The organism is Cellulomonas endometrii (assembly GCF_949769265.1).
Lineage (GTDB): Bacteria > Actinomycetota > Actinomycetes > Actinomycetales > Cellulomonadaceae > Cellulomonas > Cellulomonas endometrii.
In genome coordinates this window covers 1-110,044 of record NZ_CATKPC010000011.1, presented here as the reverse complement: position 1 = coordinate 110,044, position 110,044 = coordinate 1, and the positions used below count along the sequence as shown (strand labels likewise).

General features: G+C 73.3%; 116 protein-coding genes, 3 tRNA genes and 2 pseudogenes (1 of these 121 cut by a window edge). 68 read left to right on the top strand and 53 right to left on the bottom strand.

Annotated elements, in window-relative coordinates:
* The 8 genes from QNH85_RS13100 to glmU all read right to left on the bottom strand — a co-directional run.
* Positions 1-351, bottom strand: the beginning of a protein-coding gene (locus tag QNH85_RS13100; protein ID WP_282947072.1) for a glycosyltransferase. 876 nt of this gene lie to the left of the window's left edge; only the first 351 of its 1,227 coding nucleotides appear in the window; its start codon is at positions 349-351; the stop codon falls past the left edge of the window.
* Positions 348-2,237 (bottom strand): Wzz/FepE/Etk N-terminal domain-containing protein, encoded by a 1,890-nt coding sequence (locus QNH85_RS13095; RefSeq protein WP_282947070.1) that lies wholly within the window; start codon positions 2,235-2,237, stop codon positions 348-350. The genes QNH85_RS13100 and QNH85_RS13095 overlap by 4 nt, the downstream gene beginning before the upstream one ends.
* Positions 2,234-3,418 carry a glycosyltransferase gene (locus QNH85_RS13090; RefSeq protein ID WP_282947068.1) on the bottom strand — a complete coding sequence of 395 codons (1,185 nt, stop codon included), beginning with the start codon at positions 3,416-3,418 and terminating at the stop codon, positions 2,234-2,236. Before QNH85_RS13090 ends, QNH85_RS13095 begins: the two co-directional genes overlap by 4 nt.
* The gene (locus QNH85_RS13085) at positions 3,405-4,967 is read right to left on the bottom strand and encodes a sugar transferase (protein ID WP_282947066.1); all 1,563 of its coding nucleotides are present in this window, start codon (positions 4,965-4,967) and stop codon (positions 3,405-3,407) included. Before QNH85_RS13085 ends, QNH85_RS13090 begins: the two co-directional genes overlap by 14 nt.
* A 319-nt stretch (positions 4,968-5,286) precedes the next feature.
* Positions 5,287-5,907, bottom strand: coding sequence for an aminoacyl-tRNA hydrolase (gene pth, locus QNH85_RS13080; protein WP_282947065.1), 621 nt, complete (start codon positions 5,905-5,907; stop codon positions 5,287-5,289).
* A gap of 124 nt (positions 5,908-6,031) precedes the next feature.
* Positions 6,032-6,625, bottom strand: a complete 594-nt coding sequence (locus QNH85_RS13075) for a 50S ribosomal protein L25/general stress protein Ctc (protein ID WP_213283945.1) — start codon at positions 6,623-6,625, stop codon at positions 6,032-6,034.
* A gap of 328 nt (positions 6,626-6,953) precedes the next feature.
* A complete protein-coding gene (locus QNH85_RS13070; RefSeq protein WP_213283944.1) occupies positions 6,954-7,937 on the bottom strand; it encodes a ribose-phosphate diphosphokinase in 984 nt (327 codons plus the stop codon).
* Positions 7,909-9,378 (bottom strand): bifunctional UDP-N-acetylglucosamine diphosphorylase/glucosamine-1-phosphate N-acetyltransferase GlmU, encoded by a 1,470-nt coding sequence (glmU, locus tag QNH85_RS13065; protein ID WP_282947060.1) that lies wholly within the window; start codon positions 9,376-9,378, stop codon positions 7,909-7,911. Before glmU ends, QNH85_RS13070 begins: the two co-directional genes overlap by 29 nt.
* Before the next feature lie 249 nt (positions 9,379-9,627).
* Here glmU and QNH85_RS13060 point away from each other — a divergent pair, with 249 nt between their 5' ends.
* A complete protein-coding gene (locus tag QNH85_RS13060; RefSeq protein WP_282947058.1) occupies positions 9,628-10,065 on the top strand; it encodes a VOC family protein in 438 nt (145 codons plus the stop codon).
* Positions 10,066-10,086: 21 nt separating this feature from the next.
* Here QNH85_RS13060 and QNH85_RS13055 read toward each other — a convergent pair whose 3' ends face one another.
* The 5 genes from QNH85_RS13055 to QNH85_RS13035 all read right to left on the bottom strand — a co-directional run bounded on the left by QNH85_RS13055 (position 10,087) and on the right by QNH85_RS13035 (position 16,171).
* Positions 10,087-11,994, bottom strand: coding sequence for an ABC transporter permease (locus tag QNH85_RS13055; RefSeq protein ID WP_282947056.1), 1,908 nt, complete (start codon positions 11,992-11,994; stop codon positions 10,087-10,089).
* Positions 11,991-12,845 (bottom strand): ABC transporter ATP-binding protein, encoded by an 855-nt coding sequence (locus QNH85_RS13050; protein ID WP_282947055.1) that lies wholly within the window; start codon positions 12,843-12,845, stop codon positions 11,991-11,993. The genes QNH85_RS13055 and QNH85_RS13050 overlap by 4 nt, the downstream gene beginning before the upstream one ends.
* A 111-nt stretch (positions 12,846-12,956) precedes the next feature.
* Positions 12,957-13,628 (bottom strand): response regulator, encoded by a 672-nt coding sequence (locus tag QNH85_RS13045; protein ID WP_282947054.1) that lies wholly within the window; start codon positions 13,626-13,628, stop codon positions 12,957-12,959.
* The gene (locus QNH85_RS13040) at positions 13,625-14,920 is read right to left on the bottom strand and encodes a sensor histidine kinase (RefSeq protein WP_282947053.1); all 1,296 of its coding nucleotides are present in this window, start codon (positions 14,918-14,920) and stop codon (positions 13,625-13,627) included. Before QNH85_RS13040 ends, QNH85_RS13045 begins: the two co-directional genes overlap by 4 nt.
* A 36-nt stretch (positions 14,921-14,956) precedes the next feature.
* Positions 14,957-16,171, bottom strand: coding sequence for a hypothetical protein (locus QNH85_RS13035; RefSeq protein WP_282947051.1), 1,215 nt, complete (start codon positions 16,169-16,171; stop codon positions 14,957-14,959).
* 15 nt (positions 16,172-16,186) lie between these two features.
* On the opposite strand from QNH85_RS13035, the gene QNH85_RS13030 reads away from it, so the two are divergent.
* Positions 16,187-16,762: a hypothetical protein gene (locus QNH85_RS13030; protein ID WP_282947049.1), complete on the top strand. Its 576-nt coding sequence runs from the start codon at positions 16,187-16,189 to the stop codon at positions 16,760-16,762.
* Between the two features lie 91 nt (positions 16,763-16,853).
* Here the strand turns inward: QNH85_RS13030 and QNH85_RS20040 are convergent.
* Both QNH85_RS20040 and QNH85_RS13020 read right to left on the bottom strand, forming a co-directional pair.
* Positions 16,854-17,408: pseudogene (locus QNH85_RS20040) on the bottom strand (ABC transporter substrate-binding protein); the annotation flags it as partial.
* Between the two features lie 86 nt (positions 17,409-17,494).
* Entirely contained in the window at positions 17,495-19,417 is a 1,923-nt protein-coding gene (locus QNH85_RS13020; RefSeq protein ID WP_282947045.1) for a glycoside hydrolase family 127 protein, read from the bottom strand.
* Between the two features lie 208 nt (positions 19,418-19,625).
* On the opposite strand from QNH85_RS13020, the gene QNH85_RS13015 reads away from it, so the two are divergent.
* Entirely contained in the window at positions 19,626-20,642 is a 1,017-nt protein-coding gene (locus QNH85_RS13015; RefSeq protein WP_282947044.1) for a LacI family DNA-binding transcriptional regulator, read from the top strand.
* Positions 20,643-20,673: 31 nt separating this feature from the next.
* Here the strand turns inward: QNH85_RS13015 and QNH85_RS13010 are convergent, their stop codons facing one another.
* The gene (locus tag QNH85_RS13010) at positions 20,674-21,669 is read right to left on the bottom strand and encodes an Lrp/AsnC family transcriptional regulator (RefSeq protein ID WP_282947043.1); all 996 of its coding nucleotides are present in this window, start codon (positions 21,667-21,669) and stop codon (positions 20,674-20,676) included.
* Positions 21,670-21,771: 102 nt separating this feature from the next.
* On the opposite strand from QNH85_RS13010, the gene QNH85_RS13005 reads away from it, so the two are divergent.
* From QNH85_RS13005 to QNH85_RS12995, 3 genes are read left to right on the top strand one after another with little or no spacing between them, the layout of a single operon-like run.
* Entirely contained in the window at positions 21,772-23,280 is a 1,509-nt protein-coding gene (locus QNH85_RS13005; RefSeq protein WP_282947041.1) for an MFS transporter, read from the top strand.
* A complete protein-coding gene (locus tag QNH85_RS13000; RefSeq protein ID WP_282947040.1) occupies positions 23,277-24,551 on the top strand; it encodes a M20 family metallopeptidase in 1,275 nt (424 codons plus the stop codon). Before QNH85_RS13005 ends, QNH85_RS13000 begins: the two co-directional genes overlap by 4 nt.
* 35 nt (positions 24,552-24,586) lie before the next feature.
* Positions 24,587-25,954, top strand: coding sequence for an L-serine ammonia-lyase (locus tag QNH85_RS12995; RefSeq protein WP_282947039.1), 1,368 nt, complete (start codon positions 24,587-24,589; stop codon positions 25,952-25,954).
* A gap of 21 nt (positions 25,955-25,975) precedes the next feature.
* Here QNH85_RS12995 and QNH85_RS12990 read toward each other — a convergent pair whose 3' ends face one another.
* From QNH85_RS12990 to QNH85_RS12960, 7 genes are all read right to left on the bottom strand, one after another.
* A complete protein-coding gene (locus tag QNH85_RS12990) occupies positions 25,976-26,866 on the bottom strand; it encodes a carbohydrate ABC transporter permease (protein WP_282947038.1) in 891 nt (296 codons plus the stop codon).
* Positions 26,863-27,825: a carbohydrate ABC transporter permease gene (locus QNH85_RS12985; protein ID WP_282947037.1), complete on the bottom strand. Its 963-nt coding sequence runs from the start codon at positions 27,823-27,825 to the stop codon at positions 26,863-26,865. The genes QNH85_RS12990 and QNH85_RS12985 overlap by 4 nt, the downstream gene beginning before the upstream one ends.
* 59 nt (positions 27,826-27,884) lie before the next feature.
* Positions 27,885-29,213: an ABC transporter substrate-binding protein gene (locus QNH85_RS12980; protein ID WP_282947036.1), complete on the bottom strand. Its 1,329-nt coding sequence runs from the start codon at positions 29,211-29,213 to the stop codon at positions 27,885-27,887.
* A 53-nt stretch (positions 29,214-29,266) separates the two neighbouring features.
* Complete coding sequence (locus QNH85_RS12975) at positions 29,267-31,432, bottom strand: glycoside hydrolase family 36 protein (RefSeq protein ID WP_282947035.1); 2,166 nt, start codon at positions 31,430-31,432, stop codon at positions 29,267-29,269.
* A 114-nt stretch (positions 31,433-31,546) separates the two neighbouring features.
* Entirely contained in the window at positions 31,547-32,575 is a 1,029-nt protein-coding gene (locus tag QNH85_RS12970) for a LacI family DNA-binding transcriptional regulator (protein WP_282947033.1), read from the bottom strand.
* A 31-nt stretch (positions 32,576-32,606) separates the two neighbouring features.
* A complete protein-coding gene (locus QNH85_RS12965; RefSeq protein WP_282947031.1) occupies positions 32,607-35,603 on the bottom strand; it encodes a carbohydrate-binding protein in 2,997 nt (998 codons plus the stop codon).
* A gap of 325 nt (positions 35,604-35,928) precedes the next feature.
* Positions 35,929-36,000: transfer RNA gene (locus QNH85_RS12960), tRNA-Gln, on the bottom strand.
* 161 nt (positions 36,001-36,161) lie between these two features.
* Here QNH85_RS12960 and QNH85_RS12955 point away from each other — a divergent pair.
* Positions 36,162-36,821 (top strand): TetR/AcrR family transcriptional regulator, encoded by a 660-nt coding sequence (locus QNH85_RS12955; RefSeq protein ID WP_428830406.1) that lies wholly within the window; start codon positions 36,162-36,164, stop codon positions 36,819-36,821.
* A 71-nt stretch (positions 36,822-36,892) separates the two neighbouring features.
* The gene (locus tag QNH85_RS12950; RefSeq protein WP_213283522.1) at positions 36,893-37,438 is read left to right on the top strand and encodes a MarR family winged helix-turn-helix transcriptional regulator; all 546 of its coding nucleotides are present in this window, start codon (positions 36,893-36,895) and stop codon (positions 37,436-37,438) included.
* Between the two features lie 55 nt (positions 37,439-37,493).
* Here QNH85_RS12950 and QNH85_RS12945 read toward each other — a convergent pair whose 3' ends face one another.
* The 4 genes from QNH85_RS12945 to QNH85_RS12930 all read right to left on the bottom strand — a co-directional run bounded on the left by QNH85_RS12945 (position 37,494) and on the right by QNH85_RS12930 (position 41,776).
* Entirely contained in the window at positions 37,494-38,630 is a 1,137-nt protein-coding gene (locus QNH85_RS12945; protein ID WP_282947027.1) for an ABC transporter permease, read from the bottom strand.
* A complete protein-coding gene (locus tag QNH85_RS12940) occupies positions 38,627-39,565 on the bottom strand; it encodes an ABC transporter ATP-binding protein (protein WP_282947026.1) in 939 nt (312 codons plus the stop codon). The genes QNH85_RS12945 and QNH85_RS12940 overlap by 4 nt, the downstream gene beginning before the upstream one ends.
* Positions 39,566-39,710: 145 nt before the next feature.
* Positions 39,711-40,448, bottom strand: coding sequence for a response regulator transcription factor (locus tag QNH85_RS12935; RefSeq protein WP_282947025.1), 738 nt, complete (start codon positions 40,446-40,448; stop codon positions 39,711-39,713).
* Positions 40,445-41,776, bottom strand: a complete 1,332-nt coding sequence (locus tag QNH85_RS12930) for a sensor histidine kinase (RefSeq protein ID WP_282947023.1) — start codon at positions 41,774-41,776, stop codon at positions 40,445-40,447. The genes QNH85_RS12935 and QNH85_RS12930 overlap by 4 nt, the downstream gene beginning before the upstream one ends.
* Positions 41,777-41,858: 82 nt before the next feature.
* Between QNH85_RS12930 and QNH85_RS12925 the strand changes: the two genes are divergently transcribed.
* The 7 genes from QNH85_RS12925 (at position 41,859) to QNH85_RS12895 (ending at position 51,618) form a co-directional block, all read left to right on the top strand.
* The gene (locus tag QNH85_RS12925; protein ID WP_282947021.1) at positions 41,859-43,667 is read left to right on the top strand and encodes an ABC-F family ATP-binding cassette domain-containing protein; all 1,809 of its coding nucleotides are present in this window, start codon (positions 41,859-41,861) and stop codon (positions 43,665-43,667) included.
* Between the two features lie 49 nt (positions 43,668-43,716).
* Positions 43,717-45,510 carry a methionine--tRNA ligase gene (gene metG, locus QNH85_RS12920; RefSeq protein ID WP_282947019.1) on the top strand — a complete coding sequence of 598 codons (1,794 nt, stop codon included), beginning with the start codon at positions 43,717-43,719 and terminating at the stop codon, positions 45,508-45,510.
* On the top strand, positions 45,511-46,497 hold the full coding sequence (locus QNH85_RS12915) for a TatD family hydrolase (protein WP_428830405.1): 987 nt from the start codon (positions 45,511-45,513) through the stop codon (positions 46,495-46,497).
* A gap of 262 nt (positions 46,498-46,759) precedes the next feature.
* Positions 46,760-47,995, top strand: coding sequence for a resuscitation-promoting factor (locus QNH85_RS12910; protein ID WP_346016323.1), 1,236 nt, complete (start codon positions 46,760-46,762; stop codon positions 47,993-47,995).
* A 318-nt stretch (positions 47,996-48,313) separates the two neighbouring features.
* Positions 48,314-49,582 (top strand): resuscitation-promoting factor, encoded by a 1,269-nt coding sequence (locus QNH85_RS12905; RefSeq protein ID WP_282947016.1) that lies wholly within the window; start codon positions 48,314-48,316, stop codon positions 49,580-49,582.
* A gap of 56 nt (positions 49,583-49,638) precedes the next feature.
* Positions 49,639-50,595 carry a ribosomal RNA small subunit methyltransferase A gene (locus QNH85_RS12900; protein WP_282947014.1) on the top strand — a complete coding sequence of 319 codons (957 nt, stop codon included), beginning with the start codon at positions 49,639-49,641 and terminating at the stop codon, positions 50,593-50,595.
* A gap of 78 nt (positions 50,596-50,673) precedes the next feature.
* The gene (locus QNH85_RS12895) at positions 50,674-51,618 is read left to right on the top strand and encodes a 4-(cytidine 5'-diphospho)-2-C-methyl-D-erythritol kinase (protein WP_282947013.1); all 945 of its coding nucleotides are present in this window, start codon (positions 50,674-50,676) and stop codon (positions 51,616-51,618) included.
* A gap of 21 nt (positions 51,619-51,639) precedes the next feature.
* Here the strand turns inward: QNH85_RS12895 and QNH85_RS12890 are convergent, their stop codons facing one another.
* The 3 genes from QNH85_RS12890 to rsmI form a co-directional block, all read right to left on the bottom strand.
* Positions 51,640-52,356 carry a head GIN domain-containing protein gene (locus QNH85_RS12890; RefSeq protein ID WP_282947012.1) on the bottom strand — a complete coding sequence of 239 codons (717 nt, stop codon included), beginning with the start codon at positions 52,354-52,356 and terminating at the stop codon, positions 51,640-51,642.
* A 181-nt stretch (positions 52,357-52,537) separates the two neighbouring features.
* The gene (locus QNH85_RS12885; RefSeq protein WP_282947011.1) at positions 52,538-53,725 is read right to left on the bottom strand and encodes an aminotransferase class I/II-fold pyridoxal phosphate-dependent enzyme; all 1,188 of its coding nucleotides are present in this window, start codon (positions 53,723-53,725) and stop codon (positions 52,538-52,540) included.
* A gap of 62 nt (positions 53,726-53,787) precedes the next feature.
* Positions 53,788-54,654: a 16S rRNA (cytidine(1402)-2'-O)-methyltransferase gene (gene rsmI / locus QNH85_RS12880; RefSeq protein WP_346016322.1), complete on the bottom strand. Its 867-nt coding sequence runs from the start codon at positions 54,652-54,654 to the stop codon at positions 53,788-53,790.
* A gap of 58 nt (positions 54,655-54,712) precedes the next feature.
* Here rsmI and QNH85_RS12875 point away from each other — a divergent pair, with 58 nt between their 5' ends.
* The gene (locus QNH85_RS12875) at positions 54,713-56,440 is read left to right on the top strand and encodes a dolichyl-phosphate-mannose--protein mannosyltransferase (RefSeq protein WP_428830404.1); all 1,728 of its coding nucleotides are present in this window, start codon (positions 54,713-54,715) and stop codon (positions 56,438-56,440) included.
* Positions 56,441-56,467: 27 nt separating this feature from the next.
* On the opposite strand, the gene QNH85_RS12870 is transcribed toward QNH85_RS12875, so the two are convergent.
* Complete coding sequence (locus tag QNH85_RS12870; RefSeq protein ID WP_282947009.1) at positions 56,468-57,952, bottom strand: family 20 glycosylhydrolase; 1,485 nt, start codon at positions 57,950-57,952, stop codon at positions 56,468-56,470.
* A 499-nt stretch (positions 57,953-58,451) separates the two neighbouring features.
* Between QNH85_RS12870 and QNH85_RS12865 the strand changes: the two genes are divergently transcribed.
* A complete protein-coding gene (locus QNH85_RS12865) occupies positions 58,452-59,657 on the top strand; it encodes a DUF4349 domain-containing protein (protein ID WP_282947008.1) in 1,206 nt (401 codons plus the stop codon).
* On the opposite strand, the gene QNH85_RS12860 is transcribed toward QNH85_RS12865, so the two are convergent.
* From QNH85_RS12860 to QNH85_RS12840, 5 genes are all read right to left on the bottom strand, one after another.
* A complete protein-coding gene (locus QNH85_RS12860) occupies positions 59,596-60,627 on the bottom strand; it encodes a bile acid:sodium symporter family protein (protein WP_346016321.1) in 1,032 nt (343 codons plus the stop codon). The genes QNH85_RS12865 and QNH85_RS12860 overlap by 62 nt on opposite strands.
* Before the next feature lie 141 nt (positions 60,628-60,768).
* Complete coding sequence (locus QNH85_RS12855; RefSeq protein WP_282947007.1) at positions 60,769-61,326, bottom strand: dihydrofolate reductase family protein; 558 nt, start codon at positions 61,324-61,326, stop codon at positions 60,769-60,771.
* Positions 61,327-61,358: 32 nt separating this feature from the next.
* Positions 61,359-62,183: a TIGR02569 family protein gene (locus QNH85_RS12850; protein ID WP_282947005.1), complete on the bottom strand. Its 825-nt coding sequence runs from the start codon at positions 62,181-62,183 to the stop codon at positions 61,359-61,361.
* A 53-nt stretch (positions 62,184-62,236) separates the two neighbouring features.
* On the bottom strand, positions 62,237-62,455 hold the full coding sequence (locus QNH85_RS12845) for a hypothetical protein (protein WP_213283928.1): 219 nt from the start codon (positions 62,453-62,455) through the stop codon (positions 62,237-62,239).
* A 105-nt stretch (positions 62,456-62,560) separates the two neighbouring features.
* Positions 62,561-62,675, bottom strand: a tRNA-Ala gene (locus QNH85_RS12840).
* A 46-nt stretch (positions 62,676-62,721) separates the two neighbouring features.
* Here QNH85_RS12840 and QNH85_RS12835 point away from each other — a divergent pair.
* The gene (locus QNH85_RS12835) at positions 62,722-63,936 is read left to right on the top strand and encodes a tyrosine-type recombinase/integrase (RefSeq protein ID WP_282947003.1); all 1,215 of its coding nucleotides are present in this window, start codon (positions 62,722-62,724) and stop codon (positions 63,934-63,936) included.
* A gap of 26 nt (positions 63,937-63,962) precedes the next feature.
* On the opposite strand, the gene QNH85_RS12830 is transcribed toward QNH85_RS12835, so the two are convergent.
* The 3 genes from QNH85_RS12830 to QNH85_RS12820 all read right to left on the bottom strand — a co-directional run bounded on the left by QNH85_RS12830 (position 63,963) and on the right by QNH85_RS12820 (position 66,717).
* A complete protein-coding gene (locus QNH85_RS12830) occupies positions 63,963-64,550 on the bottom strand; it encodes a hypothetical protein (protein ID WP_282947002.1) in 588 nt (195 codons plus the stop codon).
* A 12-nt stretch (positions 64,551-64,562) separates the two neighbouring features.
* Complete coding sequence (locus tag QNH85_RS12825; protein ID WP_282947001.1) at positions 64,563-65,528, bottom strand: hypothetical protein; 966 nt, start codon at positions 65,526-65,528, stop codon at positions 64,563-64,565.
* Between the two features lie 556 nt (positions 65,529-66,084).
* Positions 66,085-66,717: a helix-turn-helix transcriptional regulator gene (locus QNH85_RS12820; protein ID WP_282947098.1), complete on the bottom strand. Its 633-nt coding sequence runs from the start codon at positions 66,715-66,717 to the stop codon at positions 66,085-66,087.
* A gap of 161 nt (positions 66,718-66,878) precedes the next feature.
* Between QNH85_RS12820 and QNH85_RS12815 the strand changes: the two genes are divergently transcribed.
* The 9 genes from QNH85_RS12815 to QNH85_RS12780 are packed head-to-tail and all read left to right on the top strand — an operon-like array spanning position 66,879 to position 70,823.
* The gene (locus QNH85_RS12815; protein ID WP_282946999.1) at positions 66,879-67,073 is read left to right on the top strand and encodes a helix-turn-helix transcriptional regulator; all 195 of its coding nucleotides are present in this window, start codon (positions 66,879-66,881) and stop codon (positions 67,071-67,073) included.
* On the top strand, positions 67,070-67,279 hold the full coding sequence (locus QNH85_RS12810; protein ID WP_282946997.1) for a hypothetical protein: 210 nt from the start codon (positions 67,070-67,072) through the stop codon (positions 67,277-67,279). Before QNH85_RS12815 ends, QNH85_RS12810 begins: the two co-directional genes overlap by 4 nt.
* Positions 67,276-67,896 carry a hypothetical protein gene (locus tag QNH85_RS12805; RefSeq protein WP_282946995.1) on the top strand — a complete coding sequence of 207 codons (621 nt, stop codon included), beginning with the start codon at positions 67,276-67,278 and terminating at the stop codon, positions 67,894-67,896. Before QNH85_RS12810 ends, QNH85_RS12805 begins: the two co-directional genes overlap by 4 nt.
* The gene (locus QNH85_RS12800; protein WP_282946994.1) at positions 67,893-68,411 is read left to right on the top strand and encodes a hypothetical protein; all 519 of its coding nucleotides are present in this window, start codon (positions 67,893-67,895) and stop codon (positions 68,409-68,411) included. The genes QNH85_RS12805 and QNH85_RS12800 overlap by 4 nt, the downstream gene beginning before the upstream one ends.
* A complete protein-coding gene (locus QNH85_RS12795) occupies positions 68,411-69,094 on the top strand; it encodes a hypothetical protein (RefSeq protein WP_282946993.1) in 684 nt (227 codons plus the stop codon). The genes QNH85_RS12800 and QNH85_RS12795 overlap by 1 nt, the downstream gene beginning before the upstream one ends.
* Positions 69,087-69,473, top strand: a complete 387-nt coding sequence (locus tag QNH85_RS20035; protein WP_428830403.1) for a DUF6907 domain-containing protein — start codon at positions 69,087-69,089, stop codon at positions 69,471-69,473. Before QNH85_RS12795 ends, QNH85_RS20035 begins: the two co-directional genes overlap by 8 nt.
* A complete protein-coding gene (locus QNH85_RS12790; protein ID WP_282946992.1) occupies positions 69,470-70,027 on the top strand; it encodes a hypothetical protein in 558 nt (185 codons plus the stop codon). The genes QNH85_RS20035 and QNH85_RS12790 overlap by 4 nt, the downstream gene beginning before the upstream one ends.
* Positions 70,024-70,215 carry a hypothetical protein gene (locus tag QNH85_RS12785; protein WP_282946991.1) on the top strand — a complete coding sequence of 64 codons (192 nt, stop codon included), beginning with the start codon at positions 70,024-70,026 and terminating at the stop codon, positions 70,213-70,215. Before QNH85_RS12790 ends, QNH85_RS12785 begins: the two co-directional genes overlap by 4 nt.
* The gene (locus tag QNH85_RS12780; RefSeq protein ID WP_282946989.1) at positions 70,212-70,823 is read left to right on the top strand and encodes a hypothetical protein; all 612 of its coding nucleotides are present in this window, start codon (positions 70,212-70,214) and stop codon (positions 70,821-70,823) included. The genes QNH85_RS12785 and QNH85_RS12780 overlap by 4 nt, the downstream gene beginning before the upstream one ends.
* 16 nt (positions 70,824-70,839) lie before the next feature.
* Here the strand turns inward: QNH85_RS12780 and QNH85_RS12775 are convergent, their stop codons facing one another.
* The gene (locus tag QNH85_RS12775) at positions 70,840-71,391 is read right to left on the bottom strand and encodes a hypothetical protein (protein WP_282946987.1); all 552 of its coding nucleotides are present in this window, start codon (positions 71,389-71,391) and stop codon (positions 70,840-70,842) included.
* Between the two features lie 72 nt (positions 71,392-71,463).
* Between QNH85_RS12775 and QNH85_RS12770 the strand changes: the two genes are divergently transcribed.
* The 3 genes from QNH85_RS12770 to QNH85_RS12760 are packed head-to-tail and all read left to right on the top strand — an operon-like array spanning position 71,464 to position 74,754.
* A complete protein-coding gene (locus QNH85_RS12770) occupies positions 71,464-72,402 on the top strand; it encodes a hypothetical protein (protein ID WP_282946985.1) in 939 nt (312 codons plus the stop codon).
* The gene (locus QNH85_RS12765) at positions 72,399-73,676 is read left to right on the top strand and encodes a replicative DNA helicase (RefSeq protein WP_282946983.1); all 1,278 of its coding nucleotides are present in this window, start codon (positions 72,399-72,401) and stop codon (positions 73,674-73,676) included. Before QNH85_RS12770 ends, QNH85_RS12765 begins: the two co-directional genes overlap by 4 nt.
* Before the next feature lie 40 nt (positions 73,677-73,716).
* Complete coding sequence (locus QNH85_RS12760; protein WP_282946981.1) at positions 73,717-74,754, top strand: hypothetical protein; 1,038 nt, start codon at positions 73,717-73,719, stop codon at positions 74,752-74,754.
* Between the two features lie 25 nt (positions 74,755-74,779).
* On the opposite strand, the gene QNH85_RS12755 is transcribed toward QNH85_RS12760, so the two are convergent.
* Complete coding sequence (locus QNH85_RS12755; RefSeq protein WP_282946980.1) at positions 74,780-75,343, bottom strand: hypothetical protein; 564 nt, start codon at positions 75,341-75,343, stop codon at positions 74,780-74,782.
* Positions 75,344-75,546: 203 nt separating this feature from the next.
* On the opposite strand from QNH85_RS12755, the gene QNH85_RS12750 reads away from it, so the two are divergent.
* Positions 75,547-76,293, top strand: coding sequence for a hypothetical protein (locus tag QNH85_RS12750; protein ID WP_282946979.1), 747 nt, complete (start codon positions 75,547-75,549; stop codon positions 76,291-76,293).
* Between the two features lie 509 nt (positions 76,294-76,802).
* Here the strand turns inward: QNH85_RS12750 and QNH85_RS12745 are convergent.
* On the bottom strand, positions 76,803-77,510 hold the full coding sequence (locus QNH85_RS12745; RefSeq protein ID WP_282946978.1) for a hypothetical protein: 708 nt from the start codon (positions 77,508-77,510) through the stop codon (positions 76,803-76,805).
* Between the two features lie 137 nt (positions 77,511-77,647).
* Between QNH85_RS12745 and QNH85_RS12740 the strand changes: the two are divergent.
* Positions 77,648-77,953, top strand: a pseudogene (locus QNH85_RS12740) (transposase); the annotation flags it as partial.
* A gap of 36 nt (positions 77,954-77,989) precedes the next feature.
* Here QNH85_RS12740 and QNH85_RS12735 read toward each other — a convergent pair.
* Both QNH85_RS12735 and QNH85_RS12730 read right to left on the bottom strand, forming a co-directional pair.
* Positions 77,990-78,163: a hypothetical protein gene (locus QNH85_RS12735; RefSeq protein ID WP_282947105.1), complete on the bottom strand. Its 174-nt coding sequence runs from the start codon at positions 78,161-78,163 to the stop codon at positions 77,990-77,992.
* A gap of 14 nt (positions 78,164-78,177) precedes the next feature.
* Entirely contained in the window at positions 78,178-78,408 is a 231-nt protein-coding gene (locus QNH85_RS12730; RefSeq protein WP_282946976.1) for a DUF2188 domain-containing protein, read from the bottom strand.
* Between the two features lie 143 nt (positions 78,409-78,551).
* Here QNH85_RS12730 and QNH85_RS12725 point away from each other — a divergent pair, with 143 nt between their 5' ends.
* The 11 genes from QNH85_RS12725 to QNH85_RS12675 all read left to right on the top strand — a co-directional run bounded on the left by QNH85_RS12725 (position 78,552) and on the right by QNH85_RS12675 (position 86,022).
* Positions 78,552-78,875 carry a hypothetical protein gene (locus QNH85_RS12725; protein ID WP_282946974.1) on the top strand — a complete coding sequence of 108 codons (324 nt, stop codon included), beginning with the start codon at positions 78,552-78,554 and terminating at the stop codon, positions 78,873-78,875.
* A gap of 2 nt (positions 78,876-78,877) precedes the next feature.
* A complete protein-coding gene (locus tag QNH85_RS12720; protein ID WP_282946973.1) occupies positions 78,878-79,033 on the top strand; it encodes a hypothetical protein in 156 nt (51 codons plus the stop codon).
* Between the two features lie 111 nt (positions 79,034-79,144).
* On the top strand, positions 79,145-79,507 hold the full coding sequence (locus QNH85_RS12715; protein ID WP_282946972.1) for a terminase small subunit: 363 nt from the start codon (positions 79,145-79,147) through the stop codon (positions 79,505-79,507).
* Positions 79,508-79,655: 148 nt separating this feature from the next.
* Positions 79,656-81,149: a terminase large subunit gene (locus QNH85_RS12710; RefSeq protein ID WP_282946970.1), complete on the top strand. Its 1,494-nt coding sequence runs from the start codon at positions 79,656-79,658 to the stop codon at positions 81,147-81,149.
* A 10-nt stretch (positions 81,150-81,159) separates the two neighbouring features.
* Positions 81,160-82,425: a phage portal protein family protein gene (locus QNH85_RS12705; RefSeq protein WP_282946968.1), complete on the top strand. Its 1,266-nt coding sequence runs from the start codon at positions 81,160-81,162 to the stop codon at positions 82,423-82,425.
* Complete coding sequence (locus QNH85_RS12700; RefSeq protein WP_282946967.1) at positions 82,422-83,666, top strand: head maturation protease, ClpP-related; 1,245 nt, start codon at positions 82,422-82,424, stop codon at positions 83,664-83,666. The genes QNH85_RS12705 and QNH85_RS12700 overlap by 4 nt, the downstream gene beginning before the upstream one ends.
* A gap of 2 nt (positions 83,667-83,668) precedes the next feature.
* Positions 83,669-84,028: a capsid cement protein gene (locus tag QNH85_RS12695; RefSeq protein ID WP_282946966.1), complete on the top strand. Its 360-nt coding sequence runs from the start codon at positions 83,669-83,671 to the stop codon at positions 84,026-84,028.
* A 13-nt stretch (positions 84,029-84,041) separates the two neighbouring features.
* Complete coding sequence (locus QNH85_RS12690; RefSeq protein WP_282946965.1) at positions 84,042-84,968, top strand: phage major capsid protein; 927 nt, start codon at positions 84,042-84,044, stop codon at positions 84,966-84,968.
* On the top strand, positions 84,968-85,324 hold the full coding sequence (locus QNH85_RS12685; protein ID WP_282946963.1) for a hypothetical protein: 357 nt from the start codon (positions 84,968-84,970) through the stop codon (positions 85,322-85,324). The genes QNH85_RS12690 and QNH85_RS12685 overlap by 1 nt, the downstream gene beginning before the upstream one ends.
* An 18-nt stretch (positions 85,325-85,342) precedes the next feature.
* Positions 85,343-85,702, top strand: a complete 360-nt coding sequence (locus tag QNH85_RS12680; protein ID WP_282946961.1) for a hypothetical protein — start codon at positions 85,343-85,345, stop codon at positions 85,700-85,702.
* Between the two features lie 62 nt (positions 85,703-85,764).
* Positions 85,765-86,022: a hypothetical protein gene (locus QNH85_RS12675; RefSeq protein WP_282946960.1), complete on the top strand. Its 258-nt coding sequence runs from the start codon at positions 85,765-85,767 to the stop codon at positions 86,020-86,022.
* Between the two features lie 3 nt (positions 86,023-86,025).
* On the opposite strand, the gene QNH85_RS12670 is transcribed toward QNH85_RS12675, so the two are convergent.
* Positions 86,026-86,244 (bottom strand): hypothetical protein, encoded by a 219-nt coding sequence (locus QNH85_RS12670; protein ID WP_282946959.1) that lies wholly within the window; start codon positions 86,242-86,244, stop codon positions 86,026-86,028.
* A gap of 36 nt (positions 86,245-86,280) precedes the next feature.
* On the opposite strand from QNH85_RS12670, the gene QNH85_RS12665 reads away from it, so the two are divergent.
* From QNH85_RS12665 to QNH85_RS12625, 9 genes are all read left to right on the top strand, one after another.
* Positions 86,281-86,598: an HK97 gp10 family phage protein gene (locus QNH85_RS12665; protein WP_282946958.1), complete on the top strand. Its 318-nt coding sequence runs from the start codon at positions 86,281-86,283 to the stop codon at positions 86,596-86,598.
* Positions 86,598-87,011: a minor capsid protein gene (locus tag QNH85_RS12660; protein ID WP_282946956.1), complete on the top strand. Its 414-nt coding sequence runs from the start codon at positions 86,598-86,600 to the stop codon at positions 87,009-87,011. The genes QNH85_RS12665 and QNH85_RS12660 overlap by 1 nt, the downstream gene beginning before the upstream one ends.
* Positions 87,008-87,310, top strand: coding sequence for a hypothetical protein (locus tag QNH85_RS12655; RefSeq protein WP_282946954.1), 303 nt, complete (start codon positions 87,008-87,010; stop codon positions 87,308-87,310). Before QNH85_RS12660 ends, QNH85_RS12655 begins: the two co-directional genes overlap by 4 nt.
* Positions 87,307-88,062, top strand: coding sequence for a phage tail tube protein (locus QNH85_RS12650; RefSeq protein ID WP_282946952.1), 756 nt, complete (start codon positions 87,307-87,309; stop codon positions 88,060-88,062). The genes QNH85_RS12655 and QNH85_RS12650 overlap by 4 nt, the downstream gene beginning before the upstream one ends.
* Before the next feature lie 4 nt (positions 88,063-88,066).
* Positions 88,067-88,468, top strand: a complete 402-nt coding sequence (locus QNH85_RS12645; protein WP_282946951.1) for a DUF7426 family protein — start codon at positions 88,067-88,069, stop codon at positions 88,466-88,468.
* Between the two features lie 86 nt (positions 88,469-88,554).
* Positions 88,555-88,791: a hypothetical protein gene (locus QNH85_RS12640; RefSeq protein WP_282946950.1), complete on the top strand. Its 237-nt coding sequence runs from the start codon at positions 88,555-88,557 to the stop codon at positions 88,789-88,791.
* Between the two features lie 4 nt (positions 88,792-88,795).
* Positions 88,796-89,488 (top strand): HNH endonuclease, encoded by a 693-nt coding sequence (locus QNH85_RS12635; RefSeq protein WP_282946948.1) that lies wholly within the window; start codon positions 88,796-88,798, stop codon positions 89,486-89,488.
* Positions 89,485-92,364 carry a phage tail tape measure protein gene (locus QNH85_RS12630; RefSeq protein WP_282946947.1) on the top strand — a complete coding sequence of 960 codons (2,880 nt, stop codon included), beginning with the start codon at positions 89,485-89,487 and terminating at the stop codon, positions 92,362-92,364. Before QNH85_RS12635 ends, QNH85_RS12630 begins: the two co-directional genes overlap by 4 nt.
* Positions 92,364-93,851, top strand: coding sequence for a hypothetical protein (locus tag QNH85_RS12625; RefSeq protein WP_282946945.1), 1,488 nt, complete (start codon positions 92,364-92,366; stop codon positions 93,849-93,851). The genes QNH85_RS12630 and QNH85_RS12625 overlap by 1 nt, the downstream gene beginning before the upstream one ends.
* Positions 93,852-94,100: 249 nt before the next feature.
* Here the strand turns inward: QNH85_RS12625 and QNH85_RS12620 are convergent, their stop codons facing one another.
* Entirely contained in the window at positions 94,101-94,682 is a 582-nt protein-coding gene (locus QNH85_RS12620) for a hypothetical protein (protein WP_282946943.1), read from the bottom strand.
* Between the two features lie 46 nt (positions 94,683-94,728).
* Here QNH85_RS12620 and QNH85_RS12615 point away from each other — a divergent pair, with 46 nt between their 5' ends.
* From QNH85_RS12615 to QNH85_RS12580, 8 genes are read left to right on the top strand one after another with little or no spacing between them, the layout of a single operon-like run.
* A complete protein-coding gene (locus tag QNH85_RS12615; RefSeq protein WP_282946941.1) occupies positions 94,729-95,925 on the top strand; it encodes a hypothetical protein in 1,197 nt (398 codons plus the stop codon).
* The gene (locus QNH85_RS12610; protein ID WP_282946939.1) at positions 95,918-96,841 is read left to right on the top strand and encodes a hypothetical protein; all 924 of its coding nucleotides are present in this window, start codon (positions 95,918-95,920) and stop codon (positions 96,839-96,841) included. Before QNH85_RS12615 ends, QNH85_RS12610 begins: the two co-directional genes overlap by 8 nt.
* A gap of 20 nt (positions 96,842-96,861) precedes the next feature.
* Positions 96,862-97,500 carry a hypothetical protein gene (locus QNH85_RS12605; RefSeq protein WP_282946938.1) on the top strand — a complete coding sequence of 213 codons (639 nt, stop codon included), beginning with the start codon at positions 96,862-96,864 and terminating at the stop codon, positions 97,498-97,500.
* The gene (locus tag QNH85_RS12600; protein WP_282946937.1) at positions 97,500-98,168 is read left to right on the top strand and encodes an SGNH/GDSL hydrolase family protein; all 669 of its coding nucleotides are present in this window, start codon (positions 97,500-97,502) and stop codon (positions 98,166-98,168) included. Before QNH85_RS12605 ends, QNH85_RS12600 begins: the two co-directional genes overlap by 1 nt.
* Entirely contained in the window at positions 98,168-98,968 is an 801-nt protein-coding gene (locus tag QNH85_RS12595) for a M15 family metallopeptidase (protein ID WP_282946935.1), read from the top strand. Before QNH85_RS12600 ends, QNH85_RS12595 begins: the two co-directional genes overlap by 1 nt.
* Positions 98,968-99,420: a hypothetical protein gene (locus tag QNH85_RS12590; RefSeq protein WP_282946934.1), complete on the top strand. Its 453-nt coding sequence runs from the start codon at positions 98,968-98,970 to the stop codon at positions 99,418-99,420. Before QNH85_RS12595 ends, QNH85_RS12590 begins: the two co-directional genes overlap by 1 nt.
* Positions 99,417-99,692 carry a hypothetical protein gene (locus QNH85_RS12585; protein ID WP_282946932.1) on the top strand — a complete coding sequence of 92 codons (276 nt, stop codon included), beginning with the start codon at positions 99,417-99,419 and terminating at the stop codon, positions 99,690-99,692. Before QNH85_RS12590 ends, QNH85_RS12585 begins: the two co-directional genes overlap by 4 nt.
* 9 nt (positions 99,693-99,701) lie before the next feature.
* Positions 99,702-99,986 carry a hypothetical protein gene (locus tag QNH85_RS12580; RefSeq protein WP_282946930.1) on the top strand — a complete coding sequence of 95 codons (285 nt, stop codon included), beginning with the start codon at positions 99,702-99,704 and terminating at the stop codon, positions 99,984-99,986.
* Positions 99,987-100,016: 30 nt separating this feature from the next.
* On the opposite strand, the gene QNH85_RS12575 is transcribed toward QNH85_RS12580, so the two are convergent.
* Complete coding sequence (locus tag QNH85_RS12575) at positions 100,017-100,298, bottom strand: NINE protein (RefSeq protein ID WP_282946928.1); 282 nt, start codon at positions 100,296-100,298, stop codon at positions 100,017-100,019.
* 168 nt (positions 100,299-100,466) lie between these two features.
* On the opposite strand from QNH85_RS12575, the gene QNH85_RS12570 reads away from it, so the two are divergent.
* Together QNH85_RS12570 and QNH85_RS12565 are read left to right on the top strand one after the other, a co-directional pair.
* Positions 100,467-100,646, top strand: a complete 180-nt coding sequence (locus QNH85_RS12570) for a hypothetical protein (protein WP_282946926.1) — start codon at positions 100,467-100,469, stop codon at positions 100,644-100,646.
* Positions 100,647-100,768: 122 nt separating this feature from the next.
* Complete coding sequence (locus QNH85_RS12565; protein ID WP_282946924.1) at positions 100,769-101,566, top strand: hypothetical protein; 798 nt, start codon at positions 100,769-100,771, stop codon at positions 101,564-101,566.
* A gap of 152 nt (positions 101,567-101,718) precedes the next feature.
* Here QNH85_RS12565 and QNH85_RS12560 read toward each other — a convergent pair whose 3' ends face one another.
* Positions 101,719-102,045 (bottom strand): hypothetical protein, encoded by a 327-nt coding sequence (locus QNH85_RS12560; protein ID WP_282946923.1) that lies wholly within the window; start codon positions 102,043-102,045, stop codon positions 101,719-101,721.
* A gap of 317 nt (positions 102,046-102,362) precedes the next feature.
* Here QNH85_RS12560 and QNH85_RS12555 point away from each other — a divergent pair, with 317 nt between their 5' ends.
* Both QNH85_RS12555 and QNH85_RS12550 read left to right on the top strand, forming a co-directional pair.
* Entirely contained in the window at positions 102,363-102,662 is a 300-nt protein-coding gene (locus QNH85_RS12555) for a hypothetical protein (RefSeq protein ID WP_282946921.1), read from the top strand.
* On the top strand, positions 102,644-103,258 hold the full coding sequence (locus QNH85_RS12550) for a helix-turn-helix domain-containing protein (RefSeq protein ID WP_282946919.1): 615 nt from the start codon (positions 102,644-102,646) through the stop codon (positions 103,256-103,258). The genes QNH85_RS12555 and QNH85_RS12550 overlap by 19 nt, the downstream gene beginning before the upstream one ends.
* On the opposite strand, the gene QNH85_RS12545 is transcribed toward QNH85_RS12550, so the two are convergent.
* The 5 genes from QNH85_RS12545 to QNH85_RS12525 form a co-directional block, all read right to left on the bottom strand.
* Positions 103,246-103,725 carry a helix-turn-helix domain-containing protein gene (locus QNH85_RS12545; RefSeq protein WP_282946918.1) on the bottom strand — a complete coding sequence of 160 codons (480 nt, stop codon included), beginning with the start codon at positions 103,723-103,725 and terminating at the stop codon, positions 103,246-103,248. The two genes, QNH85_RS12550 and QNH85_RS12545, sit on opposite strands and share 13 nt — an antisense overlap.
* Before the next feature lie 129 nt (positions 103,726-103,854).
* A tRNA-Ala gene (locus QNH85_RS12540) sits at positions 103,855-103,927 on the bottom strand.
* 48 nt (positions 103,928-103,975) lie between these two features.
* Positions 103,976-105,094 carry a hypothetical protein gene (locus QNH85_RS12535; protein ID WP_282946917.1) on the bottom strand — a complete coding sequence of 373 codons (1,119 nt, stop codon included), beginning with the start codon at positions 105,092-105,094 and terminating at the stop codon, positions 103,976-103,978.
* Positions 105,095-105,240: 146 nt separating this feature from the next.
* On the bottom strand, positions 105,241-105,849 hold the full coding sequence (locus QNH85_RS12530) for a GNAT family N-acetyltransferase (RefSeq protein ID WP_282946915.1): 609 nt from the start codon (positions 105,847-105,849) through the stop codon (positions 105,241-105,243).
* Positions 105,849-107,081, bottom strand: a complete 1,233-nt coding sequence (locus tag QNH85_RS12525) for a molybdopterin molybdotransferase MoeA (RefSeq protein ID WP_282946912.1) — start codon at positions 107,079-107,081, stop codon at positions 105,849-105,851. Before QNH85_RS12525 ends, QNH85_RS12530 begins: the two co-directional genes overlap by 1 nt.
* 144 nt (positions 107,082-107,225) lie before the next feature.
* Between QNH85_RS12525 and QNH85_RS12520 the strand changes: the two genes are divergently transcribed.
* From QNH85_RS12520 to mscL, 4 genes are all read left to right on the top strand, one after another.
* Positions 107,226-107,864 carry a 5-formyltetrahydrofolate cyclo-ligase gene (locus QNH85_RS12520; RefSeq protein ID WP_282946911.1) on the top strand — a complete coding sequence of 213 codons (639 nt, stop codon included), beginning with the start codon at positions 107,226-107,228 and terminating at the stop codon, positions 107,862-107,864.
* Positions 107,865-108,035: 171 nt separating this feature from the next.
* Complete coding sequence (locus QNH85_RS12515; RefSeq protein ID WP_282946909.1) at positions 108,036-108,392, top strand: FmdB family zinc ribbon protein; 357 nt, start codon at positions 108,036-108,038, stop codon at positions 108,390-108,392.
* A 230-nt stretch (positions 108,393-108,622) separates the two neighbouring features.
* Positions 108,623-109,306 (top strand): SAF domain-containing protein, encoded by a 684-nt coding sequence (locus QNH85_RS12510; RefSeq protein ID WP_282946907.1) that lies wholly within the window; start codon positions 108,623-108,625, stop codon positions 109,304-109,306.
* A 41-nt stretch (positions 109,307-109,347) separates the two neighbouring features.
* A complete protein-coding gene (mscL, locus tag QNH85_RS12505; protein ID WP_282946906.1) occupies positions 109,348-109,992 on the top strand; it encodes a large conductance mechanosensitive channel protein MscL in 645 nt (214 codons plus the stop codon).
* Positions 109,993-110,044 lie beyond the last annotated feature (52 nt).

Below are 110,044 nucleotides of genomic sequence, written 5' to 3'. Positions count from 1 at the left end.
GAGGTCCGCCTTGAGCGACGTCGTGTGCACCACGTCGGGGCGGAGCTCCCGCAGCAGCCGCGCGAGCCGGGCCACGAACGGCAGCGTCCCGGCCACCGACCGCGCCGCGCCCAGCGCCGAGCGCCCGGCCGCGGCCCGGTCCGTCGCCGCGATGCGCGGGTCCAGCGGCAGCACCCGCACCGCGACGCCGGCCTCCCGCAGGCGGCCGGCGAGCGGCCCGTCGGCGAACAGCACCACCGTGACGTCGACCCGCGCGGGGTCGAGCGCCGCGCAGGTGCGCAGCAGCGCGAGCTCCGCGCCCCCGAGCTGGGCGGTGTGGTCGAGGACGACCACCCGCACCGGGCGCGTCACGGCGTCTCGACGCCGACCGGCGCGCGGTCCTTCCCGGGCCGGCGGTCCGCCGCGTCGTCCTCGTCCTCGGGCAGGGCGTCCCCGTGCGGGGCGGGCACCTCGGCGCGCGGGGCGTCGTCGGCCGCCTCGGGCGTCTCGTCCGTGGCGGTGCCGGTGGCGGCGTCGGCGGTCGCGGCGTCGGCCGTCGCGGCGTCGGCGGTCGCCGCAGCACCGTCCGCGGTGGCGGCGGTCGCGGCGTCACCCGTCGCGCCGTCCGCGGCGTCGGCGGGGGCGCCGGACGCGGCCGCCCCGCCGGCGGGGGCGACGTGCTCGCCCGCGGCCGCGTCGCCCTCGGTCGGCTCGTCGGCCCCGGCGTAGGCGTAGGTCGCCTCGTAGGTGACGTGCCGGCGCTCGGCGGCGCCGTCGACCGACAGCCCGAGCAGCGCCGCGTTGGCCGCCCGCAGGCGGTCGGCCGACTCCTCGACCGCGCCCGTGGGGGTGTGGCCCAGGGTCACCGCGAGGAGCACGCCGTCGGCGTAGGACCCGAGGATGGTCGCGTCGGCGGCCACCAGCATCGGCGGGGCGTCGATGATGACGACGTCCGCGGTGCTGCGCAGCTGCTCGACGAGGGCCCGCACGTCGGAGCTCGCGAGGAAGTCGGCGGGGTCCAGCTCGGTCTGCAGGGCCGGGTGCACGGACAGGTGCGGGATGGCGGTCGGCACCGCGGCGGTGCGCGCCCGGCCACCGCCGCGGCCGGTGCGCACGGGCGCCTCGGCCGACGCGGGCAGCAGCGCGTTGAGGCGCGGCTGGCGCAGGTCGCCGGAGAGCACCACGACGCTGCGGCCGGACAGGGCCCAGGAGGCGGCGAGGTTCGCGGCGACGAAGGAGCGCGGCGTCTCGACGTCGGCGGCCGTCACGACGATCACGGCGCTGCCGGTGTCGTTCTCCACCGCCGCCTGCAGGGCGGTGCGGAGCTCCCGGATGGAGCGGGTGTAGGCCGTGGCCTCGCGGCGGGCGACCGGGAGGGTGCCCTCGGCCTCGTAGGACTTCAGGGCGGTGGCGGTGCCGGACAGGCGGGCGAGCACGGGCGCACCGGCGCTGCGGCGGGCCGCGCCCGTCGTGCGCACCTTGGTGTCCAGGCCGCGGCGGACCACGGCGAGGCCGATGCCGACGAGCAGGCCGGCGAGGCCCGCGATCAGGTACACCAGCGTCGTCGGGACGCTCACGAGCGTGCTGTGCACCGCGTTCTGCAGGATGGTCGCCGGGGACGCCAGCAGCTGCGCCTGCGTGAGCTGGGCGGACAGCGTCTGGTACTGCTCCATCGTCGTGGAGTACTGCGCCTCCAGCAGGCCGTCCACCGGGTCGACCTGGGCGTTCGGGTTGGCGACGGCGGCGGCGGCCGCGGCGGCGCGGCGGGCGGCCGTGATCGCCTGCTGCTGCTGGTCGATGCTCTCGGCCAGCGTCGCCAGCCGCTCCTGCATCGAGGCGACGTCCGCGTCGAACTGCTCCTGGAGCTGCGCGACGTAGGCCGCGGCGACCGCGTTCGCCCGCTCGACGGTGACCGCCGAGTCCGGGCCGGTCTGCGTGATCACGACGCTCGTGGGGGTGTCGAGCACGTACTCGCCCGACGTCGTGGCGGCGAGCTCGTCGGCGAGGCGCGGCTCGCCGAGCTCCGCGGCGGCCGCGGCGGCCACGTCGTCGCTGGTCACGAGGCTGGGGTCGCTCTCGAGCCGGACGCCGGCGGTCGCCAGGGTCTCGGTGTCGACCAGCTGGACCGTGGTCTCGCTCGCGTACTGCGGCTCCTGGCGCGAGACGTACAGGTACGCACCGCCCAGCGCGGCCAGGACGGACACCAGGACCAGCCACTTGCCGAACCACACGGTCCGGAACATGTCCTGCAGAGTCATCGGGGGCGCCTTTCGGTCGGGACGGGCTCAGGCCGGGGGACGCTGCCGGCTGCCGCGCTGCGCTCCTCGCGCACGATCGCGTGCAGCCGGTCGACGAACCGTCCGGCGGCGAAGTCGTCGGCGTGCGCCGTCAGCACCCGGGGGTCCCAGGTGCGGGCGAGCGCGCGCCCGGCGGCCTCGGCCACCAGGTCGGGCTCGGGGGCGTCGAAGAACTCCCCGGTGACGCCGTCGCGGACGGTGTCGAGGTACCCGCCGTCGCGCAGGACGACGGACGGACGGCCGAAGGCGGCTGCCTCCAGCGGGGACAGGCCGTAGTCCTCGTACGAGGCGGCGACCAGGGCGGCGCTGTTCCGGTAGAGCCAGCGCAGGCGGGCGTCGTCCACGCGGCCGACGAGGCGGACGCGCGGCAGGTCCCGCACGAGGTGGGTGAGCGCGGCGCGCTCCGGGCCGTCGCCGACCACGACCAGCCGGGCACCCGGGGTGCGCCGGACGGCCTCGACCACGACGTCCACGTTCTTGTACGGCAGCAGCCGGGCGACGCAGAGCAGGTACCCGGGCTCGACGCCCTCGACGGGCGTCTCCTCCCCCGCCGGCAGCATGGCGGGCGGCGGGGGCAGGATCTCCGCCTCGATGCCGTACACGTCGCGGATCGCGCGGGCGGTGACCGTGGAGTTGGCCAGGTAGCGGTCGGCGGTCGCCGCCGCGCGCCGGTCCCACGAGCGCAGCGCCGGGGCCAGCAGCCCGAGCGCCTGCGCCGCGATCCACCGCTGCGCGCCGCCGGAGCCGGAGGCGTGCCCGGGGCCCAGGTAGCGGTCGGTCTGGTACAGCCAGCGGGCCGGCGCGTGGCAGTAGACCACTTTGCGGCCGGTCGTCGGGAAGCCGTGCGCCCAGCCGGTCGAGGAGGCGAGCACCACGTCCGCGTCGATGGGGGTCGCACGGACGGCCGGCGCGAGGAACGGCAGCGCGAGCCGGTGGTGCCGACGGAGCACGCCCAGCCGGTCCAGCGGGCTGGTCCGCACGTCGAGGGGCCCGAACTCCGGGAAGGTGCCCTCCGGGTGGTAGAGCGTCGTGTAGAGGGGGGCGCCGGGGAACGCGTCGGCCATCACCAGGGCGACGCGCTCGGCGCCTCCCCGCTGCGTGGCGTAGTCGTGCGCGAGCGCGACCCCCTCACCGGCCGCCATGGCCACTCACGACGACGTAGAGCGTGCGCCAGAGGATCATGAGGTCGAAGGCGATCGACCAGTTCTCGACGTACCGCAGGTCGAGCTTGACCGCCTCCTCCCACGCCAGGTCCGCGCGGCCGCTGATCTGCCACAGGCCCGTCAGGCCGGGCTTCACCAGCAGGCGGCGGCGGGCGGACTCGCGGTACTGCGCCACCTCGTGCGACAGCGGCGGGCGGGGGCCGACCAGGGCCATCTCGCCCCGCACCACGTTCAGCAGCTGCGGCAGCTCGTCGAGCGAGTGCTTGCGCAAGAAGTGCCCGACCCGGGTGATCCGGGGGTCGCGGTCCATCTTGAACAGGGGGCCGTCGGCCTGGTTCGCCGTGCGCAGCTCGGCCAGCCGCTCCTCGGCGTCGACCACCATGCTGCGGAACTTCAGCATGGAGAACTCGCGGCCCTCCTTGCCGACGCGGGTCTGCTTGAACAGCACCGGGCCGGGGCTGGTGACCTTCACGGCGACGGCGACGGCCGCCAGCAGCGGGGCCAGCAGCAGCAGCGAGCCCGCCGCGAACGCGGTGTCGAACACCCGCTTCGCGAGGATGCGCGAGCGGCGGGACTCCGCGGCGTTCACGTGGATCAGGGACAGCCCGGCCGTCGGCTCGAGCGTGACGCGCGGGCCGAACACCTCGACGATGCCCGGCGCGACGACCAGCTCGGTGTGCGTGCGCTGCAGCGCCCAGGACAGCCGGCGCAGGGCCTGGCCGGACAGCTCCGAGCCGGTGACGATGACGACGTCGAACTCGCCGTCGACCGCCACCTGCACGACGTCCGAGACGGTGCCGAGCACCGGGGCCCCGAGCGGCGGCAGCGGCCCGTCGAACGACGGCACGCACACGCCCGCGATCTGGTACCCGTACTGCGGCAGGCCGCGCAGGTCGTCGACCACGTGCGTGATCGAGGACGCGTCGCCGACCACGAGCGTCCGGCGCATCGACTCGCCCGCGGCCCGGCGCCGGTGCAACGCCCGGCGCGAGAGGTGCCGGGCGGTGATGAGCACGAGGACGACCAGCGGCAGCGCGAGGAACACGATCGTGCGCGGCACGTCCACATCGGCGCCGACGGCGAACACGGCAAGCGACGCGGCGGTCAGCACCCCACCGCGCAGCACGGCCTCGAACTCGACGTGCCCGTCGCCGATCACCTGGCGGTCGTAGCCCCGCTCGACCGCGACGAACGCGATGAACAGCAGGCCGATCGCCAGGCCCCAGCTCAGCTGGAGCAGGGAGACGCCGTGCAGCGCGAACAGCAGGAGCGTCGGGATGGAGGTCGCCAGGACGACGTCCCGGGCCAGCGTCTCGAGCTGGTAGGTGGTGTGCTGGCTGCGCCAGCCGGAGGGCGCCGCGGTGCCGCGGGGCTCGTAGAACGGCCGGTCGGAGGCCCAGGAGAGTCGCGGTCCGCGGGAGGCGCGTCGCCGTTCGGCGGCCTCGTGCTCAGGCGAGGTCTCCGGGCCCGGCGCCGCGACGGTGCGCTCGGTGGAGCGCGTCACGTCGTGATCGTCGAGCAGGCTCATGCTAGGTCCCCCTGGGCGGCCTCGTTGGTGTGACTTGAGGCTATATCAGCGGGTTTGTCCCAGTCCGCCCTATCTGTCCGTTTTCACCCCTTTCACACCCATATGGGGGAGCGCCGTCGCCCTGACGTGCAGCGACGCCCCCGGCACACCCGCCGCTGCCCCGCGCCGCCGGCCTCCCGCGCACCGTCGCACGCGCCTGACCTGCGGGAACGCGCCCCGGACATGCCACGAGGTCGTCGCTCGGGCACGAGGTCGTCCTGCGGGAGTGACGACCTCGGCCGTGGGCGACGACCTCGGCGGCGCTGGGGGGACGCGGGGCTCAGGCGGTGCGGGTGTGGAAGCGGAGCTGCGCGCGCTCCAGGCCCTCCGTGACCAGCAGCTCGACCGCGTCGGCGGCGGCGTCCACCAGCCACGGCAGGTCCTTCTGCTCCGCCTTGGCGAAGTCCCGCAGCACGTAGTCCGCCGCGTCCATCCGCCCGGGCGGCCGGCCGACGCCGACGCGCACCCGCAGGTAGTCCTTGGTGCCCAGCGCCTTGGTGGTGTCGCGCAGGCCGTTGTGCCCGCCCTCGCCGCCGCCGAGCTTCAGGCGGACCTCGCCGAACGGGATGTCGAGCTCGTCGTGCACCATCACGACCCGCTCGGCCGGCACGTCGAAGTACTGCGCGAGCGCCGCGACCGGCCCGCCGGACGTGTTCATGTACGTCGTCGGCTTCGCCAGCACCGCGCGCGGCCCGGGCACGCCGCCGGGACCGGTGCCGATCCGCACCTCGGCGGTCGCCGCCTGCGGGCGCCGGGACAGCACCCCGCCCTTCGCGGAGAACGACGACCCCGCCCGCCGCGCGAGCTCGTCGAGCACCATCTGCCCGACGTTGTGCCGGTTCCCCGCGTACTGCGGCCCCGGGTTCCCCAGGCCGACCACCAACCAGCGCCCCTCGCTCATCGCGGCGCCTCTCCCTTCGTCGTCGCGGGCCGCCGGAGCCGCCCTGACATGCCGGACGCCCGGCACCGTCGCACGGTACCGGGCGTCCCCAGCGTCGTCGGCGCGCACCCGCGCGCCGCCCGGATCACTCGGCGGCGGCGGCCTCCGCGGCCTCGTCGGCGGCGCGGTCCTCGGCGGACACGGTCGGGACCGTGACGGCCACGACGACCACGTCGGCGTCACCGGTCAGGACCGAGCCGGTCGGCAGCGTCAGCTCGCCGGCGGTCAGCGAGGTGCCGGCGGCGAGGCCCTCGATGGAGACCTCGACGTGCTCCGGCAGGTGCGTCGCCTCGGCGTCGAGGGTCAGCGTCTGCGTCTCGACGATGTGGATCGTGCCGGGGGCGGACTCGCCGACGATGGTCACCGGGACCTCGACGGTGACGGTCTCGCCGCGCTTCACGATGAGCAGGTCGACGTGCTCGATGACGTTCTTGACCGGGTCGCGCTGGACGTCCTTGGCGAGGGCGAGGACCGGCGTGCCGTCGACCTCGATCTCGAAGAGCGCGTTCGCGGCGCCCTTGACGGCGAGCATCGTCTCGTGGCCCGGGAGGGCGACGTGCACCGGCTCGGTGCCGTGCCCGTACAGGACGGCGGGGATCTGGTGCGCGCGGCGCAGGCGGCGCGCGGCGCCCTTGCCGAACTCGGTGCGGGCGGTGGCGGCGAGCTTGATCTCGGACACGGTGACTCCAAAGAGCAGACGGGGCGATGGCGACGATGTGTGGTGGCCTCGACGCGGGGCGCTGGACGGGCACGCGGAGGCGTTCCACCCTGTCGATCACGGAGTGGACGGACTGACACCGACGCGGTCCGCACGCGGCGCCGGCCGTACCCCCAGGGGTGCGGGCCGCGCCGTCCGCCGGACCGCCGTCAGGTCGTGGAGCGACCGTCCGACGTCCCTCGCCGAGGCAACCCCCCGATACTACCCGCGCCGCCGCCCGGCACGAAACCGCGCCCGGGTCGACGCCGGTCGTGGCGCCGGCCCGGGCGCGGCGCCGGGAGGGCTGGTGTCAGGACTGGCCGTCGAACAGGCTCGTCACCGAGCCGTCGTCGAAGACCTCGCGGATGGCGCGGGCGATCAGCGGCGCGATGGACAGCACCGTCAGCTTCTCGAACCGGTGCTCGTCGGGGACGGGCAGGGTGTCCGTGATGATGACCTCGCGGGCGCCGCACTGCTGGAGCCGGTCGGTGGCGGGGTCGGACAGCACGCCGTGGGTCGCCGCGACGATGACGTCCTTCGCGCCGGCCTCCATGAGCACCCGGACGGCGCCCGTGATCGTGCCGGCGGTGTCGATGAGGTCGTCGACCAGCACGCACGTGCGGCCCTCGACGTCACCGACGACGCGGTTCGCGACCGTCTTGTTCGGCTGCCGGATGTCGCGCGACTTGTGCACGAACGCCAGCGGGCCGCCGCCGAGCTTCTGCGCCCAGAGCTCGGCGACGCGGATCCGGCCGGCGTCCGGCGACACGACGGTGACGTTGTGCACGTCGACGCGGGTCCGCACGTACTCCGTGAGGATCGGCATGGCCCACAGGTGGTCGACCGGGCCGTCGAAGAAGCCCTGGATCTGCGCGGCGTGCAGGTCGACGCTCATCAGCCGGTCGGCGCCGGCGGTCTTGAACAGGTCGGCCATGAGGCGGGCCGAGATCGGCTCGCGACCGCGGTGCTTCTTGTCCTGCCGGGCGTACCCGTAGAACGGCGCGATCACGGTGATGGTCTTGGCCGAGGCGCGCTTGAGCGCGTCGACCATGAGGAACTGCTCCATCAGCCACTGGTTGATCGGCGCCGCGTGGCTCTGCAGCACGAAGACGTCGGCGCCGCGCACCGACTCCGCGAACCGGACGTAGATCTCGCCGTTGGCGAAGTCGTAGGCCGTGGTCGGCAGCAGGTCGATGTCGAGGCTCTTGGCGACGGCGGCGGCGAGCTCGGGGTGCGCGCGGCCCGAGACGAGGACGAGCCGCTTCTCACCGTCCTGCGAGACGATCCCGGTCATCGTGCGGTGTCCTCCGTGCTGGGCTGGGCGTCGGGCAGCGGGACCGGACGACCCAGCCCTCGATGTTCCGCTGGGCGCCGGCGCTCACGGCCAGGGCGCCCGACGGCACGTCGTGCCGGATCACGCTGCCGGCGCCGGTGTAGGCGCCGTCCCCGACCGTGACCGGCGCGACGAACATGTTGTCCGAGCCGGTCCGGGCGTACGAGCCGATGGTCGTGCGGTGCTTGCGGACCCCGTCGTAGTTGACGAAGACGCTGGCCGCGCCGATGTTCGTCTCGACGCCGATGGTCGCGTCGCCGACGTAGGACAGGTGCGGCACCTTCGAGCCCGCGCCGATCTCGGCGTTCTTCGTCTCGACGAACGTGCCGATCTTGCCGCGCTCGCCGAGCACGGTCCCGGGCCGCAGGTAGGCGAACGGGCCCACCGTCGCGTCCTCGCCGATGACCGCGAGGGACCCGTGCGTGCGGACCACGGTGGCGCGGGCGTGCACCTCGACGTCGGTGAGCGTGGTGTCCGGGCCGATGGTCGCGCCGGAGGCCACGGACGTCGCACCGTGCAGCTGGGTCCCCGGCAGCAGCGTCACGTCCTGCGCGAGCTCGACGTCGACGTCCACCCAGGTGGTCGCCGGGTCGACGACCGTCACGCCCGCGCGCATCCAGTCGTCCAGGATCCGGCGGTTCAGCTCGGCGCGGAGCACCGCGAGCTGCGCCCGGTCGTTGACGCCCTCGACCAGCACCGGGTCGTCCGTGCGCAGCGCGCGGACCCGGCCGCCGTCGCCGCGGGCGATCGCCAGCACGTCGGTCAGGTACACCTCGCCCTGCGCGTTGTCGCGGCCGAGCCGGCCGAACGCCCCGCGGAGCACCGCCGCGTCGAACACGTAGACGGACGAGTTGATCTCGGTGATCGCGCGCTGGGCGGGGTCGGCGTCCTTCTCCTCGACGATGCCGACCACGTCGCCGGCGTCGGCCGGGTCGGACGACCGGAGGATGCGGCCGTAGCCCGTCGGGTCGGCGACCTCGGTGGTGAGCACGGTCACGGCGTTGCCGTCGGCGGCGTGCGCGGCGAGGAGCTCCGCCAGCGTCCCGCCGTCCAGCAGCGGGATGTCGCCGGCGAGCACCACGACCGGGCCCTCGACCAGCACGCCGGCGGCCGCACCGGGCTCCCCCGGTCCGTCGCCCGCGGAGGCGGCCTCGGCCTGCGCGGCCGCGTCGAGCACCGACAGCGCGCACTGCACCGCGCGGCCCGTGCCGGGGACGTCGTCCTGGTCCGCGACCAGCACCTGCGGCAGCAGGTCGCGGGCGTGGGCCGCGACGGCCTCCCGCTCGTGCCGCACCACGACCGCCGTGCGGCGCGGCTCCAGCGCCTGGGCGGCGGCCAGCGCGTGGCCGAGCATGGAGCGGCCCGCGAGGGTGTGCAGGACCTTGGGTGTGGCCGATCGCATCCGGGTGCCCTCGCCTGCGGCTAGGACGATGACCGCAGCGGGGCGGGGGGTGGTCACCTGTGGGTGCTCCCTGGTGAGAGGTCTGCCCGCGCACCCAACAGGGCGAGCCGGGCGGGGACGTCGTGCGCAGACGCACTCTACCGCCGCGCGGGCGGCCCGCCGTCGCGGGACCGGACCGCGGCGACCATGATGGGTCCCGGGACGGGCCCCCGGCCGGGACGCCCGACGTCACCGCGAGGAGGGGCCGCGATGACCGGTACGAGCGCGAGCGGGCCGACGTACCCACGGGTCGTGCAGACGGTCCTGGACACCACCGACCCCCGGTCGCTCGCGGAGTTCTACCGCGAGCTCCTGGGCCTGCGGTACCGCGACGGCGACGAGCCGCCCCCGCCCGGCGAGCCCGACCCGAACGGCGAGGACTGGCTGGTCCTGCAGGGCGAGGGCCGGTGGCCGCTGGCGTTCCAGAAGGTGCCGGAGCTCACGCCGCCGACGTGGCCGGACCCCGAGGTCCCGCAGCAGCTGCACCTCGACATGACCGTGCCGGACGCCGAGACGCTCGACGCCCAGCACGACCGGGTCCTGGGGCTGGGGGCGCGGCTGCTGTTCGACCGCCGCGACGACCCGGACGAGCCGCTGCGCGTGTACGCCGACCCGGACGGGCACCCGTTCTGCATCTTCGTGGGCTGAGCCCCGCGCGGACGAGGCGCCTCACGCCGCCCGGGGCACGGACGGGCGCGTCGCCCGCACCGCCGCCGCGACCGGCAGGGTCAGGCCGATGACCACGACCGCCGCCACGAGCGAGCCGACGACCACCGGGTCCACGACGGGCAGCGGGACGCCGAGCAGCCCCTGCCCGACGCCGAGCAGCGCGGGCAGCACGCACGCCGCCCCGACGAGCAGCGCGGTCGCCGTGGTGAGGCCCGACTCGAGGGCCACCATCCGCAGCAGCTGCCGGCGGGTCGCCCCGGTCCGGCTCAGGAGCGCCAGCTCGCCCCGCCGGGAGGTGACCAGCGACACGAGGGTGTTGGCGGCCGCGACGGCGACGAACGCGAGGAGCGCGAGCAGCAGCGCGGTGGACAGGCCCTGCTCCGCCGCGGCGGCCTCCCGCACGGAGCGCGCGTAGCCGTCGACGTCGGTCGCCGTCAGGCCGGTGGCCTCGACGGCCTCGCGGACGGCCGGGACGTCGGCGGCGGTGTCGGCGCGGACCAGGAGCGTCGCGCCGGGGCCGTCGACGGGGGCGACCCCGGCCGCGTCCCCGACCAGGTAGTCGCCCAGCCCGAGCCCGCGCTCGTACACGGCGACGACCGTGAACGTGGTCAGCTCACCGTCCAGGCGCACCTCGAGCGGCTTGCCGACCCCGGTGCTGCCGAGGGCGGCCTCGCTGCTCACCGCGATGGTGCCGGGGCTCGCGAGGTCGGCGAGCGAGCCGGAGCGCACGTCGGGGTCCACGAGGTCGCCCTCGACGGGCACGGTCCGCAGCGCCGTCGCCTCCCACGACAGGCCGTCCAGGAACGGCATGTCCTCGTCCTGCGCCTCGATCCGCACCTCCGCCGACACGAGCGTGGTGCGCGCGGCCTCGGCGACCCCGGGCGCCGCGGCGACCTCGGCGGCCTGCTCCGCGGTCACCGGGCCCTCGGCCACCAGGTCCGCCGTCAGGGCGTCCCGCACCTGCTGCTCGGCGGCGTCGACGACCGCACTGCTCACCCCGGACTGCACGGTCCCGAGCGCGAGCAGCAGCGCGAGGGGGACGACGGCGCCGGTGAGGCGGCGGGAGAACCCGCGCGCGTTGGCGAGGGCCAGGGTCGGTGCGGCGGCCGCGCGAGGCCCGAGCAGCGACAGGCCCCGGACCGCTGCCCAGCGGACCAGCAGCGGGCCGAGCAGCGCCGCGGCGATGATCAGCAGGAACGCCGACGTGGTGGCCGCGGCGCTGCCCATCACCCCGGGCAGGAGGAACGGCACGAACGCGACCGCGAGGCCGCCGGCCGCGAGCACCAGGGCGGTGGTCCGCCGGCCCGCGGAGATGCCGGTGGGCTCGGCGGCGGAGCGCTGCACGGCGCTCGCCGGGCTGAGCCGCGCGCTCTCCCGGCCGGCCAGGCGGGCGCCGAGCAGCGCGGTCGGCACCAGCAGCGCGAGCGTCGCCAGGACCGGCCACGGCGTGACGGTCGTGCTGAACCCCGCGGGGACGATGCCGCCGGACTCCAGCACCCCCGCGAGCAGCGGCGCGAGCAGCAGCCCCGGGACGGCGCCGAGCGGGGCCGCGACGGCGAACACCAGCAGGACCTCGGCGGTGACGAGCTGCCGCACCTGGCGGGTGGTCGCCCCGACGGCGCGCAGCAGGGCGAACTCCCGGGCGCGGGGGCGCAGCGCCCCGGCGAACGTCGAGGCCACCACGAGCAGCGCGATGAGCACGGCGGTCCCCGCGAACGACGACGCGACGGTGACGAGCAGCGACGCCGCGGGGTCGTCCGACCCGGCCGCGAGCCGGATGCCGGCCTCCACCCAGGCGCCGGTGGCGGTGAGCAGCGCGGCCGCGAGCGCCACGACCAGCGCGCTGCCGGCCATGCTCGCGCGGTGCACCCGCACGGCGGAGCGGGCGGACGTCCAGACGGCGCTCATCGGCCCAGCTCGATCATCCGGGCCGTGACCTGCTCGGCGGTCGGCGCGTCCAGGTGCCCGGCGAGGCGCCCGTCGGCGAGGAACACCACGCGGTCGGCCGCGGCGGCGACCCGGGCGTCGTGCGTGACGAGCACGAGCGTCTGCCCGAGCGTCGTGGCGGTGCTGCGCAGCACGTCCAGCACCTGGGCGCCGGTGTGCGAGTCGAGCGCGCCGGTCGGCTCGTCGGCGAACACGACGGCCGGCCGCGTGATCAGCGCCCGCGCGATCGCGACGCGCTGCGCCTGGCCGCCGGAGAGCTCGCCCGGCAGGCGGTCCGCCATGTCCTCCAGCCCGACGGCCGCCATGAGGTAACGCCGCAGGTGGGCGTCGGGCTCGCGGCCGCCGAGGAGCAGCGGCAGCGCGATGTTCTCCGCGACCGTGAGGTGCCCGACCAGGTTGTAGGCCTGGAACACGAACCCGATGCGGTCGCGCCGCAGCCGGGTCACCGCGTCCGGGGACATCGTGGTCAGGTCGGCGCCGCCGATGACGACGCGGCCGCTCGTCGGGGCGTCGAGCCCGGCGGCGCAGTTCAGCAGCGTGGACTTGCCGGAGCCCGACGGGCCCATGATCGCGGTGAACGAGCCCGGGGCGAGCGCGAGGGAGACCCCCGCGAGCGCCTGGACGGTGCCGCGGCCGTTGGGGTAGGCGCGGCGGACGTCGTCGAGCAGGACGGCGGGTGCGACTCGCTCGGCGGGGAGGCCGGGGGGCGGGTCGGTGGGCAGGTCCGGCCGGTCCGGCGCGGGGGTGGTCGGGGAGGCCGGGATCGGGGTGGTCATGGCGGGGCTCCTGGTCTCGGGGGACGTCTGGTCCATGCCCTCGACGCTAGGAATCGCCGGTACCCGCCCTCCAGCCGCCTGCGACGGAACTCCACGGCCTGCATCCTTCGACGCAAGGCCTCCGCCGCGCGGCAGGTCGCGACCCGCTCAGTCGTCCCCGGGGACCGTGACCACCCGGTTCTGGTACGCCCACACGACCGCCTGCAGCCGCGACCGGACGCCCAGCTTCGGCATCATCCGCGCGAGGTGCGACTTCACGGTCGACACCTCGACGACGAGCTCCGCGGCGATCTCCTCGTTCGACATCCCGCGGGCCAGCAGCAGCAGGATGTCCCGCTCGCGCGCGGTCAGGACGTCCGCCCCGCGCTGCAGGGTCACGGGCTGCAGCCGGCGGCGCCCGGCGAACTCCCGCAGCACCCGGTGCGTGAGCGCCTGGTCGAGCGTCCCGCGGCCGGCCGCGACCTCCCGCACCGCGTGCACGATCGTCTCGGGGTCGGCGTCCTTGAGCAGGAACCCGGACGCGCCGGCCTCCAGCGCGCCGAACACGTAGTCGTCCAGGTCGAACGTCGTCAGCACCAGCACCGGGACGGGGTGCTCCACGTCGGGCCCGCACAGCTCCCGCGCCACGCTGATCCCGTCCCGCCCAGGCATCCGGATGTCGAGGCACACGACGTCGGGCGCGGTGCTGCGGGCCAGCGCGACCGCCTCCTCGCCGTCGGAGGCGACGCCCACCACCTCGATGTCGTCCTCCGCCCCGAGCAGCGCGGACAGCCCCGCCCGCACCAGCGCCTGGTCGTCGGCGATCAGCACCCGGATCACGGGGTCTCCTCCTCGTCGGTCGTGCGGTCGCGCGGGACGCTCAGCCGGACCTCCCAGCCGCCGTCCGGCGTCGGGCCGTGCCGCAGCGTGGCCCCGACCAGGGCGGCGCGCTCGCGCATGCCCTGCAGGCCGTACCCGCCGGACGACGGCGCAGCCGCTGCTGCGGCTGACGCGGCGGGCGCGCCGTTGCGGACGGTGAGCACCACGGCGTCCTGGGCGCGGTCGTCGACGGTCACCCGGCACGGCGCCCCCGGGGCGTGCGAGCGCGCGTTCGCCAGCGCCTCCTGCACCATCCGGTACGCGGCCAGCTGCGCGAGCGGGCCCACGCCGGCGCCGAGCGGGCCGCCCCCGGGCGCGTCGAGCACCTCCAGCGTCACGGCGTCACCGGCCGCGACCCCCGGCGCGGCGACCAGGCCCGGCAGGGCGGCGAGCGTGAGCGCGGAGGTCTCCGCGCCGTCGTCGTCGCGCAGCAGCCCGACCAGGCGCCGCAGGTCGGTGAGCACCACCCGGCTCTGGTCCCGCACCTGGCGCAGGCCCTGCCGCGCGGCGTCGGGGTCGGTGGTGATCTGCCGGTCGATGGCCGACGCCATCAGCGCGATGCCGGACAGGTGGTGCGCCGCGATGTCGTGCAGCTCCCGCGCCATGGCGGTCCGCTCGGTGGCCAGCGCCGCCTGCAGCCGCGCCTCGCCCTCGCGCTGGAGCGCCCGCAGCTCCCCGGCCTCCGCCGACCGCAGGGCCCGGCGCGACCCGACCACCAGCGCCGGCACCAGCCCGAGCAGCACGACGCCGACCGCCTGGCCGGCCGATGCCGCGAGCACGGCGACCGCCGGCGCCCCTGCGTCCAGCGGGCCGCCGCCGACGGCCGACGCGACCGTGAGCAGCAGCACCGTGCCGGCCAGCGCGGCGCGCACGCGCGGCAGGGGCTGGTCGACCACCGCCCGGTAGACCACCACCAGGACGGCCAGCGTGACGATCCCCGACACCTCGCCGGGCCGGGCGGCGGAGAGCAGCAGGGGCACCGCGCCGACGCCCAGCAGCGCCGCGCGCGGGGCGGGACGCGCCCAGGCGACGGCCACGGCCTGCGCGACGAGCGCCACCAGGACGGCCCACCAGCGGGCGGCGCCGACCGGCGGCAGGTCGGTGAGGGGCTCCGCAGGCTCCATCGCCGCGAGCGCCGGCAGGGCCAGCAGCCCGGCGACGCTCACCACCAGCGTCACCGCCGCCGCGACGACGTCCGGGCGGCGCGGTACGGCCCGCCGGGGGGCGGCGGCGGTCGGGGTCCGCTCGGGCACGTCGGGCATCGTCCCACGCCACCCCCACTGCGCGGGTCAGCCGTCGAGCGCCACCAGGGTCGCCGCCTCCGGGCCGAGGTCGCGCAGCCGGAAGTGGCCGTCCAGCACCGCCACCGCCGTCCACGGCAGCCAGTGCCGGTTCAGCCCGTACCCGCGCCGCGGCCCGAACCCCCAGTGCTCCTGCTGCCATCCCGCTCCGGCGAGGTCGAACGGCCGCTGCGCCGTCGCCAGCATCGCGAGGGACCCGTGGTGCACGAGCCGGGCGACCCGGGCGGGCCAGTCCGCCCCCGAGCGCAGTGCGAGCTCGGCGAACAGCGCGGCGTCCACCACCAGGAACCCGTCGGACATGGTGACGCCCGAGGTGATGAGCTGCAGGCCGACGGTGGACCGGCCGGGCTTCCAGTGCAGGTCCGCCCACGGCGCGTCCGCCGGCACGGGCAGGTCCACGAGGTGCACCCAGGACTCCGCGACCCGCGCGGCGTGCAGCGCGCGGTCCAGCCACCGGTCGTCACCGGTCCGCCGGTGCAGGGCGAGGAAGGCGCGCGCCGCCAGCAGCGCGCCCTCCTTGTCGACGACGTCCGGGTTGTCGAGCGTCGCGCCCGCGTAGGCCAGGCGCTCCGCGGCGCCGGCCCACGCGTGCTCGCCGGCGCGGACGGCCGCCTCGGCGTGCCCCGCGGCGACCAGGAACGGGACCACGGTCGCCGTCGCCGTCGGGGACTGCTGCAGCACCGTTCCCGTCCCCGCCCGCCACGCGCGCGGGAGCGACCCGTCCGGGCGCTGCTGGTCCACCAGGAACGACGCGCCGGCCAGGGCCCAGTCGCGCCACGCCACGCCCCGCGCCCCGGGCACGCGCTCGGCCGCCCGCAGCGCCGCGTGGCAGCCCTCCGCGACGGCGCGCGCGAACACCGCGGGCTCGCCGTCGAGGTCCCGGTACGTGGTGGGGACGCCCGACGCGAGGTCCCAGCCCTCCCCCGCGGGCGGGTCCAGGGGCAGCCGGGCGAAGGCGTCGAGCACGGCACGGCCCCGCGCGGCGAGGTCCGCCGCCTCCTCCGCCGGCGCCCGGTCCCCGAGCGCCCCGTCCCCGAGCGCCCCATCCGCGAGCGCCCCGTCCGCGAGCGCCCCGTCCGCGAGCGCCTCCGCCGCCCGGAGCAGGCACAGCCCCACGTCCGTCCCGGCGCCGACGAAGCCCATCACCGACGCCGACGCCCCGGGCACCGGGGCGCCGCGCAGCGGGTCCGACTCCAGCGCCACGCCGGCCAGCCCCTGGTGTACGGCGGCGCCCGCCCGGTCAGCGCGTGGACGATCGGCGGGCCGGACGCCCGGGCCGCCGGGGTCCGGGACGTGCTGGTGCGCGAGGACCGCCTGTCGGCCCCGCACCTGACCGTCCGGTACCCCGACGGTGTCGCGCTCACCGTGCACCGCGACGGCGGGACCCGGGCGACGGTCGCCGCCGACGGGGTCGACGAGCACGGCGGGACCCTCGTCGACGAGCGCGTCGACCTCGTGGCGCTCGGCGGCCGCGCCGGACCGGCCGGCGTGGCCGTCGGCGGCACGTACCCCGCGGCCGAGGGGGAGTGGACGTACACCAGCGGCGGCCTGCCGCTGACCGGGCTGCGGGCGTGGCGCCAGACGCTGCACCCGTTGCGGGACGGCCTCCGGCACGAGGTCGCGCTCGGCTGGACCGCCACGAGCGGCGGCGACCGGCTGGGCCTGCTCGCCCACGCGCGCGACCGGGCGTGGGCGCGGCACCGACCGGTCGCCGAGCCCGTGCCGGCGCGCGACTACGTGCTGCCCGTCGCCCGGGTGCTGGCGAGCCAGGTGCAGCGGCCCGTACCGGGCTGATGTGGAACAGGGTGTCGAGGAGCACGACGCCGCTGGCGTCGGTCGTCTCGGTGACCGCCTGCGCGGCGGCGGCGTACTCATCGAGCGTCTGCGGCGCCTTCGCGATCCCGGCCTGCTCCAGCAGGTCCGTGCGCGCCGCGATGCCCGAGTGCTGCAGGAACAGCGGGACGCCGTAGAGCTGGTCGTCGATGGTCCAGCCCTCGATCAGCGACGACGGGTACACCGACAGGTCCTTGCCGCTCTGCTCGACCCAGTCGTCGAGCGGCTCGATCACGCCCTCGTTCGCGTACTGCGCGATCGCCGCGGCGCCGTCCCACTGGATCAGGTCGGGCGCCGTGTCGCCGGCGAACTCCGTCGGCAGCTGGTTCAGCTGGTCGTCGTAGGTCGGGTAGACGACGGGCGTGATCGTGAGGTCCGGGTACTGCTCCTCGGCTCGGGCGATGGTGGCGCGCAGGTACTCGCCCCACTCCCCCTCGCCCGACCAGCCGATGGTGACCTCGCCGGAGATCTCGCCGTCGGACGCGGTGCCGGAGTCGTCGGATCCGCCGGAGCCGCACGCGGCGACGCCGACGAGCACGAGCGCCGCGGCGCCGGCCGTGACCACCGGACGGCGCCGGGACAGCGGGCGGGGCAGGGGTCGGGACATGGAAAGCCTCCTTGCCTTCATGAACTGCGGGGGGATGACGCGCGGCCCCGGGCGGCGCCGCGCGGGTGACTCTCGGCGGGCGGCCGTCAGGCGACGGGCAGCCAGACCCGCATCTGCGTCGGGCCGCGCTCGCCCCACTGGTGGTACGGGCGCAGCTCGACGTCGAAGCCGGCCGGCGCCGTCCCGGCCGTCCCGGCCGCGGCGCTCGGCGCACCCGCCGCACCGGCGGGCGCGGCCAGCCGGGTGGCGCGCACGACCGCAGAGCCGTCGGCGCCCGCGCGCGGCGCCTCCGCCGCGCGGAGGACGACCACGTCGTGCAGGTCGGTGCCCTCGGGCAGCGCGACGGACTCCAGGCAGAGGACCACCGGGCCCTGCTCGACCGCGACGCAACCACGGACGGAGTCGACCCGCGGGTCGGGGTCCGTCCACCGCGGGGCGACGGGCAGGGTCAGCACGACCGTGGTCCCCGGCGCGAGCGGGCCCGGCACGCGGACGCTGTCGCCCTCGACCGGGAGGGTGGTGCCGTCCACCTCGGCGGTCGCGCCGGCGGCCCAGGCGGGGACCCGGAGCCGGAGCCCGACCTGAGCGGGCGCCTGCTCGACCTGGACCTCGACCCGCCCGTCGACCGGGTAGCCGGTGCGCACGTCGAGCGCGACGGGCGAGCCGTCCGCCGCGGTGGTCCGCACGGTGCCAGGCAGGTGCTGGACGAGCGCGAGCTCGTCGCCGTCCCACGCCGCCGCGTACGCCCCGAGGCTGGCGACGGTCCGGGCGACGTTCGTCGGGCAGCAGGACACGTGGAACCACGGCGCGCGCTCGCTGGACGCGGCGCGGGGGCTCAGGCCCTCGGGGTCCACCGGCGCACCGGCCACCCGCTGGTGCAGGGGGTTCGCGTAGAAGAACGCCTTCCCGTCCTCGGCGGGCGACGTGGCGACCACGTTGTAGAGCACGCGCTCGACCAGGTCGGCGTACCGCATCTCGCCCGTGGCCAGGAACAGCCGCCACGAGAACATGACGGCGGCGATGCCGGCGCAGGTCTCGGAGTAGGCGCGGTCCGGCGGCAGCTCGTGGTCGAGGCCGAACGCCTCGCCCGTGTGCCGCGAGCCCATCCCCCCGGTCAGGTACGTGCGGTGCGCGACCGTGGCCTCCCACTGGCGCACCAGGGCGGCGAGCAGCTCGTCGTCACCGGTCTCGACCGCGACGTCCACGGCCCCGGCCGCCAGGTACAGCGCGCGCACCGCGTGCCCGCGCAGCACCGTCGCCTCCCGGACGGGGACGTCGTCCTGGAAGTAGTCGCGGCCGAGCTCGATGTCCGCGAGCACGCCGTGGCCGCGGCGCTCGACGAACACCCGGGCCTGCTCCAGGTACTCCGGCCGGCCGGTCGCGCGCGACAGCTCCGCCAGCGCGACCTCGATCTCGGGGTGCCCGCACACGGACTCGATCCCGTCGGGGCGGAACGTCGCGACGACGTGGTCGGCCACGCGCAGCGCCGCACGGACCAGCTCGTCCTCGCCGTGCGTCCGCAGCCGCGCCACCGCCGCCTGGATCAGGTGCCCGGCGCAGTACAGCTCGTGGCCCCACTCCAGGTCCGTGTACCGGGCGGGCTGCCCCTCCCGGCCGAACTGGGTGCCGAGGTACCCGTCCTCGGACTGCGCCGCGACGACGCGGGCCGCGAGCGCCCGGTAGACCTCCTCGACGTGGGCGTCGCCGGAGCGGCCGGACTCCCACGCGAGCGCCTCGAGGATCTTGTACGTCTCGGAGTCGGCGAACTCGCGGCCCGCGCGGGCCCCACCCTCGCCGCGGGCGGCGGCGTCGAAGTTCGCCACCCAGCCGAGGCGCTCCAGCCAGGACACGCAGTGGTCCAGCGTCGCCTCGCGGTTCACCTGCTGGCGCGCACCCCAGAAGCCGCCCTCCAGCCGGACCTCGTCGATGCCGAGCGGCGCGCGGCCGCCCCGGCGGGGGGCGACGGGTGCCACCGGTGCGGTGACCGGGGACAGGGTCGTCGGTGTCATCTGCATCCTCGCTCGATTACCGAAATCGCTTTCGGAAACCGAAAGTAGACCCGCCGGCGGGGGTTCGTCAACGCGGCCCTCGGCGGCGGCCGGCTCAAGGCGGCCGCCACCCGCCGGGCCCCGGTCCGCCGCGGCGGCGGCCACGCGCGGCTCCGCTACGCTTCGGTGCGCAGGTCGACCAGCAGCAGGCACGAAGGGGGACGAGGCGATGGCGGTGGAGCCGGAGCAGGAGCGACGGGTCACGCTCGCCGACGTCGCACGCCTGGCGGGCGTGTCCCCGGCGACCGCCTCGAAGGCGCTGAACGACCGCGACGAGGTCCGGGCCGAAACACGCACGCGGGTTCTTTCGGCCGCGCGCACGCTGAACTTCCGCCCGCACGCCTCCGCCCGGCACCTCGCGTCCGGCCGCTCGCACACCATCGGCCTGATCACCCACGACCTCGAAGGCCGTTTCTCCATCCCGACCCTGATGGGCGCGGAGGACGCCGCCGGCACCGGGGACGTCTCGGTGCTGCTCTGCGACGCCCGCGGCGACGCGATCCGGGAGCAGCACCACCTCCAGGCGCTGCTCGGCCGGCGGGTGGACGGGCTGATCGTCGTCGGCGCGCGCACCGACCCGCGCCCGTCCCTCGGCCGGCTCGCCGTCCCGGTCGTCTACGCGTACGCCCCGTCCGAGGACCCCGACGACATGTCCGTGGTCACGGACGACGTCATGGGCGGCCGGCTCGCTGTCGAGCACCTGCTCGCGCTCGGCCGGCGCCGGGTCGCGCTCGTCGCGGGCGACGTCGGCTACCTGGCGGCACGCCAGCGGACCGAGGGCGCCACGCAGGCGCTCGCCGAGGCCGGCCTGGAGCCCGTCGGCGGGGCCGCCCTGTACGGGGCGTGGACCGAGGAGTGGGGCCGCACCGCCGCGGCGAGCATCCTGACGCACCACCCGGAGACCGACGCGATCGTGTGCGGCAGCGACCTCGTCGCCCGCGGGACGCTGGAGATCGCGCGCGAGCGGGGCCGCCAGGTGCCGCAGGACGTCGCCGTCGTCGGGCACGACAACTGGGACATCATCTCCGCGGGCGCCCGCCCCCGGCTGACCAGCATCGACATGAACCTCGAGGAGCTCGGCCGCCGGGCCGCCGCGCTGCTGTTCGCCGCGATCGACGGGGACCGGCGGCCCGGGGTCGACGTGGTGCCGAGCCGGCTGGTGCCGCGCGGGTCGACGGCGGGCTGAGGCGGGCGGGCCGGCGGGCACGCGACCGGGCTCACGGCATCGGGATCGTCTCCGACGTGGCCCGGCCGCGCGCGTCCAGCAGGTGCCCCAGGTGCTTGGTCGTGCGCAGCACCACCGACCGGTCGGCGATGGTGACGCCGGGCAGCCGCTCCTCGATGATCGCCTCGAGCCGGCCGACGTCCTGCAGCGTCCGGAGCCACACCGCGACGACCACGTTGTACTCGCCGACGGTGGTGACGACGAGCCGCACCTCGTCCATCCGGCCGAGCTGCGGGCCGACGCGCGCGACCATCGCCGCGGGCACCCGGAGGAAGTACCAGGCGTAGATGGGCCACGGGGTGTGCGCCCGGGCCACGTCGACGCGCATCACGAACCGGCCCGATGCGCGCATCGTCGCCAGGGCGTCGCGGGCGCGCCGCGGCGTCATGCCGGCCCGCGCGGCGAGCTCCGCGATGCCGATCCGCGGGTCCTCGGTGAGCGCCACGCTGATCGCCCGGCCCTGCTCCGGCCGGACGGTGACCGCGCCGCCCGTGGGGCGGGTGTCCAGCGCGGCGACCCGCGCCACCTCGTCCTTCGACAGCGCGCGCATCCGCCAGCTGCGCGCGTCGGTCACGACCTCGGACACCAGGTGCGTGCGCATCGCCCGCACGCCCGGGACGCCGCGGATCCGCTCCAGGGTCCACGACGCCACCGCCTCGGTGCCGGCCGCGCCGAGGGTCAGCATGATGTCCCGGCCGCCGGCGGTGAGGTCGATCGTGAACGCCTCGCGGTCGGCGGCGAGGGCGTCCGCCACCGCGAGCGTCTCGCCGGGGCTGCACTCGATCTCGATCAGGGACAGCTGACCCTGGTCCCAGCCGTAGCCGGTGACGTAGACCAGCCCCTCCTGCGTGAGCCGCGCCCAGCGCCGGGCCAGGGTGACGGGATCCGCCCCGAGCACCGGCGCGAGGCCGGACCACGGCGCCCGCGGGCTGATCTGGAGAGCGTGGATCAGGCGCTGGTCGAGGTCGTCGAGCGCATCTTCCTGCACAGAGCACCGCCTTGGAGTCAGTTTCCTGCAGTCTGCCCCATCGTCGTGACCGGCGCTCCTAGCGTCACGCCACCTCGTCGGCCCGTCCTCACAGGAGACCTCATGACCGCCTCCGCACCGCCCGGCACCACCGCGCCGGCCCGCACCGCGCTCCGCGGCGTCGTCGGCTTCCTCGTCGTCATGGAGCTCGGCTCCGGCATGCTCCAGGGCTGGTACCCGGTGCTGCTGTCCGCCATCGGCACGGAGTTCGGCGTGACCGCCGCGACGCTGAACTGGGTGAGCGCGGCTTACATGCTCGCCACCGTGGTGTGCGTCCCGATCATCGCGAAGCTCGGCGACAGGTACGGGCACAAGCGGATGCTCACCATCGCCGCGGCGCTGGTCGCGGTCGGCTCGGTCGTCGTCGCGCTGGCCCCCAGCTTCGGGGTGCTGCTGCTCGGACGCGCGCTCCAGGCCCCGCTGGCGGCGTTCCTGCCGCTGGAGTTCGCCATCGTGCGGGACAGGGACCCGAAGTCCGCGGGGCGGTCCATCGGCAAGCTGGTCGGCGCCCTGACCTTCGGGGCGGCGATCGGCTCGCTGGGCGCCGGCATGCTGTACACCGCCGTCGGCGACCTGCGCGCCGTCCTGTGGGTGCCGGCCGTGTTCCTGCTGCTCTGCGTGCCGGTCGTCGCGTTCCTGGTCCCGGAGTCCCGGGTCCGCGCCCGCGGCACCACCGACTGGCTCGGCGCGGCCCTGCTCGGCGTCGGCCTGCTCGCGGTGCTCGGCGGCATCTCGAACGCCCCGTCCTGGGGCTGGACCAACCCGGTCACCGCGGTCGCCGTCCTCGGCGGGATCGCCCTGCTGGTCGCCTGGGTGGCCGTCGAGCGCCGGGTCGCCCACCCGCTGATCGACGTGACGCTGCTGGTCCACGGGGGCATCGGCCTGCCGATCGTGATCGCGTTCCTGTTCGGGGCGCAGCTGTTCGGCAGCCAGACCGCGTCCACCGTGTTCCTCCTCAGCGACCCGGACGTCGTCGGCTTCGGGCTGGGACTCACCTCGGCGGCGGTCGGCGTCGTCTCGCTCGTCGTGGCGCTCGCGGCGTTCGTCGCGGCCAGCGTCGGGGACCGGCTCGCGACACGGGTCGGCGTCCCCGGCGCCGTGGCGCTCGGCGGCGTGCTGCTGGCCGTCAGCTACGCGGGGTTCCTGCTCGGCTCCGGCTCCGCCCCGCTCGTCTTCGCGGCCATGGTGGTCGGCGGCCTGGGCAACGGCGTGCTGATCTCCGTGCTGCCGACCATCGTGGTCAACCGGGCCCCCGCCGACTCCGTGGGCATCGCGTCGGCGCTGTACAACACGTCGCGCACCGCCGCCGGTGCCGTCGCCGGAGCCGTCTTCGCACTCCTGATGGCGAGCTTCGTCGCCACCTTCGGCTCCGGCGACGCGGCGGTCACGACCACCTCGTTCACCGGCTACGTCGCCGTCTGGGGCGTCTGCGCCGCCGTCGGCGTGGCGATCACCGTCCTGGCGCGGTTGCTCCGCTCCCCGGCACGCGCCGCGGCGCCCACCGAGCCCGCCGCCGTCGGGGTCGCCCCCGCCGCCACCGTCCCCGCCGTCCCCGCAGGAGAGCACGCATGACCGTCACCACGTCCGCCACGTCCGCCACCGACACCACCGACGCCGCCGGGCCCGCCCCCATCGACGCCGCGGAGGCCCGGCGCCGCACCGCCGAGGTCGTGCGCCGCTGGGAGGACCGGCTGGTCGAGATCAGCCACGAGATCCACGCGCACCCGGAGACCGCGTTCGCCGAGCACCGCGCGGCCGGTCTGCTGGCCGGCGCGCTCCGCGACGCGGGCTTCGACGTCACGGTCGGGGCGTTCGGCCTGGACACGGCGATCGAGGCGACGGCGGGCTCCGGGGAGCTCGTGGTCGCGGTCTGCGCGGAGTACGACGCCCTGCCGGGCCTCGGGCACGCGTGCGGGCACAACATCATCGCGGCGGCAGGGCTGGGCGCGGCGGTCGCGCTGGCGTCGGTCGCCGACGAGGCGGGGATCACCGTGAAGCTGCTCGGCACGCCCGCGGAGGAGCACGGCGGCGGGAAGGTCCTCATGCTCGAGGCCGGCGCCTGGGAGGACGTGACGCTGTCGCTGATGGTGCACGGCTCCCCCGGCGTCGACGTCCGCTGCGACGACTTCACGTCGCAGGCGGTCGACCGGTTCGAGGTCGTCTACACGGGGCGGGCCGCGCACGCGGCGGCGGCGCCCCAGGCGGGGGTCAACGCGCTGGACGCGGCCACGATCGCCCTGACGTCCATCGGGCTGCTGCGGCAGCAGCTGCCGGGGACGGTGCGGACGGCCGCGGTGCTGACCTCCGGCGGCGAGGTCACCAACATCATCCCGGCGCGCACCGTCGTGCAGGCCGAGGTCCGCTCGTTCGACCTGGACGAGCTGCGCGACGCCAAGCGCCGCGTGCTCGCGTGCTTCGAGGCCGGCGCCGTCGCCTCGGGCTGCACGTGGGAGCAGCGCCGCACCGAGCCGCGGTACGACCCGCTGCGCCAGGACCCGTTCCTGGCGCAGGCGTGGAACGAGGCGCTCGCGGACCTGGGGCGCCCGACGGTCGCGTTGAGCGGCGCCGCGGGTGGCTCGACCGACATGGGCAACGTCTCCCAGGTCGTGCCGTCCATCCACCCGGCGATCGCCGTGCACGGGTCGGTCGCGGCGCCGCACACCGTCGGGTTCGCCGCCGACGCGGTCTCCCCGGCCGCCGACGCGGCGGTCCTCGACGCCGCGACAGCGCTCGCGTGGGCGGCGTGCGCGGCCGCGCTCACGCCGGAGGCCCGTGCGGACCTGCTCGCCCGGCAGGCCGCGCGGCCGGCCGGCGCCACGACCACCCCGCAGGGGGACGAGTGACGGCAGCAGGCGTCGCCGCGCGCGAGGATGTCGGCGTGTACGTCTCCGCGCTCGAGCTGTTCTCCATCGGGATCGGCCCGTCCTCGTCGCACACCGTCGGCCCGATGCGGGCGGGTGCCGACTTCGCGCGGCGGGCGCTCGCCGCGCTGCCGGGCCGGGTGACGCGGGTCGGGGCGGTGCTGTACGGCTCCCTCGCCGCCACCGGCCTCGGCCACGGCACGCCCGACGCGCTCGTCGCGGGGCTCGCGGGGCTCGCGCCGGAGACGTGCGACCCCGCCGCGGTGCGCGGCGCCTGGTCCGGCCACGCCGCCGGCAGCCCCCTGCTGCTCGGCGGCGTGCTGCCCGTGCCGTTCGACAGCGCGGACGTCGTGCTGGAGCCGCGCGTCCGGCGGCCGGGGCACCCGAACACCCTCGTGCTGCGCGCCTGGGCGGACGCGGCGGACGAGCCCGCGCTGGAGAAGACGTACGAGTCCATCGGTGGCGGGTTCATCCGGTGCCTCGGCGACGAGCCGCCGGTGTCGGACGGCGGTCTCGCCGGCGGTGCGGGCGCCGCGTCGTTCCGCTCCGGCGCCGAGCTGCTGGCCCTGTGCCGCGACGGCCGGACGGTCGCCGACGTCGCGTGGGCGAACGAGACCGCACGCCGCGACCCCACCGACGTGCGCGCCGGGCTCGACGCCGTGTGGGCGGCGATGCGGGCGTGCGTCGACGCGGGGACGGCGACGGAGGGCACGCTGCCCGGGGGCCTGCGGGTCCGGCGCCGGGCGGCCGCGATGCGCGCGAGCCTCGAGGCCGCCGAGGCGGAGGGCCGCCACGTGCAGGCCGAGTGGCTCCAGGTGGACGCGCTGGCGGTCAACGAGGAGAACGCGGCGGGCGGCCGGGTCGTCACGGCGCCGACCAACGGCGCCGCCGGGATCCTGCCCGCCGTCCTGCACCACTACTGGCGGACGGAGCCGTCCGCGTCGACCGACGGCGTGCACCGGTTCCTGCTCACCGCGGCCGCCATCGGGTCGCTCATCAAGGCGAACGCGTCGATCTCCGGCGCCGAGGGCGGCTGCCAGGCGGAGGTCGGGTCGGCGTGCGCGATGGCCGCCGCCGGGCTGTGCGCGGTGCTCGGCGGGACGCCCGAGCAGGTCGAGAACGCCGCCGAGATCGCGATGGAGCACCACCTGGGCCTCACCTGCGACCCGATCGCCGGCCTCGTCCAGGTCCCGTGCATCGAGCGCAACGCCATCGCAGCGACCACGGCCGTCACCGCGGCTCGCCTCGCCCTGCACGGGGACGGCTCGCACATCGTCTCCCTGGACGCGGTCGTCGAGACGATGCGCCAGACCGGGGTCGACATGAGCGACAAGTACAAGGAGACGAGCCGCGGCGGGCTCGCGGTCAACGTCGTCGAGTGCTGACCGCGGGCCGACGCACGCCCGCTACTTCACCGCCCCGGACGTGATGCCCGAGATGATCTTGCGCTGCGCGAGGACGAACGTGATGAGCAGCGGCAGGCTCATGACGAGCACGTACGCGAAGATCAGGTGCCAGTTGTTCAGGTACAGCCCGGCCGACGCCACGTTGTACAGGTTCAGCGGAAGCGTGTCGACGCGGCCTCCGACGACGAAGAACGCGTAGAAGACGTCGTTCCAGATGTACAGGCAGATGAGGATCGTCGCGGTGCTCAGCACGGGGACGAGGAGCGGCAGGATCATCGTCCGGAACACCCGCAGCGGCGCGGCGCCGTCCACGCGAGCCGCCTCCTCCAGCTCGTGCGGGATCGTCCGGATGAACCCGGTGACGAAGAAGATGACGGTCGACATGTACATCCCGACGTAGACGCCGACCATCCCGACGACGGTGCCGGCGAGGCCGAGCTGCCGCAGGAGAAGCACGATGGTCACGACCGCCGGGGGCAGGACGATCCCGGAGATCGCGAACGCGTACAGCGCCGAGGACAGCCGGGACCGGCGCCGGGCCAGGATCCACGAGGCGAGGGAGCCGAGGACCAGGACGAGGAACACCGACGGCACCATGATCAGGAGCGACCCGCCGAACGCGGCGGGGACGTGGCCGTCGCGCCACACCTCGCCGAGGTTCTCGAACAGCTGCCACCTGCTGGGCAGCGCGAGGTCCGGCTGCAGCGCCTCTGCCTGGGACTTGCCGGCGGTGACGACGATGATCCACAGCGGCAGGGCGATCAGCAGCAGGACGGACAGGATCACGACGACCGGCTGGATACGACGCCAGGGGCCGGTGCGGCCGCCGACCGGCGCGCGACGCCGGCGGCGGGTGGTGGTGCTGGTGCCGTGGGCGGCGACGATGCTCACAGGACGTCCTCTCGGCGGCGCAGCATCCCGATGACCGGGAACGCGAGGGCGACGACGACCAGGAACAGCACGAGGCTCATCGTGGTCGCCTGGGCGAACAGGCCCTGCCCGAAGGTGCGGAAGATGAAGATGTTGAGCAGCTCGGTCGACCGCGCGGGGCCCCCGGCGGTCGTGGCCTGCACGATGTCGAAGCCGTTCATCGAGCCGAGCAGCGCGGTTGCGACGTTGAACGTCACGGCCGGGGCGATCAGAGGGAACCGGATCCGCCGGAACTGGGTCCACGGGCCGGCTCCGTCGAGGCGGGCGGCCTCCATGACGTCCTCGCTGATCGTCTTGAGCCCGGCCATGTAGATGAGCATCGGCAGGCCCATCCACTTCCAGGCGTGGATGATCGCGACGACCAGGAGCGTCCACGAGGTGCTGCCGAGCCAGGCCGTGGTGACCTCGTCGCCCGTGATCCAGGACAGGATCGCGTTCAGGGCGCCGTCCGGCTTGAGGATCGCCTGGAAGACGTACCCGACGGCGAGCGCCGACATGATCACGGGGATGAAGAACATGGTGCGTGCGAACCGGTTGATCCGGGTGTCGCGCTCCAGGAGCAGCGCGAGCAGGAGGCCGAACAGGTTCTGCAGGATCGCGACGAGCACGGCGTAGCCGAGTGTCACGCGCAGAGCACGGCCGAGGTCGCCGTTCTCGAACAGCCGCGTGACGTTGTCCCAGCCGACGAAGCCGATCTCGGCCTTGAAGCTCGACCAGTCGGTGAACGAGTAGACGAAGTTGAACAGCGTGGGCAGGAAGAAGAACACGCCGAGCAGGACGAAGGCCGGTGCGGCGAACGCCCAGGGGTGGTTGCGCGCGCGGCGGGCGCGGTTGGCTCGCGCGGCGCCTGCCGGCTCGCCCGGTGCGGGTGCGTCGGCGGGCCCGCCGGGCCTGCCGCGGGTCTCGGTGCTGGTGCTCATGGGTGTCCTCGATCCCGCGGAGGGCCGCCCCCGGGTGGCGGGCGGCCCTCCGCTGTCGGTCAGAAGCCCTCGACGCCCTGCGCGGCGGCGAGCTGGGCGAACTGGTCCTGGGTCTGCTGGGCGACCTGCTCCGGGGTGAGGGCGCCCTGGATCATGTCCCCGAGCCGCAGGTACAGGTCCGGGTTCGCGACGGCCTCGACCTGCATGGACCCAGCGGCCCCGTCGAGCGCCTCCGCGACGGAGACCAGAGCGTCCGGCACGGTGGCCGGGGTCTCGACCCCGGGCTGCAGGGACACGGTCTCCTGGTCGGCGACGAAGTCCGCGTAGCCGTCACCGAGCCAGAAGCTCAGCAGCTGCCGCGCAGCCGCCTCGCGCGTCTCGTCGCCGGTACGGAACGCGACCAGGGCGTTCGCCTGGTCGGGCACGAACGTGCCGACGTTCCCGTCGGTGGAGATCGGGAAGAAGCCGATCTTCTCGTTCAGCTCGTCGGTCTCCGCGAGCGACTGCAGCTGACCGAAGAACGAGTTCACCTGCATGACCATCGCGGCCTCGCCCGCGAGCAGCGCCGCTCCTTGGTCCTCGAACGTCGCCGTCGTGATGTCGTCGTTGAAGAGGCCCTCGCCGATCAGCTCGTGGTACCCGGTGATCGCGTCGATGATCGGAGGGTCCGCGAAGGTGGTCTCGGCGTTGTTGACGTCCTGCCACAGGCCGTCCTTCGACGCCTCGGCGAGCGGGGCCTGGACCCACCACTGCGTCCCCCACGGCGAGCCGGCGTTGCCGCCCATCTCGAAGAAGGGCGTCACCCCGCTGGCCTGGATGGTCCGCGCGGCCTCGACCAGCTCCGCCCAGCTCGTGGGCGTCTCCGACACGCCGGCGTCCGCGAGGACCTGCTTGTTGTAGTAGACGCCGATGACGGCAGGCGTGCTGATCAGCGCGGCGTAGCGTGTGCCGTCGTAGGACCCGGTGAGGTCCACGAGGGCCGGCTCCATGTCCTCGAGCCACGGCGCGTCATCCAGGGGCTGCAGGTTCTGCGGGGCGTTGATGCCCGCGAGCATCGAGGCGGTGGGCTGCCAGAACGCGAGGTCGGGCTTGTCGCCGGTCGCGATCTTGGTCTGGATGCTCTGCTCGTACGGGTCGGTGATGGTGACCACGTCGACGCTCGCGCCGGTCGCCTCCTCGAACGACTCGACGACCGCGTCCGGCACGGTGTTGGAGTTCTGCGCGGCCCAGATGGTCAGCTCGACACCGGACAGGTCGGCGTCCCGCGCCGGCCACTCGGCGGGACCGCCTGAGCCGGCCGAGCCGCTACCGGCGCCAGGGTCGGAGCACGCCGTGGCGAGCAGGCCGACGGCCACGAGGACCGCGGCGAGGGTGGGGGTCTTCTTCATCGGTTCTCCCTTGAACGGATGCCGGCGACGCCGGCGGGCATCAGACGTGGTGATCAGTGACGGCGCACGCGGACCACGCGTGCCTGGGGCTCCTCGGCGGTGCCGGGCACGACCACGCGGACGCGGCCATCGTCCTGGCGGACGAGCTCCCACGGGTCGCCCGGCGGGCTCGCGGGGAAGGCGATGTCGAGCTCGCCCGGGGGCAGGTCCAGCACGACCTCGCGGTCGCCGCCGCGGCGCCACACGACGGCCAGGGTCTGGTCCTCGTCGGCGAGGGCGGACGAGACCCACGGGTCCGTCCAGCCGGGCAGGCCGAGCGGCCACGCCGGGCGGGCGCGGTGCAGCCAGCCCTCCTCGGCACGCGCGAACCGCACGGCCTCGGCGACGAGCCCTCGCTGCTGCGCGTCCATCCTGTCGAGGTGCCCGGACAGGTACAGCCGGCCGGCGAGCCCGGTGCAGAGCGTGAACACGTTCTGCTCCACGGTGAGCTCCGGCTGCGGGTACGCCCAGTTCGCGGCTTGCTCGGGCAGGATCGACACGAGGGCGCCGGAGGCGATCGGCGGGTAGAGCAACGGGTTCTGCTGGTCCGAGGTCGACTGCAGCGTCGAGACCGAGAGCAGTGCGTCGTCGGCGCGCATCGCGCCGGACGCGCAGTTCTCCACCTGCAGCTGAGGGTGCCGGTGGCGGAGCCCGTCGATCCAGGCGGCCTGCGCGCGGTTCTGCTCGAGCAGGCCGTCGCCGACGCTGTCGGCGTCGCGGTCGGTGCCGGCGCCGGGCGTCACGTTGTAGTCGAGCTTGAGGTAGCCGACGCGGAACTCGTCGACGAGCCGGTCCACGACCGCGTCGAGCCGCTTCACGACGTCGGCGTGCCGGAGGTCGAGCAGGTACCGGTCGTGCTCGACGAGCCGGCGACCGCGGCGCAGGAGGAACGCCTCGTCGGGCAGCAGCTCGGCAAGGGGGCTCCGGACGCCGACGACCTCTGGCTCCAGCCACAGGCCGGGGACCATGCCGCGGTCGAGGATGCGGTCCGTGACGACCCTGAGGCCGCCGTCCGGGAACCGGCGCGTCGACGGCTCCCACAGGCCCACGGAGTCCCACCAGTCGCCGCCGTCGTCGTACCAGCCGGCGTCGATGCAGAACACCTCGGCCCCCACCGACGCTGCCGCGTCGACCAGCGGCAGCAGCTTCGCGGTGGTCGGGTCGCCCATGACGGTGTTCATGTAGTCGTTGAAGACCACGAACGGCTCGCGCGGCCGGGGCGGCACAGGCCGGGCTGCGGCGACCGCGGCGTGGCGGTGCCGCCGGGCGTCGGTGAGCCCCGCCACCGCGTCCTGCCATCCGCCGGCTACCGGCACCACGGTGACCGGCACCGTGGTGAACTCCTCATCGGGCTCGAGCGTGCGCAGCCAGTGGTGGTCGACGTCGGTCGGGCCGAGGGCGACCACGGCCAGCACGCGCTGGTCGTCGGTGCCGAGACGCTCGCTCGCCTCGAACCGCCAGGCGCCGTTGTGCTCGATCTGCCAGCCCAGGGACAGGTCACCCGCGACGGTGGTCAGCACACCGCTCGGCACCCGCGTGCCGCTGGACCAGGTGCCGGCACTGGCGACGACGTGCGCGCCGCGGCCGTCCTGACGCTGGTGCCGGACGAGGTCGAGGTCGACGAGGCCGCCCTGCCCACCGAGCGGCACGCGCTCCCAGCGGTTCTCCCCCACCCACTCGTTGGTGCCCTCGACGGACACCACGTCGGCGGGCGGGCGGGAGCCGAGCGGCGCGCTCAGCGCGACCGAGCTGACGGCCTGGAGGTGCAGGGCCTCGGATCCGCCGTTGCGCACCGTGGTGACGGCGCGAACGGCAGGACCGTGCAGCGTGAGCAGGGTAGAGACGCGCAGCCCGCTGCCTGGGTCGGTCTGGACGACCTCGACGGCCCGCTCGACACCGTCCCGCGCGGGGTCGACCGCGGCGGTGTCGCGGACCTCGGCCACCCGCAGGCGAGCGCCGACGGCGGTGGCGGTGTGCCGCAGGTTGCCGCTGGCGCGGCCGTGGCCGACGGCCAGCACCTCCACGAGGGGCTGCACCGCACGCGGCGCCAGGTCGGCCGGCGTGGCCGTCGCGGCGCCGCCGACGAGCGACGCAGGGCGGTCGTCCGCCCAGATCAGGTGGAGGGCTGCGGTGCCCTCCCCGAGGAGCAGCGTGCGCAGCTCCGCAGAATCGCGAGTCATCCTCGACCTCGTTCTCCGTGCCCCCGACGGGGCGACCGAGGTCCATGAAAGCGCATATCAAAGACGAACGCAAGAACCCAGGCGACCCCTGCCCGACGCAGGTGATCGACGCTTTCAGCGGCGCAGGCTCCGATGCGGACCGGAGGACGCCCTGACCACCAGGTCCGGCACGAGGCGGGCCGAGACGACGTCGCCGTCACCGGAGCGCAGCTCGCCGAGCAGGCGGACCGCCTCGCGGCCCAGCTGCACGAAGTCCTGGCGCACGGTCGTGAGCGAGGGCGCCCAGAGCGACCCCAGGGGATGGTCGTCGAACCCGACCACCGAGACGTCGCCGGGCACCGCGCGGCCGTTGTCCTGCAGTGCCCGCATGACACCCATCGCGAGCTCGTCGTTGCCGCACAGCACGGCCGTGACGTCGGGGTCGCGCGCGAGACGGAGACCCGCCTCGTACCCGGACATGGGCGCCCAGCCGGCGCGGACGGGCGGCGGGACGGGCGCGCCCGCCGCTTCGAGCGCCTCGCGCCAGCCGACGAGGCGAGAGCTCTCGCGGCCGGCCGACGGGATGGCGAGGTGGTGCACGGTCGCGTGGCCGAGGTCGAGCAGGTACTGCGTGGCGGCTGCCGCTCCCACGCGGTCGTCCATGTAGGCGTGCGGCACGGTGTCGTCCGTGCGGCTGCCGGCTGCCAGGGCGACGAGCGGCACCCAGTCCGGGACCGCCGCGAGCGCAGCGGCCCCGGGCGGGTCGTACTCCAGCACGACGGCGCCCGCGATCGGCTGGCTCAGCGCCGTGTCGACCGCGGCCTCGACGACCTCGCGGTCGTCGGTCTCGACGACGCAGATCATCACCATGTGCCCCGCGGCACGGGCCGCCTCCTCGATCCCCTGGATCGTGGAGGCGTACCCGTACCGCGTGGTGTTGCTGGTGATGATCGCGACCATCGGGAGGCTGCCGGCGGCCAGGGCCCGGGCGGCGCCGTTGCGACGGAACCCGAGCTTCTGGATCGCGGCGTGCACGAGCGCCTCGCGCTCGGGGCTGACCCGCGTGGACCCCGTGAGCACCCGCGACACCGTGGGCACGCTGACGCCGGCCTCACGCGCGACGTCGGCGATCGTGGGCTGCTTTCCGGGGACGGGTCGGGCCACAGCGACAACCTAGGCGATCGGGCCGGGGTGCTCAGCCACGCCGTTCCCACGGTCCGCGCGGGTCGCCCGGCTCCTGGTCGCGTGTCCACCACCGGGCCTCGTACCTCAGCCCGTCGTGGACGACGACGTCGCCCGCGGTGAACACGCGCGACGCCGTCCAGACCGCCGTGCCGCGGGAGTCCGTGCGGATCTCCTGCCACGGTCCGTACGGGTCGCCCGGCTCCTGGCGCTGCGTCCACCACGACGCGACCGACTCCGCGCCGTCGTGCGCGACCCGGTCGCCCTCGGCGTAGGCGGTCGCGGCGTCCCACTCCGCGAGCCCCTCGCCGCCGACCGGCACCGTGGTGGGCGTCCCCGTCGACAGCGGGGCGACCTCGATCCGGTCGAGGTCGGGCGCCCACCCGTCGGCGCGCCCGAGCTCGAGGGCAGCGTCGCCGGTCTCCAGCTCCACCAGGAAGGTGCGCTCCAGGAAGGACGTCCACGCGTAGGTGTAGCGCAGGTAGGCGTGCCCCGCGGACCCCTGAGCCCCCTCCTCCCAGACGTCCAGGCGGCGGTCGACCACCTGCGGGTTGTAGTCATGACGGCCGCTCACCTCGGCGTTCGCGAACCGGACGGTGACCGCGTACGTCCCCGGCCGGTCCACGCCGGGCGCACGGTCGAGGACGACGGCGTTCTCGCGGCCCTGGCCGATGCTGCCGGCCCCCGCGGAGCCGGACGCGTTCGACCCGGTGCCGGCGGCGAAGGTCGTCGCGGCCGCGGCGCCCCGGAGCCTCGCGTCCTCCGCCTCGACGACGAGCGCCGCACCCGCGTCACCCGTCGCCCGGGTCGCGAGATCACGCACCACGGCGCCCTGAGACGACTGCAGCTCGACCTCGTTGATGCCGTGCGCGAGGTGGAGCCGCGCGGTGGAGGACCAGGTCCCCGCGCCGGGGGCCTCCAGCATCGCGACCGGCGCCCCGTTCACGGTGACGTCGACCGTCGTGGCGCCGGTGGACGAGTAGGTCACCGTCACGTCGTGGTAGCCCGACGCCGCGGCGTGCACGTACGCGTCCGCGCGCGCGTCACCACCCGGCAGGGCGGCCCAGCCGCGGGTGCCGTCCTGCCACGTGAGGCCGGCGCCGCCGGCGAGGCGGAGCGTGGAGGCCGGGTACGTCGTCGGCTCGCCGTCCGTGACGTCGGTCAGCGAGAACGTGTCGAGCGTGATGTCGGCGTTCGGCAGCAGGGTGCTGCCGTCCTCGCTGGCGCGCAGCGAGAGCACGTGCCGCCCCGCGGTCAGCGCGACCTCCAGCTCGGCCGACCCGCGGTACTGCCAGCGCGACGTCGCGTTGAGGGCGAGGTCGGCCGCGTACTGCACCGTGCCGGCGTGCGCGTCGTCGACGAAGAGCGCGTGCCTCCCGGGCACGCCCGGAGCCGCGCCGACCACCTCGAACCGGTACGTGCCGTCCCGCGGGACGTCGACCGTCCACTCCGCCCGGGACGTGACCCGGTTGAACGAACCGACGTCCTTGCCGTGGGACGCGAGGAACTTCCAGCCGCCACCCTGCAGCGGGTCCTGGGTGTAGACCTGCGCGTCGGTCAGCTCCGTGTCCTCCGCCTCGACCGAGGTCCGGAAGACGGGATCGACCGCCACCTCGCGGTCCTGCGCCGGGGTGACGACGACCTGGTAGCCGGCGTACCGGTCGTAGGTCGGCACGGTGAGATCGAGCGACCCGCCGGACACGGGAACGTCCTGCGCCGCCTGGATCACACGCGGCGCGCCTGCGACGCCCTCTGCGCCCGTGAGCCGCACCTCGCGTACCTCGACGTCCACGGCGTCGCCGAACACCGCCGGGTCGAGCCCGACGAGATCGACGGTCACGTCCCGCGACCCGCCGCCGTACAGCACGGTGGCCCGGCGGTTGTCGACGTCGACCGCGCCGATGCCCTGCAGCGTGTCCACCGTGTCCAGGGCCGGCGGGGTCACGGCGACGGTCTGCGCCCCTTCGAGGTCTCCGTACCACTTGAACATCCACCAGCCGCCGTTCGCGGCGTTGGCACGGGCGCTGTTGTCCGACAGGTTCCCGGCGTAGTTCCAGTACGCGACCTGGCCGTCGATCTTCAGGTCCTCCATGATCGAGAACCACTGGATCAGCTGACCCGGGGTGCTCATGTCGCGGAGCATCCCCCACTCCGTCACGTTCACGTGCAGCGGGTCCAGTCCCAGGCGCCGCTCCAGGGATCGGTACGCGTCGTAGTTGCCGCGGAACGTCGCCAGGTTGTCGATGCCGAGCTCGTGCCAGATGAACACGTCCGGCACCGTCCCCGACGCCATGGCGTGCCGCAGGAACGCCTCGGAGCGCTCGGGCTGCCAGCGGGTGTCGCCGGGGCCCCCGATGCGGGCGTCCCCGAGCCCGTGCGCGTCCCAGACCTCCTGGATGACGCCGTGCACGGCATCCCAGTCGTCGAGGAACGTCTGGCCGAGCGCGGACCAGTCCGCGTACCAGTTGCCGCCGTCCGGTTCGTTGAACGGGATGAACACGTAGTCGCCCGGGCGGTCCGACTCGGTGGCGACAGCCTCGGCGACGATCCGGGTCACCTCCAGGAAGTCCCAGATCCCGTTCGGCGTCTCGGTGAACGCACCGGTCGCCTGGTCGTACGTACGCGTGTCACCCGGCCGCTGACCTCCGTGGTACGGCCAGTCCGGGTAGTAGTCCTGCACGTAGATGTAGAGGTCCTGCCCGTGCTTGTCGAAGAACCCGTCCTCGATCTGCAGGGCGTCGCCGGACGGGTGCTGCGTGCCGAACGGAGCCTTCTGCGAGACGTTCGTGATGTGCGCGCCGTTGATCAGCGCCTGCGTGGGTGCCCCCTCGTCGCCGAGCCCGTACAGCGCGCCCGAGGCGCCGCCGCGGAACTCGCCGGTGGTGCGCGCCAGGTCCACCTCCAGCACGTCGGCGTCGGCGTCGACCGCCGACGCGGGCAGTGCGCCCAGCAGTCCCGCGCACAGCCCGAGAGTGGCCGAGGTGGCCAGCCAGCGTGGTGCTCTCCTCATCGAGACATCCCCTTCGCAGTAGGGACGAACACCCCCGGGCACGCCGCAGCACGCCGGTGTGCTGGTGGGTCCGTCACGGACGCCGTCCATGAAAGCGCATATCAGACACGAGGACAAGGAGTGAGCGACCATCTCTCTCCATCCGGTGGTAGCGCTATCACGTCGGAAGGCACCGGCGGCAACCGCTCCTGCGGGAAAGGCAGACGTCCGACGACGACACACGACGCCCGGGCGTCTCCTCGGTCACGTCGGCCAGCGGCCTGGCCACGGGGTTGCACGATCCCGAACGGGGGCCACGGAGAGGCGCCGACCCGTCCGGCACCCGCTCCGCCCCCAGGATTCGAACCCGGACCTCAAGGCACCAAAGGCCTGCGTGCTGCCGTTACACCAGGGCGGACCGCGGACGACCCGCCGCCTCGGCCGGTCCCGCGTCGGGCGTCAGTCTGCCAGCCGCAGGCGCGCAGGGCTGAGCAGGACCATCGCCTCATGTGCGCCACCTGAGAGGATGGCCCGATGACGTCCGAGCCTCGGCGCGCCCCGCGGGTGCCCCGCGCCCGCATGACCGCGACGCAGCGGCGCGAGCAGCTGCTGCAGGTCAGCCGCCAGCTCTTCGCCGAGAAGGGCTTCGACGGCACGTCCGTCGAGGAGATCGCGGCGCGCGCCGAGGTGTCCAAGCCCGTCGTGTACGAGCACTTCGGCGGCAAGGAGGGCATGTACGCCGTCGTCGTGGACCGGGAGATCCAGGCGCTGACGACGGCCCTGACCGGGGCGCTCGACGAGGGCGGGCACCCGAAGGTCATGGTCGAGCGGTCGGCGCTGGCCCTGCTCGACTACATCGAGGACAACGAGGACGGCTTCCGCATCCTGGTGCGGGACTCCCCGGTGGCGCAGGCGACCGGGACGTTCTCCAGCCTGATCGGCGACGTGGCGACCCAGGTCGAGCACCTGCTCGCGGACCAGTTCACCCGGCAGGGCCTGGACCCGCGGACGGCGCCGATCTACGCGCAGATGCTCGTCGGGATGGTGGCGCTCACCGGCCAGCACTGGCTGGACGCCCGCAGCCCGAAGAAGGCGGACGTGGCCGCGGCGCTGGTGAACCTGGCCTGGAACGGGCTGTCCGGGCTGGAGCGCCGGCCCCGGCTCACGAGCGCGCCCGAGCCGCGGCGCCGGACGCGCACCGCGCAGAAGGCGGACGAGCCGGCGCCGACGGAGGCGTGACCGGCCCCACCAGCGCGTTCCGCCCGGCCGCCTCCCCGGTGCGGGTCGGCCGGTCGAGTAGCCTCGCCCGCATGTCGGCTGCCGTTCCCCCAGCGCGGGACCCGCTCGGGCACGGCGCGGCCGAGCCCCGGGACGAGGTCGACCGCATCGTCGAGGCGTGGGCCCGCGAGCGCCCGGACCTGGACGTCGCGCCGCTGTCGGTGCTGTCGCGGGTGACCCGGCTGTCCCGGCACCTGGACCTCGCGCGGCGGCAGGCGTTCGCCCGGCACGGGCTGGAGCCGTGGGAGTTCGACGTGCTGTCGGCGCTGCGCCGCGCGGGCGCGCCCTACCGGATGTCCCCGGGGGCGCTCCTCACCCAGACCCTGGTCACCAGCGGGACGATGACGAACCGCATCGACCGGCTGGCCTCCCGGGCGCTGGTCGAGCGGCTGCCCTCCCCCGACGACCGCCGCGGCGTGCTCGTGCGGCTCACGGACGAGGGCCGCGCCCGGGTGGACGCGGCCATGTCGACGCTGCTCGACGTCGAGCGGGGGCTGCTGGACGGCCTGGGCGCCGACGACCGCGACCGCCTCGCGGACCTGCTCCGCACGCTGGTCGCCCCGTTCGACACCCCCTGAGACGCGACGACGCGCGCGGCACCCCCCTGAGTGCCGCGCGCGCCGTCCGCGGGTGTCAGGCCGCCTTGGCCAGGGCCTCCGACAGCTTCACCCGGCGCCCGGTCCGGAGCACGGACCGGGAGTAGATCCGGGCGCCGATCGCGGTGACGACCACGGCGGACACCGCGAGGATCCCCAGCGACAGCAGCGGCTCCCACCACGCGGCCTGCCCGAGGAACAGCCGCACCGGCATGCCGACGGCGGCGCTGAACGGCACGTACGACATGACGGTCAGCACGGTGTCGTTGTCGTTGAACAGGATGACGCCGAAGTACGGGATCATCACGAGCATGATCACCGGCGTGAGCACGGAGCCGGTGTCCTCGATGCGGGACACGAGCGACGCGGCGGACGCGAACAGCGCGGCGAGCAGCACGAACCCGACCAGGAAGAACAGCACGAACCAGGCCACCGGCGCGCCGATCATCCCGAGGACCTCGTCCTGACCGGTCACGACGAGGCCGATCACCGCGACCGCACCGATCGCGGCGATCTGGCCGACCGCGAGCGCCGTGTTGCCCAGGATCTTGCCGCCGAGCAGCGCCCGCGGCGGGACGGTCGACAGCAGGATCTCGACGATCCGCGACTGCTTCTCCTGCACGGTGTTCTGCGCGATGGTGCCGCCGAACGACGACGCCGCCATGAGGAACACCAGCCCGAACAGCAGCGACACGAGGTACCGCAGGCCGTCGGAGGTGGCGGACTCGTCGAGCAGCTCGACCGGGGGCGTGACCGCGAGCGCGCTCAGCACCCCGTCGGGCGCGGAGTCCAGGCCGACGACCACGACGCCGAGCGTGTTGTCCGGGTCCTCGTCGGGGAGCACCGCGGCGGAGACCTCCTCGGACTCCACCAGGGCGCGCGCCTCGTCGGCGTCCGCGGCGTCGACCGCCTCCAGGCCGTCGACGTCCGCGATCACCGAGGACGTCTCGGGGACGACGGCGACCTTGGTGTCACCACCGCCGAGCTTGTCCCCCAGCAGGGAGGACAGCACGATCCCGCCGAGGACCAGCACGAGCAGCACGGCGGTCGAGATGAGGAACGACTTGGTGCGGACCTGCGACATGATCTCGCGCTCGGCGACCATGAGGGTGCTCTGCACGGCGCTGGGCGTCGCCGGCCGGGGGCGGCCCGGCGTGGGGGTCGGGGTGCTCATCGGACCGTCTCCTTCGTCCGCGCGGTGGCGGTCTCCTCGTCGTGGCGCTGCTCGTCGCGGACGATGTCGCGGAAGATCTCCGCGAGCCGCGGCGTGACCGGCGCGAACCGGCTGACCGGGGCGGCGTCGAGGGCGGCGCGCAGCACCCGCTGGGCGGTGGCCTCGTCGGCGTCGAACAGCGCGTAGCCGCCGTCGAACTCGACGACCTGCACGCCGGGCTCGGTGCGGAGCCAGCCCATGTCGCCGCCGGACGTGATCTCGTACCGCGGCTCGGCGTACCGCTGGCGCAGCGCCTCCTTCTCCCCCGCCGCGCGGATCTTCCCGCCGGCGATGACGACGACGTCGTCGCACAGCCGCTCGACCACGTCGAGCTGGTGCGAGGAGAACAGCACCGGCACCCCGCGGGCCGCGTGCTCGGACAGGACGCCGAGCACCACCTCGACGGCCATCGGGTCCAGGCCGGAGAACGGCTCGTCGAGGATCAGCACCTCGGGCTCGTGCACGAGGGCCGCGGCGATCTGCGCGCGCTGCTGGTTGCCGAGCGACAGGTCGTCGACCGGGTCGTCCAGCCGCTCCTCGAGGCCGAGCTTCACGAGCAGCTCGCGGGCCCGCTCGGTGGCGGTGCGCCGGTCGTAGCCGTGCAGCCGCGCGAGGTACGCGATCTGCTCCAGCACCTTCATCTTCGGGTAGAGCCCGCGCTCCTCGGGCATGTAGCCGAACGCGCGGCGCCGGTCGTCGCCGAGCGGGCTGCCGTCGAGGGTGATCGTGCCGGAGTCCGGCGTCAGCACGCCGAGCACGATCCGCATCGTGGTGGTCTTGCCGGCGCCGTTGCCGCCGACGAACCCGGTGAGCTTGCCCCGCTCCACCGTGAACCCGACGTCGTCGAGCACCAGCCGGTCCCCGAAGGACCGGTGGATCCCGTCGAGCTGCAGCATGTCGTCTCCCGTGTGTGCCCCGTGGCGGACCGGTCCGTCCGCCGGGGTCCACGCTAGGAGCCGCCCCCCGGTCGCCGCCTCGGCCGCCGGGCGGAACTTCACGGGCCGGCCGGCCTCCCCCTCGGGGCGGAGGCGCGGCGGGGCGTCAGTCCGTCAGGCCGTTCTCGAAGGCGAAGACGACGGCCTGCACCCGGTCCCGCAGGCCGAGCTTGGTCAGGACGTTCGACACGTGCGTCTTGACGGTCGCGCGGCCCAGGACGAGCTCCGCGGCGATCTCGTCGTTGCTCAGCCCGCGCGCGACCAGGCGCAGCACCTCGAGCTCCCGCTCCGTCAGCCCGGCGGAGGAGCCGGCGGACGAGCCGGCGACGGGGCCGCCCGCCGCGGGCACCCCGCTCCGCCCCGGGGCGGAGCCGGCGGCCATGGCCCGCGCGATCACGGCCCGGGTCACCTCGGGCGACAGCAGCGCGTCCCCGGCGGCGACGGCGCGCACGGCGTCGGCGAGCTGCTCGGGCCGGGAGTTCTTCAGCAGGAACCCGGCGGCGCCGGCCTGCAGCGACTCCAGCAGGTAGTCGTCGCGGTTGAACGTGGTGAGGACGAGCACCGCGGCGGACACGTCCGGGTCGGCGACGATCCGGCGGGTCGCCTCCAGGCCGTCCATCTCGGGCATCTGCACGTCCATGCACACGACGTCCGGCTGCAGGGAGCGCGCGAGCTCGACCGCCTCGCGCCCCGTGCCGGCCTGCCCGACCACCTCCAGGTCGGGCGCCGCGCCGAGGATCGTCGCCAGCCCGGCGCGCAGCAGCGCCTGGTCGTCGGCGAGCAGCACCCGCACCGGCCGGCCAGGCCCGGAGGCCACCTCCGTGCCGTCGGTCTGCGTGGTCATCGTGCCCCTCCCGTCCGGGGTGCGAGCGGCACCCGCGCCCGCACCAGGTACCCGCCGCGCCCGCGGGCGCCCGTCTCGAGCGTGCCGCCGTCGGCGGCGACCCGCTCCCGCATCCCCACCAGCCCCAGGCCGCCGGACGTCGTGCGCGCGGGCCGCCGGCCCGCGGTGCCGTCGTCCGCGATCTCCAGCTCCACCGCGTCCGTGTCGTACCGCAGCCGCACGTCGACGCGGGCGCCCGTGCCGGCGTGCTTGCGCACGTTCGTCAGGGCCTCCTGGCAGATCCGGTACAGGTTGAGCGACGTCAGCGGCGGCACCCGCACCGGCTCGCCGACCACCTGGAACTGCGCGGCGAGCCCGGTGTCGGCCGCCTGCTGCACCAGCTCCGGCAGCCGGTCGACGCTCAGCGAGCCGACCGCGGACGTCTCGGCGTCGGCGCCGGACTCCCGCAGGGTGCTGAGCAGGCCGTGCAGCTCGTCGACGGCCTCGCGCGCCGAGTCCTCCACCTGCTCCAGCGCCGCGGCCGCCCGCTCGGGGTCCGATCCCAGCACGACCCGCGCCGCCGCCGCCTGCACGCCCATCATCGACACGTGGTGGGCGACCGCGTCGTGCAGCTCGCGCGCCAGGCGCAGCCGCTCGATCGCGACGGCCTGCTCCTCCACGCGGCGGCGCTCGCCGACCAGCTGCCGGCCGCGCCAGTCGGTGCGGGCGCGCTCGCGGGCGGCGTTCCACGCGTGCTCGCCGAACCACCACGCCCCCGCGAAGTACAGGATGTTGGTGAGCAGCTGGATCAGCAGGTACGCCACCAGCGGGGAGAACGCCCCGGCGTTGGAGAAGCCCTCGATGCCCTCGGGGTCCGTCACCGCCTCGAACATCGCGACGAGCAGCCAGACGAACATCGCCACGACGATCGCGGCCCGCACCCACGCGGCCCGCGTGCGCCGCGGCTCCCAGGCGCCGACCGTGTACAGCGCCATGAACAGGGCGATGTTGGCGAATAGGGTCTCCGGGACCTGGAGCTCGGCCGAGACGATGAACGCCACGGCCACCACCACCGCGACCGCCGAGGGCCAGCGGCGGCGCAGCGCGAGCGGGGCGGTGATCGCCAGCAGCATGAGGACGCCGACCCAGCCCTCCGCGGGCTCGTCGTACATCCCGGCGGTCTGCCCCAGCGCGAGGCTCAGCACGGCGCCGACCAGCAGCCCGGCGGCCTGCAGCGCGTCGTAGCGGCGCTGGTCGTCGGTCAGCGGCGGGCGGTGCCAGCCCGGGGCGTCCGGGTCCTCGACGAGGGACGGGACGGGGCCGGCGGTGTCGCCGTCGGAGCGCAGCACGGGGCCACCGTAGCGGTCACCCGGCCGCCCGCCGCACGCCCGACGCCCGCCCGACCCTCGCCCGCCGCCTAGTCTTGACCGAATGGCCCACCTGCTCGGCGGCGAATCGCTGCACCTGTCCTTCCCCACCAAGAACGTCTTCGACTCCGTGACCGTGGGCCTCAACGAGGGCGACCGGGTCGGCATCGTGGGCCGCAACGGCGACGGCAAGTCCTCGCTCCTGGCGCTCCTGGCCGGGCGGCTGACCCCCGACTCGGGCCGCGTCACCGTGCGCGGCGGCGTGCGGATCGGCGTGCTGGACCAGACCGACACCCTGGACCCCGCGCTGACCGTCGGGGCCGCGGTGGTGGGCGACCGCGTGGAGCACGAGTGGGCGGGCGACCCGCGCATCCGCGACGTCGTCTCGGGCCTGGTGGGCGACCTGCCGTGGGACAAGCTCGTCGCCGACCTGTCCGGCGGGCAGCGCCGCCGGGTCGCGCTCGCCGCGCTGCTGGCCGGCGACGACGACGTGCTCATGCTCGACGAGCCGACCAACCACCTGGACGTCGAGGCGGTCACCTGGCTCGCCCGGCACCTCAAGCGCCGCTGGTCCGCGAACGCCGGCGGCCTGCTGGTCGTCACCCACGACCGCTGGTTCCTCGACGAGGTCTGCACCGCGACGTGGGAGGTGCACGACGGCATCGTCGAGCCGTTCGAGGGCGGGTACGCCGCCTACGTCCTGCAGCGCGTCGAGCGCGACCGGATGGCGGCGGCCAGCGAGGCCAAGCGGCAGAACCTCATGCGCAAGGAGCTGGCCTGGCTGCGCCGCGGTGCGCCCGCCCGCACCTCCAAGCCGAAGTTCCGCATCGAGGCCGCGAACCAGCTGATCGAGGACGAGCCGCCGATCCGCAACGCCGTCGAGCTGTCCCGGATGGCGACGGCCCGGCTCGGCAAGGACGTCGTCGACATCGAGGACGTCTCGGTCTCGTACGGCGACCACGAGGTGCTCACGCACGTGACGTGGCTGATCGCCCCCGGCGAGCGCACCGGCGTGCTCGGGGTCAACGGCGCGGGGAAGTCGACGCTGCTGGGCCTGGTCACGCGCGACGTGAAGCCGACCACCGGCCGGGTCAAGCACGGCAAGACGGTGAAGGTCGCCACCCTCACCCAGGAGCTCGCCGAGCTGCGCGACATCGCCGACGACCGGGTCAACGAGGTCGTCGCGCGCTACCGGACGTCCTACGTCGCGGGCGGCAAGGAGATGACCCCCGGCCAGCTGCTCGAGCGCCTGGGGTTCACCAACGCCCAGCTGCAGACGCCCGTGAAGGACCTCTCGGGCGGTCAGCGCCGCCGGCTGCAGCTCCTGCTGATCCTGCTCGACGAGCCGAACGTCCTCGTGCTGGACGAGCCGTCGAACGACCTCGACACCGACATGCTCGCCGCGATGGAGGACCTGCTCGACACCTGGCCGGGCACGCTGCTGGTCGTCTCGCACGACCGGTACCTGCTGGAGCGCGTCACCGACCAGCAGTACGCGGTGCTCGACGGCCGGTTCCGGCACGTCCCCGGCGGCGTCGACGAGTACCTGCGGCTGCTGGAGCACCAGCGCTCGGGGACGTCGGTCTCGACCGGGGCCCCGACGGAGGCGACCGGCGGCGCGGCGTCCGACGGGCCGTCGACCGGGCTCGACGGCGCCGAGCTGCGGGCCGCGAAGAAGGAGCTCGGCGCCCTGGAGCGGCGCATCGCGAAGCTCACCGGCCAGATCGAGGTCCTCGACCGGAAGATGGCCGAGCACGACCCCGCGGACTACGGCGGCCTCACCGCCCTGGGCGAGGAGAAGCACGCCCGCGAGGCCGAGGTCGCGGAGGTCGAGGAGCGGTGGATGGCGCTCGCGGAGGCCGTCGAGGGCTGACCTGCGCCGCGTGCGACGCCGCCCCTTCGCTGCTCACTAGGATCGACGCATGTCCCGCATCCTGTCCGCGGTCGCCTGGCCCTACGCCAACGGCCCGCGTCACATCGGCCACGTCGCCGGCTTCGGCGTCCCCTCCGACGTGTTCAGCCGCTACATGCGCATGGCGGGCCACGACGTCCTCATGGTCTCCGGCACCGACGAGCACGGCACGCCGATCCTCGTGCAGGCCGAGCAGGAGGGCGTCACGCCGCAGGAGCTCGCCGACCGGTACAACCGCGTCATCGTCGAGGACCTCACGCAGCTCGGCCTCTCCTACGACCTGTTCACCCGCACCACCACGCGCAACCACTACGCCGTGGTGCAGGAGATGTTCCGCACGGTGCACAAGAACGGGTACATGGTCGAGAAGACCACCATGGGCGCGATCAGCCCGTCGACGGGCCGCACCCTGCCCGACCGGTACATCGAGGGCACCTGCCCGATCTGCGGCTACGACGGCGCCCGCGGCGACCAGTGCGACAACTGCGGCAACCAGCTCGACGCGATCGACCTCAAGAACCCGCGCAGCCGGATCAACGGCGAGACCCCGAAGTTCGTGGAGTCCAACCACTTCTTCCTGGACCTGCCGGCGTTCGTCGACGCGCTGGGCGACTGGCTGCGCACCCGCACGGAGTGGCGGCCGAACGTCCTGAAGTTCTCGCTGAACCTGCTGGACGACGTGCGCCCGCGCGCGATGACCCGCGACATCGACTGGGGCATCCCCGTCCCGCTGGAGGGCTGGGAGGACAACCCGTCCAAGCGGCTGTACGTGTGGTTCGACGCCGTGATCGGGTACCTGTCCGCGTCCATCGAGTGGGCGCGCCGCTCCGGCGACCCGGACGCGTGGCGGCAGTTCTGGACCGACCCCGAGTCGCTGTCCTACTACTTCATGGGCAAGGACAACATCACCTTCCACTCGCAGATCTGGCCGGCCGAGCTGCTCGGCTACGCCGGCGGCGGGTCGAAGGGCGGCGAGCCGGGCCCGTACGGGCGGCTGAACCTGCCGACCGAGGTCGTGTCGTCCGAGTTCCTCACGATGGAGGGCAAGCAGTTCTCGTCCTCCCGCGGCGTGGTCATCTACGTGCGGGACATGCTGAGCCGGTACCAGCCGGACGCGCTGCGCTACTACATCTCGACGGCCGGGCCCGAGGCCCAGGACGCCGACTTCACGTGGGCCGACTTCAAGCGCCGCACCAACGACGAGCTCGTCGCCGGCTGGGGCAACCTGGTCAACCGCACCGCGAGCATGATCCACAAGAACGTCGGGGCGATCCCCGAGCCCGGCCCGCGGCTCGGCGTCGACGAGGCCCTGCTCGCGCAGACCACGACGGCGTTCGGGCGGGTCGGCGAGCTCATCGGCACCCACCGGCACCGCGCGGCGATCGCCGAGGCGATGCGGGTGGTCGGCGAGGCCAACCGGTACATCTCCGAGACCGAGCCCTGGAAGCTGAAGACGGACCCGGTGCGCCTGGGCACCGTGCTGCACACCGCGGCGCAGGCCGTGAGCGACTGCAACACGATGCTCTCGCCGTTCCTGCCGCACTCGGCGCAGCAGGTGCACGAGGCCCTGGGCGGCACGGGGACGTTCTCCCCGCTGCCCCGGATCGACGAGGTCACCGACCTGGACGACAGCTCGCGGCACTACCCGGTCATCACGGGCGACTACCGGCGCGGCGAGACGCTGCCCGCGTGGCAGCCGCGCGCGATCGTCCCGGGCACGCCGGTCGAGAAGCCGACGCCCGTCTTCACCAAGCTGGACGACGACGTGGTCGAGGCGGAGCTCGACCGCCTGCGGCAGGGCTGAGTGGCGCGGTCCCGCAACCGGCCGCGGGGCTGGGCGCCCTCGCCCGAGCCGCTGCCGGTTCCCGTGGTCGACGACCACACGCACCTGGAGTCCGTGCTGTCCGTGCAGGCGGAGGCCGGCGAGGACGCGGACGGCGAGCCGGCGCCCGCGACGCTGGACGACCACCTGGACCGGGCGGCGGCCGTCGGCGTCCCGCGCATGGTGCAGGTCGGCTGCGACCTGGACGCCGTCGCGTGGACGGACGCCGTGCTGCGGGTCGACGCCGGGGTCCAGGGGGCCGCGGCCCCGGTCCCGCTGCGGGCCGGACGCCGGGCGCTGCTCGGCGCCGTCGCGATCCACCCGAACGAGGCCGTGCTGCACGCCCGCGTCCACGAGGTCGCACCCGACGGGCTGGAGCCCGACCCGCAGCCGCGGCACGACGCCGACCTGGACGCGGCGCTGTCCCGGGTGACGGAGGTCGCCCGGGCCAACGACCGCGTCCGGGCGATCGGCGAGACCGGGCTCGACTTCTTCCGGGCCGGTCCTCGCGGCCGCGAGGTGCAGCGCGAGGCGTTCCGGGCGCACGTGGCCCTGGCCAAGGAGCTCGGGCTCGCCCTGCAGATCCACGACCGCGACGCGCACGACGAGGTGGTCGAGGTGCTGCTGAGCGACGGCGCACCGGAGCGCACGGTGTTCCACTGCTTCTCCGGCGGGCCGGCGCTCGCCGAGGTGTGCGCGCGCGAGGGCTGGTTCGCGTCGTTCGCCGGACCGCTGACCTACGGCGCCAACGACGACCTGCGCGCCGCGCTGCGGGTGCTGCCGCTCGACCTCGTGCTGGTCGAGACCGACGCGCCCTACCTGACCGCGCACCCCCTGCGCGGCCGCCCGAACGCCCCGTACCTGGTGCCGCACACCGTCCGCCGCCTCGCCCAGGAGCGGGACCTGGACCTCGCGGACGCCTGCCGCGCCCTGGCCACGACCGCGGAGCGCGTCTACGGCCCCTGGTAACCCCCCCTCTCCCCCTTCCCTCTCCCCTTCCCCTCTCCCCGCCCCCCTCTGCCGCCGAGGTCGGCACTCCGCGCCCGACGTCGGCAGCTCCGGGTGCCGAACTGGGCCCGGGGGTGCCGACCTCGGCGCAGCAGCCGGCCCCCCGGGTGGGTGGTTCCGGCCCGTTCGCCTTTCGGGGTCGGTCACGAATCGGTTACGGTCGGGGGGCTGTACCGGCGTGAGTCCCTCCCTCCCGCCGACCCGACCTGCTGGAGCCCCCCGCGTGCCTGCGCCCGAGTCGACCGCCCCGTCAGAGCCGTCGGTGCCGCCCGCACCCTCGACGCCGCCCGCGGGCACGCGCCGCGCCCGCGCCCTGCGTCTCGGCGCCCAGGGGCTGGCCCTCGTCCTCGTCGCCGGCGCGACCACCGCGTTCGCGGGCCTGCACAAGTCCGTGACGGTCGAGGTCGACGGCTCCCCGGTCGAGGTGAGCGCGTTCGGCCGCACGGTCGGGCAGGTGCTCAGCGCGGGCGACATCGCGGTCGGCGAGCACGACCTCGTCGCGCCCGGCCTGGACGAGACCGTCTCCGACGGCGCGCAGATCGTCGTCCGGCACGGCCGCGAGCTCGAGGTGGAGGTCGACGGCCGGCAGCAGACGGTGTGGACGACGGCCCTGACGGTCGGCGAGGCAGTCGAGGGCCTGGGCCTGCGCGACGACGAGACCCTCCTGTCCGCGTCCCGCTCCGCCTCCGTGACGCGCGAGGACCTGCTGCGCGTGTCGACGCAGAAGACGATCCACCTGGCCGTCGACGGTCAGGTGATCGACGGCGTGACCAGCGCCGGGACCGTCCGCGACGCCCTGCGGGAGATCGGGCTCGTGCTGAACGAGGGCGACCGGGTGTCCGTGCCGCTCGACGCGACGGCGACCGACGGGCTCGTCGTCCTGGTGACCCGGGCGGCCACCGCCGGCGAGACGGTCACCGAGGCGGTGCCGTTCACCGAGCAGGAGGTCGAGGACCCCACCCTCGTGAAGGGCACCCGGAAGGTCGAGACCGCGGGCCGCGCGGGCGTCCGCACCACCACGTACAGCACCGCGACGGTCGGCGGCGCGGTCGTCGACCGGCAGGTCGTCGCCTCGGCGATCACGGTCGAGCCCGTGACGCAGGTGGTCAAGGTCGGCACGATGGAGCTCGCGTCCGGCGTGGACATCACCGTGTCGCCGGGCAGCGCGCAGGAGCTGGGCAAGCAGATGGCCGCCGAGCGCGGCTGGGGCGACGACCAGTTCGCCTGCCTGCTGCAGCTGTGGAACAAGGAGAGCGGCTGGCGCATCGACGCGGAGAACCGGTCGTCGGGCGCCTACGGCATCCCGCAGGCCCTCCCCGGCTCGAAGATGGCCAGCATCGCCGCGGACTGGCGCACCAACCCGGCCACCCAGATCACCTGGGGCCTGAACTACGTCGCGGGCCGGTACTCCACCCCCTGCGGCGCGTGGTCCTCGTTCCAGTCCAAGGGCTGGTACTGACCCCGGAGCCGGCCCGGTCCGCCCGGCCGGCCCCTGACCTGCGGGAGCGTTGCCACCACTTGGCATCAGGTCACGAATGGGTTACGGTCGCGTGTCGCTCGTGACAGACCGGTAGTCCGGGACCACGGGCATCCCGCACAGCCCGCGCAGCAGCGCGCGGGAGCATGACCGCCGGATCGGGGATCCGGGACCGTCGGGTGCAGCACCTCCCTCCAGGTGCCGCCACCGCCGCAGGGCCTCCGGGCCCGGGCACCGTCGGGCGCCGCCACGCGGCGCGCCCCGCCCCCCGTGCCCGGGACCGTCGTCGTCTGGAACCACGTGACCTCCTTCCTCCGCCGCGCCCGCACGCGCCTCGCCGCCACCTCCGCCGCCCTGGGCACCCGCGTCGTCCGCAACACCACGGACGCCCCGGCTGCCGCCGACGGCACCGAGCCCACCGCCGAGCGCCGGTCGCGCCGGGGGCGCGTGCGCCTCGTCGGCGCCGCGACCGCCGTCGTCGTGCTCGCCACCGGTGGCGTCGCCGTCGCGGACGCCCACAAGACCGTGACCCTCGACGTGGACGGCGTCACCACGACCGTGTCCACGTTCGCCGGGAGCGTCGACGGCCTGCTCGAGGAGCAGGACCTCGACCTCGGGCAGCGGGACACCGTCAGCCCCTCCGGCGCCCTGCGCGAGGGCGTCGACGTCGTCGTGCGGCACGCCCGCCAGGTGACCGTCGAGACCGACGGCGCGCAGGAGACCGTGTGGACCACGGCCCTGACCGCCGACGAGGCGCTCGAGATGCTCGCCACCCGTGGCGACGACGTGCGCCTGGTGGCCTCCCGCTCCACCGCGGGCGGCCGCCCGGACCTGTCGCTCGAGCTCACGCTCGACGGGCCGGCGGACGTCGCGGTCGACGGTCAGACCTTGACCGTGCCGGACGGCAGCACCACCGTCGCCGACGCGCTCGACCGGCTGGGCATCGCGCTCACCCCGCTCGACCGGGTCAGCGTCCAGCACACCGGCGACCGGGTCACCGTGGTGATCAACCGCGTCGTCGTCCAGGACGTCACGACCACCCACGAGGTGCCGTTCAACGCCGTCGAGCAGGACGACCCGTCGATGTTCATCGGCGAGTCCGAGGTCACCACGGCCGGCGTCGCCGGCGTGCGGACCGTCGTCGAGCGCGTCACCACCGTGGACGGCGTCGAGACGGCCCGCGAGCCCGTGTCGGACAACGTGACGCAGGCGCCGGTGGACCAGGTCACGAACGTGGGCACCACCAAGAAGCCGGTCGCGAAGGCGCCGGCGACGAGCGCGGCTCCCGCGACCGGCGGCGGCACCCCCGCGGTCGGCGGCGGCGACGCGGCGGGCCTGAACTGGGCGGCCCTCGCGGCGTGCGAGTCGGGCGGCCGGGTCAACGCGGTCTCCGCGAGCGGCAAGTACCACGGGCTCTACCAGTTCTCGGTGGGCACGTGGCAGGCCGTCGGCGGCTCCGGGCTCCCCTCCGAGGCCTCGGCCGAGGAGCAGACCGCCCGCGCGCAGGCGCTCTACAACCGCTCCGGCGCCGGGCAGTGGCCGCACTGCGGCCCCCGCCTGTTCTCCTGAGCAGGTGAGCCCGCCGGTGGGCCGCGCGCCGCGGCCCGCCGGGTAGGCTCGCCCGCATGTCCTCCAGCAACGGCCCTGTCGCACCCGCGGCGGGGCCGTTGCTCGGTCCGGCGGAGATCCGCGCCCTCGCCGAGCGCGCGGGCATCCGGCCGACCAAGACCCTCGGGCAGAACTTCGTGCTGGACGGCGGGACGGTCCGCAAGATCGTCCGGCAGGCCGACGTGGTGCCCGGTGAGCGGGTCGTCGAGATCGGCCCCGGCCTCGGCTCGCTGACGCTGGGGCTGCTCGAGGCGGGCGCCGACGTCGTGGCGGTCGAGATCGACCCCGTGCTCGGGACGCTGCTGCCCGAGACCGTCCGCCGGCACGTCCTCGGGGCGGACGTGCACGTCGTGGACCTGCCCGACGTCGTGCCCGGTCCCGCCGACGCGCCCGACCCCGGCCCGCCGGCCGTGCCGTCGCTCACCGTGGTCCGCGGCGACGCGCTGGACGTGCGGGCGCTGCCCGGCCGCGCGCCCACCGCACTCGTCGCGAACCTCCCCTACAACGTCTCCGTGCCGGTGCTGCTCACGTTCCTCGAGCGGTTCCCGACCCTGGAGCGGGTGCTCGTCATGGTGCAGGCCGAGGTCGCGGACCGCCTGGCCGCGCCGCCCGGCAGCCGCACCTACGGCGTCCCGTCCGCCAAGGTCGCCTGGTACGCGTCCGCCCGGCGCACCGCGACGATCGGCCGCTCGGTGTTCTGGCCCACGCCGAACGTCGACTCGGCGCTCGTCCGGATGGACCGGCGTCCCGCGCCCGCCACCTCCGCCACGCGCGAGGAGGTGTTCGCCGTGGTCGACGGGGCCTTCGCCCAGCGCCGCAAGATGCTCCGGTCGGCGCTCGCGTCCCTGGCCGGCGGGGCCGAGCCGGCATCGGCCGCGATCGCCGCGGCGGGGGTCGACCCGCAGGCCCGGGGCGAGGCGCTGGACGTGACGGCGTTCGCGCGCGTGGCCGAGCAGCTGCGCGCGGCCCGCTGATCCGACGCCCCCGCGCACCCCTCCCCGCCCCGTCGTGACCTCGCGCCGGACGCGCGCGGAACTGGCACAGTGGGTGCCGTGACCGACCTGCGCCTCGCTCCCCGCACCGGACGTGAGGTGCGCGTCCGCGCCCCCGGCAAGGTCAACCTGTCGCTGCGCGTCGGCTCGCGGCGGCCCGACGGCTACCACCCCGTCGCGACCGTGTTCCAGGCGGTGTCGCTGTACGAGGACGTCGTCGCGTCGCCGTCGGACGGCCTCGAGGTGACGGTCTCCGGCCCGCAGGCCGCGCACGTGCCGACCGACGGCAGCAACCTCGCGCTGCGCGCCGCCCGGGCCCTCGCCGAGCGCACCGGCATCGACGAGGGCGTGCACCTGCACCTGCACAAGGGCGTCCCCGTCGCGGGCGGCATGGCCGGCGGGTCCGCCGACGCCGCGGCCGCCCTGCTCGCCTGCGACGCGTTCTGGGGCACCGCGCTCAGCCGCGAGGAGCTGCACGAGGTCGCCGCGGAGCTCGGCTCCGACGTGCCGTTCCTGCTCATGGGCCAGACCGCCGTCGGCTCCGGCCGCGGCGACCTGCTGACGGCCGCCCTGTCCCGCGGGGAGTACCACTGGGCGTTCGGGGTCCGCGAGACCGGCCTGTCGACTGCCCGGGTCTACGAGGAGCTCGACGTGCTCGGCGCCGGCCGCGAGGAGCTCGACACGGACGGGGACGTCGCCGTGCTGCAGGCCCTGCGCGCCGGGGACGCCCCGGCCGTCGGCGCGCTGCTGCACAACGACCTGCAGGACGCCGCGGTGGAGCTCGCCCCGGGCCTGGTCGAGACGCTGTCGGTCGCCGAGGACGCCGGCGCGCTCGGCGTGGTGGTCTCCGGGTCCGGCCCGACCGTCGCCGCGCTGGCCCGCAGCCGGCAGCACGCCCTGGTGATCGCCGCCGCCATGACCGCGGCGGGGGTCGCCGACTCGGTGCTCACCGCCTCCGGCCCCGTGCCGGGCGCGCGCGTGGTCGCCGGGTCCGACGTGCTCTGAGCGCTCCGGGCCCGCGCCGCCTCAGCCCTGGACGACGTCGCCCGAGCCGTCCACGTCGGACGACACCTCCGGGTCACCGGTGTAGCGGACGGTCCCCGAGCCGCTGATCGCCACCGCGAGCCGCCGCTCGGCGTGCACGGAGATGTCACCGGAGCCCTCGATGGACGTGTCGGCCTCGTCGGCGCGGAGGTCCTCGGCGTCGATCTCGCCCGAGCCCTCGATCCCGAGGTCCACCGACGCGGCGTCCCCGGTCAGCTCGATGTCGCCGGAGCCCTCGATGGCCGCCTGCAGCTCGTCGGCGTCGACGCCCTCCAGCTCGATGCTGCCCGAGCCCTCGATCAGCACCCGCACCTGCCCGCCCGTCACGTCCGAGCCCGCCACGTCGCCGGAGCCGGAGATGACCAGCTGCTCGAGCTCGCCGATCACCAGCTCGTACTCGATGTCGCCGAGCCGCGAGAACCCGAACGTCGACCGCGAGTCCAGGACCAGGACGCCGTCGCGCACCTCCGAGACGAGACGCTCCTGCGTGCCCTCCGAGGCCCGGATGGTCAGCGACGGGGTGTCGCCGCGCCGCACCGTCAGGTCGCCGGAGCTCGCCAGGTCCACCGCCCGCACGTCCTCGATCTCGACCTGCCGCTCCACGACCGGGCCGCTCGCCCCGCCCGCGCACGCGGTGAGCCCGAGCACGATCCCCGCACCGACCGCTCCTGCTGCCGCTGCTGTCGCCCGCCGTGCCATGGTCCGTCTCCTCGTGCTGCGCGCAGGGCCGTCCCCGCGTCCTCACCACGAGCCTGGCAGCCCGGCACCCCGCGGCGACATCAGGGACGCCCCTGAGCCGACCCTGGGGAGAACCCCCGGGTGGCGCCCAGGGTGCACTCAGGCCGGGGTCAGCCCGGGTCAGGCGCAGGTCCGGCCCAGGTCAGCCGTCGAGCCGCGTCAGCCCCTTGCGCAGCCCGCGCACCGCCTGCGCGATCCGCTGCTCGTTCTCGATCAGCGCGAACCGCACGTGCCCGTCGCCGCCCGGACCGAACCCGACGCCGGGCGAGACCGCCACGTCGCACTCGCGCACCAGCATCTCCGCGAACTCGATCGAGCCCATCTCCCGGTACGGCTCCGGGATCCGCGCCCACGCGAACATCGTGCCGCGGGGGCGCAGGATGTCCCAGCCGATCCGGCTCAGCCCGTCGACCAGGGCGTTGCGCCGGCTCTCGTACACGGAGCTGAGCTCCGCCGGGTAGTCGAGGGCCTCGTTCAGCGTGACCGTCGCCGCGATCTGGATCGGCTGGAACGTGCCGTAGTCCAGGTAGGACTTGAGCTTGGCCAGTGCGCCCACGACGTCGGACCGGCCGACCAGGAACGCCACCCGCCAGCCGGCCATCGAGTACGACTTGGTCATCGAGTACAGCTCGACGGCGACGTCGGTCGCGCCGACGCACTGCATGATCGACGGGGGCGTCCAGCCGTCGAAGCACATGTCCGCGTAGGCCAGGTCGTGCACCAGGACGACGTCCCGCTCGCGCGCCCAGTCGACCAGCCGCTGCAGGTCGTGCAGCTCGACCGTCGTGGTCGTCGGGTTGTGCGGGAAGGACAGCACGACCACGCGCGGCTTCGGCCAGCCCAGGTCCCACGCCTCCATCACGCGGTCCACGTAGCCGGCGCCGTCCGTGCCGTCGCCGATGGGCACCTGCCGCGCGTCCGCCCCCGCGAAGTACGGGCCCCAGATGTGGATCGGGTACGACGGGGTCGGCACCAGGGCCGCGTCGCCGGGCTGCAGCAGCACCCACATGAGGTGGCTGAACCCCTCCTTCGCCCCGATGGTCGAGATCACCTGCGTCTCCGGGTCGAGCGTCACGCCGAACCGGCGCAGGTAGTGGTCGGCGACGGCCTGCCGGAGCTTCGGGATGCCGCGGGAGGCCGAGTACCGGTGGTTGCGGGTGTTCTGCGCGGCCTCGGCCAGCTTGTCGACGGCGATCTGCGGGCTGGGCAGGTCCGGGTTGCCGAAGCCGAGGTCCACGACGTCGCGGCCGGCGCGGCGCGCCTCGACCTTGAGCGTGTCGATGATCGTGAAGACGTACGGCGGCAGGCCGGGGATGCGACGGAACTCCATGGGCAGACGCTAGCGCCGGGGCGCCACCGCGTCGTGGAGGACCTGCGCAGGTGCCGTCGAGATCAGCGGGTGCGCGCCGCGAGCGCCGCCGCGTACAGGTCGCGCTTCGGCACGCCCGCGACCTGCGCGATCTCGGCGACCGCGTCCTTCAGCCGCTCGCCGGCGTCCGCGCGCGCCAGGACCTCCGCGACCAGCTCCGCCGTCGACGGCACCTCGCGGGCGGGCGCCCCGGCGACCACCACGGCGATCTCGCCGCGCACCTCGCCGGCGGCCGCCCACGCCGCGAGCGCCCCCAGCCCGTCCCGGACGACCTCCTCGTACGTCTTGGTCAGCTCCCGGCACACCGCGGCGGGCCGGTCCGCGCCGAACGCCGTCGCCATGTCCGCCAGCGTCGCGGCCAGCCGGTGCGGCGCCTCGAAGAACACCATCGTGCGCGGCTCGCGCTCCAGGGCGGTGAGCGACCGCAGCCGCTCCCCCGGCTTGCGCGGCGGGAACCCCTCGAAGCAGAACCGGTCCGTCGGCAGCCCGGACAGCGCCAGCGCCGTCAGCACCGCACTCGGCCCGGGGGCGGCGGTGACCGTCAGCCCCGCCTCGACGGCCGCGGCGACCACGCGGAACCCCGGGTCCGAGACCGCGGGCATCCCGGCGTCCGTGACGACGAGCACCGTGCCACCCCCCGCGACGACCTCCAGCAGCTCCGGGGTGGTCGCCGCCTCGTTGTGCTCGTGGTGGCTCACCACCCGGCCGCCGACGGTCACCCCCATCCGGGTCGCGAGCGCCCGCAGCCGGCGCGTGTCCTCCGCGGCCACCACGTCCGCCTGCTCGAGCAGCCGGCGCAGCCGCGGCGAGGCGTCCTCCACGTTCCCGATGGGGGTCGCGGCGAGCACGAGCCGGCCGGCGCCGGCGGGACGGGCGGAGGGGGAGGTCACGCGGGCCAGCCTGCCACGCCGGGGACCGCACAGGTCACGCCCCGACGCCGCCCCTACGATGACGACCGTGCCGCAGCCCGACGACCAGCCCGACGTGCCCGGTCCCCGCGACCCCGCCGGGCGGGCGGACGGACCGGTCGAGGCACAGGACGCGGCGCCCGGTGCCCACCCGCACGCCCACGCGCACGCCGCCGGCCCGGATCTGTCCACTCACGACCGCCTGCTCGTCACCCTGCTCGGCACCCGGACGCTCCTGCTCGGCGCCACGCGGCGCGCCCGGCTGACGGGCTGGCTGTGGCCGCTGGCGGTGACCCTGCTGGGCGGCGTGCTCCGGTTCTGGGACCTGGGCCGCCCGCACGAGCTCGTGTTCGACGAGACCTACTACGTGAAGCAGGCGTACTCGCTGCTGACCCAGGGCTTCGAGGGCCAGTGGGGCGACGACGCGAACGCCGGGTTCGTGGCGGGCGACGCGTCCGCGCTGCGCACGTCGGCGGAGTACGTGGTGCACCCGCCCGTCGGCAAGTGGCTGATCGCCCTGGGCATGCACCTGGGCGGGGGCTTCGAGTCGTCCGCGGCCTGGCGGCTGGCGTCGGCGGTCGCCGGGACGCTCGCGGTGCTGATGGTCGCGCGGATCGGGCGGCGGCTGCTCGCGTCCACCGCGCTCGGTACCGTCGCCGGCCTGCTGATGGCCGTCGACGGCGAGGCGATCGTGCACTCGCGCACCGGCCTGCTCGACGGCTTCGTCATGGTGTTCGCGCTCGCCGCGTTCGGGGCGCTGCTGCTCGACCGGGACCAGGCGCGGCGCCGGCTGGCCGCCCGCACCTCGGCCCTGCTCGACTCGGGCGCGGCGCTGGGCCTCGGCCCGCGGCTGGGCGTGCGGTGGTGGCGGTTCGCGGCCGCGGTGCTGCTCGGGCTCTGCATCGGGACGAAGTGGTCCGGCCTGTACTTCCTCGCCGTGTTCGGGCTGCTGTCCGTCGCCTGGGACGCGTCCGCGCGGCGGTCCGCGGGGGTCCGCCGCTGGCTGCCCGCGGCGCTGTGGCGCGACGCCGTGCCGGCCGGCCTGGTCATGGTGCTCACCGCCGCCGTCACCTACGTCGCCACCTGGTGGTCGTGGTTCGCGCACCCCGGGTCGTACCTGCGGCAGTGGGCCGAGCAGCACCCCGGCGAGGGCGTGACCTGGCTGCCGCCCGCGCTGCGCTCACTGTGGCACTTCCACACCGAGATGTGGCAGTTCCACACGACCCTGACCGCCGAGCACGCCTACGCCGCGCACCCGCTCGGCTGGATCCTCCAGTGGCGCCCGACGTCGTTCTACTACCCGAAGACCGTCTCGGGCCTGACGGGCGACGCGGCGGAGCTGGCCTGCGGGGCGGGCTCCTGCTCCCAGGCGATCACCTCGCTGGGCAACCCGGTGATCTGGTGGCTCGGCGCGCTGGCCGTGCTGGTCGCCCTGTGGTGGCTGCTGGTCCGCCGCGACTGGCGGGCCGGCGCCGCGCTGTCCGGCATCGTCGCCGGGTGGGTGCCGTGGTTCGCGTACGCCCACCGGACGATCTTCACGTTCTACTCGATCGCCTTCACCCCGTGGGTGGTCCTCACGCTCGTGTACGTCCTGGCCCTGCTGGTGCAGAGCCGGGACCCCGTGCAGCGGCGGCGCGGGGTCGTCGCCACGACGGGGGTGCTCGTGGTCGTGCTGGCGGTCAGCGCGTTCTTCTACCCCGTGTGGACCGCGTGGGTGGTGCCGTACGACTTCTGGCACCTGCACATGTGGCTGCCGTCCTGGATCTGACGGGGACCGGACCGGGCGCCGCCCGGCTCACGCCAGCTCGACCGACCAGTCCACCTGCGGGCTCGGGTACCAGGACAGCCCCTGGGCGTCCCAGTACGGCCCGTGCGGGGCGACCCGGGCCGCGAAGTCGTCCCAGTCGCGCAGCTCCGCCGGCGTCCACGCGACCTCCGCGACCGCCGCCAGCCGGGGCAGCAGCATCGTCATCAGGTCGTCCAGGCTGCGCAGCGTCTCCGTCCACACGGTCGCCTCGACGCCGATCACCGAGCCCTCGGGCAGCCCGGGCACCAGCGCCGTGGGCTCCCACTCGTAGGCGTCGCGCAGCTCGATGTGGCCCGCCCACTCCAGGCCCAGCTCGGTGTCCCCGTCGTACTTCATGTCGAGGTAGGCCCGCGACCCCGGCGACATCAGCAGCCGCGCACCCGCGCGGGCCGCCGCGACGAACGGCGCCGGGTCCATCCGCGTGTCCCAGAACTGCACGACCGTCCCGGGCTCGAGCGGCGTCGTGGCGATCTCCTGCCAGCCGACGACCTTCTTGCCCGCCGCGCGCACCGCGTCGGCAGCCATCCGCACCAGCCGGGCGTACTCCTCGTGCTCCATCGTCAGCACCTCGTCGCCGCCGATGTGCACGTAGTCGCCCGGGGTGACCGCCGCGACGTCGCCGAACACGTCGCGCAGGAACGGCTCCGTGGCGGGCAGGTCCGCGCGCAGCTTGCTGAACCCCACGTCGATGCCCGTGTACGCCTCGGGCGCCTCGCCAGACTCGGTCAGCTCCCCGTACGCGTGCAGGGCGGCGTTCACGTGCCCGGGCACGTCGATCTCCGGGACCACCCGCACGCCCCGCGCCGCCGCGTACGCGACCAGCGCCTCGTACTCCTCCGTCGTGAAGTACCCGCCGGGGTCGCCGTCGACCGCCGTGCCGCCGGACCGGGCCGTCAGCTCCGGCCGCGACGGCAGGTCGATGCGCCAGCCCTGGTCGTCCGAGAGGTGCAGGTGCAGGACGCTGAGCTTGTAGGACCACATGAGGTCGACCACCACGCGCAGGTCGTCCGGCCCGAAGAAGTGCCGCGCCACGTCGACCGACAGCCCGCGCCACCCGTGCACCGGCTCGTCCTCGACGTGCACCGGCCACGCTGCGAACGTCCCGGCGTGCGGGCGCAGCACCTGGTGCAGCGTCGCGATCGCCCGCATCAGGCCCTCCGCGGAGCCCGCGACGAGCTCGACCCGGTCCGCCGACACGTCCAGCGTGTACTGCTCCGCGCCGAGCGCCTCGTCGACCACCAGCGCGACGTCCCCGGGCTGGTGCGGCTCCGCGACGTCGCGGTACCGGACCTCCACGGTCGTGCCGGACACCCGGCTCAGCGACTCCGCGGCCAGCACGCCCAGCGACACCTCAGCGGGGCTCACCCCGACGGTGACGGTCGTGGAGGTCTGCACGACGAACGGGTCCCCCGCGCCCTCGCGCACCAGACGCGGTGCCGGGACGAGACGCAGGGGTGTGGTCGCAGCGGGCACGACGGTCCTTCCGGACGACGGGACGACGACGGGCGCACTCGGCCCGGCCCCCGGCACCAGTGTGCCCGCTCGGCACCCGTGACGGCACCGACTCGCCCGCCGCGATCTCGGGCGCTCCTGCTGCCTCCGCACGCCCCACCTGCGTCAGCACCACGCCCGCCCCGCGCCACGCCCCCGGCCCCGCGCCACCTCCGCGCATCCCGAGCCACCCCCGCCCCGCGCACCCGGCCGGCCGCCTCCGCACCCGCCCCGACCCGACCTCGCCGCCCTCCCGCCTCTCCCTCGCCGAGCGGGCAGTAGACGCTGCCTCGGGGCGCGCGAAGACAGCATCGACCGCCCTCTCGGCGGCGGTGACGGGCGTGGCGGGCGTGCGGGTCGGGTCCCGGGGCGGACGCGGTCGGGTCACGGAGGGGACGCGGCGGGTCCGCTGCGGCAACGATTCGGCATCTGTGCTGGTGAAGCGGCCCGCGCGGGGGGCGCACCCCCTAGCGTCGCGGCCATGCGGACACACGGGACAGGCGGCTCCACCGGCCGGCGCACGGGGACGATCGCATCGCGGGCCGGCATCGGGCTCGCTCTGGCCGCCGCACTGCTCGCCGGCTGCAGCGCCGCGGGCCAGGACTCGGCCACCGTGGGCACCGACCTGAGCGAGGCGGCTCCGGACGACCTCGCCGGCGGCGAGCGGGCCGGGGACGTCGCGGCCGACGCGGACCAGCAGGCGGGCACGGGCGAGGCCGCCGACGCCGGCACCGGAGGAACCGGCGGCAGCACCGCCGTCGGTGTCACCGGCCGCCAGGTCGTCACGTCCGGGGAGCTCGGCCTCGTCGCCGACGACCCCCGCGGCGCCGCGGACCTCGTGGTGGCCGTGGTGGAGCAGGCGGGCGGGCGGGTCGACGCCCGGCAGGAGACCGCCGCGCGCGCGGACGAGGGCACCGAGGCCACCGCCGACCTCACCGTGCGGGTCCCGTCCGACGCGCTCACCGGCGTGCTCGACGCCCTCGACCAGATCGGTGACGTCGACCACGTCGACCTCACGTCCGACGACGTCACCGCCGCCTCCCAGGACCTGGACGCCCGCATCCGTGCGATGCAGCTGTCGGTGGCGCGCATGGAGGACCTGCTGTCCCGGGCCAGCACCCAGGCGGACGTCATCTCCGCCGAGAGCACCCTCACCGAGCGGCAGTCCGCCCTCGAGCAGCTGCAGTCGGAGCGTGCGCGGCTCGCCGAGAAGGTCGCCCTGTCGACGCTGCGGGTGTCGATCTGGACCGCACCCCAGCGGGAGGCCCCGCCCGAGCCGGCACCCGAGCCCCGCGGCGGGTTCCTCGGCGGGCTCGAGTCCGGGTGGGACGCGCTGGTGACGGTGCTCGGCGGCCTGGTGCTCGTGCTGGGCGTGCTGCTCCCCTGGCTGGCCGCCGCGGGGGTGCTCGGCGCCGGGTACGTCGCGGTCGTGCGTTCGCTGCGCCGTCGGCGGGCCCGGGTGTCCGACACGGGTGGCGCGGGGCCCGCGGCGCCGGAGGCGGGCGGGCGGGCCGGGCGGACCGGACGGCGACCCGGACCCCGCGGCGCCAGTGCCCGACGACCGCGAGCCGGTCGCGGCGGGCTCGCGCTGAGCAGCTCCGGCCGCGCTCAGTCGCGCGGGGAGGTCAGGCCGCGACGCGCGCGGGCTGCTGCTCCGGGTCGGTGGCGGCGAGGCGCCGGGCGATGACCGCGCAGGTCGCGAGCTGCAGCTGGTGGAACACGATCACCGGCAGCGCGACGCCGGCGGCGGCCACCGGCCCGAACAGCACGTTCGCCATCGGCAGGCCGGTCGCGAGGCTCTTCTTCGACCCGCACATCAGCAGCGCGATCCGGTCGGCGCGGGACAGCCGCAGCAGCCGGCCGCCGCTCCACGTCGCGAGCAGCATCACGGTCAGGAGCAGGCCGCACAGCGCGACGAGGACGACCAGCACGCCCACGGTCAGGTCGTCCCACACCCCGGAGGCCTCGGCCTCCGACACCGACCCGTACGCGACGAGCAGGATCGTGCTGCGGTCCGTGATGAGCGTCAGCGGCTTGTGCGCCCGGATCCACGCGCCGATCTTCGGCTGCAGCAGCTGCCCGAGCACGAACGGCAGCAGCAGCTGGAGCAGCGTGGCCCCCGCCGACCCGCCGACGGGTCCACCGGCGCGGGACATGAGCACGCCGACCAGCAGCGGCGTGAGCACGATGCCCAGCACGTTCGACACAGTCGCACCGCAGATGGCCCCGGCGACGTTCCCGCGGGCGATCGACGTGAACACCACCGACGACTGGATCGTCGACGGCAGCAGCGACAGGTAGAGCAGCCCGGTCTGCAGCTCGTCCGGCAGCACCGAGTCCGGCAGCAGCTGGACGGCGAGGCCCAGCACCGGGAACAGCAGGTACGTGGACGCGAGCATCCCGCCCTGCAGCCGCCAGTTCCGGAGGCCGTCCCAGACCTCGCTCGTCGCCATGCGCGCGCCGTACAGGAAGAACAGCAGCACGACCGCGCCGGTGGTCACGCGGTCCAGGCCCGTGGCGAACGCACCGGAGGCGGGGGCGAGCAGCCCCAGCAGGAACACCGCGATGATCATGACGACGAGCGGGTCGACCCACGTCTTGATCGCGGTCCAGGTCCGGGACCACCGGCCTCGGGGGGTCGGGGTCGCGTCAGGCACCGGGTCATTCTGCCACCGGCTGCGGCGCGGCCCCGCGTCGAGACCGCGCCCCGGACGGTGCCCGGTGCCGGTCGTCCGCGGCGTCGCCCGTCAGCGAGCAGTGCCGGTCAGGGAACGCGGCCGGTCAGCGAGCACCGCCCGTCAGCCGACGGGACGCACGTCGTAGGTGAGGTGCGCGAACTGCCCGTACCGTTCGACGTCGCGCAGGTGCAGCCGGTCCGGCCCCACCCGGCGCGGGAGCACGGGCGCCCCACCGGTGAGCGCCGCGGGCGCCACGCTGACCTGCACCTCGTCGAGCGCGCCCGCGTCGAGGAACTGGCCGGCGAGGTCGCCGCCGCCGATCACCCAGACGTCGCCGTCACCGGCGGCCTCCCGGATCGCGGGCATCGCGTCCTGGACGGACCCGCGGACGAACCGCACGTCCGCCCCGTCGGGGACGGGCAGGTCGCGCGTGGTGAACACGAACTGGGGCCGGTCGCCGTAGTAGGCCGGCCACTTCTCGGGGTGCGCGAGCAGGTCCTCCTCGCGCAGCACCCACTCGTATGTGGTCGACCCCGAGACCAGGACCGTGACGCCCGCGAGGAACGCGTCGTGGTCGGGCTGGGACTCCGAGTCGACCGCGAACAGCCACGCGAGCGAGTTGTCCTCGTCCGCGATGTACCCGCTCAGCGACGTCGCCGTGTTGTAGATGACCCTCATGCTGCGAACCTAGACCGGGGGTCCGACACGGCTCAGCGCCGGGCCGCCACCGCGCACACCGCGGCCACCGCGGCCGCGTACGGGTCACCGCCGGGCCGGGCTGCGACGCCGAGCAGGTGGTCGGTGACGATCCGGGCCAGCAGCGCCCGGAGCACCAGCTGCGGCAGGCCCGGCTCCGCGCGGGGCACGCCGAGCAGCGCGAGCGTGCCGCCCTCGAACGCCAGCGCGTCGGCGACCACCACCGCCGACCCGTACGCGACGGGCCGCCAGTACAGCGACAGGTCGATGACCGCGGGCGGCAGCGTCGGGTGCAGCAGCACGTTCCCCGTGAGGTCGCCGTGCACCAGCTGGGAGCGGCCGCGGACCGGGGCGAGCGCCGCCCGCAGCCGGCGCACGTGCGGCACGTCGTCCAGCCCGTCCACCCACGTCTCGCCCCACGCGACGCGGTCGGCCACCGCCCACGGGTCGCGCCGCTCCGCGAGGAACGCCGGCTCCGGCAGGTGCGCGACGGCGTCGGCGAAGGCCTCACCCGCGGCGATGACCTCCGCCCAGCGGCGGGGCCGGTGCTCGCCCGGCAGCACCGTCGTCGCGGTCCAGCCGTCGACCACCAGCGACCCGTCCGCCGCTCGCACGGGAACGGGCAGGCGCACCCGGTCGGACCGGACGTGCCGCAGGGTCTCCGCCGCCCAGTCGAGGCCCGCGAGGTCGCCGTCGAGCGGCTTGAGGACGAGGTCGCCGCACCGCCACGACGCGCCCTGACCGCCGGGGAGCGCGACGGGCGCGCCCCCGGCGCCGAACGCGTCGAGCACGTGCTGCGCCGGCCGCGTCGGCTGCGTGCTCCCACCGGACGCGCTCATGCCCGCCATCCTGCCGCGCCAGCGCGCAGCACCGTGCCCGTGCCGCCCGGGGGTCAGCTGGCCCGGCGGTGCGGGGTCCGGCCGAACCCGGCGCGCCGGGACGCCGCCGCCATCCGCTCGAACTCCTCGGGCGTCAGGCCCATCGCGGCGATCATCTCCGACTCGAGCCGCGCGTACGCCGCCTGCTCCGCCGGGGTGCGGGGCGGCCGCGCGGCGAAGAACCTCTCGCTGACCTCAGTGAGGCGGGCGTGGTCGATCGGGCGCGTGCTCATGGCCGCGAACGTACCGGCGGCCACTGACACGCCCCGCCGCGTCGACGCCGGCCCCCGGGAACGACGAAGGCCCGGGATCGTGATGATCCCGGGCCTTGCATCCGGTGGAGCTGAGGGGATTCGAACCCCTGACCTTCTCATTGCGAATGATAGAATAGCGCTGATCGACCGAAACAGAAACGACATTGACCTGCAATAATGGGAGCCCTGCCCCAGCCCCGCCCGGGCAGGACTTGGCCCCCAACATGGACCCCCGGAGGACACTCGTGGCGCGACGGCAGTACGGCACTGGTGGCGTCGGCTACGACTCCACGAAGAAGCGTTGGATCGGCACGATCGAGGCCGGTGTCACCGCGAAGGGAACGCGTCGACGCATCAAGGTCTCTGGACGCACTGAGGCCGAGGCGAAGGCGCGACTGAAGGAGACGCAGCGCAAGATCGCCGCCGAGGGCCTGCCAACTGAGGGCGCGTCGGCTCGCGCGACGGTGCGGACGTGGGCCGAGCAGTGGATGACGCGTCGCCACTCCGAGGTGCGCCACACGTCCGCGGCGACCGACATCTCCTCGGTTCGGCGTTGGGTGATCCCGGCGATCGGGCACCGGCGCCTGGACCAGCTCACTCCCGCCGACGTCCGGGCAGTCACTGCCGCGATCATGGGCGCTGGCCGGTCGTCGTCGACCGCTCAGCGCGCGCAGGTCGTGCTGACGAAGATGCTGCGCGACGCGATCCTCGAGGGCTACTCCGTGCCGCAGCGCGTTCTCCTGGTGCCGGCGCCTCCGAAGGCGGTCAACGACCGGGACGCGATCAGCATGGTCGACGCCCACGCGATGCTCCGTGCCGCCGCGCAGCAGCCGGGCGGCTCCCGCTGGGTCGCCGCGTTCCTGCAGGGCATGCGGCAGGGGGAATGCCTGGGCCTCACCTGGGACTGCGTAGACCTCGAGGCGGGGATCATCGACATCTCCTGGCAGCTGGATGCGCTCCCCTACCGGGTTCCCCGCGACCGCGCGTCCGGGTTCCGGATCAAGCCCGGCCTCCCTCACCGGCACCTCGTGGACCGATGGCACCTCGTCCCCCCGAAGACCGCGAAGGGCCAGCGGGTCATCCCGCTTGTGCCGTGGATGACTGCAGCGCTCGCGGAATGGAAGCAGGTCTGCCCGCCGTCACGCTGGAATCTTGTGTGGCCCACCGACTCAGGCATGCCACGCTCCGAGGAGTCGGACCGACAGGCTTGGTGGGATCTGCAGGACGCCGCTCAGGTCGCTCGGGTCGACGACACCACCGGCCGGCGGTACGAGCTCCACGAGGCGCGGCACACCACGGCAACACTGCTCCTCGAGGCCGGAGTCGACGCCAAAGTCGTCGAGGCGATCCTCGGGCACTCCACCATCGTCACGAGCCGTGGCTACCAGCACGTGTCCCAGGCGCTCGCGCGGAAGGCTCTCGACGACGTCGCCGCCCGACTCGGCTTAGCCCTCACATAGGACCTCACCCCGACAGCGACCGCCGCTCACCCAGCCGAACTGCGCCTCGTCCGATCTTCGGCCTGAACCAGCTCGGGGCCGTAGTCGGCTCCAAACACGTCCACATAGACGCCGAAGAGTCTTCGAATAACCGTGAGGAGGGTGATGCCGAGATGAGCGGCGACTCCAGCGACGACTCCCGCGGTGAACGGCGCCACTACCGGGGCGCGAAGGTCGTCGAAGGTCGCGACGACGGCTAGGAGGAACGTGAGGAACGCTGCCACGGCCGCCGAGTACAGCGAGCTCGCAACGGCCGAGCCGATGAGCCGCTGTAGGTTCCGCCGGTAGACCGTGCTCTTGCTGTCTCCGACGCGGATTCTGAGGTTGACGAGGAAGACGAACGTTGTGAGCATCGCTCCAACCAGGAGGCTGGTCGCCGCGAGCAGCTGAGAGATGCCGTTCGAGACCGGCGCACCCAACCAGATCGCCGCGGCGGCGGCTCCGCTCACAAGCATCGGCACGCCGGCGTAGACGAATCGATCGCTACGCCGCATCCTCTGACTGCCGGGAGGGCGCATCGACCAGAGGTGCTTCTCGACGACCGGCGTGATCTTGAATCTGTCGAACATCCTCACGCCACCTTTCCACTACGTCGTCGGAGCCTCCGGCCACCACTGGGGAGGTAACTCAGCCCCGAGCTCCTGGAACAGGTCCAGCACAGCACCTCGGCTCTGATCCAGGAAGCCCTGGTGATCGGGACGCTCGTCGTCGTCGAAGACGTACGTGAACGAAGGCAACGCCTGACTGACGTTGATCGTCCGCTCGCGACCGTCCTTGACGACGATGATCCTCTGCTCATCGAAGTCTTCGTCATGGTAGTCGCGCAGTCCGACAACGGCCGCGAGGTCCAGCTGCTCGCGAAGGTTCTGCTCGGTCGAGGCACCACGCAGCCTCGCGATGATGCTCTGAGCCACGTCGCCACCAGACGAGAGCGCGAATCGGAGACGAGCCGCCGTCAGGCCGCCGCCCGTGGCGAATGGTGTTCGGTCCTCCCCACGTCGCGCGCTCTGCGCGAACTCGACCCCCACGATCCCGGCGTCCTGGTCAGCCAGGAACTTGCCCCAAGCCACCCCGTCCGCGACGTCACGGCGAAGCCGCAGGGAGAGTCCATCGCCCTTGAGGCGCGTGTTCACGCGGGTGACGAACCCTGCCGTGTGGTGTGTCCTGCCCTTCACCTCCGAGACCATCACCGCGTCGCGACCGTGCTCAGGAACGACCAGGACGACTCGAGCATCAGAGAGGACCGCATCATCGACGGTGATCGCTCGCCTCACCTTGGTGACCCGGTCAACGAGAGTCCGGTTCTCCCCGTACTCACCGCCCTGGACGATGCTGAGGACTCCGAGATGCGATGGGTAGACCTCGGAGAACTCCGTGTACGTGCTCCGACGCTCGTCGTCATGTCCCTGCGCGAGCAGGGCAACCGTCGTGTCGCGCAGGTAGGCGAGACCGCCACCGTTCCCGAACCGAGCGTCGTCGAGATCGAGGTTGTCCTGAGGCCTTCCGTAGGGGGTCACATTGACAACGCTCAACTTGTACCCGTACGTCGCCACAGATCCCCCTGCTCGTGTTGGTCAGGCTCGCGCCCGCTGTGCACCTGCTCTGCCCCTGCTGTGCTGCACACACGCTAGCGCGAGGGCCGACCCAGACCTCCCCGCACGCGCCAGCCGGAACGGAGGGGTGCCCGTACAAGGCGAAGTGCGTTCCATCCGCCTCAAACACGGCGCCGTATGTCGCGCCCGCACCGACCGCGGCTTCGCAGATCGCCAGTGCCTCTTGGGCTTCAGGGCTGCCATCGTCACCCCGCGGGGACCGGTGAGCTTGGTCTGCATCTCGAACCGACCGGGCTCCGTCTCGGTGACCGAGGCGACCGTCGACCAGGAAGCAAGGGGCGACCTCGACGTCAGACTGCCCGGATGCATCCGCACTGCGCGAAGCCACGGTGTAGCCGGCATCGACGCACAGCTCGAGCACCCTCGTGACATCCGCGGCCATTGATGCTGTGTCCATGCTCAGCGAGCCACAACCGGAGTCGGAGTACGCGCGGGCGTGCTCCCTGGTCGCCGAGCCGGACGGTTCCCCGGTCCGCCACGCAGCTGGTCTGCCCCGTCAGGGCCTCTGGTGCATATTGCCATCCAGCCAGCGCTGAGCCGTGGTGATCCCACGACCAAGGGGCTGGGCCGCTTTCGGAAGGGCCCGATCGAGACGCGCGTACTCGTCACTGAGTGACGGCGGTCGAAGGCCGGCGCTCCGCATGCCCGCGCGAAACACTTGGATCAAGCGTTCCTGCTCCGCGATCCGGCGCTCGGTCTCCGCCCTCTTTTCAGCGACGTCGTCGTCCGATCCCACGAAGATGGTGCCCTCGAGCTCGAGGAGTTCAAGGACGAGCTCGTCATGTAGGCGCCAGTGCGACAGAAGGGGCGCAGGCACCTCTACACCCTCCGCCTCGTTGTCGGGCTCTAGCCAGCTCCGGCCCGACACCCACTCGGCAGCATGGAACGGGTCGCTCTCAAGACCAGGAATCACCTCGACCGACGCCTCGTCCTCGATCGAGAACATCAGCTCGACGGGCGCTTCTCCGAGGGCTGCGGCGAAGACCGCGATCTGCTGGACGGTGACGGTCTCGATACGGCCGCCTTCGATGTTCATCACCGTGTTGCGGCTGATGGGGTAGCCGAGGCGCTCAGTCGCGTCGGCCAACTCCTGCTGGCTAAGCCCCCGGCGCACCCGAGCCGCTCTCACCGCTCGTCCGATCCGAGCTGACCAGCCCCGCGCCCATGCCTTCCCGTCATCCGTCACTGACACACAGTAGCGCCGGCGCTTGCGCGCTGGCTACACCGAGTGTCATGCTGACTCCACACACACCGAAGTGGACTTCGGTGCCTCACACACACAGGAGCGGGATGAGTGACCTTCTCAAGTTGCCCGAGATCAGCGAGCAAACGGGCGTTCCGATCAACACGCTCCGGTCGCTTCGAGCCTCGGGTCGAGGCCCGAAGACGTTCATGCTCGCCGGGCGCGTAGTCGCCAAACGCGAGGACGTCAACGCGTGGGTGCAGGAGCAGTACGACGCGGCTGACATCGAGGCCACGGCATGACCGCGCTCGCGGAGCGCGTCGCGCTCACCGTCCGGGAAGCCGCCGACCTCACGCCCTTCTCGGCAGACACGCTCGAGCGAGCGATCAAGGCGACCGACCCGGCGTCGTTCCCGCCGCCGCTGCGTGCCAAGCGCGACTCGCGCGGGCGGCGCATCGTTCTTGCCCGCGACCTCGCGGCGTGGCTCGACTCCCTGCCCGACGCATGAGCGCCGCGGAGGACAACGCGATGCCCGAGCACCGGCGGCAACCGGTCTCGGGCGTGATCCTCACCCCTGATCAGGAGAAGAAGATGAAGGAGACAGTACCGCACCCGTCGTGGTGTGACGAGGACTTCTGCTCGGTCGACAACAGCGGTCTCGAGACGGTTGTCGACCACCGGTCGACGCCGTTCCGTCTGGAGCAGCCGGCCGGGACCGTGGAGGTCTACGTCGCTCGCACCTGCACCACGTGGTCGGAGACGTGGGGGACCCGACGGGTTGTCCTGAGCGTCCCGGGTACGACGAACATCGACGAGCTCCGAGGCTTCAACTCGTGGCTTCGCGATGCTCTCGACGAGATCGAGCGGACCACCACCGCGCCGCCGAAGATCTCGATCTGTCCCGAGTGGTGCACGGCTGAGGCGGACGGCGACGAGCGCGTCCGCGGGGACCACACCTGGCGGTACTTCGGCTGGCACGGCACCGGGTACGTGCGCACCCACTGGGGCCCGGTCGGCAAGACGTACCGGACCCAGGGCGAGATGACGGACGCCTCCAGTGGACGGTCCCGCTGGGGCCGCGTCATCGCGGGCCGCCGCATCGCCCGAACCGCGGCGTCGGCATGAGCGCGCCGAAGCCGACCTGCCCGGACTGGTGCTCGAACCACGACCGGATCCACGCGGGCAGCGAGAAGCACACCGCAGAGATCGTCTACGAGACGGTCTGGCACTCGTACCTGCAGCGCAACGAGGACCTCGCCGTGACCGTGGAGCAGTACGTCGGCGAGGGTGTGACGGGCGAGGGCTACGGGTGGACCAACGGTCGCCCGCAGGCGCGCGTGATCGCCGCGAACCTCGACGCGCACGGTTGTCGGGACGTCGCCGACGCGCTGTGCACCGCCGCCGAACTCCTCACTGCCGCCGAGGGTGGCCGCCCGCACCTGTCGCTGCGCAAGGCCCTGCGCATCTGGATCGAGGACGCGGGCGGCGGCAGCGAGTGCGACGTCCCGGGGTGCAGCGACGGCACCGGACCTGTCTGCGACATCAGCACGTTCGGGTGCGTCCTGAACCGCATCCTCCTGGACCCGAGCACGGTCCATGACCTCATCAAGGCCGAGCACGAGTGGAGCGGGATCGAGTGATGACCACCACCGACACCACCAGAAGCACCGCCGCTGACCACGCGGTCAGCCCTAACGACCACCGCGCCTGGTGCGACACCGCGGAGTGCTTCCTGGGACACGACAGCGACGGGGACTACGCCTCCCACTACGGACATCCGCGTGCCCTCGCGATCGACGCATCGGACGCTGGGGAGTGGCGGAGCGCACCCGAAGGCGCACCCGAGATCACCATCCGCCCGATCGACTTCATGGGGCACGTCGGCGTGGAGCTGAACGGGGGCGACACCCGTACGTACAGCACCACGAGCGGGTCCCACGGCGTCTCCTGGCTCACTGCCGACGAGACCAAGGACCTCGGTCACCAGCTCATCGCGACGGCGCGGCTCATCGAGGCAGGCAGCGTCGAGATGGGGCAGCCGGACGAGTGGGACGTCGAGCACGAAGGCACCCGCCACCGCTGGACGAACAGCGGCCCCGAGTACAGCGAGCGCTTCCAGATCGACACCGATGAGGGGTCGCTCGAGGTCAAGCCGCAGGTCTACGAGCGCGTCGACCCGACCGGCGCCAGCTCCGTCCGCCTCCCGATGGTGACCGTCGGCGACTTCCTCGGCCTGACCGCCGAGCAGGCGCTCGTGCTCGCCGACGAGCTCATCCGCTACGCGACCCACCTCACCGAGACGGAGGAGGCCGCCCGTGCCTAGGTCCCCGGAGCTCGTCGCCGAGCAGCGCGCGTCACTGGGGCGCGCAGGCATCGCGGAAGCACCACTCGTCGACTGCCACCCCTGGTGCACGGACGGCGATGGCCATCCCGCTGAGTCGCACCCCGCCGACCAGTGGTGCCCGACCCTCACCACATCGGTAGCGCTGTCGTTCTACCCGTCGCAGGAGTGCGTTGACGGGACATTCGCCCCCGAGACGGCGACCGTGTACGGCTCCGGGCGGCACCACCTCCGACGGGACGAAGTCCGGGTGGACCACGGGGACACGGAGGTCCTGCGACTGACGCTCGACGAGGCGAAGGCGCTCGCGGACGCCCTGCTCGCGACCGTCTCGCTGATGTCCCAGGGAGGCGCAGCATGACCGCCGACCTGCCGGTGATCCTTGACGTGGACCCCCTGGTCTCGTGGTTCGAGTCCCGTGGCGAGCACCTGACCATCGCCGAGATTGAGGCGGCCGGTGCGCTCGTCGGGCGGAACTCCTTCCCCGCTCTGGTGATCAACCTGCACTTGTCGTGCCTGCTGCCGGACGAGGTGTTTGCCCACGGTTTGGTGTCCGCCTGGCAGATGGCCGAGTTTCCCACGATCGCGATGCCGCCGGACGAGTGGAGCTGGTTGTTCGACGACGTCGGCTTCACGCGTGACGGGATCAAGACCACCCGCCCGACCGAGCCTGTGACGCTCTACCGCGGCGCCGTCCCGGAGCACGCCCGCGGCTGGTCCTGGACTGAGGACGTCGACCTGGCCCGCTGGTTCGCCAACCGCTTCCCGGGGACGGGAGCCCGGCTGTACCGCACGACGGTCCGGCCGCCGTGGCTCATGGCCCACATCACCCCGGAATGGAAGTTCGGGAGGCACGGCGAGTCCGAGTGGGTCGTCGACCCCTCCGGGCCGCATGTCATCGAGGAGGTCCGATGACCACCACCCCGCCCGTCAGCGACAGCACCCGCGAGGCACAGGCCGTCATCTCGCAGCTGCTCGACAGGTACGGCATCGCCGACCCCCGCACCGCTCACCGGGACATCCGCGAGCGGTTCACACAGCCCGACCTGGACGCGTACCGCGCCGCCCTCGAACTCCTCTACGGGAACGGAGCCCTGGGATGACCACCAACGACAACGTGGTGCAGCTGCACCAGCCCGCAGGCCCCACGTCCTACGTGCTTCCGCTGAACGCCAGCGGCTCAGGGGACAAGACGTGCACCCGCTGTGCGTCGGAGTTCCGGACCCGGACGTGGCACCTGGTGTGGCCAGCCGAGAGTGATCGTGCCGTCTGCCCGACCTGCGCCCTGTCTGACCCGACCCTACGGCTGTACCAGCTCCGGTCGATCGCCGCCGACGCGATCGACCGGGCCCTCACGGAAGCACCCAGCCGCGACGAACGGCGCCTGCTCGCCCAGTCGATCGTCAGCGACGTGTCGTGGTTCGCGAACTGGCGCAACCCCGACGACGACGTCATCGGGTGGGACGTGCTCACCGAGCAGCCCTCCGGCGAGGGCGACGACGAGGACCTCGGCTCACCCGGGCTGATCCTGGGTGCCGAGCCGGTCAGCCTGCGCAGGGCCGCCCTCCGCGCCGGGAAGATGCTCGACCGACACTTCGCCGGCGACGACATCCTGCTCGACGCTCTCGAACACGCCTACGGCAACGGCACCGACGGCGAACTCGCGGCTGCTGTCCTCGCGCTCGTCGCAGCCGCCGAGGCGGTGGCCTGATGCGCGCCGCTGGCCCCTACGGACCTTCCGTGGAGCTGCTCTCCGAGACCGACGCGCCGCTTTCAACGCCACGCTTGCGGCCCACCACCGCAAGCCATCTCCCGATGAAGCGGAGAAGCCGCTCGGACCATGCCCACAGGACTCTGAGGGCCTTCCAGATCGGCGGCACGACGGTGGCAATGGCGAGCAGGACGCCTACAACGGCTGCGACGCCTCCGAACACGTACAGCAAGGCCACGACCGACTCGAGCCACACACGAGAGCCCTCGATTGCCGAGGCGGCAACGAGAAGTATGTACGCGATCACCATGGCGGTCGTCGCGGCGGCCCACGTCTCCTGCTGGCGGTCCCGCTCGGCCGTCCGTCGTTCCTGGAGTGACTTCGCCCGGTTCGCGATGTGGTCAGCGAAGTCGTCACGCCCCTTGCCGGGGGGCAACTTCTCCCACAGCGCCGTGTCGCGGGCGATCGAGTCCCGTAGGCGACCATCCCCACTGAGCGCGGGCCATCTGCTGATCAAGGCGGTGCCGACAACGCCGATCAGTCCAAGTGAGGCGACCCAGATTTCCATCGTCAGTCCTATCGACCGCCCTCAGACGCTCCTGAGGCTTAGGACTGGTACCCATGAATCGAGTGGTTCCTGATGGGACGTGACCGTTCGTTCCTGAACACCGCGATCTGGCAGGACGCCGACTTCCGCGCGCTCCCGCCGCTCGCGCAGCACCTCTACTTCGTCCTGTGGACCCACCCCGGGCTGTCCTACGCCGGCGTCGTGGACTGGCGGCCGGCCCGCCTCGCCCCGATGGCCGGAGGTTGGACTCGCGCCGAGGTCGAGGCCGCCGCAGCCTGCCTTGAGGCACGGCTGTTCATCGTGATCGACCGCGACACCGAGGAGTGCCTCGTGCGCTCCTACGTCCGCTTCGACGGGCTCATGCGGCAGGCGAACCTCGCCGTCTCGTTCGCGAACGCCTATGCCGAGGTCGCGTCCAACGGCATCCGCGGTGTCATCGTCCGCGAGACGCAGAAGCTCCAGCAGCTCGAGCCAGACATCGCCGCCTGGAAGAAGGACCAGGTGCGCGGAGTGCTGTCACAGCCCGCCGTTGACCCCCGCTCCCGCCCCCTGCCGACCGACCCGTTCGCCCCGGGGCTGACCCTTAGCGTGACCCCCACGGTGACCCCGGTCCTGGCTATCAGCGCGCCGGATGCTGACCCCCGGCCTGACCCGGGCGGTGGTGTACCCCCTACTCCTTCTCCTTCTCCTACTCCTTTGCTCCCCGGCGTTCCGGACGCTGACGCGTCCGACGCAGCGCAGCAGAGGACCACGAGCAGACGCCGTCCGGAGCGTCCGATCCCGGATGACTGGGCGCCCAACGAGAAGCACGCGCTGCAGGCCCAGGAGAGGCGTGCCGACCTCGGCTTCGAGGCGATGCGGTTCCGAAACCACGCCCAGACCAACGACCGCCGAGTGCGGGACTGGGACGCCGCATTCCGCAACTGGCTGACCAAGGCTCAGCCCGCCCAACGTCAGACGCAGGAACCCGTCTCAGCGTGGGACCGGCAGTACCAGAGAGGACCGGAGTGAACGACCTGCACCCCGAGCGGGCGCTCATCGGAATCGCCCTCGCGAAGCCCTCCGCGCTCGACGGCATCGACGTAGACGTCGCGGACTTCGGCACCCCGGCCAACGCAGCGGTCTGGCGCATCATCACCCGGCTCCGCGAGCGCGGGGAGCCGACGGACGCCGCAAGCGTCAGCGCCGTCGTCGACACCACCCGCGACTCCGACTTGGACCTGCGACCCGTGGACGCCTTGTGGATCCACCAGATCTACACCGAGGCACCGATCGCGGCTACCGCCGACCGGTACGCGCGGCTCGTCGCGGACTACGCCACCCGTCGGCGCCTCGGATCGATGTTCATCCGCGGCAACCAACTCCTCACCGAGTTCGAGAACGTCGACGAGGTCGTTGAGATCCTCCGCGGCGAGCTCGACGCCGTGCGCCGTGGGACGGCTGACGTCCGCCTCGTCGGCGAGACCATCACCGAGACCCTGGATGCGATCAGCCAGCCGTCATCAGCGATCCCGACTCCGTGGGACGCGTTGAACGACCTCATCCGCGGGTGGCGCCCTGGCGCGCTTTACGTCGTCGCTGCCCGCCCGGGCGTCGGGAAGTCGATCATCGCGATCGACGCTGCGCTCGGACTCGCCCAACACGGGTATGTCGGCATCAACTCCCTCGAAATGCCGGAGACCGAACTCCATGGCCGCCTCATTGCGAACGTCGCTCAGGTCCACATCGGGCGCATCGACAGCCGGAACCTCAGTCCAGTCGACTGGGACAAGATCGCCGGGAAGATGCCCGACCTGACGGACCTCCGCATCAGCATCGACGACCGGTCCGCGATCTCCCTCACCGACGTGAAGTCGCACGCACGGACCCTGTCCCGCAAGGGGCCCGTCGCGGCGATGGTCGTCGACTACCTGCAGCTCATGGAGGCCCCGTCCGGTGACCGCCGGCCCAGGCACGAGCTCATCGCCTCGTACTCCCGCGGCCTGAAGGTACTCGCGAAGGAGATGAACATCCCGGTGATTGCGCTCTCCCAGCTCAACCGTGGACCCGAGCAGCGCGCCGACAAGCGCCCATCGCTCGGCGACCTTCGAGAGTCCGGCGCCATCGAGCAGGACGCCGACGTCGTCCTGCTCCTGCACGAAGGCAACCCGACCGACGAGACCGACCTCGACGTTCTCGTCGCGAAGAACCGACACGGTGCTCGCGGTGACTTCAAGGTCATCCGCGAGGGCTGGTACTCGCACATGAAGACCCGCGGATGGAGCCCGTCCTACCCCGCAGCCTGACCCGACCCTCCCTCGTCCCCGCCAACGAGAGGCACTTCGCATGACCAGCACCGCCAACCACCAGCACGACTGGACCGAGACCACCCAGACCGACGACACCCCTCGCACGTGGGCCTGCGCGATCTGCCCGGCCACCGCCACCCAGTGCGCCACCTGCCACCGGATCCTCGACACCCACGGACGCGTCTGCGACCACTGCGTGTCCCGCGCCCGCAACGACATCCGCGAGATCCGCGACCTCTACTCGCTCCTCCCCGACGTCATCGCCGCAGCCGCCGGCCTCCACGCCATCCGCTACGACCGCACCGGCGGCAAGAAGACCCGCAGCACTGAGCCCACCATGATCGGCGGTACCGCCATGGTCATGGCCGCAGGCGGCACCGCTGACAAGACGCGCCTCGGGCGCAACGAGTCGACCATCGACCCGGCCCTCCTCGACGCCGAACGCCGCGACCCCCCGTCAGTCCGCGCGGTCCTCACGTTCTGGGAAGAGGCCTGGCGCGACGCCCAGCAGCAGCCCGACCCGCAGACCACGGCCCTGAACGACACCGTCGAGTACCTCGCCGCAAACACCGCCTGGGCCGCCCAGCACGCCGACACTTGGACCGACTACCGGGCCGACCTCCGCGACCTCATCGGCCGACTCCGGTTCCTCACCGGCGCATCCAAGGCGCCAGTTCGCTCCGAGGTCCCCTGCCCCGACTGCGGAGGCACCGTCGTCCAGAAGTGGACCAACGCCGGCCTCGACGACACCCACACCTGCACCCGCTGCCACACCACCTGGCCCACCCGAGCTCACTTCGCCCGCGCCCTGCGCGCGACATTCCACGACCTGGCCACCACGAACCCCGACACCCTCGTGACGCTCGACGACGCCCGCCGGATCCTCGTCAACCTCAAGCGGAACACCATCAACGTCTGGCTCAAGCGCGACCGCGAGCGCGCCGAAGCCGGCGCCGAACGGCAGCTGCCCGAACACGGCACGGACGTCCGCGGCATGCCGCTCTATCGACTTGGTGACATCGCCGAGCGCGCTACGACCAATTCCGACCGCGCAACCGTGCCCTCTCCGCAGTAGGCCCCAGTTCGAGAGCGCAGGGGTCCTAGGACAGGGTCAGACGGACATTGTCCGGCGGGTAATCGTTTCCGTCGTTAGAGAGGGAGTTTCCGTTCTGAAGTCTGACGGACTGATCTCCTCGTTGAAGAGTGATCATGTGCAGGCGGTCGTCGGCGACGTTCCTCAAGTGGTCCTCCACAGGCTTGTCCTCGACCTGCGTGAAACCTTCGTTCACCACCGCATCGCGCAATGCGTAGATATCCATGCCGATGTAGCCGAAGTTGGTTCCGCCGAGCTCCCACGCGCACTGTGGGGTCGGCATGCCGGGGCCAACCAGTTCGTTCACCGTTCCCAAGTCAATGGTGAACTCGTCGACTCCGACCGCGACGCACAAGACGTCAACCGGTACCGGGTCGGCGGCCAGTGGGGCGTCTGGAGCGGTCTCTTCGGGTGCGACGCCGTCGGCGGAGACGGCGTCGTCCGAGGCGCCGCTCTGAGAGGGCGCGCCCTCCGTCTCACCGCCAGGCGCGGAAGAACAACCTGCCAAGAACAGGCCGACCAGCGCTGCACAGCCGACCGTGACCCGCAGGCCACGTGCAGTAGGGGTCACGGAGTTCTCCTTCCATGATCATCGTTAGGGAAGCGTGGCTCACTATGCCACCGCCGCAGGCTGCTTGGAGAGGCCTTTCGCCTTCGGACTCGCCCGGACCTGCGGGCCTAGCCGTTGAGGAGCGGGTGAAATTTCGCATGCGGCATCGACCGAAGGGCCTTCGACCCTTGTTGGTGCTCCGCCTCCGGCTCGATGATCAGCGCATGTCGGACACGCGCAAGGGGATCATCATCGCGGCGGCACTTCTCGCGTCGCTCGCGGGCTGTTCTCAGCAGGAACCCCCCGGGGAGGAAGTGGTGAGCGAACCTCAGCCCCCTGCCGAGGTGGCCACAGAGACGGCCGAGCCTGAAGCAACCGTTGAATCAGTGACGCCTGTACTCGAACACGCCTGGACTGATGCAGACGGCTACCAGTACTCCGTGAAGCTGCTCGAAGCCTCCGGATCGGCGACCAAGGACGTGGCGAACGCCAAACCAGGCGAGGCACTCGTGTCATGGAAGTACACGTTCTCTGGCGAGTTGACGAACGCCACTCCCGACCGCAACGCACCCTTCGCCAGGGTCGTCGTGGAGCCGGTGTGGCCCGCGGACAGCCCCGTATGCACCGCCCCGATCGGCTATCTGTGGGAGGAGGCGTTCAACTCGAACACGTCGCAGTGGTGCACGGTGTCGGGGATGCCGCAGTCGCTGGTCGGGGACACGCCCGCAAGCGACGGAATCCCCATGGGCACCACCTCGACGGTGCGCGCAAGTGGCGCCCTGTACCGCCCGGTCGCTGTTCCGGAAGCCGACGCGGACGCGATCGTCGGCGCTCTTCAAACTCCTACGATGTTTGCCATCGGGCGTCAGCTGGCAGGCGATGGAGACACGTTGCTGACCGACTGCCTCATGGAGTCAGGGTCGTTCTACCTCGCAGTCGCAACCGGAGACACCGGGTGCGGAACCCGATGAACGGCGAAGCCCCAGTGCGGCGCCAGCCCCAGGGCCGGCGGTGAGGTAGCGCAGGCCAATCTGTGGAGGGCCAGGCGTCTAGTGCTACTCTGGGACTGTCACCGCCGCGAGGGTGTGGCATGCCCAGAACGAGGCCCGACGCACACGGTGAGACACCGAGAGCGCCGGGCCTTCGTCGTAGCCTCGACACGGTCCAGGCGATCGTCGTGGAGCCACCAATCGGCGTCGGCAGGCGTACGGGGCGGCCACAACTTGGAAGACATCTTCATAGGCGATGCACCCCGGGGCCGCCGTGCGGGGCTCCATCCACTGCACGCCGTATCGATCGAGCACGTCGGGGTGCTCTCGCGATCTCTAGCGGCTCACTGGACGACCACTTGAACCAGGAACGCGCCCTGGACGTCGAAGCAGCCGGGCGAGACGGCCGCGGGCCGATGTGCGCAGCTGTCGGTCGCGTATTCCCTCCTAGACATCGCCGGAGCGACCTCGCGCAGGAGCGATTGACTGGCCTACGTGTAGAGGATCTCCAGAAGACGGGCGGTTCCGTCATCCTCAATCTTATACCTATAGATGGCGTGCGAGTCTTGTTCAGGCAGTGTTGGGTTATTTAGGAATGTTTCGTGCAGGTCAAACTCGATCAAGCGGATTTCATCGGAAGTGAACTCGTTCTGCACAACGCTGTCAACCGTGAACTGGTATCCGATCATCGGCATTCCGTCCGACACTCGCGCGATGGCGCTCTCGATGAACTGCATATTCCGCGCGACCATGTCATCGTAGATGGCCGTGGCGTACGAATCGCCTCGCCACTCGTCGGGCAATAGCGCTGCGGCGTAGTATTCAGCGTTCTGCCGAGCGAGTTCAGACTTGAAGTCCTCTATCCCACCGTTAAAATAGTTGCGCCACGCATCGTAGGTCGTTTGTGCAGTAGCGTCGGTGGCGCCTGCGGTGAACCAGTCAGAACGAAGTTGAAGAGTGGCCAGCACGAGTTGCTCTGGCGGCAGATCGTTCGATAGGCGCAGAGCCTCAGAGGGAACGGCCGGGACCGTGAACGCTGCCGTCGGGCTGGCCGACGGCACGGAGGTCGTCGCGGCGACGTTCGGCTCGGGAGCTGGAGGCCGCTGTTCAGACCCCGAACACGCCGACAAGCCGATGAACGCCGCACTCAGAGCGAGCGGCGCAATGACTCGGCGCCCGAGTCGGTCATTGAGTGCCACGAACATCCCCCTTGGGTCCGGCGCAGTGGTGGGCGACCCGGATCGCCATCCTCCAGGTCGAGTCCAAGTTAGCGGCCCCGGCCTCCGGGGAGGATGGTCAGGGGCCGCAACCAGGGGTGAAAGTGACTCACAGTGGGTCAGGAGCTGACCGAACCCGCCCGGACCGGGTGCGGGCGGACAAGGCGTACTCCGCGCGCGCCCACCGCGCCCCTGCTGCGCTCGCGCGGGATGGGCGCTGTCATCCCCGAACCCTCGGACCAAGTCAGCAACCCGCAAGCGCCGTGGTGCGGTCGGCGGCCGGCCACCGGCCTTCGACCCGGTCGACTACCGAGGCCCGCAACGTCATCGAACGCGCCTTCGCCCACCTCAAGCAATGGCGAGGGCTCGCGACCCGCTACGACAAGCACGCCGTGACCTACCGCGGAGCCACCGTCCTACGCGCGAATCATCCTCTGCTTGAAGCGGTTAGGAGACGCGCCCTAGTCCTCGTCGGTCTTGCGTTCCATGTACGCCCAGAACTGGTCCACCGTCACGAGATGCCACCCATCAGCGGCCATCTCGCCGAGCTTCCCGGACGTCTCGCGGACGAACTTCTCTGGCCGGCCGAGCTGCCCGGACACGGGCACGGGCACCACGGTGTACTCGAGTCCCATGACTGTGCGCCGGATCAGCCCGGGATGTTCCGCGGGTCGTTGCCCGGGTCGACAGTGTCCTTCGCGCGGACCTTGCCGTCGCGCCCGTGGATGCTGACCTCGCCGCCCCCGGCGTTGTGAACGATCTCCTTCGCCCGCGCGATCGCCTCCGCCTGCGTGTCGGCGTGAGCCGAGCGCCGCTCGCCGGCGCCGGTCACGTCCCACCCGCCCTCGGAGTTGGGCACGACGTTCCTGTTCGTGGCCATGGCCTGACCCTTCGATCTGGCGCGGCGCCGGATGCGCCATCGCACCGCGACCAGCGTGCCAGACCGCGCACCCGAGCGGGGCGGAACGACGCTCGCGTTCCTCGAGCACGGCAAGAGCCGGGACACCGGAGCGAGGGCAGACGATGGCGAGCAACGCACGCTCCGACACCCGAGCGATGAAGGCGGCGCGATCAGCGTTCTTTCTCGAGGGGAAGCGCCTCGACGCCGATCCGGCCACGCGTCACCTCGCGAACTGCTGGCTCTGCAAGCAGCGCATCGCCTACGACGTCGAGCCCAACACCACGCCCGACTCCCACAACCTCGACCACTACCACCCCGTGTCGACCCACCCCGAGCTGCAGCACGACACGAGCAACTGGCGACACAGCCACATGCTCTGCAACCAGAACCGCGGGAACCGAGCACCCTCAACCGGGCTCGGAGAAGCGATCGAAGCGTGGTGGTGACCATGAGCGGGTGCGAGACGTGCGACCAGATCGGCCCCGACGAGACGCGCACGATCAGCGACCTCCGCGACGTGCACCGCGCCATGCACAACGTCGGGCGCATCCTCATGGCCGACGTGCTCGAGCCTGCGCTTCGGTGGCTCCTCGGCCGACTCTGAGCCCGAGACCGCCAGAAAATCCAGCCCGGACCATCGGGGGGGCCGACCGCCAGGGGGAGCCGTCCTCTCTCCCCGGGGTTGCCGACCGGGGGGTCGCGCGCGAGGAGGGTCATGACGAAGATGCACACGCCGCTGCTCGACGCCCTTGAGGAGGCGGTTGCGGACGCGAAGCACCTGACCGTGCGTGACGCGGCGGCGATCGAGGCGGCCCGTGCGCTCGCTCGGAAGATCGACGCGTGGGACGTGATCGTGGAGTGGGCGATCGACGACGCGAACCAGAACGAGGGGCGCCCTCAGGTGCCGACCAACGACAACGTGTCGCTTCCGTCGTTCCTCAAGTACCTCGACGCGCTGCAGCTTGTGCCGCCGGCGGCGGAGAAGGCGAAGCCGGGGCCTGCGTCGACAGCCTCGTCGTCGCAGCAGGCGTTGACCGAGATGCGCAAGGGCCTGGCGCTGGTTCCGGAGGTGGGGTGATCGGCGCGTGTCGGTCATCACGCACGGGTTCACGACGCCGCGGATCTTCACGAGGCCGCTGGCGGAGGGTGAGCCTGGGCCGTGCGGGTGTGGCTGTGCGCTGAGCCCTGCGACGTCGCGTGGGTTCGAGGCGATCGCGTTCGCGGCTGTGCTCGGGGTGGAGCTGATCCCGTGGGAGCGGTGGCTCCTGATCCACATGCTCGAGCTGAACGCGGACGGCACGCTGCGGTTCCGCAAGGCGCTGGTGATCGTCGCCCGGCAGAACGGCAAGACGCTGGTGGCTGCGATCCTGGCGGCGTTCTTCCTGTACATCGACTCGGTGCGGTGGCCGCTGCAGGTGAACCCCCGGGACTTCGTGATCGTGGGTGCGGCGCAGAAGCTCGACATCGCGATGAAGCCGTGGTCGCAGGTTCGCCAGTGGGGCGGGCCGGATGACCCGAAGATCGGGATCGCCTACGACCGGGTGCCGCTGCTGCAGGCGGCGACGCGGATGCCGCGGATGGTCAACGGTGAGACCGAGCTCGTCACGCACGAGGGCGCGGTGTACCGGCCGCGGACGTTCGACGGGGCCCGCGGGTACTCCTCGGCGCGGCTGATCCTCGACGAGCTGCGGCAGCAGTACGACTACGAGGGCTGGTCGGCGATCGAGAAGTCGGCGACGGCGATGTTCGACTCGCTGCTGCTGGCGTTCTCGAACGCGGGCACGTACCGGTCGGTGGTCCTCAAGGACGTCCGGCAGATCGCGCACGAGTCGGTCGAGAAGCCGGGTGCGCAGTGGTTCGTGGCGGAGTGGTCGGCGAAGCCGGACGCGTCGCTCGACGATCGGGAGGCGTTCGCGCAGGCGAACCCGTCCGCTGGGTACCTGCCGGGCATGACGCTCGACGGGCTGATGCAGACGGCGGCGGAGGCGAAGAACAAGAGCGTCGAGCGCATCGAGGTTCTGTGTCAGTGGGTGACGCAGAACGTCGAGCCGTACATCGAGCCGACTGACTGGAAGGCCCGGCAGGTCTCGCCGGCCGATCTGCGCATCCCGAAGGGTGCACGCACGGTCTGGTCGGTGGACACCTCCGCGGACCGGTCGACGACGTGGGTCGCGGCTGCGGTGAAGACCGAGGACGGACGCTCGTTCGTCATCGTGCGCACGAAGCGCGCGGGCATCGTGTGGGCGGTCGAGTACCTGCGCGAACTGGCTGAGGAGTCGGGGCAGCGTGAGGTCGCGGTCCAGGCGCAGGGCTGCCCGTCGGTCGAGCTGATCCCGCTGCTCGAGGCGCTCGTCGGCGACGACGGGAAGCCGCTGCTGACGGTGCACCAGATGGACCGGCCGACGTGCGCGATCGCGACGGGCCAGATGCACGACCACGTAGTGCGCGACCGGACGCTGGTCCTGACCGAGCAGCCCGACGTCGACCTCGCGATCGAGGGCGGTCTGGCGACGAAGTACGCCGAGAACCGCCTCTGGTCGCGCGAGGCGTCCAAGCCCGTGGATGTCGCCGGGGTGTGCGCGATGACCTGGGCGCTGTACGCCCTCGAGAACCTCAAGCCCGAGCCGAAGAAGCCCGCTCCTCCGACGCCGCGCGCTGCGGTGCTTGACGGCGAGTCGACTGGTCCATCCGAGGAGAGCCTCCTCACCGCATCGTTCTAGGGGGGTCCGCATGGCCGAGATCGGCTACCAGAGCGGGGCCCTTCCGGGGTGGACTGCCCTGGCGGACGACACGGGCGAGACGAACCCGGCGCTGGTCTGGCCGAAGTCGGTCGAGGTGTTCGACAAGATGCGTCGCGAGGACGCCCAGGTGGGGTCGGTGCTGCGGGCGGTGACGTTCCCGATCCGCCGGACGACGTGGATGATCGACCCGGCTGGCGCCCGCGACGAGGTCGTGGACCTGGTGGCCGACTCGTTCGGACTGCCCGTGAAGGGCCGCGACCACTCGGCGCCGACGCGCACCCGGGACCGGTTCGACTTCGACGAGCACCTGCGCCTCGCGCTGCTCGAGCTCGTGTTCGGGCACAGCGTGTTCGAGCAGGTGTACCGGGTCGACGACGACGGCAGGGTCCGGCTGCGGAAGCTCGCGTGGCGTCCGCCGAGGACGATCGCGAAGTGGGACGTCGCCGCAGATGGTGGCCTGGTCGCGGTCGAGCAGTGGGGTACGACCGGTCGGATGCCGCGCATCCCGGTCGACCGCCTTGTGGTGTACGTGAACGAGCGCGAGGGCGCGAACTGGGTAGGGACGTCGCTGCTGCGCACGGCCTACAAGAACTGGCTGCTCAAGGACCGGACGCTGCGCGCGCAGGCCGTCGGGGTCGAGCGCAACAGCCTGGGCATCCCCGTCTACAAGGGCGCCCCGGTGCCCGAGAACCTGTCCGAGGCGGAGGCGTTGGCCTGGGTCGAGACGCAGAAGAAGGACGGCCTGACCCTGGCGAAGGCGACCCGGGCGGGGCAGGACGCGGGAGCGTCGATCCCCGCCGAGGCCGAGTTCACGCTCATGGGCGTGACCGGCAACCGGGCGGACACCGACAAGCCGATCCGGTACCACGACGAGCAGATCGCGCGCGCGGTCCTGGCGCACTTCCTGAACCTCGGGTCCGAGACGGGGTCGTGGGCGCTCGGGTCGACGTTCGCGGAGTTCTTCGTGGGGTCACTGAACGCGGTGGCGCTGCACATCGCGAACACCTGCCAGGCGCACGTCGTCGAGGACTTGGTGGACGTGAACTTCGGACCGACCGAGCCGGCGCCGCGGCTGGTCCCGGCGACGATCGGCGAGGAGCAGCCGATCACTGCCGAGGCCGTCAAGGCGCTCGTGGACTGCGGCGCGATCCGCACCGACCGCGCGACCGAGGAGTACCTGAGGCAGCGCTTCAAGCTGCCCCCGAAGGACGACGCCGTGGCGCGTGCCGCCGCAGGAACCGAGGAGGCAGCATGACCGACGCCAAGCGGGCGAATCGCTTCTGGGGCAGCAAGCCGCTGCCGAAGACGAAGGCGGAGTTCTTCGACGCGATCACGACCCCGGCCCCCGTCGGCGAGGGCACGGTCGCGACGATCCGCATGTACGGGCCGATCGACTCGTACGGCGGGTACTGGGGGATCTCGACCAAGGACGTCGGTCAGGTGCTCGACGCTCTGCCGGAGTCGGTGACGCAGGTGCTCCTCCGGATCAACTCTCCCGGCGGTGAGGTCACCGAGGCGGTGGCGATCCTGAACATGCTGCGAGCACACAAGGCGGGGGTGACCGCTGTCGTCGACGGCATGGCGGCATCGGCCGCCTCGGTCATCGCGGCCGGGTGCGACGAGACCGTGATGTCGCCCGGGACGCAGATGATGATCCACTCGCCGTCCACGATCGTCTGGGGCAACGCGGTCGAGATGCGCAAGGCCGCTGACACCCTCGACAGCTTCGAGGCGGCGATCACCGAGATCTACCAGGCGAAGGCCGGCGACGCCGACTGGGCGGCGCTGCTCGCTGGGGAGACGTGGCTCACCGCGGCCGAGGCTGTTGAGCTGGGCCTGGCCGATCGCGTGGCCGTCGTGCCCGACGCGGGCGAGGCCGAGACCGTCGGCGAGGACCCGGAGATCGTCGTGGTCCCGCTAGACGACGACGTCGACGACTCCGCCTTCCTCACCCAGATCGCGGCGTACAGCCGCACCCCCATGCCCCCGGTCTCGTCCGAGCCGGGCAACACCAACCGGAAGGAGTCCGTCGTGAGCGACGACTTCAAGGCAACGCTCCGGGAGCGGCTCGGCGTGACCGACGCCACGGCGTCGGAGGAGACGCTGATCGCGGCTCTCGACGAGGCGCTCTCCGAGCAGACCGAGCCCAAGGCGGCCACGGTCGCCACCCTCCCCGACAGCGCACTCGTCCTCGACAAGGCCGTGCACGAGCAGCTCGTCGCGGACGCCGCCGCGGGCCGCAAGGCCGCGGAGACGCTCGACGCGCAGCGGCGTGACGGCATCGTCACGTCGGCGCTCAAGGACGGCCGGATCGCCCCGGCGTCCCGCGACGCGTGGCGCGCCCAGCTCGACAAGGACGAGGACGGCACGAAGGCGCTGCTCGAGTCCATGCCGAAGAACACCGTCCCGGTCGCCGAGATCGGCGAGTCCGGCCCGGAGGCCACCTCCGACGACGCGCTGTACGGCTCGATCTACGGAACCCCGAAGGGAGCCTGACCATGGCCGACCACCTGCCCCTGTTCAAGCCCGGCCAGGCCGTCTCGTTCACCGCGACGACCGCGATCACCGGCGGCCGCGCCGTCGAGGTCACCGGCAACCGCCAGGTCGGCACCGCCGGCGCCGCCTCCACGAAGGCGATCGGCACCGCCGGTCACGACGCCGCCATTGGCGACCAGGTCATCGTGCACCTGGCCAGCGCGGTGGACACCGTCGTCGCGGCCGCTGCCATCGCGGCGGGCGTCAACGTCGAGGCCGCCGCCGCCGGCAAGGCCCAGACGGCCACCACAGGCCGCGTGCTCGGCCTCTCGCTGAACGCCGCGACCGCGGCGGACCAGCTCGTCCAGATCGTCCGAGCCTGAGGAAGGGACTCTCATGCTGAACTACCCGATCCCCGCCTCGACGCTCACCAACGTGAGCGTCGCTCAGGCGCTGGCCTTCCTGGCCTCCCCGACGCTGATCGCGCGGCGCTTCGCCGAGATCCTCGCCGACCACAACTTCCTCGCGCACTACCTGCTCCGGGGCAAGTACACGATGGTCGGTGGCGCGGTCGCGTACACCCCGGACGAGGCGATCTCCTCCGGCTCCCAGGCCGAGACCGTCGCCCCGGGCGGCGAGTACCCGCTCACCGCGCTCCCGCAGGACGTCGCGGTCCTCGTCGCGGCCCTCAAGAAGGGCCTCGGCACCGAGATCGCGGACGAGCAGGTCGGTCGCACGCGGATGGACCCGATCGAGCGCGCCATCCAGATGCTCGCCTACGACCTGATCTCGCAGTTCGACGCCGCCTCGATCTCGGCGATCGTCTCGGCTGTGACCGGGACGACCGCCGGCGGTGCGTGGACCAGCGCGGCCACGATCGTGGCGAACGTCGAGGCCGCCAAGGCCGCGATCAAGGGCAAGCAGAAGGGCTACCGCGCCACGAGCGTCGTCCTGACGGACACGCAGTGGGCCGCGGCCGCACCGGTGCTGCTCCCGCTCCTGCCGCGCGAGGCCGGGAACCCGATCCTCGCGGGCTCGTTCCCGAACATCCTCGGGGTCGACTGGGTCAGCTCGCCCGACCTGCCCGCCGGCTGGGTCCCGCTCGTCGTGGACGCCGACCGGCTCGGTGGCATCGGCCACGAGGACATCCCCTCGCCCGAGTACATCTCGCTCGGCTCGATCGCCGCCAACAACGGCTCGAACGTGGAGGTCGCTCGCTTCCGCGAGAAGAACGACGCCACCCGGATCCAGGTCCGCAAGCCCGACGTGCCGATCGTGGTGAACCCCGGGGCCGCCGTCAAGATCACCGGCACGGGCCTGTGATGGCCGGCCACGTCGTGACGAGCCCCGCGGTGCAGGTCATCGCGGGGGGTCGGGCGTTCTTCCTCGAGCGGGGTGCGGTCTTGCCCGGGGGTGTCGCGGAGGACGTCCTCGAGCACCTGCTCGCGAACGGCCTCATCGAGACCGTCGCCGAGTCCGAGCCGGGCGACACCGGCGAGAACGGTGACGGTGACGGCGACGAGGCCAATGGCGACAGCGACGAGTCCCCTAAGCGACCCCGCGGCAACGCGGGTCTCGCGAAGTGGGTCGAGTACGCGCAGGCCCTGGGCCGTGAGGTCCCCGAGGACGCCGACGTCGACGCCGTGAAGGCGCTCGTCGACGCACCTGCCAGCGAGTGACGAGAGGGGGCGGTGGAGATGATCGGACCGACCGACCTTCCCGGCCTGGACGAGGACGTGGCGCGGCGTCTGATCGCCGCGGCGCGCTCCATCGCCCCCTGTCTCGACTCCCTGACCGGCGAGCTCCGGAAGGACGCGATCGCGATCCTCAAGGGTGTCGCGACCGAGCTCCCGCCCGCCGGCACGGGGCGGATGCGGTCGCAGTCCCGCAACGGCACCAGCGTCACGTGGGCCGACTTCTCGTCCGCGTTCACCACGGACGACCGCTCCTCTCTGCGGGCGCTGTGCAGCACAGTCGCGGCGGCAGGCGCGCCCATCGGGCACTTCCCCGTCTCGACGGTCGCGTGCCGCATCTGGCCGCCGGAGGAGTACCCGTGACATGGGGCGCGTTCTTCTACCCCCACGCCGTCAGTGTTCGGAATCGGACCGGCGGGGGTGGCATGGGCTCGACCTACGGGCCGCCCCGCACGCTCGCTGCCGAGGTCATCGACGAGCAGACGCTCGTGCGGGACGCCGACGGCCGCGAGGTCGTCTCGTCCACCCGGGTCACCCTCGCCCTGCCGGAGCACGTCCCGCTGGGCTCCCTGGTCACGGTGTGGCCGGGGCAGCCCTACCAGCGTGAGGCCCGGGTGCTCAGCGCGGCCGTGAACCCGCACGACCCGCCGCTCGACGCGCACCTGCTGCTGAGGCTGGAGTAGCGACTAGCGGCCCAGATCGGCGTTTCGCGCCTTGCGCACGGATGCCCACCCCGCCAAGCCGATGCCGGCTGCGATGGCTATCCACCCTGCCGGCGCCATGACCGACGCCAGGCCGCCCGTGTTGGCGGCGTCGGCGCCGATGAGGAGGGCCACCCCGAGCGGTAGCGCGATCCACGCGCCAAGTACGAGCCGCGCGGTAGGTCGCCGTGTCTTCTCGGTCATGTCGCGACCGTACCGCTCTGAGTGTCGGAGGTCACCGTGGTCAAGCAGAACAACGCGAAGCTGACCGAGCTCGAGAAGGCCGCCCGCGAGGCACTGCGCGACACCGCGAAGGACGTCCTCAAGGTCGCGAAGCGGAAGGCGCCGAAGGAGTTCGGCACGCTGCAGCGATCCGGCCGGGTGCTCGTCGACGACGTGACCGTGCGCGTGGTTTTCCGTGACCCGATCGCTTGGCTCCAACACGAGCGCCTGGACTACGAGCACGACGTCGGCGAGGCGAAGTACCTCGAGCGCGCTGTGGACGAGGTGGGCGTCGAGGCAGACATCGTCTCCGGCGTCATCGCGAGGCTCCGATGATGGACGACGCGGCGCTGACGCTCGCGCTGTGCGAGATGCTCGGTGAAGTCCCGGGGTGGCACTGGTCGACGACGACCGGGACGCCCGCCGGGATGGTCGGCGTCTTCTACGGCGACCTCCCCGAGACCCCGGACCGGGCGATCGGCGTGCGGGTGTACGGCGGCGATGACCCGCGGGTCTACGAGCCGGTGCGGGATGCGCAGCTGCGGATTCGCGGCGCGCGCAACGACCTGGACGACGCCGACCGGATCGCCGGCTTCGCCTTCGCCCTGCTCCAGGGCCGGTGCCGCGTCAGGGGCATCTCCTGGGTCCAGCGCAGCACGTTCGGCCCCCTGGGTGCGGACACGAACGGCCGCGAGGAGCGGTCGGAGAACTACCGCGTCTTCCTGGACAACCCGGAGGTGGGGACATGAAGTCGACCGCTGACCGCTACCGCGAGGCCGGGATGCCCGCGCCGAAGGGTGAGGTCTACATCCCGAACTCGCGCGCCGTGCGGGCCCGATCCGAGGAGCTCCTCCGCGAGACCGCGAGACGCACGGGCGCCCCGATCGAGGTCCCTCCAACGACCCCACCCACCGGCGCTCTGCTCGCCGAGACGTGGTCCATCGCCGGCGAACCCGGCCCCCTGCCGGAACTCCCGGCGACCGCCTACGGCCCCGACTCGGTGCCGCTGGACACACCTGACGCCAACAACACCGAGGAGCAGTCATGAGCGTCGTTCCCCTTCCCGCCGGCACCACGCTCGGCAAGTCGTTCGAGTACGGGCTGGACATCAACCTCGGCACCGCGGGGGCGCCGTCGTACCAGCCGATCCGGCGGATCAGCGCGTGGGCGCCGACCTACCCGGCGACCACGCAGGACCAGGCGACGTACGACGACCTGGGTGCGACGAACGAGGCGGTCACGGCCCGGTCGTTCGCGACGAGCTTCACCGTCCAGGGCAACCGGTCGCTGAGCTCGGGCCTGTACCTCCCGGAGGTCGAGGCGCTCCTGGCCGCGGCGAAGGCCACGCTCGACGGAGCCGTGGTCGACATCCGCTGGTACCACAAGCCCGAGGTCGGTACCCCGAACCCCACCGACGCCGGGCAGGCCTTCTGCCGGGTCGAGATGACGCGGCAGAACACCGGCAACTCCGAGATCGAGGTGTTCAACGTGACCCTCACCGGCCAGGGGCCGTTCGCGTCGATCGCCAACCCGTTCGCCGGGTGGGACGTCACCGAGCCCGTCCTGGCGTCGATCACCCCCGAGGGCGAGGGCGCCGGTGACCTGGTGACGCTCACCGGGACCGGGTTCCTCGGCGCGACGGCCGTCGAGTTCGGCGCGACCCCGGCCACCGACTTCGTGGTGGCGAACGGCGCGACGATCATCGCGTCGCTGCCGACGGGGTCCGCGGGCTCGGTGAACGTCACGGTCACCACCCCCGGCGGCGAGTCGAACGCCGTCGCGTACACGCGCACGGTCTGAGCCGATGCCCGCTGTCGACTTCGAGGAGTGGGCTGCGGTCGACGGGCTCACCCTGACGCTCGGGGGGCGCACCTACACGGTGCCTCCCCCGAGCGTCCGGGCGATGCGCCAGGTACTCGCCGCCGCGGTGCGCGCCGAGGTCAACCTCGGCCTGGTCAAGGGCGAGGTCCCGCCCGAGGTGCAGACCGTGCTCGACGACATCGGGAGCGACGAGCATCCTGCCCTCGGCCCCGTGTACGACCAGCTCGCCGCCGCCGGCACACCGCAGGTCGTCGTGGACCGGATGGCCTACTACGCGGTCTTCTACTGGGCGCGCGGCAAGGCCTACGCGGACGCACTCGCCAAGCTGCTGTGGGCGCCGGCCGCCACCGAGGGGGCCGGTGAGCCGGACGCCCCAAAAGGCTGATCACCGCCGAGGACTGGGCGCCCTACGGCATCGGTGAGCCTGACGGAGACGGCTGGTACCAGGACTACCGCCCCGTCCCCGAGTCGATGCGGCCCGCACAGGTCGCGGCCGAGGCCAAGGCCCCGGCGGTCGACGGCTCGCTGCTGGCGATCGTCACCAACTGGCGGGTCGTCGTGGCTGACCTTGCCCAGCACTTCGGCGTCGACCTGTACGACCCGGCCGTGCTCGACCGCCCCTGGCCCGGGGTCCGGACCATGCTCTTCGCCCTCCTCGACATGCCCGAATCCCGGCTCCGACGGGTCCTCACCATCCAGAAGGGGTGATCGCGTGTCGGGCACCTTCCTCTGCACCACGTGCGGGCGCGAGACGCCTGAGGTGGAGCGGGAGGGCGCCCGATGCCGAGCGTGTCATCGAGCCGCGCGCAGGGAGGCCACGCGCCGGCACCGAGCGCGGAACCCGGAGCGCGCGGCCCGGATTCAGCGAGAGGCCTACCAGGCGAACCGCGAGAGCATCCTCGAGCGGCAGAAGGCGCGGAGGGCGACTCTCAAGCCGGAGCTGGCCGAGTACGCCAAGTCCTACTACGAGGCGAATAGACAGCACCTGCTCGAGCAGGAGCGAGCTCGCCGCGAGGCGGATCCTGAGCCGTTCAGGGACCGCAGGCGCCGCTATCGCCAGGCGAACCAGGAGAAGGTCAACGAGGCTTCCGCCCGGTACCGCGCTCGCCGCCGCGGTGCCCGCTCGGTTGAGGTCGGAGTCAGCTGGCATGCGGTCGCCGCTCGCGACGGCATGAGTTGCTCCTACTGCGACGTGCTCTGCGACGCGAGCGACGGACGCTACGTCTTGGCCCGCGACGGCGCGAGGCGATGGGTGTGCGGGCCCACCTACCCCACTCTCGACCACGTGATCCCGGTCTCCCTGGGCGGCCTTCACCGCATGGACAACGCCGTGCTCGCGTGCCTGACCTGCAACAAGAGGAAGGGTGCCCGTGTGGCCCCGCTCCAGGAGGTGAGTGTCACGTGAGCAACCAGGTCGTGACCTCCCTGGAGGTCCTCTTCACGGCGAACACCAAGCCGGTTGACGACGCGGCGAAGAAGGTCGAGGACCGCGCCAAGAGGATCGAGAAGAAGCCGGTCAAGCAGACGGTCGACGGCGACGCCTCTGGCGCCGTGGCGGCGATGGACCGTGTCGAGGCTGAGGCGAAGAAGATCGTCTCGGCGAAGACGATGGCGACGGTCGACGCGAACATCGAGCGCGCTGAGACCGGTCTCGGGAAGGTGCAGGAGCGTCTCGACTACCTGCGGTCCGTCGAGTCCACGATGGAGGTCACGGCCGACATCAAGCGCGCCGAGTCCGCGCTCCAGCAGATCACCCGCCGTCGCGACGCTCTTGTCGCGGCGAAGGAGACGATGGAGGTCGACGCCGACACCTCCGCCGCAGAGGCGGCCCTTAAGACCCTGCCCGCGACGGCAGGGGCCGAGGGTGATGAGGCGGGACGCCGTGCAGGCAAGGGCCTTGCCGACAACCTCGACGGGGCGACCCGCGGCGCTGGCGAGCTCGTCGGCAAGGCCGTCGGTGGCGAGATCAGCGACACGCTCGAGTCCGCGCTGACGGCCATCCCGGTGGCGGGCGGGATCATCCTGGCCGCCACCGCGATCGGGAAGGTCGTGGTCGGCGGCATCAACGACGGCCTCCAGGTCGAGGTGCGGCAGGACCGCCTGCAGGCGCTCACGGGGATCGACGAGGTGTCCGCGGCCCGGATCGCCCGCGCGTCCGGCGAGGCCTACGCGAACGTGTTCGGGGACTCAATCGAGGCCAACATGGACACCGCGCGGATCGCGCTGCAGCAGGGGCTTCTCGACCCGGATGCGACGTCCCGGGACGCGCAGAAGGTCGTGTCGTCGCTCGCCGGGATCTCGGACGTGCTCGAGGAGGACGTCCGCCCGGTGTCGGTGGCCGTCACCCAACTGCTGCGCACCGGCCTGGCGAAGTCCGCCGACGAGGCCTTCGACCTCCTCGCCACCGGTGCTCGCGAGGGCGTCAACGCCAGCGAGGACCTGCTCGACACGTTCACCGAGTACCCCGCGCTGTTCGCGCGTCTCGGTCTGTCCGGGCCCGAGGCGCTCGGACTGATCAACCAGGGCCTCGAGGCCGGTGCACGCAACAGCGACCTCGCTGCGGATGCGCTCAAGGAGTTCCAGATCCGAGCGACTGACGGCAGCGATGCGTCCGCTGCCGCGTTCCGCACGCTCGGCCTGGATGCCGCGGACATGACCGCGAAGATCGCCGCCGGGGGATCTGGCGCGCGCGAGGGCCTCGACCAGGTCCTCGCCGGGCTGCGCGAGATGGAGGACCCGGTCGCGCGCAACGCGGCCGCCGTCGGGCTGTTCGGCACCCAGGCTGAGGACCTCGGCGCCGCGCTGTTCGCGATGGACCTCACGACCGCGGTTGACCAGCTCAACGGGGTCACAGGCGCCGCTCAGGCGATGTTCGACACCCTGTCCGACAACGACGCCACGAAGCTCGAGCAGGCTCAGCGGAACATCGACGTCGCCGCCGAGGGCATCAAGGGCGCGCTCGCGGCCGCCTTCGGTGAGCCGCTCGGCGAGCTCGCAGACTTCGTGACCGAGAACCGCGCCGGCGTGCTGGAGTTCATGCTCGGGATGGCGAACGGCGCGATCGAGTTCGGCATCGCGTTCGTCGAGGGGGTCGCGGTCTCCACTGAGGCGGTGGGGAGCTTCGTCTCCGGCCCGCTGGCCGAGCTGGTCGATGGCCTGGCCGCGGTGCTGAACGGGATCGACAACATCCCGGGCATCGACGTCGGCGATGCCGAGCAGTCCATGCGTGACGCCGCCGAGTCGATGCGGGGCTTCGACGAGACCACCGGCACGGCAGCCGACACCATCCGCGAGAAGCTGATCGAGCAGGGGCTCAAGCCCGCGCAGGACCGGCTGAACACGTTCGGCGACGGATTCCTCGCCGACGCCCGCGTGCACGACGCGGCGGTGGCTCTCGCGGGCGACCTCGACGGTGTCGGGTACGCCGCCGACGGGGCGAAGCTGAACCTCGCCGGGGTGGACCTGGCGAACCTCACCGCGTCCGAGTCGGGCCGCGTTCTCGACGAGCAGCTGCGCGCCGTGGTGACCGGCATGGACGCGCAGACGTCCGCGGGCGTGCGCGCGGGCGAAGGGCAGGCGGTGCTGTCCCAGCGGTACGAGGAGGGTCGCCTGGCCCTGATCAACCAGTTGCAGCAGATGGGCCTCACCCAGGGTCAGGCCGAGGCTCTCGCCGCGGCCTACGGCGCCGTGCCGGGGAAGGTCGACACGACGTTCAACGCCTACACCGAGGCCGCGCAGACGCAGGTGGACAACTTCATCGCCCGGAACCAGGGCAAGGTCATCCGACTCACGGCCGAGGTCTCCGCATCCGGCAACCCGGTGTACGTCACCGCAACGGGCGCGAAGTTCGAGGCCCAGGGCGACGTGCTCGAGTTCTACCGGTCCGGCGGGCTGCGGCAGAAACTCACGCCGATGGCCGCGGTCGCGCAGATGGTCCCGGCGAACACGTGGCGGGTCGTAGGTGACCGCCCCCGCGGGGACGAGGCGTACATCCCGATTGAGCACTCCGCTCGGTCGCTGGCGTTGCTGGACGAGACAGCGGCTCGCCTTGGTCGGGTCGTGGTGCCGGTCGGTACGCAACTGAACGCGGCTGGGTCGATCAGCCCTTCGGCAGCGCCGCTCGCCGTGCCGGCGGGCCTGACCCGCGCCGACCTCGACTACCTGGCCGACCGCATCGGGCAGACCGTTCTGGCCGGGGCGCGCGACGTGTCCGCGCTCACTCTCTCTGCCGCCGAGCGCGACGCGGACGGTCGGCGCTCTACCAGGAGGGTGATCCACTGATGGGTCTGTCCGTGAAGGTGCTGCCCGACGGGGGTGCGCCGCAGGTCGGTGTGACCGTGACGGGTCTGCCGTCGGGGTCGTCGTCGGTGGTGACGGTCGAGCGGTCGACCGATGGTGTGTCGTGGGAGCTGGTGCGTGGCGCGGTCCGTGAGTCGGTGACGGGTGCGGCGTTCTTCCGGGACTTCGTGCCGCCGCTGAACGTGGAGGCGACGTACCGGGTCGTCACGGACGCCGCGCTGGCGCCGGCGGCGGTGTACGCGTGGTCGGGGGCGGCGAACGCGTCGGCGTCCACGGAGACCCGCGCTGGGGTCGTCACCCGGACGAACCTGATCACGAACCCGAATCCGGTGTCGGTGTCGGGCTGGGTCGTCACGCGCTGCACGGTCGCGATCGCCGACGGGCGCCTCCGCATGACCGTGACCGATGCGAGCGGAGCGGCTCAGGCCTACCCGGTGCGTCCGGGGACGGGCGCCGACGCGCGATACGCCGCAACGGCGGGGACCCAGATGGCCGCCCGTATCCGGGTGCGGAACCCGATGACGAAGCCGATCCGTGCCCGCATCTACTTCGGCGCGTACACGTGGAGCGGTACGGCCTGGGCCTCCGCCGCCGGCGGCAACGGGCCGGATTCCGGCTACGTGACCTTCCATCCGGGCGAGGAGCGGGTGATCGAGGCCGTCGGGCGGCTTCCCGACACCAGCACCGCAACCCACGTCCTCCCGCTCGTGCAGACCTACGGGGAGGCGACCGTTGGCCTGGTCGTGGGCGACACCGTCGACCTCGACCAGGCGGCGCTGTTCATCGGCCCGACCGCCCCGACGGCCTCGCCGGTCTCGTACTTCGACGGCGCCACGCCGCCGGTGCCGGCTTCCACGACCGCGGCGATCACAGTGCCGTCGGCCAGTGCGTGGTTGCAGGACCCGCTGAACCCGCGCACGGCGATCGCGGTGGCCTGGCACCACGGTGGCGACGCCATCCATCTACTGTCGCAGTCGGCGGCCAACATCGCCCGCAAGATGCCCGCGGACGTGGTCCAGGTGCAGGGCGCCCGGGTCCCAGTCGCGTCGCTGGGCGTCCGACAGGCGCCGTCCGGGGTGCTCCTGCACCTGCAGGCGCTCGCGGCCGAGCAGGGAGCGTTCGCGAAGTCTCTGCGGCAGCTGTTCGACGAGGCCGGCACGGTCGTGATGCGCGGGCTGCCCGCCGAGCTCCCGCTCGACCCGGTCGCGCACGTCATCGCCCCGGACCTGAACGACTCCGCCGTGGTCCAGGGCGTACTCGGGCACAACGAGTGGCAGTTCGAGGTGACGCAGGTCCGTGCCCCGTCGCCGCGGATCGCGGTGCCGTGGTGGACCTACGACCAGGTCCGTGCCTTGTGGTCGACGTACTCCTACGACGCGGTCAAGGCCGCCCGACCGGGCGCGAGCTACCTGGACTGGCTCAGGGATCCCACCCCGTCGGCCGCTGGCCGTGCTGCGAAGGAGCCCTGATGGTCGATCATCGTGGCCCTTCGCATCCGTTCGTGGTGGCGGTGGCGCTCCTCCTCGTGTGGCTCGCTCTGGTCGCCGGTTCGATAGTCGCGGCGCCGGCTGTAATCGGAGCCACGTGGTGGGTCGGGGCGCTCCTCGCCCTACTCGGGGCCGCTTCCCGCGCCTGCACGGTCAGGCTCATCGACAGGGCGCTCGGTGGCCGCTGGGCTCCACTGCCCGACTGGTTCGTGTTCTCGCTCGGCGGCGTCGTCACCCTGTGTCTACTCGGTGCCACCGTCCTGCCCGCCATCTGGCTCGTGTGCGGGCAGGCGTGAGGCGGACCCACCAGGGCTCGTGCAGTACGAGGAACGAACCCCCAGTGCCGTCGACGCCGGCTTCGAGCGTGTGGAAATCGACGCGCACGCTCTGAGTGCGTCGGTGCCGTGTGGGGGTCCGCAGCCACTGCAGGCTCACCACTCCAGCCTCGGTACCCAGCCGTTCCGCGTCGGCGATCAGCATCCTGGCGGTGACCTCGATCTCCGCCCCGGGTGGCAGTTGGGCGATGAGGCCTCGCGGGACTGAGACCTCCGTGCCGTCGGACTGGAGACCGCGAACGACGAACCGCGCGTCGCAGTGCTCGCCCGCAAAGAGCAGCCGGTACGCGGTGCCGTCGCCGCAGTTTCGCAGGATGAAGAACACCTGCCGGTACCCGTGCCGCCTGGTCTCGGCCTGGGCGATAGCAACCCAGTCGGCTTGAGCACGGTCCCGCCAGCGGACCCACAGCGTCAGACCGGCGCTGAGCGCAGCGATCACCGCTGAAACGACCGCGATCACCGTCTGCCCGTCATCCATGCCCCGCACGGTATCCGTGCCCGACTTTCCTGGGAGGTGCTTCCCGATGCTGCCTGGTGGTGACCTGCTGACCGAGGAGATCACGGGCACGACGTCCGGGGACCGGCTCGAGGTGAATGTGTGGCGTGGTGGCGCGCTGGTCGCCCCGGGTCTGGATGTCACGTCGTGGTCGCTGGACTGGGACGCGGACCGTGCGGTGCAGGGGCAGGCCACGGTCGTGGTCGCGGACCCCGACGGTGCCTTGGCGCCGTGGGGCATGGGTGACGCGCTCGCGCCGGGGGGTTCGCGGGCGCAGCTGGCGTGGGTGTCGGGGGCTGCGTCGGGGCCGACCACGGGGCTGCGGGTGCCGCTGGACTGGTGGCGGCTGCGTAGGTCCGCGCCCGCCGAGCAGTGGCGGGTGCGTGCGGTGGGCACCGACGTGCTGCGGGTGTCCGGTGGGGGGTCGGTGACCCTGCAGGCCGACGAGCTGACGTGCATCCCGCACGAGCTGGACCGTCTGGATGCCGAGGGTCAGCCGCCGGTGGGTGCGACGTGCCTGTCGGAGGTCGCGCGCCTGCTGGACGACATCGTGCCGGTGGTCGTCGACGAGGCGGTGCTCGACCGGCCGGTGCCGGTGTCCCTGGTGTACGGGGAGGGCCGCTGGGACGCGGTGCAGGACCTGCTGACGCAGGTCGATGCGGTGTACCGGATGGGCGGTGACGGCACCTTGCACGTGTTGCCCTCCGCGCTGGGGGAGTCGGTGTGGACGATCGACGGCGGGGACGACGGGGCGCTCGTCGACGTCGAGCGGGCACTGTCCGATGCGGCGATCTACAACGCCGTGACGTCCCGCGGCACGACGTGGGACGGTGCCCCGCTGGCCGGGCGCGCGTACCTGACCGGTGGCCCGTTGCGGTGGGGGGTGGGCGAGCCGTTCGGGCGGGTGCCGGCGTTCCACAAGTCGATCGCGCAGACCCCCGGTGGGGTGCAGGGCGACGCCGAGACGATCCTGGCGTCCCTGGTGACCTCGGGGCAGATCGACCTGCCGGTGGTGTGCCTGACCCACCCCGGCATCCAGCTGCACGACGCGGTCACCGTGGTGGCCGCGACCCTCGACGGGGACGCGCCCCTGGTCGGGCGGGTCGTGCGCAAGCGCATGTCCTCGGCTGGGCCGGTCCCGGCGAAGTCGATGACGCTGGCGGTGCGGGTCACCGTGGAAGCACTGGAGGCCGTGGCCGCCCGGGTCGCGGGCCGACGTGGCTGAGGTCGCCGTCCGGGCGTCCGCCGGCACGGTCACCACCACCACCGCCGGCGCCCGGGTCGTCGTGCTTGACGACGGCTCGCGGGTGACCCCGCTGTGGCCGGCGACCGTGCTCGTCGACGGCGACAAGGTGCAGGTGCTGCTGGTCGACGGGACCGCGCACGTCATCGGGCCGGTGGTCGCCGCACCCCGCCCGGTCTCCGGGACGATCGCGGGGGCCGCGTCCTCCGGGCTGATCCCCGTCACCACGACCACCGGGGCGGTGCAGGCCCGGTACGCCGGCACCGCCCCGGCGATCGGGACACTCGTGGGGCTGATCTGGCAGGGCGGGGCGCCCCCGCTGCTGCTGCCCGGTGCGCTCGCCCCGATCGCCACCGACCCCCGCCCTGCGCCCGAGGTGCCCGTCGCACCCCCGAGCGCCCCGGACACCGGCACCCTGCTGGTCTCCGCGGTCGGGTCCGGGTCGTGGCGCACCGGCTCGTGGGGGTGGGCGGACACCGCCGACGTCGTGCAGGGCGGTGCCCCGTTCGCCGCGCAGGACTCCCGCGGCGGCTGGTGGTACGGCGACCAGGCCCGGTCCCTGGCCGGGCGCACCATCACCCGCCTGCGGTTCCGGGTCCCGGCCCGCACCCGCATCGGGATGTTCGCCGACACCCTGCCCGCGCACTTCTACCGCACCGGGGACGTCGTGCGCCCCGGCGCGGACTTCACCCGGGTCACCGGCCCGCACGACGTGACCGTCCCACCGGGCTGGAACCCGCCGGCCGACCAGGGGTGGGTCGACCTGCCCGCCGCCTGGGGGCAGGCCATCGCCGACACCGGCGGCGGCATCGGCACCGCCGGGTCCCCGTACCTCGGGCTGCTCGGCGTGGGCGCGGACCCCGCCTCCGGCCAACTCCTCTTCGACTGGACCCGCTGAGCGGGCAGGAAGGAACACCCGTGGCCACCACAGCCTCCGGCATCCTCGTCCCGGCCGGGTCCGACCCGTTCGACCCGGCCGGTGACATGGTCGACCTCGCGAACTCCCTGCGCGGGCGCATCGCCGTCCCGGTGCCCAACGCCACCGCACGCGACGCGCTCCTGACCGCGATCGACTGGACCCCCACCACCAGCGACCCCCTGGTCGTGCGCCGCGGCGACACCCGCATCGTGGAGGTCTACACCGGTGTGACCGCCGGGTGGCAGCCCGACGCCGGACCCGGGCTGTCCTGGTGGGGCGAGGTCGCCGCGCAGGTCCCCCTGCCCGCCACCGTCATGACGGCCGTGCTCACCGTGGCACTGCCCGCGTCAGCCCCACCGGGGGTGTACGCCATCGACCTGGACGTCGTCACCTGGGCGAACGGCTCCAACCAGGCGTTCGCCCGCGTCATGTTCGGGTCCACCGAGCTGCCCGGCACGAACCGCGAGGTCGGCACGTTCGCCGGCACCTCGGGCACGCCCGACACCCCCCGGTCCAAGCACCTGCGCCACGTGCACACCGGCGGCGCCGCGAACGTCGTCCTGGGCGCCCAGGTCAACCCGATCGCCGGGGTCTGCAAGGTCGGCACGCAGATGCGCGTCACCTGGGTCGGTGCCTGATGGGCACCATCCGGGTGTACGGGGACTCCAACTCCTCGATGTGGGGCACGAACCCCGGCCCGGGGCAGCCGTGGCCGACCCGGTTCGGTACCCGCCTGGTCGGTGAGGCCGCCTGCCCGGCCCGGGTCGTCAACCGCGCGATCGGCGGGCAGCAGATGCACCTGTGCCGCGCCAAGACCTCCCCGCACCCCGCGATCGAGTCCTACGCGGTCACGGACCTGATCGCCGCCGAACGCGCGCAGCAGCTGCCCGGCCTGGTGATGCTGTGCGCCGGCACGAACGACCTGGACGTGTCGGTGACCCCGGACGCCGAGCTCGAGGACCTGCTCGCCTCCTACGAGACCCTGGACGAGACGATCCGGTCCCGGTGGGGTGTGCCGTTGCTCGTGATCTCGGTGCTGCCGATGCGGGTCGGGGGGATGCTCTCCCAGGCGGTCTGGGAGCAGCGCGAGCCCCGCCGCCAACGCGTCAACACCCGCCTGCGGACCCTGTTCGGCCCGACCGGGCGGTTCTTCGACGCCGACACCGTCATCGGCGAGGGCATGACCGGCGGCGTCCAGACCTGGTCGCCCTACGTGTACGACGCCCTGCACCTGAACTGGATGGGCCACGTCCGCCTCGCCGACGCCCTGCCGCTGACGGCGATCACCGCACTCGAGGAGGGCTGATGGCGACCTCGCAGAACGGCTGGCCGGTCATCGAGTCCGGCACCGACCCCCGGCTCGTCGCGATCCCCAAGATCGCCGGCCGGGTGCGCGTCGGCGAAGTCGCGCAGATCTTCACCTACCTCGTGACCCGGTTCGACGCCGAGGTCGAGGACGTCGACCGCGGCGCCGACGAGTGGGGGCACGCCTACCGGGCGATCCGCGGCGCGACCACGTACTCGAACCACGCCTCGGGGACTGCGATCGACCTCAACGCCACGCAGCACCCCCTCGGCGCGGTCGGAACGTTCACCACGGCGCAGGTCGCCGCCATCCGCCGCATCCTCGCCGACCTCGGCGGGGTCGTGCGCTGGGGCGGGGACTACTCGGGCCGCAAGGACGAGATGCACTTCGAGATCAACCGTGGACCCGGCGCCGTCCTGGTGTCCCGCCAGCTCACGCTCCCCTCCGGCGGCATTACCGTCCCCGAGCTCGCTGCCCCGACCCCCCTGCCCCGCACCCCGGAGGACTCCACCATGCGCATCATCTCCGCCCCCCTGCCCTGGGACACCACCAAGCGGCAGCAGGTCTACGTCACCGACTCCGGCGGCGCCGGCACCCTCACCGACGCCGAAGCCGCGATCCTCCGGCAGAACTGGCCCTCCCACGACTACGCGTCCTGGAACGACGTGGAGACCGAGGTGCGCCTCGCGTGGGCCCGCCACGCCACCGCAAACGGCAGCGACCTGACCTCCTCGCAGGTGCAGGCCGACGTCGAGGCCGCCGTCCGGCGCGTCCTGGGAGCGCTGGACGGCAAGGCCTGATGCCCGACCGGGTCATCCGCCGCCTGAACGGGCCCCGCGGCAGCGTCCTGGTCGCCGGTGCCGCGATCGCGGCCGTCCACGCCGGCGCCTACGTCAGCGTGGACGACGGCCCCGTGCTGCCCTCGGGGCTGGACCTGCTCGACCGCGTCGTGCCGCTGCCTGTCTACGCGGTCCTGTGGGGTGCGGCCATGCTCCTGGCTGTCGGTGGCGCCTGGCGCACCGCCGCCGGCGCGCAACGCGACCACCTCGACGCCTGGGGGTTCGGCTCGCTCGCCGGGATGCTCACCCTGTGGGGCAGCACCTACCTGGCGGGCTGGGGCACCTCCTGGTTCGCCGGCCAGCCCTCGCGGCAGTGGGTGTTCGGCGTCATCTACCTCGCCGTCGCCGTCATGATCGGCGCCGCCGCCCGCATGACGAACCCCGGGAGCGCAGGCCCGGAGGTCACCGCATGAACAACCCCGCCCTGCCCGCCGTCATCACCGGCGTCCTGGCGATCGCCGCAACCGTCATCGCGCAACGCCTGGCCCGCGGCGCGCAACGAGAGGTGACGCCCGCGCAGACGATCGCGAACCTCACCACCCGACTGGAGCGTACCGAGGAACGCCTCGAGGAGTCCGAGCGGCGCGAGCGCCTGCGCGACGACTACATCCACAAGCTCCGCGACCACATCAGCACCGGCAAGAAGCCTCCGCCCCCGCCCTGGCCCGACGGCCTCACCACCTGAGGAGACACCATGACTCACGCCGCACCTGACTCCGCTGACATCCCCACCGGCCTCACGATCGAGGGTGACCTCTCGTTCGTCGACGATTCCCCCGCAGTGCCCCCGCGCGTCCGCACGGTCGCGTACTTCATCCTGCTCGGCGTCTCCGCGCTGGTCCTCCTGGCGACGGGCCTCGCGCCGATCTGGTTCGACGACCCGCAGGCGCAGCAGATCGCGGCAACCGCTGGCGTCATCTCGGGTGTCGCTGGCCTGATCGCCGGCGGCCTCGGGGTCACGTACCGACCGACGCGGTAGTTGCAGCACGCCCCCCACGACTCGTCTGGGTCAGCGCAGACCAACGGCACGCTGCGCGTTCACCTGCCGGGTCTGGGCAGGCAGGGTGAACAGATCGACGAGGACGCCGACCCCGAGCAGACCGAGCGTGAACAGCCACAACAGGCCCCGGCCGGTCTTGCCGAGGTAGAAGTGCTGCAGGCCGCAGATCCCGAACACGCTCGCCAGCAACCACAGGTATGCGATGCCCGTCTCCTTCATCGGACGCACGGGCACGTACTGCTGCTGGACGTACACGGGCTGCGGCTGCTGCGGCTGGTACGGCTGGGTCATGAACGGGCTCCTAGTCACGCGATGCGCGCCCTGACAGGCGCGCCTGCCTACTGCATCGGCACACGCACTCGAACCGATAAGTGTCTACGGCAACTGACCTCCGGCGCCCGCGCAGGAGGTAGGCAGCGGACGCCACACCGCCTGACGGTGGGTCGCTACCCTGCCGACATGGCAGATGACGAGACTCCCGAGGACCTGGCCCGCGAGCTCGGCGTGCCGGGCAAGACGATCCGAGACTGGCTCCGGGCCGAGTACCCGCGCACGCCATCCGAAGCACACCATCGCTGGCACCTCACCCCCGACCAGGCAGCAGCCGTGCGGCGCCAGTTCCCCCGCGCACGGTCCTGAACACGACAGCGCCCCCGTCCTCCTCCGGGAGGGCGGGGGCGCTTCGTCGTGCCCGACAACTTCTCACGAGCGTCGCGGGGGAACCAGCAGCGGCGTCAGGCGCTGGTCGATACCGTGCACGCATGGCACTGGAGTGGTTCCTTGGCGACAAGGGGATGAGCAGCAACGCACTCGGAGCATCGGTCAGCTCGTCGTATCGGATCAATGCCGGTGACGTGGACGACCTCCGGGCCGCGATCGCAGCGAAATTCCCAGTGACACGAGTGAGACGCGCGCGGCGGGTCTACGACAGGCATGAGCCCGCGGACGGCCCCGACATCCAGAACCTCGAGTTCGCGTCCGACCCTGATCTCGGCTCGTTCATGATCCTCGGATACGCGAGCTCCTCTGCTGAACACGCGCACATCGCCGTTCACCTCGGCAGCCAGTACCCCGCTGAGGTCCACGTCGGCTCCACGTCACTGACGCAGGGCGGCGGCCCGGACGGCAACGATCCCGAGATGCAGAAGCTCCTCGAGCGCATCGAGCAGATCCTCACGGGCGGGCGCCGGAGAATGCCGCGATGGGCGGCGGTGCGGCTCACGAAGGTCGGCACCATCGTGGCGCTCGCGGTTCTGCTGGCCGGCGTCGCGTGGTCGACCTGGCCGAACGTCGCTCTCCTGATCGTCTCCGCGCTCGCGGTCACAGCGTTCGGCTGGCAGGCCCTCGCCCGACTCGCCGCATGGGGCGAGGAGGGGGCTACCGGTGACCCGGCATCACGCCGTCACGGCCGGGTCCGCGTGGACCCGACGAACTGGGCACGAGTCCGCACGGACCGCGCCAGCAGGCACCGGGACGCATGGGTGGCGGCGGTGTCGGTCGCGGGAACCCTCCTCGCTGCCGTGATCCCGGTTTACCTGGGCGTGCTTGGGAACCGGTGAGCGATGGATCGGGAAGAGCCCGGCTCGACGAGCTCGCAGCCGCCGTACCGCCTGGCGCCCGAGGAGTGGTGGCCCCCCGGGGGCGCGTCAGACCCGGGACGGACAATGACGCCGTGAACCTCACGCAGCGCGCGTCACCGGGTTCCCGGGGGTCAGCTCTGTGACACCGAGGTGACGCGCGCGTAGTGACGGACGGCGCGACCGTCCCGGCTGCGGTACCAGTGGCCGTGGACGGTCAGGCCGACCAGGTGCAGGCGCAGCTCTGCTGCGAGGTGCGGGAGGTAGTCGTATGCGGCGGGAACGGTGACGGTCTGGCGGCCGAGCGGTCGTCCAACCCGGTCGGTCAGGCTCAGGGTCCACACGACGTCGGTGCCGTCGTGACGGGGCTCGTGGAGCACGACGATCTCGACGTACCGGAGCGTCTCGGTCGCGATGTCGGTGAAGCGGGGAAGCGAACCCGCGTTCTCGTGCTCAGTCATGGCCGTGAGCCTCTGGGGTTGGCGGTCTGACTGCAACGGCTCGCGGGGTGAACTTCGACCACGCCACGGGCGTGCGGCAGGCCAGCTGCGCCTGCCCGCTCCCACCCCATGACCAAGGTCCTGGCCCGTCGTGTCGGTCGGTGTTGCCGCGGAGGCGCCGCTCCACCTGCGAGTGGAACCGCCCCGGGCCGGTCGCGATCGGCGGTACTGTCCGCGTGGGCCGGTCGGTACCGCCCCCCCTGCATGTGCCGACCGGCTTCCCCGACCCGCTCACGCCGTGGCGCCGTCGTGTCGGACCACGGGGCGACACTCCCCCGGTGAACCTCACGCAGCGCGTCCCCGGCGGCCAGTCCCGGATCCAGGCGGCGGTGCGCCTGCTGAACCAGCGTGAGGTCCCCCCAGGCGTGCACCACGACGTCGACCGCCCCCTGCCCGTGACCGTCGCCCTGCGCTGGGAGACTGGCACGGAGCTACTCGACACGGTCGCTGTCGAGTGGGACCGGCACCTCGTCCGCGTCCGGATCGGCGACCTGCGCGTCATGACCGGCGCAGTCTGGGTGCCCGTCGAGGACGTGCGGCGGCGCGCGATCATGGACGCATGGCGGACCGCCTCTTGACCACGAAGGAAGTCGCCCACCTGCTCGCCGTGACCCCGTCTTGGCTCAGCCAGGCAGCGTCGTCGGGGGACGTGCCGGCGTACCGCGTCGGTGGTAGTTGGCGCTTCGACATGAACGAACTTGGCCTGTGGCTCAGCCTGCGAGGCAACGCGGCCGTCGAGATGCCCGACAACCCGAGGCGTCTGATCCTCCCGCCCCCGCGACCGGGACGGGTCAAACCACCACCAGAACCGATCGTCGACCTGCAGAACGCAGTCCCCGCCGAGGTCGTCGCCCAAGAACTCGACGTGCCGCCCGAAGCGGTGCGGCGGTGGATCCGGCAGGCGATCCTTCCTGGCGCGCGAGCAGGCCGCAGTTGGCTAGTCGACGCTGCGGCCTTCGAGGAGTGGCAGTCCATCCTGTCCCGCGCTTCTCACCTCGACGCGCTACCAGCTGGCCGACTGCGCACAGGCGCGATACGTGATGCCGTCTTGCAGAACCTGCTCGGGCGCCTGGGGATCCACCTGACAGTCGGCTCGTGGCAGCACAACGGAGGCGCGCTGCCGACGTGGGCGGAGGCCGTCATCGATCCCCGACGGCACGGTCAACCCCAGTGACTCCACCGCTCCCCGACGCGCTCGGTGGGCAGCGACTTCACCCACTCGTCGAGATCAGCGGCGCGGATGATCCGCTTGCCGCCCTTGTCGCCGGCCCGGTGCGCGATGAGGTAGCCATCGTCGATCGCCTTGGTCAGGGTCGCCTCGGATACTCCGACCCGGTCGGCGGCCTGTCGGACGGAGCACGCGATGAAGCTGTACGCGATCTGCGGTTCAGGGCGTCGCACGTACCGCCACCTCCTAAGTTCCTCGATGTCCTGCGACCTCGGACCGTACTGGCGCCATGCCGTGAGCCAGGGGTCAAACTCCGCCATCCGGATGAGGCCGCGTGTGCTGCCCACCGATGTCCAGTGGACCGTTAGCTCGTCCTCGTAGTGAGCCCGCGCACGCAGGAACAGCGTCGAGAGCTCCGCGAGTTCGCTGGCCTCGACGAGTTGAAGGGCAACACGGCCGTGGACGGGGAGCACGTCTGGATCGCCTCGCACCCGAAGATCACACCACGTTCGGCGACATGTTCCCCGAGATGTCCCCCGGGCACCTCGGGACCGGGAACGACGAAGGCCCGGGATCGTGATGATCCCGGGCCTTGCATCCGGTGGAGCTGAGGGGATTCGAACCCCTGACCTTCTCATTGCGAACGAGACGCGCTACCAACTGCGCCACAGCCCCTTGAAGCGGTGACAAGCCTAGCACCCACGAGCGGGTGCTCTCGACACGCTACTCGCCGGCCGCCCGTCGCCGGGCGAGGACGGCGTTGAGGTCGATCGAGCCGGTGGGCTCGTCGGTCGCCGGAGCCGTCGCGCCGGCGGGCGTGGCGGTCGCAGCAGAAGCGGCCGTCCCCGCGGGCTCGGCGACGGTCTCCGTCACGACCTCGGCGGGGGCCACCTCCGGGCCGGCCGACGCGACGGCGGCGGGCTCGGCCGCGGCCGTCTCGGCGCGGTCGGCGACGGACCGGCGGACGGGCGCGGCGAGCGTCGAGCCCTCGACCTCGCCGAGCGGCACGGGCTCCCGGCGCGGTGCGGGCGCCTTGAGCGCGTAGGTCGGCTTCGGCACGGCGACCGGCGACCACGTGTCGCCCTCACGGCCGCCGTCGCGCACCCGCGCGGTGGCCGCGGCGGGCAGGTCGGCGCGGACCCGCGTGATCGCCTGCGTGTCCTCGATCGACGGGCGGACGGCCCGCCCCTCGGCGCCCTTGCGGCCCGGCCGGGCCGCACGCTCACGCAGCGGCGCGGTGGCCTCGGTGATGCGGCGCTGCCACTCCTCCTCGGCGGCCCGGCCCTGGACGACAGCGTGGCGGCCGAGCCCGAGCACCCCGCCCAGCAGCACCGTCGGCACGAGGCCGGCGACGACGCCGAGCGTGCTCACGCCGGCGATCACCCAGCCGGCCACCGAGGCGACGAGCAGCAGCCCGGCGAGCAGCCCGCGTCGGCGGGCGGCTGCCCCGCGGCGCGCGGTCGCGGCGGCGTGAGCGGCATGCAGCTGCGCGGCACGGCGGGCGGCGTCGGCGCCGATCCTGTCCTGGGTCCCGTGCGGTCGGTCCACGTCGGTCCCTCCCCTGTCCGTTCCGGCGATCCGGGTCCCGGTGCCCGGAGTGAGCAACCCGACTCGCTTGTCCACCGCGCCGCAGTCCGGCCGGATGCTCCGGGCCACGTCCGCGCGCTGCCGCCGCGACGAGCCCTCGGGCCCGGTGACGGCGAGCACCCGCAACGCGTCGGAGAACCGGTCGTCGGTCCGCGACTCGAGCAACTGCTGCCGGTGCCGCAGCTTGTGCGGCACCAGGTACGCGATCCACAGGCCGACCACCACGAGGGCGGCCGGTCCGGCGAATTCGTACACTCCACGACGGTAGGGGCGGTGCGGCCGGTGCCCCCGGACCCGTCGCGGCGTGTCGAGCGGCGTGCCGGGAGAAAATCACACGGGTGTGATTCCGGTCCGCCGCGCCCAGCCTCCCACACCGGGGCGCGACGCGGGTCCGCGCCGCTTCACGCGGCGCCGCGCGCCCGCACCGCCCGCCAGCGCGCGAGCATCCCGCCGGGGACCTCCTCGGTGGTGAGGGCGAACGTCCGGTGGTCGCACCACACGCCCTGGATGTGCAGATACCGCTCGCGCAGGCCCTCGTCCCGGAAGCCCAGCTTCTCCACGACGCGCAGCGACGGGCGGTTCTCGGGGCGGATGTTGATCTCGACGCGGTGCAGCCCGAGGCCGGTGAAGCAGTGGTCGGTGGCGAGCGCGACGGCCGTCGGGGTGATGCCGCGGCCGGCGACGTGCCGGGACACCCAGTAGCCGATCGACGCCGAGTACAGGGAGCCGTACGTGATGCCGGAAACCGTCAGCTGCCCGACCAGCTCGCCGGCGAGGTCGACGGCGAACGGCAGCGACGTGCCGGAGCGCGCCTGCTTGTCGAGCGTCCGGACGAACTGCCCGAACGTCGGCCGGCGCCCGGTCACCGGCACCGGGGACGTCGCGTCCCAGGGCTCGAGCCACGCGGCGTTCTGCGCCCGCAGCCGCATCCAGGCGCCCTCGTCCGAGCGTCGCAGCGGACGCAGACGCACGTCGCCCTCCGCCAGCACGGCGGGCCAGCCCCGCGACATCAGCCCTCCAGCACCAGGCAGTGCACGACCTGCCCGGCGACGACGGCGGCGTCCTGCTCCCCGACCACGGCGAGCGCGTTGGCGTGGGCGAGCGCGGTGATCGACCAGCCGGCGGGGTCGCCGACGGGCGTGACGCGGTAGCCCTCCGAGGGCGAGCCGACGACGGCGGCGGGCACGAACTCCCGCACGCCGGCGGTCGACGGCCAGCCCACGTCGGCGCGCGCGGCGACGGACGGGCGGAACAGGTCGGTGTGCCCGGCCATCGCGCGCAGCGCCGGGCGGACGAACACCTCGAAGGCGACCTGCGCGGCGACCGGGTGGCCCGGCAGCGCGAACAGCGGCACGCCGCCGCCACCGACCGCCGAGTCCCCGACCGTGCCGAACCCGTGCCGGAAGCCCGGAGCCATCGCGACCTGGTCGAACCGCACCGTGCCGAGCGGGGCGAGCACGTCGGACAGCGTGTCGTGCTGCGACTCCGACAGCCCGCCGGTCGTCACGACGACATCCGCGCGGACCAGCTGGTCCTCGAGCGCCTCGCTCAGCACCGCGCGGTCGTCCGTGACCACGCCGACGCGGACCGGGGTCGCGCCGGTGTCCCGGACGGCCGCCTCGAGGGCGTGCCCCGCCGACTCGTACACGCTGCCGTCGCGGCGCGGGGTACCCGGCTCCGCCAGCTCCGAGCCGATGGACACCAGGACCACGCGCGGCGCCGGGTGCACCCGCAGCCGCCCGCGCCCCGTGGCCGCCGCCACCGCGAGCTGGCGGGCCGCGAGCCGGGTCCCGGCCGCCAGCACGACCGACCCGCGCTCGGTGTCGGCGCCGGCCGGCCGCACGTTCTCCCCCGGCACCGGCGTGCGGTGCAGGGTGACGCGGACCGCGCCCCGGTCGGTGTCCTCGGCCGCGACGACCGCGTCCGCGCCCGCGGGCACGGGCCCGCCCGACGCGATCCGGACGGCCTGGCCCGGTGCGAGCCGCAGGGCGGCGGGGTCGCCGGCCAGCACGTCGTGCGCGACGGGCAGGACGACCGCGGCGCCCGGGCCCTGTCCCCGCAGGTCCGCGGTCGCCACCGCGTACCCGTCACGCGCCGCGACCGGCAGCGGCGGGACGTCCGCGGGGGCCATCACGTCCTCGGCGAGGATGCAGCCCGCCGCGTCGGAGAGCACCACGTCGAGCGGGGCGACGGGACCGACCGCGGCCAGCACCGCCGCCAGCTGGTCCTGGACGGATCTCATGTCGGCATTCTGCCCGGCGGCCGGTCCCGGGCGCGCACGCAGCGCCGCGCGCCACCAGCGCGGGCGCCGGCGGGACCGCCCGACGGGGCGCCGCTCCACCCTTTGGTCCTACCGGGGCCCGTACGAGTTTGCGAGACTGGGGCCATGAGCACCGCTGCCCAGCCGTATCCCCACGCGTCCGACGGCAGCACGGTGACCGAGGTGAAGGACGAGTTCCGGGCACTGCTCCGGGCCGCTCGGCAGGCACGGTCCCCCCGACGGCGGGCCGAGGCGGCGCAGGCGCTGGTGGCGGTCGTCGAGACGATCCCGGTGCTCGAGGACGCCCGCTGCGTCGCCGTGTACGCGGCCCGGCCGACCGAGCTCGACACGGGGCCGCTGCTCGACGCGCTCGACGCCCGCGGTGTCGAGGTGCTGCTCCCCGTCCTCGGCGCGGGCCTCCAGCGTGAGTGGGCCCGGTACGCCGGCCGCGACGACCTGCTGCAGCGCGCGCCCGGCCGGCCGCCGGAGCCCTCCACCCCGTCCCTCGGCGCCGACGCGCTGGCGAAGGCCGACGTGATCGTGGCGCCCGCGCTCGCCGTCGACACGTCCGGGACCCGGCTCGGCCAGGGCGGCGGCTGGTACGACCGCGCCCTCGCGCACGCCCGCCCCGGCACGCCGGTCATCGCGGTGGTGTTCGCCGAGGAGCTGTACGACGCGACCGTCCGGCCCCTGCCGCGGCAGCCGCACGACCGCACGGTCGACATGGTGGCGACCCCGGAACGCTGGCTGCCGCTCGGCGGCTGAGCGTCTGCGGGACGACCGCAGGCCGCCGCCGGGCGCCCGCCGCGGGAATACCGGGCGGGCTGCGTATCATTGGCACTCGGCAGCGGCGAGTGCCAGGGACGCAGGAGGGCGTGAGCCCCCCGGCGACCGGGCCCGCCGGCCATCCGGTCACGTCATCCGCGGGAGACAGCAGTGCCCACCTACGCCTACACCTGCACCGAGTGCGGCCACGCGTTCGACATCCACCAGTCCTTCAGCGACGCGGCGCTCACCGAGTGCCCGAGCTGCGGCGGCCGGCTGCGCAAGGTGTTCTCCTCCGTCGGGGTCGTGTTCAAGGGCTCGGGCTTCTACCGCAACGACTCCCGGTCGAGCAGCACGTCGACCACGGGGGCCGCGAAGTCCACCTCGGGCGCGTCGCCGTCGGCCGGCTCGACCTCGGGTAGCTCCTCCTCGGGCGACGCCGCGAAGCCCGCCGCGTCGACCACGACCTCGTCGTCCTCGACCGCCGCCTCGTCGAGCAGCAGCGCCGCCAAGCCCGCCGCGGGCTGACGGAGTCGCGCCGGCCGCCGGTGCTGCCCAGCGGCACCGGTGCCCAGCGACACCGGTGCAGAGCGCCACCGGTGCAGAGCGCCACCGGTGCCACGTGACCGCGGTGCCGAGGCGCCGCTACCGGCTGATCAGGCGGCGCCGATGCGCCCCCAGGGCGTGACGGCACGCGTCGTCCCCAGCACGACGCCCGGGATGGGCCCGGTCGGCCGGACGCCGCCTAGCGTCGCGGCATGTCCCTCACCGACCGGCTCCCCCTGAGCTCCCGGCGGCGGCTGCGCGTCCTCGCGTGGCGCGCCCGCCGCCCGGTCGCGGCCCTGTGCGCGGGGCTCGCCGTGCTGCTCGCGGTCGAGCGCCTGCGCCCGCCCGACCCGCCGACCGTCGAGGTCGCCGTGGCGGCACGCGACCTCGCGCCCGGCACCGCGCTGGACGAGCACGACGTGGAGCTCCGCCGCGTGCCGGAGTCGCTCGCGCCCGAGCCGCTCCGCGAGGGCGCCGTCGACCTGGTCGGGCGGCGCACCGCCGTCGCCGTCCCCGAGGGGCTCCCGATCGCGGCCGCCCTGCTCGCCGAGGAGTCGGCGACGGGGCCGCCCGGGACCGTCGTGGTCCCGGTCCGGTTCGCGGACGCCGGGGTCGCGGGCGTGCTGCGTCCGGGAATGCGGGTCGACGTCGTCGCCGCGGCCGTGGTGGAGGGCGCCGAGCCGATGCGGCTCGCGAGCGGGGCGGTCGTGCTGTCCGGGACCGGTGACGGCACGCCCGCCGACGAGGACGCCGGAGCGGGGGGTGGTGGGCTGCTCGGCGGCGGCGAGGGCGCGGAGGACGACGTCCCGGTGCTGCTCGCGGTCACCCCGGAGGAGTCGGTGCACCTCGGGGGCGCCGCGGGCTCCCGGGTGCTCGGGGCGGTCATCGTGGGATGATGCGGCCATTTCGCCTCAGCACCCCGGAGGATCCGACGCCCATGAGCGACGTACTGAACAAGGGCCTGCGCACCGCGACCGACCGGGCGCGTGGGCTGGCCGGTGTGCTGCAGGGCTTCAAGGACTTCGTCTCCCGCGGGAACGCCGTCGAGCTCGCGGTCGGCATCGTCATCGGCGCCGCGTTCACGTCGGTGGTGGGCGCTGTGCAGAACGGGTTCATCAGCCCGCTCATCGGGATGCTGTTCGGCAAGCCGGCGATCTCGTGGAAGGTGGGGCCGGTCAACGGCTCGACGATCGACCTCGGCCTGATCGTCAACGCGCTGATCCAGTTCCTGCTGACCGCCGCGGCGATCTACTTCCTCATCGTCCTGCCGCTGAACAAGCTCGCCGAGCGGCGCAAGCGCGGCATCGAGGCGGAGCCCGCCCGGCCCGCGGAGGACATCCTGCTGCTGCAGGAGATCCGCGACCTGCTCGCCGCCCAGAGCGCCCCGGCGCTGCGGGAGAGCCGCGGTTCGGCGGGGGGCGGCGCGGCGGGGGGCCGGGGCGCGGGGGGGGGGGGGGGGGGGCGCGGGGGGCGGGGGGGGGGGGGGGGGGGGGGGCGGGGCGGCGCCCCGCCAGCGCCGCGAGCTCCCGCAGCTCCAGCTCCGAGGGCGCGCGGACGACGCGCCGGGCCTCGGCCCGGGTGAGGCGCCGGTCGCGCCACTGCTGCCACACCGTGCGCAGGTCCGCCTGGAGCGG

Excerpts from the sequence above, each read along its gene's own strand:
- QNH85_RS12850 (WP_282947005.1), bottom strand. The coding sequence starts at position 62,183 with ATGAGCGCGTCCGGTGGGAGCACGCAGCCGACGCGGCCGGCGCAGCAC.
- QNH85_RS13070 (WP_213283944.1), bottom strand. The coding sequence starts at position 7,937 with ATGACCGGGATCGTCTCGCAGGACGGTGAGAAGCGGCTCGTCCTCGTC.
- QNH85_RS13020 (WP_282947045.1), bottom strand. The coding sequence starts at position 19,417 with ATGACACCGACGACCCTGTCCCCGGTCACCGCACCGGTGGCACCCGTC.
- QNH85_RS12815 (WP_282946999.1), top strand. The coding sequence starts at position 66,879 with ATGAGTGACCTTCTCAAGTTGCCCGAGATCAGCGAGCAAACGGGCGTT.
- QNH85_RS12685 (WP_282946963.1), top strand. The coding sequence starts at position 84,968 with ATGGCCGGCCACGTCGTGACGAGCCCCGCGGTGCAGGTCATCGCGGGG.
- QNH85_RS12645 (WP_282946951.1), top strand. The coding sequence starts at position 88,067 with ATGCCCGCTGTCGACTTCGAGGAGTGGGCTGCGGTCGACGGGCTCACC.
- QNH85_RS13005 (WP_282947041.1), top strand. The coding sequence starts at position 21,772 with ATGACCGCCTCCGCACCGCCCGGCACCACCGCGCCGGCCCGCACCGCG.
- QNH85_RS13060 (WP_282947058.1), top strand. The coding sequence starts at position 9,628 with ATGACCGGTACGAGCGCGAGCGGGCCGACGTACCCACGGGTCGTGCAG.
- glmU (WP_282947060.1), bottom strand. The coding sequence starts at position 9,378 with ATGCGATCGGCCACACCCAAGGTCCTGCACACCCTCGCGGGCCGCTCC.
- QNH85_RS12875 (WP_428830404.1), top strand. The coding sequence starts at position 54,713 with ATGACGACCGTGCCGCAGCCCGACGACCAGCCCGACGTGCCCGGTCCC.
- QNH85_RS13015 (WP_282947044.1), top strand. The coding sequence starts at position 19,626 with ATGGCGGTGGAGCCGGAGCAGGAGCGACGGGTCACGCTCGCCGACGTC.
- QNH85_RS12715 (WP_282946972.1), top strand. The coding sequence starts at position 79,145 with ATGACGAAGATGCACACGCCGCTGCTCGACGCCCTTGAGGAGGCGGTT.
- QNH85_RS12575 (WP_282946928.1), bottom strand. The coding sequence starts at position 100,298 with ATGACCCAGCCGTACCAGCCGCAGCAGCCGCAGCCCGTGTACGTCCAG.
- QNH85_RS12770 (WP_282946985.1), top strand. The coding sequence starts at position 71,464 with ATGGGACGTGACCGTTCGTTCCTGAACACCGCGATCTGGCAGGACGCC.
- QNH85_RS12725 (WP_282946974.1), top strand. The coding sequence starts at position 78,552 with ATGGCGAGCAACGCACGCTCCGACACCCGAGCGATGAAGGCGGCGCGA.
- QNH85_RS12785 (WP_282946991.1), top strand. The coding sequence starts at position 70,024 with ATGACCACCACCCCGCCCGTCAGCGACAGCACCCGCGAGGCACAGGCC.
- QNH85_RS12845 (WP_213283928.1), bottom strand. The coding sequence starts at position 62,455 with ATGAGCACGCGCCCGATCGACCACGCCCGCCTCACTGAGGTCAGCGAG.
- QNH85_RS12700 (WP_282946967.1), top strand. The coding sequence starts at position 82,422 with ATGACCGACGCCAAGCGGGCGAATCGCTTCTGGGGCAGCAAGCCGCTG.
- QNH85_RS12865 (WP_282947008.1), top strand. The coding sequence starts at position 58,452 with ATGCGGACACACGGGACAGGCGGCTCCACCGGCCGGCGCACGGGGACG.
- QNH85_RS13000 (WP_282947040.1), top strand. The coding sequence starts at position 23,277 with ATGACCGTCACCACGTCCGCCACGTCCGCCACCGACACCACCGACGCC.
- QNH85_RS12795 (WP_282946993.1), top strand. The coding sequence starts at position 68,411 with ATGACCACCACCGACACCACCAGAAGCACCGCCGCTGACCACGCGGTC.
- QNH85_RS12985 (WP_282947037.1), bottom strand. The coding sequence starts at position 27,825 with ATGAGCACCAGCACCGAGACCCGCGGCAGGCCCGGCGGGCCCGCCGAC.
- QNH85_RS12615 (WP_282946941.1), top strand. The coding sequence starts at position 94,729 with ATGCTGCCTGGTGGTGACCTGCTGACCGAGGAGATCACGGGCACGACG.
- QNH85_RS12780 (WP_282946989.1), top strand. The coding sequence starts at position 70,212 with ATGACCACCAACGACAACGTGGTGCAGCTGCACCAGCCCGCAGGCCCC.
- QNH85_RS12705 (WP_282946968.1), top strand. The coding sequence starts at position 81,160 with ATGGCCGAGATCGGCTACCAGAGCGGGGCCCTTCCGGGGTGGACTGCC.
- QNH85_RS12580 (WP_282946930.1), top strand. The coding sequence starts at position 99,702 with ATGACTCACGCCGCACCTGACTCCGCTGACATCCCCACCGGCCTCACG.
- mscL (WP_282946906.1), top strand. The coding sequence starts at position 109,348 with ATGAGCGACGTACTGAACAAGGGCCTGCGCACCGCGACCGACCGGGCG.
- QNH85_RS12520 (WP_282946911.1), top strand. The coding sequence starts at position 107,226 with ATGAGCACCGCTGCCCAGCCGTATCCCCACGCGTCCGACGGCAGCACG.
- QNH85_RS12620 (WP_282946943.1), bottom strand. The coding sequence starts at position 94,682 with ATGGATGACGGGCAGACGGTGATCGCGGTCGTTTCAGCGGTGATCGCT.
- QNH85_RS12950 (WP_213283522.1), top strand. The coding sequence starts at position 36,893 with ATGTCGGCTGCCGTTCCCCCAGCGCGGGACCCGCTCGGGCACGGCGCG.
- QNH85_RS12590 (WP_282946934.1), top strand. The coding sequence starts at position 98,968 with ATGCCCGACCGGGTCATCCGCCGCCTGAACGGGCCCCGCGGCAGCGTC.
- QNH85_RS12675 (WP_282946960.1), top strand. The coding sequence starts at position 85,765 with ATGGGCTCGACCTACGGGCCGCCCCGCACGCTCGCTGCCGAGGTCATC.
- QNH85_RS13090 (WP_282947068.1), bottom strand. The coding sequence starts at position 3,418 with ATGGCGGCCGGTGAGGGGGTCGCGCTCGCGCACGACTACGCCACGCAG.
- QNH85_RS12525 (WP_282946912.1), bottom strand. The coding sequence starts at position 107,081 with ATGAGATCCGTCCAGGACCAGCTGGCGGCGGTGCTGGCCGCGGTCGGT.
- QNH85_RS13055 (WP_282947056.1), bottom strand. The coding sequence starts at position 11,994 with ATGAGCGCCGTCTGGACGTCCGCCCGCTCCGCCGTGCGGGTGCACCGC.
- QNH85_RS13050 (WP_282947055.1), bottom strand. The coding sequence starts at position 12,845 with ATGGACCAGACGTCCCCCGAGACCAGGAGCCCCGCCATGACCACCCCG.
- QNH85_RS12940 (WP_282947026.1), bottom strand. The coding sequence starts at position 39,565 with ATGCTGCAGCTCGACGGGATCCACCGGTCCTTCGGGGACCGGCTGGTG.
- QNH85_RS12655 (WP_282946954.1), top strand. The coding sequence starts at position 87,008 with ATGAAGTCGACCGCTGACCGCTACCGCGAGGCCGGGATGCCCGCGCCG.
- QNH85_RS12900 (WP_282947014.1), top strand. The coding sequence starts at position 49,639 with ATGTCCTCCAGCAACGGCCCTGTCGCACCCGCGGCGGGGCCGTTGCTC.
- QNH85_RS12790 (WP_282946992.1), top strand. The coding sequence starts at position 69,470 with ATGACCGCCGACCTGCCGGTGATCCTTGACGTGGACCCCCTGGTCTCG.
- QNH85_RS12680 (WP_282946961.1), top strand. The coding sequence starts at position 85,343 with ATGATCGGACCGACCGACCTTCCCGGCCTGGACGAGGACGTGGCGCGG.
- QNH85_RS12585 (WP_282946932.1), top strand. The coding sequence starts at position 99,417 with ATGAACAACCCCGCCCTGCCCGCCGTCATCACCGGCGTCCTGGCGATC.
- QNH85_RS12730 (WP_282946976.1), bottom strand. The coding sequence starts at position 78,408 with ATGGCCACGAACAGGAACGTCGTGCCCAACTCCGAGGGCGGGTGGGAC.
- QNH85_RS12550 (WP_282946919.1), top strand. The coding sequence starts at position 102,644 with ATGGCGGACCGCCTCTTGACCACGAAGGAAGTCGCCCACCTGCTCGCC.
- QNH85_RS12855 (WP_282947007.1), bottom strand. The coding sequence starts at position 61,326 with ATGAGGGTCATCTACAACACGGCGACGTCGCTGAGCGGGTACATCGCG.
- pth (WP_282947065.1), bottom strand. The coding sequence starts at position 5,907 with ATGAGCGAGGGGCGCTGGTTGGTGGTCGGCCTGGGGAACCCGGGGCCG.
- QNH85_RS13095 (WP_282947070.1), bottom strand. The coding sequence starts at position 2,237 with ATGACTCTGCAGGACATGTTCCGGACCGTGTGGTTCGGCAAGTGGCTG.
- QNH85_RS12565 (WP_282946924.1), top strand. The coding sequence starts at position 100,769 with ATGGCACTGGAGTGGTTCCTTGGCGACAAGGGGATGAGCAGCAACGCA.
- QNH85_RS13085 (WP_282947066.1), bottom strand. The coding sequence starts at position 4,967 with ATGAGCCTGCTCGACGATCACGACGTGACGCGCTCCACCGAGCGCACC.
- QNH85_RS12980 (WP_282947036.1), bottom strand. The coding sequence starts at position 29,213 with ATGAAGAAGACCCCCACCCTCGCCGCGGTCCTCGTGGCCGTCGGCCTG.
- QNH85_RS12670 (WP_282946959.1), bottom strand. The coding sequence starts at position 86,244 with ATGACCGAGAAGACACGGCGACCTACCGCGCGGCTCGTACTTGGCGCG.
- QNH85_RS12530 (WP_282946915.1), bottom strand. The coding sequence starts at position 105,849 with ATGTCGCGGGGCTGGCCCGCCGTGCTGGCGGAGGGCGACGTGCGTCTG.
- QNH85_RS12965 (WP_282947031.1), bottom strand. The coding sequence starts at position 35,603 with ATGAGGAGAGCACCACGCTGGCTGGCCACCTCGGCCACTCTCGGGCTG.
- QNH85_RS12975 (WP_282947035.1), bottom strand. The coding sequence starts at position 31,432 with ATGACTCGCGATTCTGCGGAGCTGCGCACGCTGCTCCTCGGGGAGGGC.
- QNH85_RS12885 (WP_282947011.1), bottom strand. The coding sequence starts at position 53,725 with ATGGAGTTCCGTCGCATCCCCGGCCTGCCGCCGTACGTCTTCACGATC.
- QNH85_RS12560 (WP_282946923.1), bottom strand. The coding sequence starts at position 102,045 with ATGACTGAGCACGAGAACGCGGGTTCGCTTCCCCGCTTCACCGACATC.
- QNH85_RS12735 (WP_282947105.1), bottom strand. The coding sequence starts at position 78,163 with ATGGGACTCGAGTACACCGTGGTGCCCGTGCCCGTGTCCGGGCAGCTC.
- metG (WP_282947019.1), top strand. The coding sequence starts at position 43,717 with ATGTCCCGCATCCTGTCCGCGGTCGCCTGGCCCTACGCCAACGGCCCG.
- QNH85_RS12945 (WP_282947027.1), bottom strand. The coding sequence starts at position 38,630 with ATGAGCACCCCGACCCCCACGCCGGGCCGCCCCCGGCCGGCGACGCCC.
- QNH85_RS12595 (WP_282946935.1), top strand. The coding sequence starts at position 98,168 with ATGGCGACCTCGCAGAACGGCTGGCCGGTCATCGAGTCCGGCACCGAC.
- QNH85_RS12760 (WP_282946981.1), top strand. The coding sequence starts at position 73,717 with ATGACCAGCACCGCCAACCACCAGCACGACTGGACCGAGACCACCCAG.
- QNH85_RS12640 (WP_282946950.1), top strand. The coding sequence starts at position 88,555 with ATGCGGCCCGCACAGGTCGCGGCCGAGGCCAAGGCCCCGGCGGTCGAC.
- QNH85_RS12805 (WP_282946995.1), top strand. The coding sequence starts at position 67,276 with ATGAGCGCCGCGGAGGACAACGCGATGCCCGAGCACCGGCGGCAACCG.
- QNH85_RS12720 (WP_282946973.1), top strand. The coding sequence starts at position 78,878 with ATGAGCGGGTGCGAGACGTGCGACCAGATCGGCCCCGACGAGACGCGC.
- QNH85_RS12690 (WP_282946965.1), top strand. The coding sequence starts at position 84,042 with ATGCTGAACTACCCGATCCCCGCCTCGACGCTCACCAACGTGAGCGTC.
- QNH85_RS12600 (WP_282946937.1), top strand. The coding sequence starts at position 97,500 with ATGGGCACCATCCGGGTGTACGGGGACTCCAACTCCTCGATGTGGGGC.
- QNH85_RS12810 (WP_282946997.1), top strand. The coding sequence starts at position 67,070 with ATGACCGCGCTCGCGGAGCGCGTCGCGCTCACCGTCCGGGAAGCCGCC.
- QNH85_RS12570 (WP_282946926.1), top strand. The coding sequence starts at position 100,467 with ATGGCAGATGACGAGACTCCCGAGGACCTGGCCCGCGAGCTCGGCGTG.
- QNH85_RS12695 (WP_282946966.1), top strand. The coding sequence starts at position 83,669 with ATGGCCGACCACCTGCCCCTGTTCAAGCCCGGCCAGGCCGTCTCGTTC.
- QNH85_RS12925 (WP_282947021.1), top strand. The coding sequence starts at position 41,859 with ATGGCCCACCTGCTCGGCGGCGAATCGCTGCACCTGTCCTTCCCCACC.
- QNH85_RS12775 (WP_282946987.1), bottom strand. The coding sequence starts at position 71,391 with ATGGAAATCTGGGTCGCCTCACTTGGACTGATCGGCGTTGTCGGCACC.
- QNH85_RS12650 (WP_282946952.1), top strand. The coding sequence starts at position 87,307 with ATGAGCGTCGTTCCCCTTCCCGCCGGCACCACGCTCGGCAAGTCGTTC.
- QNH85_RS12890 (WP_282947012.1), bottom strand. The coding sequence starts at position 52,356 with ATGGCACGGCGGGCGACAGCAGCGGCAGCAGGAGCGGTCGGTGCGGGG.
- QNH85_RS12955 (WP_428830406.1), top strand. The coding sequence starts at position 36,162 with ATGACCGCGACGCAGCGGCGCGAGCAGCTGCTGCAGGTCAGCCGCCAG.
- QNH85_RS12800 (WP_282946994.1), top strand. The coding sequence starts at position 67,893 with ATGAGCGCGCCGAAGCCGACCTGCCCGGACTGGTGCTCGAACCACGAC.
- QNH85_RS12750 (WP_282946979.1), top strand. The coding sequence starts at position 75,547 with ATGTCGGACACGCGCAAGGGGATCATCATCGCGGCGGCACTTCTCGCG.
- QNH85_RS12625 (WP_282946945.1), top strand. The coding sequence starts at position 92,364 with ATGGGTCTGTCCGTGAAGGTGCTGCCCGACGGGGGTGCGCCGCAGGTC.
- QNH85_RS12935 (WP_282947025.1), bottom strand. The coding sequence starts at position 40,448 with ATGACCACGCAGACCGACGGCACGGAGGTGGCCTCCGGGCCTGGCCGG.
- QNH85_RS12510 (WP_282946907.1), top strand. The coding sequence starts at position 108,623 with ATGTCCCTCACCGACCGGCTCCCCCTGAGCTCCCGGCGGCGGCTGCGC.
- QNH85_RS12660 (WP_282946956.1), top strand. The coding sequence starts at position 86,598 with ATGGACGACGCGGCGCTGACGCTCGCGCTGTGCGAGATGCTCGGTGAA.